Origin of the sequence: Acinetobacter sp. 16, assembly GCF_033439925.1 — a bacterium.
In the GTDB taxonomy this organism is placed as follows: Bacteria; Pseudomonadota; Gammaproteobacteria; order Pseudomonadales; family Moraxellaceae; genus Acinetobacter; species Acinetobacter junii.
In genome coordinates this window covers 2,709,348-2,824,690 of record NZ_CP137746.1, presented here as the reverse complement: position 1 = coordinate 2,824,690, position 115,343 = coordinate 2,709,348, and the positions used below count along the sequence as shown (strand labels likewise).

The 115,343-nt window shown below is 39.0% G+C and carries 104 protein-coding genes, 6 tRNA genes, 2 pseudogenes and 1 riboswitch (2 of these 113 cut by a window edge); of the genes and pseudogenes, 57 read left to right on the top strand and 55 right to left on the bottom strand.

Annotated elements, in window-relative coordinates; translation table 11 throughout:
• From R2H34_RS13640 to R2H34_RS13630, 3 genes are all read left to right on the top strand, one after another.
• Positions 1–86: the final stretch of a Stealth CR1 domain-containing protein gene (locus R2H34_RS13640; protein ID WP_318342309.1), read on the top strand. It extends 910 nt beyond the left edge of the window; the window shows 86 of its 996 coding nt (coding positions 911–996); its start codon lies beyond the left edge, outside the window; its stop codon occupies positions 84–86.
• A gap of 14 nt (positions 87–100) precedes the next feature.
• Positions 101–859, top strand: a complete 759-nt coding sequence (locus tag R2H34_RS13635; RefSeq protein ID WP_280094927.1) for a glycosyltransferase family 25 protein — start codon at positions 101–103, stop codon at positions 857–859.
• 75 nt (positions 860–934) lie between these two features.
• Positions 935–1,846 carry a glycosyltransferase family 32 protein gene (locus tag R2H34_RS13630; RefSeq protein ID WP_039047050.1) on the top strand — a complete coding sequence of 304 codons (912 nt, stop codon included), beginning with the start codon at positions 935–937 and terminating at the stop codon, positions 1,844–1,846.
• 18 nt (positions 1,847–1,864) lie between these two features.
• Here the strand turns inward: R2H34_RS13630 and R2H34_RS13625 are convergent, their stop codons facing one another.
• Positions 1,865–2,761, bottom strand: a complete 897-nt coding sequence (locus R2H34_RS13625; protein ID WP_016540680.1) for an LPS biosynthesis protein — start codon at positions 2,759–2,761, stop codon at positions 1,865–1,867.
• Between the two features lie 78 nt (positions 2,762–2,839).
• Positions 2,840–3,742, bottom strand: a complete 903-nt coding sequence (locus tag R2H34_RS13620; protein WP_016540679.1) for a hypothetical protein — start codon at positions 3,740–3,742, stop codon at positions 2,840–2,842.
• Positions 3,743–4,423: 681 nt separating this feature from the next.
• Between R2H34_RS13620 and R2H34_RS13615 the strand changes: the two genes are divergently transcribed.
• The 4 genes from R2H34_RS13615 to R2H34_RS13600 are packed head-to-tail and all read left to right on the top strand — an operon-like array spanning position 4,424 to position 7,983.
• Positions 4,424–5,233, top strand: a complete 810-nt coding sequence (locus R2H34_RS13615; protein WP_016540678.1) for a glycosyltransferase family 25 protein — start codon at positions 4,424–4,426, stop codon at positions 5,231–5,233.
• Complete coding sequence (locus R2H34_RS13610) at positions 5,230–5,994, top strand: glycosyltransferase family 25 protein (protein WP_016540677.1); 765 nt, start codon at positions 5,230–5,232, stop codon at positions 5,992–5,994. The genes R2H34_RS13615 and R2H34_RS13610 overlap by 4 nt, the downstream gene beginning before the upstream one ends.
• A gap of 37 nt (positions 5,995–6,031) precedes the next feature.
• Entirely contained in the window at positions 6,032–6,811 is a 780-nt protein-coding gene (locus R2H34_RS13605; protein ID WP_039047049.1) for a glycosyltransferase, read from the top strand.
• Positions 6,812–6,831: 20 nt separating this feature from the next.
• The gene (locus tag R2H34_RS13600; protein ID WP_039047048.1) at positions 6,832–7,983 is read left to right on the top strand and encodes a glycosyltransferase family 4 protein; all 1,152 of its coding nucleotides are present in this window, start codon (positions 6,832–6,834) and stop codon (positions 7,981–7,983) included.
• 22 nt (positions 7,984–8,005) lie between these two features.
• On the opposite strand, the gene R2H34_RS13595 is transcribed toward R2H34_RS13600, so the two are convergent.
• From R2H34_RS13595 to R2H34_RS13580, 4 genes are all read right to left on the bottom strand, one after another.
• On the bottom strand, positions 8,006–8,869 hold the full coding sequence (locus tag R2H34_RS13595) for a lysophospholipid acyltransferase family protein (protein ID WP_016660158.1): 864 nt from the start codon (positions 8,867–8,869) through the stop codon (positions 8,006–8,008).
• A gap of 5 nt (positions 8,870–8,874) precedes the next feature.
• A complete protein-coding gene (locus R2H34_RS13590) occupies positions 8,875–9,096 on the bottom strand; it encodes a hypothetical protein (RefSeq protein ID WP_004908914.1) in 222 nt (73 codons plus the stop codon).
• A 160-nt stretch (positions 9,097–9,256) separates the two neighbouring features.
• On the bottom strand, positions 9,257–11,038 hold the full coding sequence (gene aspS / locus R2H34_RS13585; RefSeq protein WP_004950367.1) for an aspartate--tRNA ligase: 1,782 nt from the start codon (positions 11,036–11,038) through the stop codon (positions 9,257–9,259).
• A gap of 153 nt (positions 11,039–11,191) precedes the next feature.
• Positions 11,192–11,950: a DUF4184 family protein gene (locus tag R2H34_RS13580; RefSeq protein ID WP_212388111.1), complete on the bottom strand. Its 759-nt coding sequence runs from the start codon at positions 11,948–11,950 to the stop codon at positions 11,192–11,194.
• Between the two features lie 134 nt (positions 11,951–12,084).
• On the opposite strand from R2H34_RS13580, the gene znuD reads away from it, so the two are divergent.
• Both znuD and R2H34_RS13570 read left to right on the top strand, forming a co-directional pair.
• A complete protein-coding gene (gene znuD / locus R2H34_RS13575; RefSeq protein WP_318342308.1) occupies positions 12,085–14,160 on the top strand; it encodes a zinc piracy TonB-dependent receptor ZnuD in 2,076 nt (691 codons plus the stop codon).
• 78 nt (positions 14,161–14,238) lie between these two features.
• Positions 14,239–15,702, top strand: coding sequence for a phospholipase D family protein (locus R2H34_RS13570; protein ID WP_318342307.1), 1,464 nt, complete (start codon positions 14,239–14,241; stop codon positions 15,700–15,702).
• Between the two features lie 30 nt (positions 15,703–15,732).
• On the opposite strand, the gene R2H34_RS13565 is transcribed toward R2H34_RS13570, so the two are convergent.
• Positions 15,733–16,179 (bottom strand): hypothetical protein, encoded by a 447-nt coding sequence (locus tag R2H34_RS13565; RefSeq protein ID WP_004908900.1) that lies wholly within the window; start codon positions 16,177–16,179, stop codon positions 15,733–15,735.
• 168 nt (positions 16,180–16,347) lie between these two features.
• Between R2H34_RS13565 and R2H34_RS13560 the strand changes: the two genes are divergently transcribed.
• Both R2H34_RS13560 and R2H34_RS13555 read left to right on the top strand, forming a co-directional pair.
• Positions 16,348–16,833, top strand: a complete 486-nt coding sequence (locus R2H34_RS13560) for an RcnB family protein (RefSeq protein WP_004908899.1) — start codon at positions 16,348–16,350, stop codon at positions 16,831–16,833.
• A 138-nt stretch (positions 16,834–16,971) separates the two neighbouring features.
• On the top strand, positions 16,972–17,349 hold the full coding sequence (locus tag R2H34_RS13555) for an RcnB family protein (protein ID WP_004908897.1): 378 nt from the start codon (positions 16,972–16,974) through the stop codon (positions 17,347–17,349).
• Positions 17,350–17,385: 36 nt separating this feature from the next.
• On the opposite strand, the gene R2H34_RS13550 is transcribed toward R2H34_RS13555, so the two are convergent.
• The 4 genes from R2H34_RS13550 to R2H34_RS13535 form a co-directional block, all read right to left on the bottom strand.
• On the bottom strand, positions 17,386–17,883 hold the full coding sequence (locus R2H34_RS13550; RefSeq protein ID WP_004950384.1) for a phosphate-starvation-inducible protein PsiE: 498 nt from the start codon (positions 17,881–17,883) through the stop codon (positions 17,386–17,388).
• A gap of 129 nt (positions 17,884–18,012) precedes the next feature.
• A complete protein-coding gene (locus R2H34_RS13545) occupies positions 18,013–19,794 on the bottom strand; it encodes an acyl-CoA dehydrogenase C-terminal domain-containing protein (RefSeq protein ID WP_004908894.1) in 1,782 nt (593 codons plus the stop codon).
• A gap of 160 nt (positions 19,795–19,954) precedes the next feature.
• Positions 19,955–21,757 carry an acyl-CoA dehydrogenase C-terminal domain-containing protein gene (locus R2H34_RS13540; RefSeq protein WP_004964050.1) on the bottom strand — a complete coding sequence of 601 codons (1,803 nt, stop codon included), beginning with the start codon at positions 21,755–21,757 and terminating at the stop codon, positions 19,955–19,957.
• Between the two features lie 481 nt (positions 21,758–22,238).
• The gene (locus R2H34_RS13535) at positions 22,239–22,616 is read right to left on the bottom strand and encodes a hypothetical protein (RefSeq protein ID WP_004908890.1); all 378 of its coding nucleotides are present in this window, start codon (positions 22,614–22,616) and stop codon (positions 22,239–22,241) included.
• A 130-nt stretch (positions 22,617–22,746) separates the two neighbouring features.
• On the opposite strand from R2H34_RS13535, the gene baeS reads away from it, so the two are divergent.
• Positions 22,747–24,414, top strand: coding sequence for a sensor histidine kinase efflux regulator BaeS (gene baeS, locus R2H34_RS13530; protein ID WP_087539423.1), 1,668 nt, complete (start codon positions 22,747–22,749; stop codon positions 24,412–24,414).
• A gap of 47 nt (positions 24,415–24,461) precedes the next feature.
• Positions 24,462–25,145, top strand: a complete 684-nt coding sequence (locus R2H34_RS13525) for a response regulator (RefSeq protein WP_004908887.1) — start codon at positions 24,462–24,464, stop codon at positions 25,143–25,145.
• A gap of 44 nt (positions 25,146–25,189) precedes the next feature.
• Here R2H34_RS13525 and R2H34_RS13520 read toward each other — a convergent pair whose 3' ends face one another.
• The 7 genes from R2H34_RS13520 to R2H34_RS13490 all read right to left on the bottom strand — a co-directional run bounded on the left by R2H34_RS13520 (position 25,190) and on the right by R2H34_RS13490 (position 32,708).
• Positions 25,190–26,266 (bottom strand): hypothetical protein, encoded by a 1,077-nt coding sequence (locus R2H34_RS13520; protein WP_087539424.1) that lies wholly within the window; start codon positions 26,264–26,266, stop codon positions 25,190–25,192.
• A gap of 457 nt (positions 26,267–26,723) precedes the next feature.
• Positions 26,724–28,328 (bottom strand): IS66 family transposase, encoded by a 1,605-nt coding sequence (gene tnpC / locus R2H34_RS13515; RefSeq protein WP_004684361.1) that lies wholly within the window; start codon positions 28,326–28,328, stop codon positions 26,724–26,726.
• A 74-nt stretch (positions 28,329–28,402) separates the two neighbouring features.
• Positions 28,403–28,738: an IS66 family insertion sequence element accessory protein TnpB gene (gene tnpB, locus R2H34_RS13510; RefSeq protein ID WP_004642106.1), complete on the bottom strand. Its 336-nt coding sequence runs from the start codon at positions 28,736–28,738 to the stop codon at positions 28,403–28,405.
• The gene (gene tnpA / locus R2H34_RS13505) at positions 28,735–29,118 is read right to left on the bottom strand and encodes an IS66-like element accessory protein TnpA (RefSeq protein WP_004684363.1); all 384 of its coding nucleotides are present in this window, start codon (positions 29,116–29,118) and stop codon (positions 28,735–28,737) included. The genes tnpB and tnpA overlap by 4 nt, the downstream gene beginning before the upstream one ends.
• 265 nt (positions 29,119–29,383) lie before the next feature.
• Positions 29,384–29,965 (bottom strand): L,D-transpeptidase family protein, encoded by a 582-nt coding sequence (locus tag R2H34_RS13500; RefSeq protein WP_087539426.1) that lies wholly within the window; start codon positions 29,963–29,965, stop codon positions 29,384–29,386.
• Between the two features lie 10 nt (positions 29,966–29,975).
• Positions 29,976–31,418: a protein adenylyltransferase SelO gene (locus tag R2H34_RS13495; RefSeq protein ID WP_087539428.1), complete on the bottom strand. Its 1,443-nt coding sequence runs from the start codon at positions 31,416–31,418 to the stop codon at positions 29,976–29,978.
• Between the two features lie 120 nt (positions 31,419–31,538).
• Complete coding sequence (locus tag R2H34_RS13490; protein WP_004908876.1) at positions 31,539–32,708, bottom strand: acyl-CoA desaturase; 1,170 nt, start codon at positions 32,706–32,708, stop codon at positions 31,539–31,541.
• 211 nt (positions 32,709–32,919) lie between these two features.
• Between R2H34_RS13490 and R2H34_RS13485 the strand changes: the two genes are divergently transcribed.
• Positions 32,920–33,447, top strand: a complete 528-nt coding sequence (locus tag R2H34_RS13485) for an META domain-containing protein (RefSeq protein ID WP_039047040.1) — start codon at positions 32,920–32,922, stop codon at positions 33,445–33,447.
• A 22-nt stretch (positions 33,448–33,469) separates the two neighbouring features.
• Here R2H34_RS13485 and R2H34_RS13480 read toward each other — a convergent pair whose 3' ends face one another.
• From R2H34_RS13480 to R2H34_RS13470, 3 genes are all read right to left on the bottom strand, one after another.
• Complete coding sequence (locus R2H34_RS13480; RefSeq protein WP_039047039.1) at positions 33,470–34,189, bottom strand: glycerophosphodiester phosphodiesterase; 720 nt, start codon at positions 34,187–34,189, stop codon at positions 33,470–33,472.
• A 21-nt stretch (positions 34,190–34,210) separates the two neighbouring features.
• Positions 34,211–34,798, bottom strand: coding sequence for a cob(I)yrinic acid a,c-diamide adenosyltransferase (locus R2H34_RS13475; RefSeq protein WP_039047038.1), 588 nt, complete (start codon positions 34,796–34,798; stop codon positions 34,211–34,213).
• A gap of 95 nt (positions 34,799–34,893) precedes the next feature.
• Positions 34,894–36,774, bottom strand: coding sequence for a TonB-dependent receptor plug domain-containing protein (locus tag R2H34_RS13470; RefSeq protein ID WP_039047037.1), 1,881 nt, complete (start codon positions 36,772–36,774; stop codon positions 34,894–34,896).
• Between the two features lie 36 nt (positions 36,775–36,810).
• A riboswitch (cobalamin riboswitch) is annotated at positions 36,811–37,024 on the bottom strand.
• 118 nt (positions 37,025–37,142) lie between these two features.
• Between R2H34_RS13470 and R2H34_RS13465 the strand changes: the two genes are divergently transcribed.
• From R2H34_RS13465 to R2H34_RS13455, 3 genes are read left to right on the top strand one after another with little or no spacing between them, the layout of a single operon-like run.
• Positions 37,143–37,799, top strand: a complete 657-nt coding sequence (locus R2H34_RS13465) for a phosphoribosylanthranilate isomerase (RefSeq protein WP_039047065.1) — start codon at positions 37,143–37,145, stop codon at positions 37,797–37,799.
• A complete protein-coding gene (trpB, locus tag R2H34_RS13460) occupies positions 37,783–39,012 on the top strand; it encodes a tryptophan synthase subunit beta (RefSeq protein ID WP_004908869.1) in 1,230 nt (409 codons plus the stop codon). The genes R2H34_RS13465 and trpB overlap by 17 nt, the downstream gene beginning before the upstream one ends.
• Before the next feature lie 9 nt (positions 39,013–39,021).
• Positions 39,022–39,534, top strand: coding sequence for a DUF1543 domain-containing protein (locus R2H34_RS13455; RefSeq protein WP_004683100.1), 513 nt, complete (start codon positions 39,022–39,024; stop codon positions 39,532–39,534).
• A gap of 48 nt (positions 39,535–39,582) precedes the next feature.
• Here the strand turns inward: R2H34_RS13455 and R2H34_RS13450 are convergent, their stop codons facing one another.
• Positions 39,583–41,364, bottom strand: coding sequence for a bifunctional metallophosphatase/5'-nucleotidase (locus tag R2H34_RS13450; protein WP_075696783.1), 1,782 nt, complete (start codon positions 41,362–41,364; stop codon positions 39,583–39,585).
• 214 nt (positions 41,365–41,578) lie between these two features.
• Between R2H34_RS13450 and R2H34_RS13445 the strand changes: the two genes are divergently transcribed.
• Complete coding sequence (locus R2H34_RS13445) at positions 41,579–42,574, top strand: DUF2804 domain-containing protein (RefSeq protein ID WP_087539429.1); 996 nt, start codon at positions 41,579–41,581, stop codon at positions 42,572–42,574.
• Positions 42,575–42,614: 40 nt separating this feature from the next.
• On the opposite strand, the gene R2H34_RS13440 is transcribed toward R2H34_RS13445, so the two are convergent.
• Positions 42,615–43,490, bottom strand: a complete 876-nt coding sequence (locus R2H34_RS13440) for a metal-dependent hydrolase (RefSeq protein ID WP_087539431.1) — start codon at positions 43,488–43,490, stop codon at positions 42,615–42,617.
• 116 nt (positions 43,491–43,606) lie between these two features.
• On the opposite strand from R2H34_RS13440, the gene R2H34_RS13435 reads away from it, so the two are divergent.
• Positions 43,607–44,629 carry an AraC family transcriptional regulator gene (locus R2H34_RS13435; RefSeq protein ID WP_004908866.1) on the top strand — a complete coding sequence of 341 codons (1,023 nt, stop codon included), beginning with the start codon at positions 43,607–43,609 and terminating at the stop codon, positions 44,627–44,629.
• Between the two features lie 275 nt (positions 44,630–44,904).
• Positions 44,905–45,873, top strand: a complete 969-nt coding sequence (locus R2H34_RS13430; RefSeq protein WP_014538385.1) for an IS30 family transposase — start codon at positions 44,905–44,907, stop codon at positions 45,871–45,873.
• 6 nt (positions 45,874–45,879) lie between these two features.
• Here R2H34_RS13430 and R2H34_RS13425 read toward each other — a convergent pair.
• Positions 45,880–47,097, bottom strand: a pseudogene (locus R2H34_RS13425) (Na+/H+ antiporter NhaC family protein); the annotation flags it as partial.
• Between the two features lie 275 nt (positions 47,098–47,372).
• Between R2H34_RS13425 and trpA the strand changes: the two are divergent.
• From trpA to R2H34_RS13400, 5 genes are all read left to right on the top strand, one after another.
• Complete coding sequence (gene trpA, locus R2H34_RS13420) at positions 47,373–48,176, top strand: tryptophan synthase subunit alpha (protein ID WP_004908864.1); 804 nt, start codon at positions 47,373–47,375, stop codon at positions 48,174–48,176.
• On the top strand, positions 48,173–49,069 hold the full coding sequence (gene accD / locus R2H34_RS13415) for an acetyl-CoA carboxylase, carboxyltransferase subunit beta (protein ID WP_004908863.1): 897 nt from the start codon (positions 48,173–48,175) through the stop codon (positions 49,067–49,069). Before trpA ends, accD begins: the two co-directional genes overlap by 4 nt.
• A complete protein-coding gene (gene folC / locus R2H34_RS13410) occupies positions 49,066–50,352 on the top strand; it encodes a bifunctional tetrahydrofolate synthase/dihydrofolate synthase (RefSeq protein WP_004964012.1) in 1,287 nt (428 codons plus the stop codon). Before accD ends, folC begins: the two co-directional genes overlap by 4 nt.
• Positions 50,343–51,299 (top strand): SPOR domain-containing protein, encoded by a 957-nt coding sequence (locus R2H34_RS13405; RefSeq protein ID WP_004964009.1) that lies wholly within the window; start codon positions 50,343–50,345, stop codon positions 51,297–51,299. The genes folC and R2H34_RS13405 overlap by 10 nt, the downstream gene beginning before the upstream one ends.
• A gap of 75 nt (positions 51,300–51,374) precedes the next feature.
• A complete protein-coding gene (locus R2H34_RS13400; RefSeq protein WP_004964006.1) occupies positions 51,375–52,313 on the top strand; it encodes a DUF6929 family protein in 939 nt (312 codons plus the stop codon).
• Between the two features lie 120 nt (positions 52,314–52,433).
• Here the strand turns inward: R2H34_RS13400 and R2H34_RS13395 are convergent, their stop codons facing one another.
• The 3 genes from R2H34_RS13395 to R2H34_RS13385 form a co-directional block, all read right to left on the bottom strand.
• On the bottom strand, positions 52,434–53,018 hold the full coding sequence (locus R2H34_RS13395) for a dual specificity protein phosphatase family protein (protein WP_171057530.1): 585 nt from the start codon (positions 53,016–53,018) through the stop codon (positions 52,434–52,436).
• 1 nt (position 53,019) lies between these two features.
• Positions 53,020–53,829 carry an MBL fold metallo-hydrolase gene (locus R2H34_RS13390; RefSeq protein ID WP_279675893.1) on the bottom strand — a complete coding sequence of 270 codons (810 nt, stop codon included), beginning with the start codon at positions 53,827–53,829 and terminating at the stop codon, positions 53,020–53,022.
• Between the two features lie 229 nt (positions 53,830–54,058).
• Positions 54,059–54,694 (bottom strand): peroxiredoxin, encoded by a 636-nt coding sequence (locus R2H34_RS13385; RefSeq protein WP_004963994.1) that lies wholly within the window; start codon positions 54,692–54,694, stop codon positions 54,059–54,061.
• A 335-nt stretch (positions 54,695–55,029) separates the two neighbouring features.
• On the opposite strand from R2H34_RS13385, the gene secA reads away from it, so the two are divergent.
• Complete coding sequence (secA, locus tag R2H34_RS13380) at positions 55,030–57,765, top strand: preprotein translocase subunit SecA (protein WP_004908854.1); 2,736 nt, start codon at positions 55,030–55,032, stop codon at positions 57,763–57,765.
• A 137-nt stretch (positions 57,766–57,902) separates the two neighbouring features.
• Positions 57,903–58,322 (top strand): hypothetical protein, encoded by a 420-nt coding sequence (locus R2H34_RS13375; RefSeq protein ID WP_004963991.1) that lies wholly within the window; start codon positions 57,903–57,905, stop codon positions 58,320–58,322.
• Positions 58,323–58,373: 51 nt separating this feature from the next.
• Here R2H34_RS13375 and lpxO read toward each other — a convergent pair whose 3' ends face one another.
• The 3 genes from lpxO to trhA all read right to left on the bottom strand — a co-directional run bounded on the left by lpxO (position 58,374) and on the right by trhA (position 61,497).
• Entirely contained in the window at positions 58,374–59,279 is a 906-nt protein-coding gene (lpxO, locus tag R2H34_RS13370; protein ID WP_017397444.1) for a lipid A hydroxylase LpxO, read from the bottom strand.
• A gap of 154 nt (positions 59,280–59,433) precedes the next feature.
• Positions 59,434–60,744, bottom strand: a complete 1,311-nt coding sequence (locus tag R2H34_RS13365; protein ID WP_151790567.1) for an MFS transporter — start codon at positions 60,742–60,744, stop codon at positions 59,434–59,436.
• Positions 60,745–60,855: 111 nt separating this feature from the next.
• Positions 60,856–61,497, bottom strand: a complete 642-nt coding sequence (gene trhA / locus R2H34_RS13360; RefSeq protein WP_125318839.1) for a PAQR family membrane homeostasis protein TrhA — start codon at positions 61,495–61,497, stop codon at positions 60,856–60,858.
• A gap of 100 nt (positions 61,498–61,597) precedes the next feature.
• Between trhA and R2H34_RS13355 the strand changes: the two genes are divergently transcribed.
• Positions 61,598–62,812, top strand: coding sequence for a class I SAM-dependent methyltransferase (locus tag R2H34_RS13355; protein WP_125318838.1), 1,215 nt, complete (start codon positions 61,598–61,600; stop codon positions 62,810–62,812).
• A gap of 16 nt (positions 62,813–62,828) precedes the next feature.
• Positions 62,829–63,260, top strand: coding sequence for a GNAT family N-acetyltransferase (locus R2H34_RS13350; protein WP_279676059.1), 432 nt, complete (start codon positions 62,829–62,831; stop codon positions 63,258–63,260).
• Positions 63,261–63,320: 60 nt separating this feature from the next.
• On the opposite strand, the gene R2H34_RS13345 is transcribed toward R2H34_RS13350, so the two are convergent.
• From R2H34_RS13345 to R2H34_RS13325, 5 genes are all read right to left on the bottom strand, one after another.
• Entirely contained in the window at positions 63,321–63,557 is a 237-nt protein-coding gene (locus R2H34_RS13345) for a hypothetical protein (RefSeq protein WP_004963976.1), read from the bottom strand.
• Positions 63,558–63,837: 280 nt separating this feature from the next.
• Positions 63,838–64,692: a patatin family protein gene (locus R2H34_RS13340; protein ID WP_151825793.1), complete on the bottom strand. Its 855-nt coding sequence runs from the start codon at positions 64,690–64,692 to the stop codon at positions 63,838–63,840.
• 66 nt (positions 64,693–64,758) lie between these two features.
• Positions 64,759–64,983, bottom strand: a complete 225-nt coding sequence (locus tag R2H34_RS13335; protein ID WP_039047019.1) for a hypothetical protein — start codon at positions 64,981–64,983, stop codon at positions 64,759–64,761.
• A 160-nt stretch (positions 64,984–65,143) separates the two neighbouring features.
• Positions 65,144–67,279, bottom strand: coding sequence for a 3-hydroxyacyl-CoA dehydrogenase NAD-binding domain-containing protein (locus R2H34_RS13330; protein WP_151834265.1), 2,136 nt, complete (start codon positions 67,277–67,279; stop codon positions 65,144–65,146).
• 10 nt (positions 67,280–67,289) lie between these two features.
• Positions 67,290–68,495 carry an acetyl-CoA C-acetyltransferase gene (locus R2H34_RS13325; RefSeq protein WP_004799949.1) on the bottom strand — a complete coding sequence of 402 codons (1,206 nt, stop codon included), beginning with the start codon at positions 68,493–68,495 and terminating at the stop codon, positions 67,290–67,292.
• A 178-nt stretch (positions 68,496–68,673) separates the two neighbouring features.
• On the opposite strand from R2H34_RS13325, the gene R2H34_RS13320 reads away from it, so the two are divergent.
• Positions 68,674–69,213, top strand: a complete 540-nt coding sequence (locus R2H34_RS13320; protein ID WP_318342306.1) for an AAA family ATPase — start codon at positions 68,674–68,676, stop codon at positions 69,211–69,213.
• 146 nt (positions 69,214–69,359) lie between these two features.
• Here the strand turns inward: R2H34_RS13320 and R2H34_RS13315 are convergent, their stop codons facing one another.
• Positions 69,360–69,824 carry a GNAT family N-acetyltransferase gene (locus R2H34_RS13315; protein ID WP_318342305.1) on the bottom strand — a complete coding sequence of 155 codons (465 nt, stop codon included), beginning with the start codon at positions 69,822–69,824 and terminating at the stop codon, positions 69,360–69,362.
• 95 nt (positions 69,825–69,919) lie between these two features.
• On the bottom strand, positions 69,920–70,933 hold the full coding sequence (locus R2H34_RS13310) for an AraC family transcriptional regulator (RefSeq protein ID WP_318342564.1): 1,014 nt from the start codon (positions 70,931–70,933) through the stop codon (positions 69,920–69,922).
• Between the two features lie 214 nt (positions 70,934–71,147).
• Here R2H34_RS13310 and R2H34_RS13305 point away from each other — a divergent pair, with 214 nt between their 5' ends.
• From R2H34_RS13305 to R2H34_RS13280, 6 genes and pseudogenes are all read left to right on the top strand, one after another.
• Entirely contained in the window at positions 71,148–72,266 is a 1,119-nt protein-coding gene (locus R2H34_RS13305) for a CaiB/BaiF CoA-transferase family protein (protein WP_318342304.1), read from the top strand.
• Between the two features lie 132 nt (positions 72,267–72,398).
• Positions 72,399–73,643 (top strand): annotated as a pseudogene (locus R2H34_RS13300) (carbohydrate porin).
• 138 nt (positions 73,644–73,781) lie between these two features.
• Positions 73,782–76,187: a glucose/quinate/shikimate family membrane-bound PQQ-dependent dehydrogenase gene (locus R2H34_RS13295; protein WP_318342303.1), complete on the top strand. Its 2,406-nt coding sequence runs from the start codon at positions 73,782–73,784 to the stop codon at positions 76,185–76,187.
• A gap of 173 nt (positions 76,188–76,360) precedes the next feature.
• Positions 76,361–78,004, top strand: coding sequence for a nitrite/sulfite reductase (locus tag R2H34_RS13290; RefSeq protein WP_125297909.1), 1,644 nt, complete (start codon positions 76,361–76,363; stop codon positions 78,002–78,004).
• A complete protein-coding gene (locus tag R2H34_RS13285) occupies positions 77,997–78,482 on the top strand; it encodes a DUF934 domain-containing protein (protein WP_004950495.1) in 486 nt (161 codons plus the stop codon). The genes R2H34_RS13290 and R2H34_RS13285 overlap by 8 nt, the downstream gene beginning before the upstream one ends.
• Before the next feature lie 82 nt (positions 78,483–78,564).
• A complete protein-coding gene (locus R2H34_RS13280) occupies positions 78,565–78,918 on the top strand; it encodes a DMT family transporter (protein ID WP_125297910.1) in 354 nt (117 codons plus the stop codon).
• Positions 78,919–78,963: 45 nt separating this feature from the next.
• On the opposite strand, the gene R2H34_RS13275 is transcribed toward R2H34_RS13280, so the two are convergent.
• From R2H34_RS13275 to R2H34_RS13265, 3 genes are all read right to left on the bottom strand, one after another.
• A complete protein-coding gene (locus R2H34_RS13275) occupies positions 78,964–79,407 on the bottom strand; it encodes a VOC family protein (protein WP_004963946.1) in 444 nt (147 codons plus the stop codon).
• A gap of 159 nt (positions 79,408–79,566) precedes the next feature.
• Positions 79,567–80,742, bottom strand: coding sequence for a thiolase family protein (locus R2H34_RS13270; protein WP_004908800.1), 1,176 nt, complete (start codon positions 80,740–80,742; stop codon positions 79,567–79,569).
• A gap of 112 nt (positions 80,743–80,854) precedes the next feature.
• Positions 80,855–81,367, bottom strand: a complete 513-nt coding sequence (locus tag R2H34_RS13265; RefSeq protein WP_005402112.1) for a GspH/FimT family protein — start codon at positions 81,365–81,367, stop codon at positions 80,855–80,857.
• 386 nt (positions 81,368–81,753) lie between these two features.
• On the opposite strand from R2H34_RS13265, the gene omp38 reads away from it, so the two are divergent.
• Complete coding sequence (gene omp38, locus R2H34_RS13260) at positions 81,754–82,812, top strand: outer membrane protein Omp38 (protein ID WP_318342302.1); 1,059 nt, start codon at positions 81,754–81,756, stop codon at positions 82,810–82,812.
• Between the two features lie 124 nt (positions 82,813–82,936).
• On the opposite strand, the gene R2H34_RS13255 is transcribed toward omp38, so the two are convergent.
• The 5 genes from R2H34_RS13255 to R2H34_RS13235 form a co-directional block, all read right to left on the bottom strand.
• A complete protein-coding gene (locus R2H34_RS13255) occupies positions 82,937–83,095 on the bottom strand; it encodes a hypothetical protein (RefSeq protein ID WP_004908791.1) in 159 nt (52 codons plus the stop codon).
• A gap of 4 nt (positions 83,096–83,099) precedes the next feature.
• The gene (locus R2H34_RS13250) at positions 83,100–84,305 is read right to left on the bottom strand and encodes an RtcB family protein (protein WP_318342301.1); all 1,206 of its coding nucleotides are present in this window, start codon (positions 84,303–84,305) and stop codon (positions 83,100–83,102) included.
• 251 nt (positions 84,306–84,556) lie between these two features.
• Positions 84,557–86,014, bottom strand: a complete 1,458-nt coding sequence (locus tag R2H34_RS13245; protein WP_004908787.1) for an amino acid permease — start codon at positions 86,012–86,014, stop codon at positions 84,557–84,559.
• Positions 86,015–86,076: 62 nt separating this feature from the next.
• On the bottom strand, positions 86,077–87,102 hold the full coding sequence (locus tag R2H34_RS13240; RefSeq protein ID WP_318342300.1) for a class I SAM-dependent methyltransferase: 1,026 nt from the start codon (positions 87,100–87,102) through the stop codon (positions 86,077–86,079).
• Positions 87,103–87,164: 62 nt separating this feature from the next.
• Positions 87,165–88,523 carry a uracil-xanthine permease family protein gene (locus R2H34_RS13235; RefSeq protein WP_151730814.1) on the bottom strand — a complete coding sequence of 453 codons (1,359 nt, stop codon included), beginning with the start codon at positions 88,521–88,523 and terminating at the stop codon, positions 87,165–87,167.
• A gap of 177 nt (positions 88,524–88,700) precedes the next feature.
• Between R2H34_RS13235 and typA the strand changes: the two genes are divergently transcribed.
• From typA to R2H34_RS13220, 3 genes are all read left to right on the top strand, one after another.
• Complete coding sequence (typA, locus tag R2H34_RS13230) at positions 88,701–90,536, top strand: translational GTPase TypA (RefSeq protein WP_004908783.1); 1,836 nt, start codon at positions 88,701–88,703, stop codon at positions 90,534–90,536.
• Positions 90,537–90,779: 243 nt separating this feature from the next.
• On the top strand, positions 90,780–91,214 hold the full coding sequence (gene mscL, locus R2H34_RS13225) for a large conductance mechanosensitive channel protein MscL (RefSeq protein ID WP_004908781.1): 435 nt from the start codon (positions 90,780–90,782) through the stop codon (positions 91,212–91,214).
• Positions 91,215–91,371: 157 nt separating this feature from the next.
• A complete protein-coding gene (locus R2H34_RS13220; RefSeq protein ID WP_004908779.1) occupies positions 91,372–91,704 on the top strand; it encodes a gamma-glutamylcyclotransferase family protein in 333 nt (110 codons plus the stop codon).
• Positions 91,705–91,745: 41 nt separating this feature from the next.
• Here the strand turns inward: R2H34_RS13220 and R2H34_RS13215 are convergent, their stop codons facing one another.
• Positions 91,746–92,036: a peptidylprolyl isomerase gene (locus tag R2H34_RS13215; RefSeq protein WP_004908776.1), complete on the bottom strand. Its 291-nt coding sequence runs from the start codon at positions 92,034–92,036 to the stop codon at positions 91,746–91,748.
• A 30-nt stretch (positions 92,037–92,066) separates the two neighbouring features.
• A complete protein-coding gene (gene mutM, locus R2H34_RS13210; protein WP_075696775.1) occupies positions 92,067–92,888 on the bottom strand; it encodes a bifunctional DNA-formamidopyrimidine glycosylase/DNA-(apurinic or apyrimidinic site) lyase in 822 nt (273 codons plus the stop codon).
• 199 nt (positions 92,889–93,087) lie between these two features.
• Here mutM and R2H34_RS13205 point away from each other — a divergent pair, with 199 nt between their 5' ends.
• Positions 93,088–95,217 (top strand): TonB-dependent receptor, encoded by a 2,130-nt coding sequence (locus tag R2H34_RS13205; RefSeq protein ID WP_318342299.1) that lies wholly within the window; start codon positions 93,088–93,090, stop codon positions 95,215–95,217.
• Between the two features lie 47 nt (positions 95,218–95,264).
• Here R2H34_RS13205 and R2H34_RS13200 read toward each other — a convergent pair whose 3' ends face one another.
• Both R2H34_RS13200 and R2H34_RS13195 read right to left on the bottom strand, forming a co-directional pair.
• The gene (locus R2H34_RS13200; RefSeq protein ID WP_042891817.1) at positions 95,265–96,077 is read right to left on the bottom strand and encodes a tetratricopeptide repeat protein; all 813 of its coding nucleotides are present in this window, start codon (positions 96,075–96,077) and stop codon (positions 95,265–95,267) included.
• Between the two features lie 491 nt (positions 96,078–96,568).
• Complete coding sequence (locus tag R2H34_RS13195) at positions 96,569–97,291, bottom strand: YgfZ/GcvT domain-containing protein (protein ID WP_004908762.1); 723 nt, start codon at positions 97,289–97,291, stop codon at positions 96,569–96,571.
• 185 nt (positions 97,292–97,476) lie between these two features.
• Between R2H34_RS13195 and R2H34_RS13190 the strand changes: the two genes are divergently transcribed.
• Positions 97,477–97,812, top strand: a complete 336-nt coding sequence (locus R2H34_RS13190) for a YegP family protein (RefSeq protein ID WP_004908746.1) — start codon at positions 97,477–97,479, stop codon at positions 97,810–97,812.
• A gap of 58 nt (positions 97,813–97,870) precedes the next feature.
• Here the strand turns inward: R2H34_RS13190 and R2H34_RS13185 are convergent, their stop codons facing one another.
• Positions 97,871–99,586, bottom strand: a complete 1,716-nt coding sequence (locus tag R2H34_RS13185) for a proline--tRNA ligase (protein WP_004908743.1) — start codon at positions 99,584–99,586, stop codon at positions 97,871–97,873.
• 158 nt (positions 99,587–99,744) lie between these two features.
• Positions 99,745–100,413 carry a hypothetical protein gene (locus R2H34_RS13180; RefSeq protein WP_279676049.1) on the bottom strand — a complete coding sequence of 223 codons (669 nt, stop codon included), beginning with the start codon at positions 100,411–100,413 and terminating at the stop codon, positions 99,745–99,747.
• A gap of 279 nt (positions 100,414–100,692) precedes the next feature.
• Here R2H34_RS13180 and pilG point away from each other — a divergent pair, with 279 nt between their 5' ends.
• From pilG to R2H34_RS13150, 6 genes are all read left to right on the top strand, one after another.
• Positions 100,693–101,076: a twitching motility response regulator PilG gene (gene pilG / locus R2H34_RS13175; protein WP_004640629.1), complete on the top strand. Its 384-nt coding sequence runs from the start codon at positions 100,693–100,695 to the stop codon at positions 101,074–101,076.
• Positions 101,077–101,096: 20 nt separating this feature from the next.
• Complete coding sequence (locus R2H34_RS13170) at positions 101,097–101,459, top strand: response regulator (RefSeq protein ID WP_004664659.1); 363 nt, start codon at positions 101,097–101,099, stop codon at positions 101,457–101,459.
• Between the two features lie 38 nt (positions 101,460–101,497).
• Positions 101,498–102,034, top strand: coding sequence for a chemotaxis protein CheW (locus R2H34_RS13165; RefSeq protein ID WP_004908738.1), 537 nt, complete (start codon positions 101,498–101,500; stop codon positions 102,032–102,034).
• A 46-nt stretch (positions 102,035–102,080) separates the two neighbouring features.
• Positions 102,081–104,168, top strand: a complete 2,088-nt coding sequence (locus R2H34_RS13160; protein ID WP_279679553.1) for a methyl-accepting chemotaxis protein — start codon at positions 102,081–102,083, stop codon at positions 104,166–104,168.
• Positions 104,169–104,322: 154 nt separating this feature from the next.
• Positions 104,323–109,392 carry an Hpt domain-containing protein gene (locus tag R2H34_RS13155; RefSeq protein WP_318342298.1) on the top strand — a complete coding sequence of 1,690 codons (5,070 nt, stop codon included), beginning with the start codon at positions 104,323–104,325 and terminating at the stop codon, positions 109,390–109,392.
• A gap of 13 nt (positions 109,393–109,405) precedes the next feature.
• Positions 109,406–109,864 (top strand): hypothetical protein, encoded by a 459-nt coding sequence (locus tag R2H34_RS13150; RefSeq protein ID WP_004908731.1) that lies wholly within the window; start codon positions 109,406–109,408, stop codon positions 109,862–109,864.
• A gap of 46 nt (positions 109,865–109,910) precedes the next feature.
• Here the strand turns inward: R2H34_RS13150 and dapE are convergent, their stop codons facing one another.
• The 3 genes from dapE to R2H34_RS13135 all read right to left on the bottom strand — a co-directional run bounded on the left by dapE (position 109,911) and on the right by R2H34_RS13135 (position 112,289).
• Positions 109,911–111,044 (bottom strand): succinyl-diaminopimelate desuccinylase, encoded by a 1,134-nt coding sequence (gene dapE, locus R2H34_RS13145; protein WP_318342297.1) that lies wholly within the window; start codon positions 111,042–111,044, stop codon positions 109,911–109,913.
• A 125-nt stretch (positions 111,045–111,169) separates the two neighbouring features.
• Positions 111,170–111,313: an entericidin A/B family lipoprotein gene (locus tag R2H34_RS13140; RefSeq protein ID WP_171063070.1), complete on the bottom strand. Its 144-nt coding sequence runs from the start codon at positions 111,311–111,313 to the stop codon at positions 111,170–111,172.
• Positions 111,314–111,431: 118 nt separating this feature from the next.
• Complete coding sequence (locus R2H34_RS13135; RefSeq protein ID WP_005402123.1) at positions 111,432–112,289, bottom strand: DUF1853 family protein; 858 nt, start codon at positions 112,287–112,289, stop codon at positions 111,432–111,434.
• A gap of 101 nt (positions 112,290–112,390) precedes the next feature.
• Here R2H34_RS13135 and R2H34_RS13130 point away from each other — a divergent pair, with 101 nt between their 5' ends.
• From R2H34_RS13130 to R2H34_RS13090, 9 genes are all read left to right on the top strand, one after another.
• Positions 112,391–112,762, top strand: a complete 372-nt coding sequence (locus tag R2H34_RS13130) for a YbaN family protein (RefSeq protein WP_004963875.1) — start codon at positions 112,391–112,393, stop codon at positions 112,760–112,762.
• Between the two features lie 196 nt (positions 112,763–112,958).
• A complete protein-coding gene (elsL, locus tag R2H34_RS13125; RefSeq protein ID WP_004963873.1) occupies positions 112,959–113,462 on the top strand; it encodes a cell wall-recycling L,D-carboxypeptidase ElsL in 504 nt (167 codons plus the stop codon).
• A gap of 169 nt (positions 113,463–113,631) precedes the next feature.
• Positions 113,632–113,707: transfer RNA gene (locus tag R2H34_RS13120), tRNA-Val, on the top strand.
• A gap of 23 nt (positions 113,708–113,730) precedes the next feature.
• Positions 113,731–113,807, top strand: a tRNA-Asp gene (locus tag R2H34_RS13115).
• A gap of 42 nt (positions 113,808–113,849) precedes the next feature.
• Positions 113,850–113,926, top strand: a tRNA-Asp gene (locus R2H34_RS13110).
• A 79-nt stretch (positions 113,927–114,005) separates the two neighbouring features.
• A tRNA-Val gene (locus tag R2H34_RS13105) sits at positions 114,006–114,081 on the top strand.
• Between the two features lie 40 nt (positions 114,082–114,121).
• Positions 114,122–114,198: transfer RNA gene (locus tag R2H34_RS13100), tRNA-Asp, on the top strand.
• 138 nt (positions 114,199–114,336) lie between these two features.
• A tRNA-Val gene (locus R2H34_RS13095) sits at positions 114,337–114,412 on the top strand.
• A 94-nt stretch (positions 114,413–114,506) separates the two neighbouring features.
• Positions 114,507–114,974 carry a DUF2750 domain-containing protein gene (locus R2H34_RS13090; protein ID WP_004908714.1) on the top strand — a complete coding sequence of 156 codons (468 nt, stop codon included), beginning with the start codon at positions 114,507–114,509 and terminating at the stop codon, positions 114,972–114,974.
• A gap of 32 nt (positions 114,975–115,006) precedes the next feature.
• Here R2H34_RS13090 and R2H34_RS13085 read toward each other — a convergent pair whose 3' ends face one another.
• Positions 115,007–115,343, bottom strand: the end of a protein-coding gene (locus R2H34_RS13085; protein WP_318342296.1) for a YdcF family protein. 449 nt of this gene lie beyond the right edge of the window; 337 of the gene's 786 nt are visible here — the last part of the coding sequence; its start codon lies beyond the right edge, outside the window — the gene reads right to left on this strand; its stop codon occupies positions 115,007–115,009.

The following is a 115,343-nucleotide window of genomic DNA, read 5'->3' as shown; positions in this document are numbered from 1 at the left end:
TAGCAGAAGGACGCATCCGAGCCGCACTGATTCAAAAATTTACAGGGTTTTTACCCAGCCAAATTCAACCGACTACTGCGGTTTAAATGAAGGAAAGCAAATGAAAGTTGTGACTTATCTTATTAATTTAGACGGCAGTGATCAACGTTTAGCAAGTGCGACAGCTCAGCTCAATCAAGCGGGATGGGATTTTAGCCGATTCTCTGCTTATGATGGGCGAGGTAAAGCCTTATCTGAATTTGAAAACTACGATGATCTTGCTGCTCAGAAAATATTAGGGCGTAGTTTAATGAATTCTGAGTTGGGTTGTTATCTAAGTCACTACGGTTGTGCTGAAAAATTTCTAGAAACGGATGCCGATTATTTAGTTGTCTTAGAAGATGACATTGAAGTGTTGCCTAACTTTAAACAAAATCTTAATTCATTAATCAGCTATCTTGATCAGCATAAAGAACTCGAATGGTATGTGGTGAATCTTGCTGCAAAAAAGAAGAAATTGGCAAAAGACATTGTTCAGATTGATGGTTATACAATCTGGCATGCTTATTACTTTCCCATCCGTGGTGTAGGTTTAGTATGGTCAAGAGCAGGTGCTGAGGCATTTGTTGAGCTTGGTAAAACCATGCAAGTTCCTGTCGATATCTTTTTTCAAAGCTGGTTAAGTAAAAATGGCAAAGGATTGGGGGTGTGGCAGCCTTTTGTCCAACCTGCAGGGATTGATAGTGATATTCTAGGCACTGTGGCAACACAGGGTATTCAACGTAAAGCACTGGAAAATAGAAGTGCTTCACATGGGTTCAAAAAACAGAAAAGAATGTGGCGTGATCGTTTTTATGCGATTAGGCATCTTTATTTTTAATTAAAATTGTTTGGGTAAATCACTTTGGAACAAAGATGGGCTGAAGTAATATAAAGATATGGCTGAGTGACCTGTATGAAAATATTTAAAAAAATATTCTATCTCTTAAAGTTCTATACGATGTATTCGAACAAAAAGAGAGGGGTTAATGCAGCCATAGACAATGAAGCAGATTTGATTGTGCTTAATCCGACTATTACTGATGCGGCCATTCCAAAGAAAATCTGGATGTATTGGGAAGGTCCGCTGGCTGGATTTGTGAAAGAATGTGTGGAACAAGTTAAAAAGACCAATCCAGATTATGATGTTCATTTTCTCACACCAGATACAGTGAAAAGCTTTTGTGATATTGATTTTGGTCGCTTCCCCAAGGCAACACCACAACAAAAGGCCGATCTGCTCCGTTTTGAATTGATCTATCAATATGGTGGTATTTGGTTAGATGCCAGTACGATTGTATATGAGTCTTTAGACTGGATTCAGGATCTGGTTAAAAAGACCAAGACCAATAGTTTTGCTTATTATCGTGCCAAGAACACGACCATCAAAACTTCTCCTGTTTTAGAAAACTGGTTGTTGGCAAGTGCTGCAAAAAATCCATTTTTTAAGTACTGGTTTGATGAACTGGTTACGGCGATTGAATTAACGCCCAAAGCTTATCTGCAAAAACTCAAAGAAACCGAACCTGATTATCAGGACTTGATTCAGCACATTGGCCGGCTGGAATATCTGGTGGCGTATGTGGCTTGTCAGAAAGTGATGCGTAATCATTTACCAAGTATGTGCTTAATTAACTGCGATAAGAATGCGCTGTATTTTCAGGTCAAGCACCAATGGGTCAAAGAAAAAGTACTTATTGATATGGCAATTCACTATCCACCTGCTGAAATGCCAAAACTGATCAAGCTTGCAGGTAAGGAAAGAAAAACCCTGAGTCATTATTATGAAAAAGGGATGTATCTAGAAGGTTCATTACTCGATATCTAAAACAAGAGCTTTCAGGGTTTAAAGCAAGGTGCTCGGGTCAATCTTCTCAAATGCTTGTACAGCACTGCTTGGAGACAGGTTAAAAACTTTAATCTCTTTTTCTTTAAATAGCGTTGCCGCGACATCAAAGGCTTGAAATACGTCATCGACATGATGATTTAAGGTGGTCGGTTGCTGTCCGCCAATACTTTCATAAAAACGTGGTTGAGAAAAATTATTCATGTCTAAACCCGCGATATAAATTTCTTTATACCCCAGTGTATAGAGAATCTGAAGGGCTACATAAGCCACGGTAAAGTAGTCAAAAGTCCCTTTATAGATATCAAGTGAAAAACCCATGCCTTTGTGAATAAAGAAGTCAGTTTCATTTTGATCAAAGTGTCTAGCATGGTCTAAAAAGGTTTCGACTTGACCGTCAGTAATCGTTTCAATAGTTTTGATTTGGCAATGAAGATCTTCAATCCGAACATGTCTTAAAATCAGGTCTAGGCAACGAGGTGTGGTGTAAAACGTGCAATCGCTATTCAAGACTTTTTGAACTAGGTCGAAACGATTATTCACAAAGTTATGGTCAATAATGACATAACTGGAAAATGGAATTGAATCAAATGCGATAGCACCATTTACACCGATATAATCTTGATCGCTTTGATGCAGAATTTCAGGATTTAGTTGTTGAATCGAAGGGCCTGTTGCGACCAGCGTGCATTTTTTATGCGAAACTTGTGGGGGAATGAGATTATTAGAAACCAGTTTTTTCTTAAAATAAATTTTCTCAATACGATTCTGTGAGTCGCGTTCAACACTATAAAGTGGCCAATAGCGACGGTTGTGTTTTGCTACTTTAGGGAAGAAAAGTTTATAAATCAATTTATAAATACTTCTAGAAATACGACCTGAAAAGAAGTGAACCATTTAAAAACTCATTTATAAAATCATCAAGAGTAATGAAACTAGATAGCGGATTAGAGCTGATCTAGTTTCAATTATATTTTAGTCATCTAAAGAAAAACTTTTCTTTTTCAACTTGGTTTTTAGGTTGTGAAGGGAGCGTGCAAACCAATTTTTATCTTCTGGGCGTGTCACTTTATTGCCACGATAATGTATTTGGGATGCTTTAGAGAAATCACCAAATGGCTCAATACGATAGTTCTCTGGATGATAACCGGCGGCAATCGCCTCTTGATAATATTGATCAAATAGTTCCGTCAAATCCTCACGTGGATGCGGCATAATTTTACCATCAAACCAATGTTTCTGACCTGCAGCCTCTAGGCGTGGTAATGAATACTTGTGGCTAAACTGGGTACCCATATCTGAATAATGCAGGATTTTGATTTGATCAACAGCTAAATCTTCACCATCAATATTATTGTAGGAGTCTTGATAAGATTGAACTAATTTGGGTTTGTCTTTTAAAAGCCGCATCAGCTTTTTATGGCTTTCAGGATCAGCTTGAATCTCTTTTAATGGGGGAAGATATGCTTTGGCTTTCTCACAATCCCAAACACAAGTACAGAGTCTGGCTGAGTTCTTTCCGCCTTTGGCAATCACCATTGCATCATCTTTTTTAGGGTGCGCCCACAATTCTGCAATATCGCAGAGTACGACGACATCAGCATCCATATAAATGGCACGACCTTCAAAATTACATGATTCTGGAATTGCCCATCTAAAACCTGAAAAAGGGGTTGCCCAGTGTGCTGTATGCCAACCTTCACCAGTTTGCTGATTGGTATACCATGGACTATTCGGATCGTGACTAAGCTGCATCCATATAATTTCAACTGGATGATTGGTATGCTTGCGGACACTATAGTCCAGAACCATCATTTGTTCTAAGTCACAGTTGTTCGGATCGCAACCAACAAAAATTTTAATTGTGGAGTTAGACATTCCTAGCTTCCATTTTTTAAGGCTTTGCCTTCGATTATAACTAAAAAGCGCGGTTATTTTTGAAATATTTCTCTAATTTTTGATTGTGTTATAAAGTTTTTGTGTGAGCTAATGTAATGATAATAAATATATTTTATATGGGAGTTAAAGTGCTATTTAGATGTTGTCCCTATAGTTTATAGATTTTGATTTATAACGGCCATTTTGTTGTCATTCTATTTTTAAAGAGGAAAAAACTTTAAAATATTAAAAATAATTAATGATTTGAGCTGGATAGATATTTTATTTGAATAAAGGCGATGTTTATCAATGGTTTTTAATCTAACTTGATGGGGTTTTGATAAAAGTTTGAGCCTGTGTTTTTAGTTGCAAGATTATGTTTTGCTGTGTATGAATTGTAAAAGGGATATATTTAAAAAATGCAAATTAATCAATTGCTGTAAAAGCAGAAGTATTTGATTTAAATTAATATTGGTCTTTAGAAAAACACATCTAACTTACCATAACAAACTGATGCAAAGGCACGCTTGTTGCAAGTCATATTGAATGAATATGTCCTCAATTAATGTTCTATTTGAAGCGTAGATCACTCATTTCATTGGCTTATAAAGATCGTAAGCTTAGGTAATCGAAATAATGTACATCATTATGAAAAAAACAGTATCCTTATGGCCTGTAGGCATGTCGCCTAATTTTTATGAATTTTCCATCAGTATGAAAAAGTTTGTTATAAGCCTTTCAAGCGCTACAGAGCGCCGTAGTCATATTTCATCTCAATTTGAGGGGCAGGGAATAGCGTTTAATTTTTTTGATGCAGTGACCCCTGATATTGCAGCTCGTGATGCTCAGGTGATGAAATTAAGTATACATGAGAGTTATATTGCAAAAGGCGAGCTCGCATGTTTTATGAGTCATGTTCATCTATGGCAAAAAATCGTAGATGAAAATATTCCTCATATGGCAATTTTTGAAGATGACATTCATCTAGGGGAAAAAGCAGATCTTTTTTTGAATCATTCTGATTGGATTGAAAACGATTGGCATTTGGTCAAATTAGAGGCTTTTACACCCAAAGTGATCTTAGGCTCTAAATGTAAAGACTTTCCTGATGTTGGCAGAGCAATTTATAAATTACCTGGCAAAAACTTGGGTACAGCGGGTTATATTTTGTCTTTACAAGGGGCAAAATTTTTACTAAATGAAATTAAAAAAATTGATTACATTATTCCCTTAGATAATTTCATGTTTGAATATGTTGTTAAAAATCATGGGTTTGAAATGTATCAAATGCAACCTGCATTGTGTATTCAAGATACGATTCTTCATTACCGTTCAAGTAGCGTACAGCTTAGAAGTCAGTTAACGTCTGAACGAAAGAAAAGAATGAGAGCCAATAAAGTTGGTGGTTTGCAAAAAGCATTGGTTGAAATAGCTCGAATTGCAGCACAGTTAAAAATTATCTTTTTTGCGTGTCGAGTAACTTATAAGTGAGAAGTTTTGTTATTAGTCTAAAATCTGCAGTTGATCGTAGATTACATATACAGGAACAATTTGCTTGTAAGGATATCCCTTTTCAATTTTTTGATGCGATTGAACCGCAAGAGATTGATGAGCTTGCTCAAAAGTATTCAATTTCTATTCTTGACAGTGGTCTAAGTAAAGGCGAGTTAGGATGTCTATTTAGTCATGTATTGCTTTGGAAGAAAGCAATTGATGAACAGATGGACTATATTGCAGTGTTTGAAGATGATATCTATTTGGGTGAGCGTGCCAATGACTTTCTAGTGAATAGTCAATGGATTAAGGGTAGATGGGAAATTTTAAAACTCGAAAAAAATTCTAAATTTAATTATCTATCAATTAATAATAAAGTGACAGTAGAGCATGGTCGGGTAATCTCAAAATTATTAAATGCTAATTTTGGTACGGCCGGATATATTCTTTCCAATAAAGCAGCTAAAAGTTTATTTAACTATGTAAAAGCATTAGCGTCAGTTGATCATATTGACCAAATAATGTTTAAAAAATATTTACAGGATGGAGAATATTCTGTTTATCAAATGAACCCCGCTCTCTGTATTCAGGAATACTTGTTATATCCAGAAACTAAAAAGTTCAAATCGAGTTTATCGTGGCGAAATACAGAGAAAGTCAAAGAAAAAAATCTGCTGCAGAAGGTGAAGAGAGAGCTTATACGAGCATTCTTGCAACTTTATCGACTTCCATTCAAAGTTAAAATAAAATTTAAATAGTCTTAAATGTTTTATGCATTTGACTGATGAGGTACCAATGGAACTTCCAACGATTCATGCGCTGTGGATTGGCAAAACCTTAGGCCAGATTTCGAGTTGTTGCCTGAGATCATTTGTGATGCGTGGGCATAAGGTTTTGTTACATGCTTATGACACAATTACTGATGTACCAGAAGGTGTAGAGTGTGTTGATGCAAATCTAATTATTCCAGCAGACAAAATTTTTAAACATAATCAAACAGGAAGTTATGCACTTTTTTCTGATGTGTTTAGATATGAGTTATTAAAAAAAGTTTCTGGAATATATGTTGATTGTGATGTTTATTGTTTAAAGCCTATTGAGATTCCTGAGTCTCAATATTTATTGGGCTTTGAAAGTGATCATAAGATCAATGGTGCAGTATTAGCAATGCCTCAGGATAGTAACTTGTTAGCCGCTTTATTGGATGCTGCTTATAACCCATTTTTTGTACCTCCATGGTATAAAAAATCTCGTCAAAAACGCTTAAAACTCAAAAAAATGTTAGGTATAGGTCAGCATATCGCAGATATGCCATGGGGCGTTATAGGCCCTGATGCGATTACTCATTTTGTAAAGACACAAAACTTAGTTGAATTTATCCAGCCTATAGATGTGTTCTATCCCGTACATTATCAATGTATTGGTCAATTGACTGATTCAGGCTTAAGTATTGAAGATATTACGAGTACGAGAACGCTTGGTATACATTTGTATAATGAGATGCTGAGAAATTTAGATTTGGATAATATTGAACACAATAGTATTTTGGCCAAAATGTTTAGAAATGAAATTTAAATGCAGAGTAAAAATTTAACATGAGTGTCGAAAAGAAAAAAATCAAAATTGGCCTAATTATTGATGAGTTTTTTGGTGCAGTTGGTACTGCTTATGGCGGATATGGTTTTTTAGCTAGACGGCATATTGCAAAATATCTTCCGAATGAGGATTTTCAAGTCGATGTTTTATTAGGGAGAGGAAAGCATCGTTTTTTTGCTGAATCTTATGAGGTAGATGATGTCGACGTATATCGTCTACCGAGAGGAAAATGGTTTGCAAAACAATGGTTAAAAAAACAGAATTACGATATCTATTTGAGTATTGAATTAACTTATGGTTATGTTTTAGAACATGAACCCGATAAAAATAAAAAACTGATTTTATGGATTCAGGATCCTAGACCAAGTTACGAATGGGATGAAATTAATACAGTTCAGTTATTTCCTGAGACGTCATATTATAATCAGAAAATATATGATTTAGTTAATAACTGGTATAAACAAGACCGAATTAAGTTCATATCACAAGGATATTTTTTAAATCAAAAAGCCAAAGATTTGTATCATTTAGAAGATACTGTGGATATCCAATATCTTCCAAATCCAATTGATATCGATGAAAATTTTCATTTTGATACGCACCAGAAAAAAAATATGATTATTTTTTTAGGTCGAATTGAGTCGGTAAAACGAGGTTGGTTGTTTTGTGAAATTGCTAAAAAAATGCCCGAGTATGAGTTTTTTGTATTAGGTCAAACTTTTAGAGAAGATGAAAAAAACTCTGAAATCATGAAGGATTATTATGCAATTGAGAATTTGCATTTTGCTGGTCATGTTGATGGGGCAGAAAAAGAGCAATATTTGAAAGATGCTAAAATATTGGTGAATACTTCCATTCATGAGGCACTTCCGATCTCATTTCTAGAGGCCTTGTCTTTCGGTACATTGCTTGTAAGTAATCGTAATCCAGAAGCGTTGACTGAGAAGTTTGGTATTCATGTTGGGGATGTTCTTGGAGATGGTTTTGATAAAGTTGACCTTTTTGTCAATGCAATTAGAAGCCTAATGCTTGATGATGAAAAGTGTCAGAAATTAGGCCAACAAGCGATTCAATATATTAAAGATAGACATAGTGTTGAAGACTTTCAGGAAAATATGCGGACCACAGTGCTACGTACCTTAAACAAGTGATTAGAGCGCGTCTGTGCGTGGTTTAGGCGTAGTGGTTGGTTTTGCTACCCCTAAACCGTTTATAGCCCCACATATACTCAGCAGGAAAACGGTTAATCATCTGTTCAACCGCTTGGTTGAGTGCAGTTGTAGCAACCTCAATATCTCGATCATATAACTGCGGATCATTCAAATCATCACAGTACACATCAAAGCCTTCTCCATCTTCACGACGGAAGCAACTTAATCCGACTAGACGACATTGGGTTTTCTGTGCCATTTTACTGGCGAGTGTGCTGGTGAGGCAGGGAATTCCGAAAAAAGGAACCACGACACCGCCAGAGGGATCAGGAACATGATCGGGTAGAATCACGCTGAAACCGCCTTGTTTTAGATTCTTAAACAGGGCCTTTACACCAGATGCATCGGTAGGAACCAAAGTTGCATTGAGGCGTTGGCGGGCATGCAAGGCAAAAGCATTAAATCCTGAATCTTTCATGGGTTTATACATGATAGTTGGAATACCGTATTGGTGTACCCATGCATTCATCATTTCCCATGTACCCAGATGCGGTGTAATAATCAGTGCACCTCTTGGGTCACTGAGCGCATCGGTTAATACATCCAAATGATGCACCGTATGAATCTGTTGAATGCTCCATTCAGGTGGCATTGCCCAGCATTTTCCAGATTCAATATAACTGAGACATTGCTTGGTAACGCTTTCTCTCGCAAGCTGCTCTTTTTGTTCTAGACTCAGTTGTGGGTAAGCTAGCCCTAAATTGACTCTGGTTTTCCACAGCATACTTTTATTGGGGTTTTGATTGATAAAGTATGCCGCCACTTTTGCAATACTGCGCAAAAATGCTAAAGGTAGAATACGGAGTAAAGTGGTATAAAACGACATTGCGATTAATCTTGTTTATTCGCGTTGCCTTTGAGGACCATATAAATGAGGGCGACAAAGATTAGAAGTGCACCTGCTAAGCTACTAACGCAAAAATATAAAATGCGTTCATTGGTCGTCATATTGAAAAGTTCATTTGCTAAGATATAGCGCATAAAAAACCATTGTGCCAAAGAAAACACAATAATCACAATTGCATGTCGACGTACATCAGGACGCATTGCCATAACAATGACCTCTCAATAAAAAGCAGTTCATTATGCCACTAGCATAGATATTCTCAAAGTATAAATTATCGTACGAATGCTCTCTAAAAGGAGGGGATCTAAAAGCCATAAAAAAACCCTGTACAAGACAGGGTTTTTATTTAATTCATAAAGCTACAGATTATTTTTCTTCAGCTTTCGGCTTTTCACGTAAACGAATGCCTAAGTCACGCAATTGATTTGCTTCAACAGGAGCTGGAGCTTGAGTCAATGGACATTCAGCAGTCTTTGTTTTCGGGAATGCGATCACATCACGAATTGAAGATGCACCAGTCATCAACATGATCAAACGGTCAAGACCAAAAGCCAAACCACCGTGTGGAGGTGCACCATAACGTAATGCGTTGAGTAAGAAGCTGAATTTTTCTTCCGCTTCTTCTTCGCCGATACCTAAAGCTTCAAAAATTGCTTTTTGCATTTCTAGTGTATAGATACGAAGTGAACCACCACCAATTTCAGTACCATTCAATACCATATCGTATGCAACTGATAGTGCCGCGCCTGGATTGCTCTTTACTTCTTCAACACTTGATTTTGGTAGTGTGAATGGGTGGTGAACAGAAGTCCATTTGCCATCATCAGTTTCTTCGAACATTGGGAAGTCAACAACCCAAAGTGGAGCCCACTCGCACGTTGCAAGATTCAAGTCATGACCGATTTTCACACGAAGTGCACCCATCGCATCATTTACGATCTTCGCTTTGTCAGCACCAAAGAATACGATGTCACCGTTTTCAGCACCAACGCGTTTGAGTAGGTCAAGTACGATTGGTTCGATGAATTTAACGATTGGTGATTGAAGACCTTCGATGCCTTTCTCAAGTTCATTGACTTTGATATAAGCCAAGCCTTTAGCACCGTAGATGCCTACGAATTTAGTGTATTCGTCAATCGCACTACGTGGTAATGAACCTGCACCAGGAACACGTAACGCAACAATACGACCTTTAGGATCTTTTGCAGGACCAGCGAATACTTTGAACTCAACGTCTTGCATTAAGTCTGCAACGTCAACAAGTTTCAATGGAATACGCATATCTGGTTTATCAGAAGCATAATCACGCATTGCGTCGGCATAAGTCATACGTTCGAATTTATCGAATTTTACATTCAATAATTCGTTGAACATTTTAACTGTTAAGCCTTCCATTAAATCCATGATGTCATCGTCACTCATGAACGATGTTTCAACGTCGATTTGGGTAAATTCAGGCTGACGATCTGCACGTAAATCTTCGTCACGGAAACATTTCGCGATTTGGTAATAACGATCAATACCACCTACCATCAACAATTGTTTAAACAATTGTGGTGATTGTGGAAGCGCGTAAAAACTACCATTTGAAACACGGCTTGGTACTAAATAGTCACGTGCGCCCTCAGGAGTTGCACGAGTCAAGATAGGTGTTTCAACGTCTAGAAAACCGTGATCTTCGAAATAGTTACGAATTAAGTTAGTAACTTTAGAACGGAAGCGTAAACGATCTAACATTTCTGGACGACGGATGTCCAAGAAACGATATTTCAAACGAATTTCTTCAGAAATATTGGTATTTTCGTCATTTAATGGGAATGGCGGAGTTTCAGAAGCAGCAAGAACTTCGATTTCTTTTGCCAAAACTTCAATTTGACCACTCACCATGTTGGCATTTTCAGTACCTTCATAGCGACGACGTACACGACCTGTAATTTTTAAAACAAATTCAGAACGTGCTTTATCCGCAGTAGCGAATGCTTCTGGTGTATCAGGGTCAATAACGACTTGAACTAAACCATCACGGTCACGCATATCAAGGAAAATCACACCGCCATGGTCACGGCGACGATGAACCCAACCGCATAGAGTAACTGTTTGATCGATTTGGGCTTCAGTTAAAGAGCCACAGTAATGAGTGCGCATCATATTGAATTATTTATCCAAACTATATTGGCTAGAAGGTGAATGCGTAAACAGCGCAGCACCAATGAAGGGGAGATTATGCCTTGTTGAACGTATAGTCTCAAGTCTTAATGCTTTAACAGAATCTTAAACATCCGCTTTTAATTAAAATGAGCTTTAGTTCTTATTTCGATCTAAAAATAACAGGACTAAACACGATGTAGTAAATAGTATTAATCCTGTCTGAGTGAACTCATTAATTGATTTACCGATAAAAAAATATCGTTCGGTGTTCCAAAGATCAGAATGGATGTGGTGATTATAGTCCCAGACAGATAACATCCCAGAAATTGTTGAAATTATTAAGCTTATGATCATGAATAGTTTAATTTTTACAGGAACAGCTTTCAGTTGTTTATGGGTATGGTAATAGCTTTTACACATGCAAAAGATAAAAGGTAAAGCCACAACAGATGAAGTAATTTGCAATATGAAATGTAAGGGATAATTTAAACCAAATATTGAAATATTCTGAGCCAGTAAATCTTTAAAAGCGAAAGTTCGAAAATCGAGATGCGTTAAACCATCCCATACTAAGTGGGTTGCGGTACCGATGATAATTGCAAAACAAGTCATTAATACGAACGCGACGATTTGATCAAACGATTTAATATTTAGAGGATGAATGATTCCAAGTACTCGATACATCACAGGGCGGTAGATCAGATACCAAAGTAAGCAGAAAAACAAACCTATCGGAAGGTTGGGAAAAATAACTCCTGACCATTGGTGTGCGATAGGTAGATTGGCTTGAGTAAATAAACGATATAAATCAGGTGTCATGCATCCAATCGCCAAAGCAGCAATAGGAAGATGTCCTTTAGTCAGTTTTGATAATGGTGGTGCAAGTACAGCGTGGGAAAGTGTAAAAGGCATATCGTTAGAAAACGAGTTTTTATGAAATCATGGAGCAGCAGTGTAGCAAATGTTTCGTGTTGTGATGTTTCTTATTGCAAATTGGATGAAATGTTATAATATAACAAAAAATAAATTGGTTCGAGATAATGTTCATGTTGTTTTATAAAAATATATTAACGCTGTCTATATTAGCAGCTGTTTCTGTAACAGCTTTTGCTGCTGAAAACGAAAAAGTTGAAAGCTTAGAAACGATTAGAATCAAAGCGCATCCATTGGAACAAACCTCACAGGATTTTGCGGTAGCCGATAGTGTGATTGATCAAACTAAATTATCACAAGGTGCCGTAACCATTGGGGATGTACTTGGGCAACAAACGGGGATTTATTCAAATCAGTTCGGCGCTGGTTCAAGTCGTCCTGTCATCCGCGGTCAAGATGGTGCTCGAGTCAAAATCTTACAAAACTCATCTGAAAACATTGATGTATCGACCTTATCACCTGATCATGCGGTAACTGTAGATCCTGCATTAGCAAAACAGGTCGAAGTGATTCGTGGTCCATCTACATTATTATTTGGTGCAGGTACAGTAGGTGGTTTAGTCAATGTGATTGACAGTAAGTTACCTACGCAAATGCCTGAAAAAGGTTATGAAGGAAATGTTGGATTACGCTACAACACTGGAAGTGATGAAAAGCTGGCAAGTGCTGGTGTTACAGTTGGTTTAGGCGATCAAGTAGCATTACGTGTTGAAGGTTTAAAACGTGATGCGAATAATTACATTGCACCCGATTATTTTCATGAAGGTGAAAAAGAGCGTCGAGTTGATAATACTTTTGCTGAAGGTCAAACTGTAAATGTTGGTTTGTCATGGATCTACGATCGTGGTTTTACAGGGATTTCTTACAGTAATCGTCAAGATAAATATGGTCTACCTGGCCACAGCCATGAATATGAAAGTTGTGAGGCTCATTTAGTTGGGGCTCCACATTTACATTGTGGTGATCATGGACACGAAGATGAGCATGGTGGTGATCATCATGATGAACATGAAGGTGAACACGTACATGAAGCCGGACCGTGGATTGATTTAAAATCTGAACGTTATGACATTCGTTCTGAATTAGACAATCCGTTCAAAGGTTTTAAGAAGTTTAGAGCGCAAGCAAGCTATACAGACTATCAGCACGATGAAATTGAAGAAGATACGATTGCTACTCGCTTCAAGAATAAAGCATATGATGGACGTGTTGAGTTGGTACATAACCCTATAGGTGCATGGGAGGGTGTGATAGGTACTCAGTATGGACAACAGAAATTAAATTTAACGGGTGAAGAAGCATTCTTAGCGCCAAATACGACAAAAAAATGGAGTCTTTTTGCCCTAGAACATGCTCAATTCAATGACGTACATGTCGAGTTGGCAGCTCGTGTGGATCAACAAAAAATAGATATCGAAGATTCAAGTAAGAAAGATTTTGATGGTTCAGCATTTTCTGCATCGGGTGCCGCTAACTGGGAGTTTGCACCAGACTATAAACTTTCTTTAGTTGCATCGCATCAACAACGTTTACCACTAGCTCAGGAGTTATATGCTGATGGTAAACATTTTGCGACCAACACCTATGAGTTAGGAAATGATCAGCTCAAAAAAGAGCAGTCGAACAATGTGGAATTAGGCTTCCATTATGATAACAACCGTTTTGATTATCATATCCATGTTTATCATAACTGGTTTGACGACTACATTTACGCACAAACTTTAGATCGTTACGAAGACTTCCGCCTAGTAAAATATACTCAAGACAAAGCACGTTTTTATGGAGCTGAGGCAGAAGCTGCTTACCAAATTTCTCCGACATACAAAATCGGTGTGTTTGGTGATTACGTGCGTGGAAAAATCGACAATGAAAATGCTCCACGTGTTCCAGCGGGGCGTTTAGGGACTAAAGTAAATGCTGATTTTGGTGATGGTTTCACTGGATCTGCTGAGTATTATCATGTCTTTAATCAAGACAAAATCACGGCATATGAAACCGAAACGCAAGGTTATAATATGTTGAATCTTGGTGTCGCTTACTCGGGTCAATATAGTAATTTAGGTGATTATCGCGTTTTTCTAAATGCAAATAACCTTTTAGATGACCAAATTTATCAACACGCATCGTTCCTTTCAACGATCCCGCAAGTTGGTCGTAATTTTACAGTGGGTGTAAATTTTAACTTTTAATTTTCACTGAAATCTTATTGAAATATCAATCTATAAGCTCTAGCCTTGGTTCATTAGGCTAGGGCTTTTTCTGTTTATATGCGCATCTTCCAAAAAATTCATCAAAAGTTAAACTGGTCAGGTCGACGTTACATGGCAGTGATATTATGTATTTTAGCGATAGGATATATTGCTTCTGCAATTTATCATACGGTGAAACCTCTTCCTAAAGGTTTGAATTTCACTGGTCAATTACGTCATGCCAATGTGAAATTTCTAGCAGACCAAACTTATGTCGATGCGCAAGGAACGCAACATCTCGATCAGAAAATTTTTACTGAAATTTTTAAATTAATTGATGATGCACAAACCACAATTGTGCTGGATATGTTTTTGTTTAATCAAGAAGTAGGTCAATCCAAGATTCAGCAAATCCCTTTGATGCAAAAATTAACAAATGCATTGATTCTAAAGCGACAACAGAACCCGGCCATTCAAATTGTATTGATCACTGATCCAATCAACTCTGTATATGGTGGGATTGCACCTGAACATTATCGTTTATTGCGCCAAGCAGGTATTGATGTAATCGAAACAGATTTGAAACCTTTACGTGCATCTAATCCACTTTGGTCTGGTTTTTGGTATATCTGTTGTCAGAATCTAGGCAATAGTTCAGAGGGTGGATGGCTAAAAAATCCATTTGGTGACGATAAAATCACTTTACGTAGTTATTTAGAACTCTTTAACTTCAAAGCAAATCATCGAAAAACTTTGGTTGTGGATACGGAACAAGGTTGGAAAAGCTTAGTGACTTCTGCAAATCCACATGATGGCAGTTCACATCATAGTAATGTTGCTTTAGTTGTAGATGGTCCAACTGCGGTTGATATGCTACAGACAGAGCAAGCAGTTGCATCTATGTCTAAGGGCTCAAGTCCTGTTGTGATCATGGGTGCATTTGCTGAGGATAAGAGCTTGCCACAAGTGCAGGTGCTGACTGAAAAAGCAATTTATGATGCTGTAATCAAGATGATAAATGGGGCTAAAGCTCAAGATCATTTAGATATTGCTATGTTTTATTTATCAGAACGACAAATTATTGAGGCACTTAAACAAGCTAAAAAGCGTGGTGTTGATGTGCGGATGATCTTAGATCCGAATAAAGATGCATTTGGTCGACAAAAAAATGGTATACCCAATCGACAAGTTGCTTCTGAATTGAATGCTGTTGGTATTCCGATTCGATGGTGTGATACTCATGGAGAGCAATGTCATAGTAAAATGCTGCTTAAATATAATCATCAGCATGCAGAGTTGATTCTTGGTTCTGCAAATCTAACTGCACGCAATTTAAAAAATTATAATCTTGAAACCAACATGAAAGTTGTTGGGAATACACAAGCACAGGTTTTTCGTGATGCAGAGACATATTTTAATTCATCGTGGAATAACCTAAATGGCCGTCAAATGACGGTTGATTATGCAAAGTATGCAGATGAATCAAAATTAAAATATTGGATATATCGTTTTATGGAATGGTCTGGATTGTCGACGTTCTAAAAAGAAAGAGGCTTATAGCCTCTTTTTTTATTATGGATTTGGTGGAATCAACTGATCCAAATCCTTATCAGCAAGTTGATCTAATTCACTTAGATCAGTTTGAATTTTCCACTGGCTTTCATCTTCAACAGGGTTGGGCAAACGTGCTTCAAGCCAATCACAAACGGTATTGGGATCAAATTCAGGATGGTTACATTGAATGACCCATGCCAAAAAGTCCTTTGCTTCACCATTCATATAGGGTGGTGGTGACACAGGGAAAAATTGTGTTGGTAAGCGCTCGTTGGTTGATAAGTAATTCAGAACATGTCCAAGTTCTTGAACAGTTTGCCATGCCAGTGCGTGTTCTACATTAATACTAAATTTAAACCACCACGCATGTTGCTCGTCTGTGCCATGTGCAATGATTCTTTCCTTTTGCACGCTTGGAATTTTAGAAAAGAAATCGTAAAGACGATCAAAATTCATTTCAGACACTGAACCACTCCAATACTAAAAAAAAGATATTAACATACTTAAGTTATGCTTCATTCAACATCAGCCCATCTTGTAAATTTTACTGGTTGTCGAAAAAAATATTATTACTACAGTGCTGGTGTTTTTCTGTACTAAACTAATTGTAGAAATCATTTTGAGGCACTAGAAATGAGGAAAAATAAACTTCAAATTTTGAGTTTAACTTTGGTGATCAGTGCTTTGCCAGCCTTAAGCTACGCAAATAACTGGAGCGGCTATCGAGGAGTTGAACGTCGTCCATATCATGAATCTCAACAAACTTATCAACCTCCAGCTCAAGATCCTTTTGCGTTCTCAAATCAGCGTTATACACCTACAGCACCACCGAAGGGGTATTATTATCAACCCTACCAAAATAATCACTACTCTTACCAATATCGCCCAAGTGTCAGTATTGAATACTATCCTGAGACTCACTCTGAACATACATATCACCGAGAGGCATTTGTAGTCGGAAATGAGTTACCAAGTGAGTTTCGGAGTGAGCGTTATGTGATCCGAGATTGGGATTATTATTCTTTACGCAAACCACCACGTGGACGCCATTGGGTGATGATCGATGGAAGATATTTTTTAGTGACTGATGATAATTTTAGAATCGAAATTATTCGATGAGCTTTAATACCTTAGGTTGAGATATCTCCATAGTTTCTCAGTATTGATTACAAAGTTTTGCAATCTCATTCGTTTTATTCATGGTTTCTCCTAGAGTTTTGCTTAATCTGAGTTCAGATCAAAACAGAGGATCAAACAATGAAAAAGACAGTTATGTTGTTGGTATCAAGTTTAATGTTTGGTGCATCTGCTTCAGCAATGGCAGATTCAAATCGTTGGAACAATCATCACGACTATAAAGATCGTTATGAGCAGCGTTACGATCGAAATGACCACCGACATGATCATAGAGATCCACCGCGATGGTCAAATGCAGATCGTGGAAACCATTATGGACAGCGAGTAAACTTTATACGTGGCGAGCGTTTACCATCGGAATTCCGTAGTAAACGTTATGTGGTTTCAAACTATCGCTATCATCGTTTATATCAGCCACCACGTGGTTATAACTGGATGCAAGTACAAGGAAAATACGTGTTGGTTGATTCAAAATATCGTGTTTATCGAATCGCATAACTTAATGAATTTAAAAGCAGCCGTAAGGCTGCTTTTTTATGCAAGCTCATCGTCTTGAGGTCGAGGTGTCTTATTTGCTGGAATTTGCTGTTCCTGCTCTTTGCCTCGGATCACAGAGGGGTAGTTCCATGAAGCAAAACGGACAATCAGAATAGCCAAAGCTAAGATCAAAATGGATCCTGTGATGATGACCTGATCCATAGACGCTTTGTGATTATGTTGAATATCTGCGATAAGCAAGCGTGTAAGTGCTGTGATTGCAACATAAATCAGAAATCGTACAGGCATATGGTTGGTTTTGAAGTAAATTCCAACCATAGCGCCAAGCTCTAAGTAGATAAATAATAATAAAATATCATCAATCGTCGCATATTTTTTGACGGTTAAAATATCAATTACGGTATGAACTGCTGACCACGCGATCATACAGCCAATAATAAACAAAGCTAAATAATGGAATGCTTCAACGGCATAGTGACCAAATCTGTCAAATAAGCGTTGAATGCTTTCGAGTCTCTCTTTTGAAGTCGGCATAAAGATTAAATATTCTATAAAAATGTATAAAGATATTATGCAATTGTTGTGCAAAAATTTAATTATTGACATAAAAAGCTGCCTAAACCAGATGATTTAGGCAGCTTCTAACATTACTTTACTTTGGAGTTAAGATTGATTTGTAAAATAGTCTTCACTGAAGTTCATGATGAGATCAGAACCAGCTTCAACTTTCTTAATGCGAGCTTCTAACTCAGGCAAGATACGAGTCACAAAGTATTGAGCTAATGCAAGTTTGTTTTGATAGAAGTCACCTGACTTATCTTTAGCAGCAGCAGCAATTTTTGCAAACATGTAGCTGAAGCTGAGTAAGCCAACTGCATGTAAGTAATCTACAGCAGCAGAGTTAGGGAACTCTACATTTTCAGCTGCTTGTTCAATGATGAATTGAGTAACTGCTTCTACTTCAGTTGCTGCATCTAAAGTTGCATCTTTAATGAAGTTCAAATCTGCATCTAATGTATTTGCAAAGTCACGAATTTCAGCAATGTATTCAGCGATGAAAGCACCACCATTCTTAATCACTTTACGACCGATTAAATCTTGTGATTGAACACCGTTCGTTCCTTCATAGATTTGAGCAATACGAAGATCGCGGATACATTGTTCCATACCCCATTCACGGATAAAACCATGACCGCCAAATACCATTTGTGCATCTAGCGTTGCTTGGAATGCTGTATCTGTTAGATAAGCTTTAGCGATAGGTGTTAAAAGCGCAACACGGTCATTGGCTTTTTTAACAGCTTCAGCATCGGTTGAGAACTTCGTAATATCGAGCTGTTGACCGACATAAACAGCAAATGCACGTGATGCTTCATTGTTAGCACGTACGTTTAGTAACATACGACGAACGTCACCGTGAACTAAAATGCTGTCTGCAGGTTTGCTTGGTGACTGAACACCTGAAGCGCTACGACCTTGTAAACGATCAGTGGCGTATTGTGCAGCATTTTGATAAGCAAATTCAGAAGCACCTAGACCTTGGATACCCATCGATAAACGTTCATAGTTCATCATGACGAACATCGCTGCAAGACCTTCATTTTCTTTACCAACGAGGAAACCTTTAGCACCGTCAAAGTTCATGACACAAGTCGCAGACGCTTTGATCCCCATTTTGTGTTCGATTGAACCGGCACCAACTAAGTTACGTTCGCCTAAAGAACCATCTTCATTTACAAGATACTTAGGTACGATAAATAAAGAGATACCACGTGAACCAGCAGGAGCATCAGGTGTTTTTGCAAGAACTAAGTGAATGATGTTTTCAGCGAGGTCGTGATCACCACCTGTAATAAAGATTTTTGTACCTGTGATGTTGTAAGTACCATCTTCATTACGTTCAGCTTTGGTTTTAATAATTCCTAAATCTGTACCTGCATGCGGTTCAGTTAAGCACATCGTACCAGACCATTCGCCAGAGTAGATTTTAGGTAAATAAGTTTCTTTTTGCTCTTGAGATGCATAGCTGTTTAATGCCATACCTGCACCCACAGAAAGAAGCGGGTAGAGCAAGAATGATGGATTGGTTGCGAATAACATCTCATCAGCAAGAACAGTCAGCATTTTTGGCATTGCCTGACCGCCCCATTCCTCATCAGCACCTAAGCCAATCCAACCACCTTCGGCATATTGACGGAAAGCATCTTTGAAACCAGCTGGAGTGAATACTTCACCATTTTCCCAACGAGCGCCTTCTTCATCACCTGTACGGTTAAGAGGATGAGTTACATTCTGCGCAAATTTAGCCATTTCTTCTAAAATAGCTTCAGCCGTTGCCGCATCTACATGAGCAAGTTTTTCATTAGCTTGCCAAAATTGTTCTGCGTTAAATACATCATTTAAGATGAATTTCATGTCTGCTAAAGGAGCATTGTAAATTGGCATAATCGTTCCCTTCTAGGCACAGGCTCTGTGCAAAGTGATCAAATAAAACGAACAAATAAATGAATAATCTAAATTTAGCATTGATTAAACAAAAAAAGGACGGTCAAAACTGACCAGTCCTTTTTTTGTGATGAACGTTGCATCTCACTCTAATCTATGATTAGAACGCGAAGTGTTCCGCATCAAGTTCAAACAATGGCGCAACACCAGTTGAAAGTACATCTACATGTGAGCGAACACGTGGCAAAATCTTCTTGAAGTAGAAGCGAGCAGTCGCTACTTTCGCATTGTAGAAGTCAACATCAGTTGAGCCTTCAGCCAGTTTCTCCTGAGCAACCAATGCCATACGAGCCCATAGGTAAGCAAGCGTTACATAGCCAGAGAAATACATGTAATCAACTGCAGCTGCACCAACTTCATCAGGGTTTTGCATTGCGCGCATACCGATTTGCATCGTGATGTCGCCCCACTCTTTGTTTGCAGCAGCTAAAGGTGCAACAAATTCTTGCATTGCTGCGTTGTCTTTGTTCGCTTCAACAAATTTATGGATGATCTTAGTGAAGTCTTTTAACATTGCACCTTGAGTTTGCAATACTTTACGACCTAACAAGTCAAGTGCTTGGATTTCAGTAGTACCTTCGTATAAGCAAGCAATACGTGTATCACGTACGATTTGCTCCATACCGTGCTCAGAAATAAAGCCATGGCCACCAAAGATTTGAACCCCATGATTTGCAGATTCGTAACCAGTTTCAGTTAAGAATGCTTTTGCAATTGGCGTCAATAAAGACAAGATGTTGTCAGAGAATTTACGATCTTCTTCAGTTGCACCTTGTTCAACGATATCTGCGTGTAGAGACAACAGATATACTAGTGCGCGACCACCTTCTGCAAATGCTTTCTGGGTCAACAGCATGTTACGTACCGCAGGATGCACAATGATTGGATCTGCTTCTTTTTCAGGCGCTTTAGGACCTGAAAGTGCACGCATTGCTAAACGATCTTTCGCATATGCTAAAGCACCTTGGAAAGAACCTTCAGATGCAGCAAGACCTTGAACTGCTGTACCAATACGTGCAGTGTTCATGAATGTGAACATGCAGTTTAGGCCGCGGTTTTCTGGTCCGATCAAGTAACCTTTTGCTTTATCAAAGTTGATCACACAAGTTGCGTTACCATGGATACCCATTTTGTGTTCGATCGAACCACAACGTACAGCATTGCGCTCGCCAACTGAACCGTCAGCATTGACATGGAACTTAGGTACGATAAACAGCGAGATACCTTTAGTGCCTTTAGGTGCTCCTGGTAAACGTGCAAGAACAATATGGACAATGTTCTCTGCCATGTCATGTTCACCAGCAGAGATAAAGATTTTCTCGCCAGAGATTGCATAGCTGCCGTCTGCTTGTGGTTCAGCTTTGGTGCGGATAATACCCAAGTCAGAACCTGCATGTGATTCAGTAAGACACATGGTACCTGTCCAAACACCAGATACTAGGTTGGGTAAATAAGTTGCTTTTTGTTCATCTGAACCGTGATGCTCTAAAGTACGTACCGCACCATGAGAAAGACCAGGGTACATACCCCAAGACCAGTTGGCAGTACCAACCATTTCAGAAATCACGTTTCCTAGAGAAACAGGTAGACCTTGACCGCCATATTGCTCTTCAGCAGAAAGAGATGGGAAACCAAGTTCGATATATTTTTGATACGCTTCTTTGAAACCAGTAGGCGTAGTGACAACACCGTCATTCCAAGTACAACCTTCACGGTCGCCTGATTGGTTGATAGGAGAAAGTTCATTCTCACAGAAATCTGCCGCTGCTTCTAAATATTGATCAACCAATTCACGGCTTACGGTGCCCTGAAATGCAGGCAGTTTTGCGTAATGTGCTTCAGCATTTAATAATTCGTGCAATACGAACTGCATATCACGTAAGGGTGCTTTGTATTGTGGCATAGCGGGTTCCTCAATACTGGTCAAACCAGAGTTATAATCTTAGTCAATGATAAATGTGCCCAATTAATGGCACCATTTTGTACCCCTAATCGTGCAACAAGTTATAGTTTGGTACAAGCTATTACAGGTCATTTCTTAGTGACTGCGAAGTCAAAGATTGTCATTTTGCCTGTATAAGCACTGAGATTGTATGTGTTTTTTCTAATTTTTACTTGTACTGCTTGTTTAAAATCGTAAGCAGCTGTGTAGTGGTTATTTTGATCTGAATTAATGATGATAATGTAAGTGAGATCATCGGAATCAATATTTTCACGATTTATTATGGCGCAACTTTGCAGACTTTCATCAGGTTTTTATTTTTAGATTAATTTTTAGAAAATGAAAGTAACCAGTACTCTTGAGTAATTATTAGTTATGATTTTATAAGTGTCTCGTATGCATTGATAAAAAAAGGCGCTGTGAAGCGCCGTAAGGAAGAGGGTTAAGTAGTTGGATGCATTTGACGCTTAAATTGTGATTGATCAGGGCTGAAACGGACTTCACAAGTACCTTCGATGACACGATTATTCCATTGAATATTCACGCGTTCACCAATGCGCTTTCCTTGACATGCTTGTTCGATCTTCGCTTTTTGAGCTTGATGATGTTGACGCATTTGTTCACGTTGTTCTAAACGCTGCTCACGCTTAGCTTGCCACTCGGCACGCTGTTCAGGGCTAAGATTTTGGCGCTGCATTGTATGATGTCGATGATGATCTCTATTCATATTTTGTTCAGCAGGCGTAGTGGATTGGCAAGCTGCTAAAGCTAGTGTTGAACCGAGAACTGTGCTTAAAATTGCAATCTGAGTCTTCTTCATTTTTTATCCAGTAAACTACTTGCTCATTGATGAGTTAAAGATTAGACAATAATGATGAAGAAACAATGGAGAGTTTTTTTCTGACATGTTGGTTACAATCAAAAGGTAGATCCATGTTGAGACTATATATTTGAGTATCCGTCGTATTCCTATAGCTTTACGCTTATTCCTAACCGTCTTGTTAACAACGTTGTTGATCGCCACGATTAGTTTGGGGATTTTACATTGGACGATGCAAAAGAACTTTGCTCGATATGTTGCCGATGTGGAAATGCAAAAGTTAGATCGTTTGATTGCCAATTTGGGGAATGTATATAACGTTTATCAAGATTGGGGGAATGCGATTCAGGCGCAAATTTTACAAATCGAAGGAACTGCCGCACCAGATGACTATGATCGTTTATCACAGTGGTGGTTGCGTCGTCAGTATGACATTGCTTTGCAGCAAAGATACTTTAATGATCATACTTTATTAAGCATGTCTCCAAGCTTATCGCAAAATAATGCGGAAATAAGAAATCGCCAAATTTTTAATACCGAAGAGCTAAATATTCTCAAGCAAAATCTGCCGTCGGAATATCAACCATTTGAGGGTTTAAAATTTCCATTAAGTCCAAGTCAATTTAAGTTAAAAAAAGATAGTTCTGAGCAAAAGTCTAATAAGCAAAATGATGATACTCAAAATGGAAAAAAACGTTTTGTTTCGATTCCAGATCAGTTGGGACTGAGTTCTCGCTTGTCTCTTTATGATGCAAAACATCAATTTGTTGTTGGTGAACCCGCAACAGATCAAATCTCTTACCGTCCGATTTTGGTAGGTCAACAAGTAGTGGGTTACTTAGGTTTAAAGCCTGTGCTTGATCAAGATGATGCCTCAAGTATTAATTTCTTTAGTAATCAGAAACGTTATTTATTCTTGGTTTATGTGCTGACTGTATTGTCGAGTTTGGTTGCAGCATTGTTGATGGCAACTTATTTTAAAAAGCCAATCCAGCGCTTATTAAAAGCGACCTCAGAATTGACCAAGGGTAACTATCAACATCAGGTAGCGATTAAGCGTAATGATGAATTAGGCGATTTATCTAATCAGTTGAATCATTTGGCTGATATTTTGCATCAACATGAAGAGTCACGTCGTCAATGGGTTGCTGATACTTCGCATGAGTTAAAAACGCCTTTAGCTGTATTACAGGCACAAATTGAAGCGATGCAGGATGGGATTCGTAAGGCAACACCAGAGCACTTAAATGCCATGATGTTGCAAGTCTCTAGTTTAAAAAAATTAACTCAAGATTTAGCTGATTTGGCTCAAGCTGATGCTCAACAACTTAAATGTTATTTTGCTGATGTAAATCCTTGGGAGATTATTCAGCAAGAAGTTGAAAACTTTAAATCAACTTTTGAACAGCATCAGTTAGAAGTTTCACTTTCTGGCGAAGGAGCGATTCTTTCATTAGACCGAGATCGATTTAAGCAAATCATTGTTAACTTGTTAGGAAATAGTGTTCGCTATACCGAACAAGGTGGGAAAATACAGATTCATACTCAACAAAATGCTAAACAGTGGATATTGTATGTGGATGACAGCCCATTTGGTGTGAATGATGAGCAGTTAGCGCGTTTAGGCGAGCGTTTCTATCGTGTTGATGATTCTCGTACTCGGAGTACGGGAGGGACGGGTTTAGGCTTGGCTTTGTCTTGTAAATTGGCACAAGCATTGGGTGGTTCACTGACATTTGAGCATTCACCATTAGGTGGTTTGCGTTGTGTTCTGACTTTTCCAAAACAAATCAAATAACTTTTTATTCCTCTATTTCTGAGGATGTGATGTATAGGATGTAGACCATGAAACATATTATGTTGGTTGAAGATGAAGTAGAGCTAGCACAGTTGGTTCGAGATTATTTAGAGGCTGCTGGTTTTGAAGTCAGCATGTTTCATGATGGTCAAGATGCTTATACTCAATTTCAGCAACGCAAACCAAGCCTGATGATTTTAGATTTGATGGTGCCACGTATGGATGGATTAACGATTTGTCGTAAAGTCCGTGAGCAATCAGATTTACCAATTATTATGGTTACTGCACGTACTGAAGAAATCGATCGTGTGTTGGGGCTGAATATGGGGGCTGATGACTATATTTGTAAGCCATTTAGTCCGAAAGAGTTAGTTGCGCGAGTGCAAGCCGTGTTACGTCGCTTAGAGCGAAAAGCTGAGCCTGAACAGAATGATTTATTCCGTATTGATAAAGCTCAGCAACGGATTTGGTATCAACAAAAAGCACTGACGCTAACGCCAACAGAGTTCCGTTTATTAGAATTGTTTTTAGAGCATTTAGGACAAGTCTATTCACGTGCACAGCTTTTAGATCACATCAATCCTGACAGCTTTGATGTCGCGGATAGAGTGATTGATAGTCATATCAAAAACCTTCGTCGCAAAATCACAGAAGCTGCAGACACAGGGAATCGTCATGAGTGGATACAAGCCGTTTATGGGGTTGGTTATCGTTTTGAATACCCTGAATAATTTTATGCTAGCCTTATGTAGATCATAAGGCTAGCTTTTCTTTTTTAGAAACACACCAAAAAACACATGATTTGTGACTTATCTAAACTTACATTAATCGTATCGCCATCTTTGGGGATGGTCACAGGTTTCTCAAAAGAAGTCCCTTCTTTCACAATATAATTCCAACGAGCAATTTGGTCGTTTGAGCCGATATATTGATTCCCCACATAAATATCAGTTCGCCCAACAACTTCAGTATGGCTAACATTTTTTTCATAAGAAAAATTTGCAATGAGAATGTATTCACCAGCAGGTAAGTTGGTAAATTTAAAACGTCCTTGATCATCTAAGATACGCGTAGACATGAAATGTTTGAGAATAGATTCTGGGATATGAGTTGGTAGCTTTTGATCACGTTTAACTTTTTCATACCATGCTTTAAATTCATCTGTCATCCAGATTAAACCAACGGCTTGTGTTCCTTTGGGTGGATATTGTTTTTTTGCAAGAATTGCACCTTTGTAAAATGCTTGTCCTGCGATCGTTGAATTACCAACAGGGCGAATTTCAGCTGTTGCTTGTTTCAGTGATTTTATTTTGACCGCTTTACCCGAGAGACAATCCTGCATCGCTGTTCGTGCTTGAGCTAAACCATCATAGTCAAGTGTGTAAATCGTGGCATTGTTCAATTTTAATTGTAGGTTTTTTTCTTGATCACGCATAGATTTAAGCGTTTGCTGAATATCTCCTGTGTTAACTGCAAGCATACCTGTACTTGAACTTGGCAAAAGTTGAGCTTTTAGGGGTGTCGCAGCTAAATCTTGCTGTCGGAGTTCGACTCGCATCTCTTCTGCTGTATGCGTGGTAGGAATGCTTTTACCTTGAAATAGGATCGTTGCATGTGAAGTTTTTTTTGCAGCACCAAAAATAGAAAAACTGTTTTCAGTATCTTTAGTAGAAATAAATCGAATAGCACAGTTGAGTTTAGGCTGGTTTAAGTCTTGTTTTAGCATCCAAACGCCAAGAGGTGATCTTGAAATGATTTGTGTATCTTCGTCAAATGAAGGGGCGGCATGCAGCAGACACGAACTGGAAAGTGCAAAAGCAAATAGTATTTTGGTAAGTGTGTTGAAAGGCATCTGAAAACTAATCCTAATCATGTGTAGTTTATTGTTTTAAACCCAATTCGCTATGTTTCATTTCAATCTAAATGTATATGCTAAATTCACCATGAATTCTAGTCACAAAAGCTGAGTGCTGATCCAAAATTTAAAATCACCAAATCTTGGGAGGAGATTATATTGTGTTGTTTGAATTTTATACAAATTTTACTATCTTAGGTCTAAGACTTAAAAGACTAACAACGAATTTCATTGTGAGCTTATTGTTTACATAACTTTGTTAGGGCGTTTGGATGTGTAGAATTCTTTCACAAAGAGATAAATCTAATAAGAAAAATGAGCCTTTAATTTTATCCTGTGGATAACCACAGTATTATCCACAGAAAATGTGGATAGTTTGATAATGATTTTGCAGAAATAATCTACTGATAAAGTACTTAGATAGTAAGCGTCCGCTGAACCCCATGCCTATTTTTTAATTTGAGTTGGATTTCCAGCGATGTGGTAGTAATTCTTCTATTTGGGTCGCTTTATGCGTCGGCAGCCTTTTCAGCACATCACTGAGATAGGCATACGGATCCAACCCATTCAGCTTTGCTGACTGGATTAAAGTCATGATATTTGCCGCTCGCTGTCCACTGCGCAGCGAACCTGCAAACAACCAGTTCTTACGGCCCAATGCCCAGGGACGCATTGAGTTCTCTGCCCAGTTATTGTCAATGGGTAGATTGCCATCATCCAGATAGCGGCTTAAGGCTGGCCAACGCTTCAGACTGTAATTGATGGCCTTGGCGGTTGGAGAACTCGATGGCACCGTCAGATAATGTTGGTTGAGCCATTCACACAGTTGTTGCATCACCGGTTGGCTGTGCTGTTGTCGGTATTCGCGGCGGTGTTCTGCTGTACCATCGGTCTTTTTCCTGAGTTCTGCTTCTATCGCATACAGTTTCTGAATCATCAGTAATGCCTGTTCAGCGATCTGACTTTTCCCGGTCACATGTAGCTCATGGAATTTACGACGTGCATGCGCCATGCAGCCCACCTCTATGACATCGCCTGATTTAAAGCGTGCTTTATAACCACTGTAATCATCACAGACCAGATGGCCCTGCCAGCCATTCAGGAACTCTTCTGCATGCTGACCTGAACGGCTATCCTGAAAGTCATAGATCACCGCTTGAACTGGATTGTACTGTGTAGTGGCATAGGCCCAGACATAACCTTTCTTCGGTTTTTTCTCATCATCACCCATCCGCATGATGGTGACCGGCGTTTCATCGGCATGGATCACCCGCTGTTGCAGCACCACCTGTTTTAAGGCATTGGCCAGAGGTTCCAGTTCCACACCGCAGCGACCTATCCAGTCAGATAACGTTGATCTAGAAAGCTCGATTCCCGCCCGCTGATAGATCAGACGTTGACGGTACAGCGGTAAATGATCGGCATACTTCGATACCAGCACATGGCTGAGCAGTTCAGGTGAAGCAATGCCTTTATCAATCACATAGGCAGGCATCGCTTGCTGAGTCAGGGTGTCACACTGATCACAGACCCATTTGCCACGCACATGCTGTTCCTTATAGAACTGTGCCGGTCTGAAATGTAGTTTTTCACTGATATCTTCGCCGATACGACGCAAGGTGCAGCCACAAGCACATTGGGTTGATGTTGGTTCATGCTCGATACGGATGGTGTGTAGATGATCGGGCAGCAGTCGACGTTTAGGTTTGTTGACTGTGGCTTTGTGTGTCGCTGCATCAGTTTTATCTGCATTCAGCCGTTCCAGTTCCAGATCAACAGCGGCAATATCTTCTTCGACCGCTTCATCCCACAGATGGATTTGTTTTGCGGTGAGATGTTCGTTTTTACTGCCAAATTTGTGCTGTTTAAATAGTGCGAGCTCATGCTCGTATTTTTGCGTGAGAATGGAAAGATGTTGAACTTTGGCATCCAATTGCTGGTTTGATTTTTCTAATTCTTGATTTGATTGTGCCAAAGACTGATGCTGCATTGCCAACTGCCGGGTAAATTCCAGCAGTTGTTCATGGGTCAGTTGGCTTAAATCAGGCAGCGTATTCATGACCGCAGTATGCCTGAGGTCATGACGCAGAGGAAATAGAACGTTTGGAGAATAGCAGAATGGACCAAGCTAGTTTAGAGCATCGTCACCACCTGCTGTCGTCCAATGCGCTGCCAAGGCAAACCCTGGATCAGTGCCTGTAACTGTTCTGGGCTGAGGGCTACGCTTTCACCCTGGTGAACTTTAGCCCAGTGAAATTTTCCCTGTTCCAACCGCCGGGCACACAGCCAGATGCCCAGTCCATCATGTACCAGCACTTTCATGCGATGGCCACGTTTATTACAGAACAGGTAAGCACAATGCGGTTTGATGTAGCCAAAGGCTCTCACCACCTGAGCCATGGCCGTATCCATACCTGCACGCATGTCCATGGGCTGAGTAGACAACCAGATTTCATCGATACGGATCATGTTGTAAGTGCCTTGAGTAATTCTGCTAAAGCAGATATTTCTGATACTTGCCATTTCAAGCCAATTTCTGCTTTTGAGTGGGGTAAAGTAATTTGAACCGTTAACATGCCAGTAGGGATAGGATCTAATGGTGCGGAGCAAGATAAGGTAATAAATGCAGGTTTATTCGGTAGTAGTGAGCGATCATTCCCTGGCTTAGCATCAATTAAGCGAATCCATTTGGATACAAGATTTGTATTCAATCCATGTTGCAAAGCGACCGAAGCAATTGAAACCTCCGATGCTTTACACGCCTGAACGATCTGCTGTTTAAATTCAGCACTATATGTTCTTCGTTTTATCGTAAGAGATGCGATGGATGTCTGGTTATTTGTAGTCATAAATTTAAGTTCCCACTTGTTTTTAAGTCAGGACTAAATTAAGGCTTATAGGACGAATTCATAAGGTGTGTTCAGCGGACGCTTACCTTAGATAATCAATGAACGGTCTAGTATTAAGCGTATTTTATTAATTTACAAAAGCTTATGCTGATTTTTTAAGTGCTAGGGGATATAAATCTAGATGATGAACTTATGCTGTGACTAAGCCTTGTCCAGTTTAATCACAATATTTATCTCTAACACAACTTCAATGGGCTTGATTCAATTATGGATGAATAATTATTTGCGTGCCATTTTTAACAAGTTGCCAAATTTCATCCATATCAGCATTTGTCACGGCAATACATCCTAAAGTCCAGTCTTTACGAGGCATATAAGTGGAACTCGCAGGGAATGCTGTTGCAGGAGTAGGGACTGTGCCATGAATCATCACATCACCGCCCGCTGACTTTTGCCGTTGCTTTGCATAAGCGAGATCATTCGGATTTGGATAGGAGATATGCAAAGATTTATAATAAGCACTTTGAGGATTGCGCCAGTCAATTGTATAAGTGCCTTCTGGTGTTTTACCATCACCTTCAAATTGTTTATGCCCAATCGGATTGAAGCCTAAGCGAATCGGATAACTTCGAATGATTTGATCATGGTGTTTGAGTTTCAGTTGCCGTTGTTGTTTAAAAACTTCTATTGTCGTTACAGGCTTAGTTTTATTAATCTCTTCTATTTCTTTAGCTGAAAGGGGTGGGTGAATAGGAGCTAAGTTAGGAATAAACTTTTCATATTTATAAAAAGCTAATCCTAACAAAATAACCAGTAATGCAAATCCAATAGCCAGCCCTAACTTCATACAATATCTTCTATGATGAACAACTTACTGATATTTCAGGTACATCACTCGGAAGTGGGGCAGTATCTTGTTCGGTTTCTAAGTCTGATTTTCGTGTGTAGGGTTGATTTAGCAACTTGAATAAACGATCAACTTCACTAAAGTCTCCACGTTCCGCTTGTTCAATGGCTTTTTGAGCCATGTGATTACGCAAAATGTATTGAGGATTCACTTGTTTCATTACAGCATCTAATTCATCCGTATCCTGATGTTCTCGAATTGTTTGATACTGTTGGAGAAAGCTATCAAACTGACGGATATCTAAACAATCATCACGAAGAGCTTTATATTGCTTATCCTGAAGGCGAATAAAACTTTGCGTATAGTCCAGTTGTTCTGTTTGTAATATTCGTAAGAATGCAAAACTGCAATCCAAGCTGTCTTTATGGAAATGTGGCAGTCCCATTTTTTGGCACAAGCCTTGACCATAATGCGCTAAAAAAGCTGGCTCAAACTGTTCTAAACATTTTGCCAAATCCAGTTTGAACTGTTCTTTTTGTTCAGGTTTGGCTAGCGGAATCAGATTATTTAACCACGTCCACAGATTCCAGTGTCCAATGCTTGGTTGATTCTGATAGGTATAACGCCCCTGATAATCTGAGTGGTTATTGATCCAATTCGGACGGAAACGTTCCATAAACCCATATGGACCGAAATCTAAAGTTGAACCTGTGATATTGAGATTATCAGTATTCATCACACCATGAGCAAAGCCCACCAATTGCCATTTCGCGATCATGATTGCAGTACGCTCAATCACGCTTTGAGCAAATGCGAGTATTGGATTCTCTGATTGTAGGCATTCTGGATAATGCCATTCGATACATTTTTCAGTGAACTCGGTTAATAATTCAGGTGCGTATTGATTGATCCATTCAAAATGACCGAGACGAATATGACAATCCGAAGTGCGTAATAACATCGCACCAAGCTCTAAAGTTTCACGTTGTACGCCTTGCGTAGAGGTAGTGAAACCTACCGCATGACTTGAAGCTACACCAAGTGCATTGAGTGCATGACCCGCAAGATACTCTCGAATTACCGAGCGAAGAACAGCACGACCATCACCCATACGCGAGTAGGGAGTAGACCCAGCACCTTTTAAGTGTAAATCGATAGTTTCGCCATGCTTATTGAGTATTTGTCCAATCAATAATCCTCGACCATCACCCAATTGTCCTGCCCATTGACCAAACTGATGACCCGCATAAACCATGGCTAAAGGTGGGAAGTCGCTGAAGGTTTTTTGACCGCTGCAAATTTCAACCCAGTTAGATTTATCATCTGCATTCCAAAGTAATTCATCTGCCAGAGCCTCATTAAAGTGACCTGCTTTTGCACCACGTAAAGGGCTTGGTTGTTGTTGGTGATAGAACTTAGGATTCAGTGAATTGTAACGGGGATTAAATTGCATAAAATAAAGTCAAGAGATGGGTTGAGTAATCACTATATCAAATATAGGTTTGAATAGGCGAATTGGTTATAGGCATAAAAAATGGCCTCATCGAGAGACCATTTTGATTGAGTAAATTGATTACTCTGAAACAGGTGCTTTTTTGATATTTCGAACTAAAGTTTCTAAGCATTCACGGTGATGAGCAAGACGATGCTCAAGCAGTTGGAAATCAACTTTAAGCTTATGATCCATTTGATGAATCTTTTCAGCCATAGCCGCTTTTTTAGTTTGAAGTTCTTGCTCTTTCAATTTAGCCCAATCATTTAAGGTATTGGTAAATGCTTCATATTCTTGAGCAATACGTTGTTTCATCTGAGCAATATCTGTATTGACATCGTGACCATAAATCGCAAGGTCTTGTTCAGCATATTTAAACTTCATCGCAAGTTCAGCTTTTTGGATGTTGAAGCTAGGAATGCGGCGTAAGTTTTTGGCTAAACCAAGTTTAGAGCTTGTCCAAATTAACCATTTAGTTGGATCATATTGCCACCATTTCACGCCGTTACGGTAATCGTATTGGAAAATATGGTGATAATTATGGTAACCCTCACCCCAAGTGAGAATCGCTAAAATGAAATTGTCACGTGCTGTGTTTTCGTCAGTATATGGACGTTTGCCCCACATATGACAAAGAGAGTTGATGAAGAAGGTAACGTGATGGCTAATGAATAAACGAATTAAACCACCAAGTAATAATACGCCCCAAACATCGCCAACAAGCCAACCGATTGGTAATAGAAGGCCTGCATGTACTGCGATCACTAATGGAACATAATATTTATGTTGGAACATGACAAGCTTGTCATTTAATAAGTCAGGTGCATTTTTATAGTTTGGTTCAGCCGCAGGGTAGTTACGTAACATCCAGCCCATGTGTGCATACCAAAAACCATTATTGATCGAATAAGGATCTTGATCGACATCATCAACGTGTCGGTGATGAGTACGATGACCTGAAGCCCAAAACAAAATACTGTTTTGAACCGCAAAAGTACCAGCAATCATAAGTAAGATTTTAAGAGGTAAAGCTGCTTCATAAGCACGGTGTGCCCATAAACGGTGGTAGCCAGCGGTAATACCTAAACTGCTTACAGCCAGTAAAAAGAACATGCTAATCCATGCGCCCATACTGAAGTCATGATGGTAGCTATAGATTGGAACCGTAATTAGCGCAACGATTGGTAAAAATACCAATGCAAAAATTGCAATCCAATTAATGGGTGCTTTCTTGAGTGGGGCGGAATTCATATCCGTCAGCGCTCCTAATAATCTTGTTTGCACAAGATAATAAAACTAAACGAGATAGCAAAACCAATCATGACGATATATTGCTATTTTATCACTGATATTAGCATGCCCAGATTCATAAGCACTAGTATTATTGTACAGTTGTATCGAAAGAACAGTAACAGAATTCATTTGTTAATATGGTCAATGAATTAAAAGGTGAACTAAATCAATGTCTGAGCAAATTACCGTGAAAAATATCATTTCTTATTTGAAGGCATTTTTTAACAAAAGTTTAATCATATCGACAGCTCTTGTGATTTCGGCTTGTCAAAGCCAACCACAAACGACCCAGTCTAAAACCTTGCAGCCAAAACGTGTGAATCAACTTCCAACGCTACAAGTTCGCAAGAGTACCGATGGCGTGCAAGATGTGACGTGGCAAATTACTCACATTCATAACAAAAGGGCATTATTCTTTAATCAATATCCAAATTTCGCTCTTAATTCTGCAACAAATCTGGTCTCTGGTCATACAGGGTGTAATAACCTATATGGTCGTTATACGTATAACTTTGCGCAACGCACATTAGATTTTGATGTGATGGCTGGACACAATAGTTGTGACAAGGCTTTGGCCCAAGAAGCTGATTTAATGGACTCCATGCAGCGTGTGAAAAAGTTTCAGTTTGATGGGACGAATTTATATTTGTTAGATGAAAAAGGTCAGCGCCTAATTCAAGCCCAACGCCAAAGATAAAGACGACTTAAGTCGTCTTTTTTTACAGTTTGAGGTGTTGCAGCATGAGTTGAGGAACATCTGTAATCAACCCCTCTATACCGAGTTGTTGAAGATGTTTTGCTCGATCAATGTCATTCACAGTCCAAACACTGGTTTTTAAATTCGCATGCTGGGTGAGTTTGATGATCTCATCAGTGGCAAGCTGGTCTTTCCAACCTATTTGCTGACATTCATATTGTTGAGCAAGTTCAATGGCATATTCACCAATCGGGATTTCAACCAACAAACCGCGTTTATAGTGACTACGAATGTGTTGTAAGGCAGCTAAAATTTTGACATCAAAGCTAGTGATCGTTGCTGAAGTCTCAAAACCTTTTAAATCTTGATGTAATTGCTCGATCAGGCGTTCGGCAGCAGCTTCATCTGCGACTGCTTTGATTTCCACTTCGATGTGGTCAAAATCTGTTAGGCATTCTAATACATGCGGCAAACTTGGGGTGTATTCTTCAAATGTCCAATGCTGCCATTGATGGCGATGATCAAATTGTTGAGCTTCAGATAAATCGCAGCTTTCAACATGTTGTGCTCGACCTGTGGTACGCACAAAATCATCATCATGAATAACTACCAGTTGCCCATCTTTGAGTTGACGTACGTCAAACTCGACTGCACGTATCCCCAGTCCATGTAGATAGCGAAATCCACCTAGTGTATTTTCAGGGGCTTCGCCTCGTGCACCACGATGACCAATGATTTGCATTTCGACTCACCTTAGAAATAATTATGCTTGTTCAATGCTGTCATTAATGTTCTTTTGCCAGAGTACTTCGCTACCGCCTTCTGCACGTTGCAAAGCACGGGAAGCAACAAATAACCAGTCTGATAGACGATTCAATAGCTGTAAAGCCGTTGCTTGAATATTTTGATCACGACTGTGTACTGACATTAATGCACGTTCAGCACGACGACATACAGCACGTGCCTGATGTGCATAGCTACATGCCAGACTACCTGAAGGTAAAATAAACTCTTTGAGCATCGGCAGCGATTCGTTCATTTGATCAATTTCTTTTTCAAGGAATTCAATACAAATCGGTTGGAGTAAATGATAGTTTGGAATACAAACCTCACCACCTAAATCGAATAGCCAATGTTGAATAAGACTTAAGCTTTTGTCCCATTGGGCTTTGCTTTCTATTTGGCTAGCTGTGATCTGAGCACGAAGTACACCAATCGTTGCATTGAGTTCATCTACATCACCTAGCGCATTAATTCGTAAGTCATCTTTAGCGACACGCGAACCATCCCCAAGCCCTGTTGTGCCTGAATCACCTGTGCGTGTATAGATTTTACTTAAACGATGTCCCATGAAACTGTCCTACAAATAAAAAGGGGATAATGTCGGTCAGAACATTACCCCGAAATTGGAGTTAAGAAAATCTTTTTATTGTCTAGATTACACGATTAATAACGTAAGGTGACACCCACAGAAGCTTGGCGACCACCGTTGATGTACCAATCTGTTGCAGATCGAGATACTTGGTGGTACTGATTATCCCAAAGGTTTTGAATGTTGGTAAAGACTTTTACATTTGGATTAATATTCCAAAAGGCGTTGAAATCCATCGTCGCATAGCCTGGTACTTGAATAGGATTTGCAGCATTTGATGCATTTGATTTTGAACGAGCAATCGCTGAAATATTGATACCGTAGATAGAGTTCTCTAAACCAGTTGTTAGGGTAACAGTATTTTTTGGTCTGTAAGCTATTTCTAACCCAGTTTCTTTATTTTCAGTTTTTACATAGGCATATTGGGTTGAAATGAAGTAATCATCTTGTTGCCATTTTAAACCTAGTTCACCACCTGAAAATTTGGCTTTGTTAATGTTAGTGTTCTGAGAAACATCATCTTTCCAGTCAGGTGTAGTACAACCTAAAAGGCATGTGTAAGATATTAAGTTTTTAACTTCATTTTGATAAAGTGAAACATTTGCAAGTAAATTTTGATTCAATTGATAGTCAGCACCAATTTCATAAGAAGTACTTTCCTCTGGTTTTAAATCAATATTTCCTCCCCATTGTGAGTACATTTCATTGAGTGTTGGTGCACGGAATGCACTTCCAATATTCGCATACATACTTGCATTCGGTAAGAAATGATAACGAATTGCTGCTTGTCCAACAGTATGATCACCAAAACGCTCATTGTCTTCTAAACGGACACCGAATTGCGTATCAAATTGTTCATTTTTAAATTGGTGTTGGAGGTAATAGCCTGTGCTATCAACACTCTGATCACCTTTTAAAATTGTGTTGGTTTGATAATTTGCATCCGTATATGTTGCACCAACTAAGATATTTTGATTTGGGGTGAATTTCCATTTTAGGCTTAAATCACCTTCATTATTTTCAGTGTCGTAGCGCGAGCCATAAGAAGGTACATTTTGCTTATCTTGCACATTTGAATAACGTGCATTTACGATTAAATCAGGCAAAATATTGTAGGCAAGCTTTGCATTAATGACACGATTCTCAAATTGGCGTTGTGCTGTATTGGTAATATAGTTATTAGTGAAAATATTGGTTCCTTTATTTTCACTAATTGAAGCAGAAGCATCTATTGTATTTTCTTGATAAAAACCGACTTTGGCGTGATAGCCCTTTTGGTCATAACTGGCTTTTTCATTTTTAGCTTGGCTTTCTAGAATGCGTGTGCCATCACTTTCTAAGCGTTGACCACCGATTTGTGCATAAAAACCTTGATCGGTGACTAAATTGGCATTTGCAATTGTTTTATAAGTATTATTTTCCCCATAAATGCCAGTTAAATCGGCACCTGTTTTTTCAGGTCTTTTTGAAATTAATTGGACAACACCACCAATCGCATCACTACCATATTGTACAGATGCAGGTCCTTTTAAGATTTCAACTTGTTGAACATCAGTTGTATCTAAAAATGCAGGATAGAGTGGGGCAAGTTCATTTTGACTATTTAAACGAGCACCATCTTTAAGAACTAAAGTGTGAACTGATTTGGCACCGCGAAGTGAAATCTCAGAAATTTGTCCTAAGCCACCGCTTTGTTTTATATAAACCGATGGATCACGTTGAATGACATCAGAGATATTTAATAAAGGATTTTGCTCAATCGTCTTTTGATCAATTACTGTAAGGCGTGCAGGAACATTCTTTAACTTTTCTTCAGAACGAGATGCCGTTACAACAATCGTATCAAGTGTTGCTGTTTTATTCGTTGATTGATCTTGAGCAAAAGTAGTTGAAGAAAACCCCATCGCAATAGCGATAGCACCAACTAAGCGTGTCGGTTGAAAAATAGTAGACATGATGTCGCTCCATACATTCACCCGTCGTGAATGTTAACGTGGAAGTAAACAACAAGCAGGTCTCCGGACTTCACTATATCATCACAATCGTGATGCTATTAATCATCTTCCCACATCATTCTGATGCAGTGATTTGGCTTAGAGCTGAGATTAATAATTCGGTGTTACCGTTGCGAGGGCAGTGTTGGATTTGCACCAACTTCCCTATAAGCAAAAGATTTTGCTTTAGACTTGTTGCGAGATTGAGCGCAGTATAAAGTGTTCACGTTTTTTAAACAATCGCATTTCAGACTGAACTTTGCCCCAAGCTGGTTAAATTGGATTACAATGCGGTGCAATCAAATTTTAATGCTAAAATTGGACTTATTATGCGCCAAATTCAAAGCCGAACTCGCGCCAAGATTTGTGGCATCACACGTGCACAAGATATTCAAGCCGCAGTAAGTGCTGGCGCAGATGCAATTGGTTTGGTTTTTTTCCCTCCGAGTCCAAGGCATGTCACTATTAAAAATGCACAGGAACTTGCGAATCTCGTTCCTCCCTATGTGCAATTGGTGGGTTTATTTGTCAATGCAAGTGCACAAGAAATCCAAACGGTGCTTGATTCAGTTCCTTTAGATGTATTACAACTACATGGCGATGAAACCCCTGAGCAATGCCAACAAATTGCTGCGCAATGTAAGCGCCGTTGGTACAAAGCGATTCAAGTTAAGCCTGATTTAGATGTTGTGACTGAAATTCAACGTTATGAAGCTGCGGGAGCCAGTGCAGTACTTTTAGATGCATGGCATCCTCAGTTAAAAGGTGGGACGGGGCATTGTTTCGATTGGAATCAATTTCCTCAACTTGATATCCCACTGATTTTGGCAGGCGGTCTAACCCCTGAAAATGTGAGTGAAGCTATACACACTACGGCTGCTTTTGCTGTAGATGTGAGCGGAGGCGTAGAGTCCGCAAAAGGTATAAAAGACCAACAACTCATTGAAAAATTTATGCAAGGAGTCCAACGTGGATCAGCAAAATAATGTGATTGACTACACCCAGTTTCCAGATGCTCAAGGGCATTTCGGTATTCATGGTGGACGTTTTGTGTCAGAAACGCTGATGGCTGCGCTTGAAGATTTAGAAAATCTTTATAATCGTATGAAAAATGATGAAACGTTTTTGGCTGAGTTTGATCGTGATCTTGCGTACTATGTTGGTCGTCCTAGTCCTCTTTATCATGCTGAGCGATGGTCTCAGCACCTCGGTGGTGCGCAAATTTACTTAAAACGTGAAGACCTTAATCATACTGGCTCTCACAAAGTAAATAACACGATTGGTCAGGCATTATTGGCAAAACTTTCGGGCAAAAAACGAATCATTGCTGAAACAGGTGCTGGTCAACATGGTGTAGCAACCGCAACAATCGCTGCTCGCTTGGGTATGGAGTGCGTGGTGTACATGGGTGCTGAAGACGTAAAGCGTCAAGCGATGAATGTATATCGCATGCGTTTGCTTGGCGCAAAAGTTGTACCAGTGCAAAGCGGATCAAAAACCTTAAAAGATGCATTAAATGAAGCGATGCGTGATTGGGTAACTAATGTCGATACGACATATTACGTAATTGGTACAGTTGCAGGGCCACACCCATATCCACAACTTGTACGTGATTTCCAGTCGATTATTGGACGCGAAGCGCGTCGCCAAATCCTTGAGCAAGCGGGTCGTCTTCCTGACGCATTAGTTGCTTGTGTCGGTGGTGGTTCAAATGCGATGGGCTTGTTCTATCCATTTCTGAATGATCAAGATGTCAAAATGTATGGCGTTGAAGCTGCTGGTTACGGTATTGAAACAGGTAAACATTCTGCTCCATTGAATGCAGGTCATGTTGGTGTATTGCATGGTAACCGTACTTACCTCATGTCTGATGCACAAGGTCAGATCATTGAAACACACAGTATTTCCGCAGGTTTGGATTATCCTGGTGTTGGACCAGAACACAGTTTCTTGAAAGATATGAAACGCGTTGAATATGTTCCGATTAAGGATGATGAAGCTCTGCAAGGTTTCCGTGATCTCACCAAAATTGAAGGAATTATTCCTGCTTTGGAAAGTTCACATGCGATGGCGTATGTCACTAAACTGGCACCAACAATGTCAAAAGATCAAATCATCATTGCGACTGTTTCAGGTCGTGGTGATAAAGATTTAATGACGGTAGCCCGTATTGATGGCGTCGAAATGGTTGAAATGTAAGTCAACCTCATGCCAAGTTTGTTTATGGTCATGTTGGGTGGTCGACATGCTAAAGCCATTACCGAAGTCCATGATGTGGTTATGGCAATCGGTGATGATGTGCAGGAGATCATTCCTCAACTGAAACAAGCTTGGTTTGGTGAGTTGAAGGGTTTACATATTGACGCTTGGGCTCAGTTTTCTGGAGTTCAGACGCAAGGTGTAGATTATCAAATTCACTTCGCGCTTGCTGCCCCAGCAGTAGACGAGCAAAAGTTATATTTGATCAATCTCGGCGGATATTCAGCAAATCAATTTGGCGAGTTACATCGTTATCACTTGGTGGTTGCTACAAATACTACTCATGCTAAACAGATTGCGAAGCAGTTGATTCCACCAGAGTGGGGTAAACCACATACTGACCGTGTTATTGAGGTGGATGATTGTATCCCAATCGATCATGTTGCAGGGCGTTATGTGCATTTAGTGAAAGGTCTGTTTAAGCCGATAACTTGGCAAAATACTTATCTTCCAATTGATTAAATATCATAAAAAATGGGGAGGCGAAAGCTTCCCCATTTTTTATGTGAACTACTGAATAACTTTAATACGGTTGGTTTCAGGTGCTTGAACAGGTGAATTTTGGTTGATGTATTTTTCTAATGCATCAACGTCTTGTCCACCACCTACACGATTGGTTCCTTTTGTGAGTACAGTAAAGTTATCGCCACCATCTGCAATAAAACTATTTACGGTGACTCGATAAGATTTGCTATCCATTAAAGCCTGCCCAGAAATCATAATTTGAGTCGCACGTGGGACAGCAGTTGCATCTTTTTTATAAGCATAACTCAGCTCTTTAGACGGCTGTAATATGCGCGGTCGATCAGCATTTGCCCCAGACCATTGTTGTTCTAAAAGTTCACGGATTTGTTGGCCTGTCAGACTTAAAGTGACAATCGAATTACCAAAAGGTTGTACTGCAAATACATCTCCAAAAGTGATTTGATTATTACTGTTGGTTTGAAGGTCAGCACGGACCCCACCTGGATTCATTAATGTGAAATCAGAGCCTTGATTGCTTGCAGTTAAAGCTGCTGCCTGTTGGGCATCTGCAATTAAATTACCTAAAGCGGTTTCACCACTTTCAGCTGCATTTCGATTAATGACTGTGGTCGCAGTGCCTACGATACGTGCAGAAATTGTAGTTACAGCTTGACGATATTTATCCAGAATCGCTTCGATACTTGGTGTCTTGTTAAATTTTTCATATAAGTTAGTCAAGTTAACCGTAGTCGTTCCAGACGTATATGCTTCGCTTTGAATTGGTACTTGTTGAGCATCTTTCTTGATGACATCCCCAGTTTTACCATCGAGCTCAAGTTTAATGTTGGTAATTGCTGTTCCGTATTGTCCTGCTGAGGTCAATAGAAATGGTTTTTGTGGGTTTAAGGTTGAATAGTCACAGATATAAGACTGGTGGGTGTGTCCTGAAACCACGACATCAACCGCAGTATCTAAACGATCTAATATTCCAGTCAAAGGTCCACTTAATCCGGCGCAGGTTTTCGCATTAAATTTAGTACTTGGCGCTACACCTTCATGTACCACTACAACAATTGCTTCAACCCCTTGCTTTTTTAACTCAGGTATAAGTGAATTGACAGTCTCTGCTTCATCATGAAAATCAACATCTTTGATACCTGCCGCTGAGACAATTGTTGGTGTTGCTTCTAAGGTCAAACCAATAAACGCAACAGGGATATTGCCATAGCGCTTAATTTTATATGCAGGAAATAGTGTTCTTTTGGGATCAGCTTTCAAAGAGACATTTGCTGCTAAAAAGTTAAATTTTGCACCAGCGAAATCTTTGTTAATTTGACAAGGTTTAGTGGTGGTATATTGCTGACAACCACCATTTTGCAAACGACGTAATTCATCAGTTCCACGATCAAATTCATGATTACCAACCGCGTTAAAATCAATTTTGATTTCATTCATGGTTTCAATGGTCGGTTCATCCAAGAATAGGGATGAGGTAAGTGGTGAGGCACTAATTAAATCACCCGCAGATACTACGGCATTGTTAGGATATTGAGCACGGAGTTTATTGATTGCATCTGCAAAATAACTGACACCACCTACAGGAATTCGTACCGATTTATTCGTGTCAGTGGGGTCTTCAGCCTCAATAAAACGTTTTGGTGGTTCCAAATTACCGTGAAAATCATTGAAAGCTAAAATATTAATACTTTGATTTTGTCGTTCTGGTTGGGTTGCAGAACTATTTTGATCATCGTTGTCGTTACATGCTGTCAGTGCTAATACTATGAATCCCAACGCGTTGACTTTTAATAATGGATGTAGAGTCATGTTTTTTGATCGAGTGGTATAAGATTGTTTTTTAAAATAAAACTTGAGTATGAATATTTGATGAAATATTAAGCTAAAATACATCTTGCTGCTCACTCGCATTAGTCTGAACTTATTTGAGTAATTTTGATGGTTCGAGATAATGCTTAAGAAATCATAGAGCTTGAACTTTATGACGGCAATAGATGCAATGACGCAATCATGGAAATCGACAATGGATTTGATACAAACAAATGGTCAACCTCGTTATGGACGATTCGAACACGTTCCATCACGTATTAATTTAGATGACTATATTTATAAAACCCCTTATGGTCAGGTATTAAAAGGTTGGCGAAAACAGCTTAAATATAAGAAGTTTAAATTCTGTGGATTACATCATGAGCATTATAGCATCGGGATTGCGATTGTTGATTTGTCATGGGCAGGGCATGCTTTTTATTATGTGTATGATCATCTTGCGCAAAAAGTCATTGAGTGGAATGCGATACAGCCTTTGGCTTTAAAAACACAACTAGACGAACAGCCTTTGTTTAGTCAAAGTTTTTTTAAAAAGTCTGCCTACCAATTTGATATGCAACATGCGAATGGTGTGCGTTATATTCAAGTGACAAAATATGGCGAAACACAGTTGAAAGCACGGATTTTTTGTGCAGGAACTGATGCTTTGAGTATGTGTTCACCGACAGGTATTAATGGATGGACGTATACACAGAAGCAAACCACCTTAGCTGTTGAAGGTTTTTTTATTAGTCCTGATCAGCAACGCATCGACTTTAATGAACAAAGCCTAGCAGCTTTAGATGATACTTGTGGTTTTCTTCGCCCAGAAACTGCTTGGTTTTGGTTGTCGTGTCAATTTAGAGATCAACAAGAGCGACGGATCGGTTTAAATCTAGCGTCAGGTGTGAACGAAAGTTTTGGCAATGAAAATGCTTTGTGGGTCAATGGTCGTCTCTATCCGCTCAATGATGTTTTATTTGAACAGCAAAACGAAACAACATGGTCAATTCGTTCTTTAGATCAACGTCTTAACCTACTTGTTGAAACAGGGTGGTGTCGTTTTGAAAATATTAATTTGCGTTTGATTGGCAGTCAGTTCAATCAATGGCAAGCGAAAGTAACAGGGACGATTGATTTGGAAGCGGTTGAACCTGTTGTTCTAAATGAACAATATGGTTTATTAGAGCAGCATTACGCGAAGTGGTAAGTTCTAAAAAACCTCCCGTAAAGGGAGGTTTTTTTATGGTTTATAATCCAGCCTGCCAAAAGGCTTCGCCCGCAGCAATCGGATCGTTAGTTTTTGCTAAGGTATCGATCCAAACATCATATTGACGAATAATCGGATGCTGATTGGGATGAAAGTCTTTTTTGAACCAATCGCTGTATTGTTCACGTTTAGAAGTCAAAATACCTTTTCGACCAAAGAACCAAGGTAAACCTTTACGTGCTAAATCTAGGCGTTGTTTTAAATTAAAACCATCTTTTTTCAGCATGACATCGGTACGATACATCGTAAAACCAAACATCAGAACTGTAGTGAGTACTAATGCTGAGCGTCGGGTAAATTCAGATACATTGCCCACTTCTTTCATGACATCAAAGGCAACATCACGGTGCTCCATTTCCTCGATCGCATGCCAAGCAAATAGCGCTCGAACAAAGGGATCAGCATCCGCAAGAGTTTCCTTTTTACTGTAGAAAGTATCTGCCATGAGCGCCGTCAAATGTTCCGCTGCAGCAGTCATCGCAATGTTGTACTGTGGCGAACGATATTTGAGTTCAAATTTAAAAATTTTCTTCAAACGATCAGTGAACTGATCAACAGGCATACCTTGCTCTTTCATGACCTCATTCATTTTGTCATGGGCAATACCGTGTTGTGCTTCTTGACGAATAAAGTCAGCCACACGTGCTTGCAAGTCAGGATCTGTGATTTTGTCACGAAACAATCGAACAGACTCGATGAAATAGCGCTCCCCATCTGGGAATGTCAGACTCAATGCATCGAACATACGAGTACGGAATGGATCACCACCAAACCAGAAGCGTGGTGCTTCATTAAGGTGAAAATCTAGTTTTGTTCTTACAATTGGATCAACTTGATAGGAAACATGTGCATTCATCTTTGCTCTTCCTTTTTCTTTTTCATGCACTCAGTATGGAAAAAGTCCGATGAAATGTTTTGACAGTTACAGCCAAGTTTTATACAAATAACGACATATCAGGATGAGATTGGCATATGTCAGTTAAAATTATAATTGGATATTTGCGATTGTTTAATCGTGTTCTTCAACAAGAGCAAGTCGATTTGTCTAAAGTTGTGGAACAAGAATTATGGATAACATTTCAAAATTGTTTAGAACATCCTGATGAGCAAGATTTTGATGTAGAACGATATGTTGTACTTCTACAAGCAGCACAAAGTTATTTTTCGCGGCCCATTACACTTGTTTTGGCTGAACATGCTAACTTGCAAGATTTAGGGCTAATGGGATATTTGGCTTCAACCAGTTTAGACTTACAACAAGCATTGCAACTCTTACAACGATATTATTCTTTGGTCTTTAAGCAAACAAATCTGGAACAATTGAGCGTGCAACAGTTTGCCGAGTACATCCAAATAGTTTGGGGAGCATCGTATAGTGACTATCGTGAGATGTATGAACTAAATTTGGCATTGATCTTTAAAATTGCACAATCCATCGTACAAGATGCACTTGTTCCACCTCAAAAAATACAGTTTGGTTATCTTCCTCATACGGCGTTGTATCATTATGAAAAGTTTTATGGATGTCTTATTCATGTGCAAGCAGGGCAATATGCCATTCGATTTTCAAATCAAATTTTAAAAGCGAAAAGTATTGCAGGAGATCAACAGCTTAATCATGTGCTATCCACACAGGCACAACAATCTTTAAATAGTGTGACTTCTTCTGAGTTACAGCAACAACAATTTAGACAAAAAATACAAACTTATATCGAGCAGGGATTGGCTCAACAAGAAGAGGTCTTGCAAAGCTATGTAGCTAAACGTTTGCATTGTTCTGAGCGAACTTTGCAACGTCAACTAAAAGCTTATCAACTTAACTTTCAGGATATTTTAGATCAATATCGTTTAGAACAAAGTAAGTTGTATTTGCAGCAAGGAAAATCCCTTTCTGAAATTGCTGAACGGCTAAATTATGCAGATCAAAGTGCATTTGGACGTGCTTTTAAACGGTGGACTGGCGTGACACCGAAACAGTTTTTAAAGTCTCTTTAATTTTAAAATCAAAACTAAAGAGACTTTGCAAATGTTTAAGATGTTTTTAATCGTGGATAATTAAACAAGATCGCTAAAATCGCAAATACGGCAAGAATCCAACAATAGTAAATATGTCCAATTAACTCGACTGGCGAGAGCTTTGCAATTGAGCAAGCCAAAAGGGCAGAGTAAAACTTGAAGTGCGACATAAACCACCTAATTAATTTAAAGGGTTTATGGAGTATATAAAATTGTCATACCATCATCTTAACTTTGAAGATCGTACTGCATTAATGCTTGAGTCAAGAAAAGAAGGCTTTTCAGCCAGAAAATTTGCTGAACTTATTAAAAGACATCCTAGTACGATCTATCGTGAGCTTAAAAGAAATAGCATCAATGACGTTTATCAAGCTCGATATGCTTCTGATAACACTTTTGCTAGACGTAGACGTGGTCACAGAAAACTCAAAATCGATTCAATCCTCTGGAAATTTATTGTTGAAGCGATCCGTTGTTTATGGTCTCCTCAGCAAATAGCAAAGCGTTTAAAGACATTTCCTGATTTGGATCAAACAATGAATGTAAGCCATACAACGATTTATTCAACGATACGAGCATTACCCAAGGGTGAGTTGAAAAAAGACTTATTATCCTGTCTACGTCATGAAAATAAAAAGCGAAAAGCTAACGGTGAACCTAAAAAAGATTCTATATTACAGGATATTAAAACTATTCATGAGCGCCCAGCCGAAGTTCAAGAAAGAAAAATACCGGGTCATTGGGAAGCTGATTTAATTAAAGGTAAAGACAATAAAAGTTCGATAGCAACACTTATTGAACGAAATACACGGCTCTGTATCTTGGCAACATTACCTGATGCAAAGGCAGAATCAGTGCGCAAGGCTTTAACTGAAGCTCTGAAATATTTACCTGCAGAACTGCGTAAAACGTTGACCTATGACCGTGGACGCGAGATGGCAGAACATAAAATACTTGAAGAAGATTTAGGCATAGATGTATATTTCTGTGACCCACATTCACCCTGGCAAAAAGGCACATGCGAAAATATGAATGGTTTAATTAGGCAATATTTACCTAAAGGGATTGATTTAAATCAGGCAGATCAGCATTATTTAAATCAAGTTGCCATGTCACTGAATACTCGTCCTAGAAAAGCGTTAGATTGGCTTACACCATTAGAGAAATTTGCTCAGCTTGTTGATTATCATAAGACTTTTCAAACTGTCGCACCTCATGTTTGAATTCGCCGAGCAAGCCAAAAGCAATTGAGCACCGTAGGGAATAATGCCTTGAATCACGCAAGAAAAAATATCTAACAGTGCTGCACTACGTTTCGGATCAACACCATATTCTTTAGCCACTTCACGAGCCATATCGCCTGATAAAATGATCGCAACTGTATTATTCGCAACAAACAAATTGGAGAAGACCACAAGAAAACTAATGCCTAATTCCCCAGCACGCTGACGACCAAATTTAAATAGACCGGTGATACGATAAATTTTTTCGATTAACCACTGTAAACCACCTTCTTTTTGCATCAAAGCAGACAGACCGCCAAGTAACATTGATAGTAGTGCAACTTCAAACATTCCCACGAAGCCATCATAAATAGAAGAATTTAATTTCAATAAATCAAATTCAGGCTTTTCAATCAGACCGATGATTCCAGATAGCACCACTCCAATCATTAAAACTGCAAGTACATGTAATCGGCTGAATGTTAGAAAAAAGACTGCTAGATAAGGCAAAATTAACCATAAATCATAAGTTTTTGATTGAATTGATTCAGCTTGTTGGCTGAGTAGCACATAAGCAATCAAGGTCATGATGGCAGCAGGTAAAGCAATCCAAACGTTGACTCTAAATTTATCTCGAAGTTCGACATTTTGACTTCTTGTGGCAGCAATTGTTGTATCAGAGATCATGGACAGATTGTCACCAAACATTGCACCACCAACGACAGCTCCAATCGCATAAATTGGTAAAATGTCAGTCGCTTGAGTAAAACCAAAAGCAATCGGTGCACAAGCAGCAATGGTACCCATAGAAGTACCCATAGCAGTAGCAATAAAAGCTGAAATGATAAACAGCATGGGTAACACAAATTCAGCTGAAATCAATGACAAACCTAATTGAACTGTGGCATCAACGCTTCCAATGGCACTTGATACACTTGCAAAAGCTCCAGCCAACATGAATACCATGAACATTAAAATAAGGTTCGGATGACTTGCGCCTTGAAGAAACTCTTCGATGGCTGTGTTGAGTTTCTGTTTATATAGCAGTAAAGCTAAAATGATGGCAGGGATTGCTGCGACTGGCGCTTTTACTTGATAAAAGGCAAATTCTGTCCCAATCATTGAATGATAGAGACCACTCCCGAGAAAGATGATCAAAAATACCAATAAAGGTAACAAAGCAAGCGCATTGCTTTGCACTTTTTCCTGAGAGTAGGCAGACATAAAAAATAAAAGAATATTTAAAAATTGCGCCTAGTATAAAGGAGCTTTGGTGATTTCTAAAATGCAGGTGGTTTTCTTGAAAATTAGGAATCTTTGATCATTGAGAATTCAGCCAAAATATAGATAAATGTGTCAGGGCTGTTGTAAGTAGCAATATTCACGTTGCAATCACGTCAAAACCTGTTCAATGAGCAAAAAATAGCGTTACAATGCAGTGTTTTTGTATGTCTACAAACAACTCCTCAATTTATATAAATCAAGGAAAGCATAATCCTATGTCACGTCTTGCCACTCGTTTTGAACAGCTTAAATCTCAGCAACGTAAAGCGCTTGTTTCTTATGTTATGGCAGGTGACCCGCATCCACAGGTAACTGTTCCATTACTTCACCAAATGGTTGAAGCTGGCGTCGACGTTATTGAGTTAGGTTTACCATTCTCAGATCCGATGGCCGATGGTCCAGTCATTGCACTAGCTGCTGAGCGTGCATTGGCAGGTGGAACCAATACACTAGATGCGTTGGATATGGTCAAAGCCTTTCGTGAAAAAGATCAAACCACACCTGTTGTTTTAATGGGATATTTGAATCCTGTTGAAGTGATTGGTTATGAAAAATTTGTTGCATATGCAAAAGATTGTGGTGTTGATGGTGTACTTCTTGTGGATCTTCCACCTGAGGAGTCTAAGCAATTTGGTGAAGTCTTAAAACAAAATGAGATGGATCAAATTTTCTTATTAGCACCAACATCAACTGATAAGCGTATTCAGCATGTGGTGAATCATGCGAGCGGTTTTGTTTACTATGTGTCATTAAAAGGTGTGACAGGTGCAGCAACATTAGATACCTCAGAAGCTGCAGCTCGTATTGCGAAAATCAAAACCATGACCAACGTACCTGTTGGTGTTGGATTTGGTATTAGCGATGCTGCATCTGCAAAAGCAATGGGTCAAGTTGCTGATGCCGTGATCGTCGGTAGTGCTTTCGTTAAATCTTTTGCGACATTGCCAGCAGATGATGCTGTGCAAGAGACGGTAAATAAAGTGAAGGAGCTTCGAGCTGCGCTCGATGAGTTAGTATGAGTCAAGAGTTAACAACAGGGAAGGTTCTTAGCCCTTCAACGCCTTGGATTGAGCGTCAAGTCCCTGGTATTCAAGTTGCTACTGAGCAGCAGACATTCAAAGCAACTTTTACTGAGCCTACGATTGAATGCCCAGAGTGTCATGCATTGGTGACACGTACAGCAATGTCTTTCAATGCTTATGTTTGTCCTCAGTGTGACGAACACTTACGTATGCGTGCTCGTGATCGCTTAAACTGGTTTTTTGATCAAGTTAATGCAGAATTGGGACAAGAGTTTGCTGCTAAAGACCCATTAAAATTTGTGGACAGTAAACCTTATCCTGAGCGTATGCGCGAAGCTCAAGATAAAACAGGTGAAACAGAAGCTCTGGTTGTGATGCAAGGTTCACTCAAAGGTTTAGACCTAATCGCTTGTGCTTTTGAGTTTGACTTCATGGGTGGCTCAATGGGGACAGTCGTAGGTGATCGTTTTGTCCAAGCGGCTGAACGAGCAATTGAATTACGTCAACCTTTAATCTGTTTTGCTGCATCGGGTGGTGCTCGTATGCAAGAGGGTATGTTGTCTTTGATGCAAATGGCACGTACTTCAGCCGCGATTCAGCGAATGAAAGATGCACGTCTTCCGTATCTGGTTGTGTTGACACATCCTGTCTATGGTGGTGTAACCGCTTCACTCGCGATGTTAGGCGATGTACATATTGCTGAACCTAAAGCGATGATTGGATTTGCAGGAAAGCGCGTAATTGAGCAAACAGTTCGTGAAAAGTTAGAAGAACCATTCCAACGTGCTGAATATTTGCTTGATCATGGTGTGGTCGATCAAATTGTTCATCGTCATGCATTACGTGATACTGTATATAGACTTGTTGCTAAATTGATGAACTTACCTTGACACAGCAAACACCACATTCTGATGATACATTAACAACATGGCTCGATTATTGGAGCCATGTTCACGTTACGGGCATTGATTTAGGATTGGAACGCGTTATTCCAGTTGCTGAAAAGCTTGGAGTAATGAAACCCAATGCAAAAGTTTTTACGGTTGCAGGGACCAATGGCAAAGGCTCAACTACAACAACGCTTGCTGCGATTTTAAATGCGCAAGGCTATAACGTGGGGCTTTATCAATCGCCGCATATTTACCGTTTTAATGAGCGGGTAAAGTTAGCGGGGCAAGAGGTTGATGATCAAAGTCTTATCGATGCTTTCGTACTCGTAGATCAAGCACGTCGTGAGTGTGGATTAAGTTTATCTTTCTTTGAAGCAACCACTCTGGCTGCTTTTTTGATTTTTAAACAAAAGCAATGTGATGTATGGGTACTCGAAGTAGGACTCGGTGGTCGCCTAGATGTGGTCAATGTGATCGATCCTGATATTGCCGTGATTACCAATATTGGTTTGGATCATGTGGATTGGTTGGGCGATACAATTGAAAAAATCGCTTTTGAAAAAGCTGGAATTATTCGTCCGAATATTCCTGTGATTTTTGGTGGTAATCAACCTTTACCGAAAGCGATACAAGATAAAGCGCTTGAATCTAACGCTAATCTATACGCATTAAACCGAGATTATTTTTATCAATTAAATGATGACGGTCTGTCATGGTGTTTTGCTTCTTCAGGTACAACATTAAAGTTGCCGACAGGACATTTGGCAATTGAAAATATTTCAACTGCCGTTGCTGCAATCTTAGTAAGTGGTTTGCCTATTTCTCAATCCACAATTGCTCAAGGTATTCAGCATGCTTCATTGCAAGGACGTTTTGAAATTCGTCAAATTCAAAACAAAACCGTCATTTTTGATGCTGGGCATAACCCTCATGGTGTCGAATTTTTGTTGAACCAGTTGCGAAAATTCTTAAAATACAATAAACAGTACACAGAAGTTGTGGCTGTATTCTCAATGTTGGCAGATAAAGATATTGCATCTGTAACTGATTTACTAAAAACAACAGTAAAAAATTGGTTTATTGCTACTTTAGATGTGCCTCGAGCTGCACCAATGCAACAATTAAATGAAGCATTGGCAGGTCAACAGGTGCACGAATTTAGCAGTATCCAGCAAGCGTTTGAAATCGTGTTGAAACAATGTAATAACAATCAACTGATTTTAGTCTGTGGTTCGTTTCATACTTTAGAAGCGGTCTGGGAGTATTTAGAAGAATGTCAATGAATAACAAACAACGTTGGATGGGCGGCGTTGTTCTACTTGGAGGAGGTGTTTTATTGGCAGCCTTACTTCTCAAGGGCAATGAAGAAATAGAGCAAGACAAAGCACAAGCAACAATCTCTCATCCGATTCCCAAAACTCAATCAAACTCAAATACAGCACAACCTTTACAAGATGGTGAAATGGTTTCACTCCAACCACTTGCTGTGGATGTTGAAACTGAAAAGCGATTACTTGAAGAGCAGCGCCTCGCTCGTGAAAAAGCTGTTGCAGAGCAAGAAGCCAGAGCCGCTGAGTTTTTGAAAATGCAACAAGAAGCTGAAGCTGCCGCTGCGCGTAAAGCTGCTGAAGAATATGCAGCTTTAAATGCACGCCGTAGTTCAGAGCAAGAAAGTTCAGATAATATTCCCCCTGAACTTGCAGAAGATGACAAAGCAAAAGCTCAGCGTCTAGCTGAGGAAAAGCGAAAGTTAGACGAAAAAAAGAAAGCTGAACAACAAAAGCAAGATCAACTTAAGTCAGATGCTGAAAAGAAGTTAGCAGAAGATAAACGTAAGGCTGAAGCAGATAAAAAGGCAGCAGAAGACAAGCGAAAAGCTGAAGCTGACAAAAAAGCGGCTGATGATAAAAAACGTAAAGCTGAAGAAGACGCCAAAAAGAAAGCTGAGGCTGAAAAAGCACGCGATCTTATGGAAAATGGCGATAAGAAGTGGATGGTTCAAGTGGCATTGGCTGCAAACCAAGCAAATGCAGATGCTGTCGTATCCAAGCTACGTGCTAAAGGCTATAAAGTCACAACCAGTTCTACCTCGAAAGGTATTCGTATTATGGTTGGACCTGCCAAAGATCGCGATGTTGCTGATGCAACTCGGAAAAAGATTTCTTCTGATGAAAGTCTGAATATGAAATCAGCTTGGGTAATTGACTGGGTTCCACTAGATCAAAGATAAAAAGTTGTTTAAGTAAGCTAAGTATCTTTGAAGTTGAGCTGATTGTGCGTTTTTCATCGAATAGGAGATGAAGTAATGGAACAAACGGATTTAAAGATACTTGAAAAATTTAGTTTTTCGCCAGACTCAGCAATTGGAGCATTGTCTGGCGTTGCTTACTTAGGCGACTACTTATATTTCGTTGGGGATGATGTTCGTTACTTATTAAAAACTAGCCTAAAAAATAAAATTACTGCAACAACAACTTTTGAAAAAGTCCCTTTATTGGAGTCATCTGAGCAAGAAGCTCTCACCGTATTAAGCAAAGCAGAAAAGCCTGATTATGAAGCATTAAGTTGTATCATTTTTAATGAACAACTTCATTTATTGGTTATGGGCTCAGGTTCGACTGAAAAGAGAAAGCAAGCTCTGTTGTATAATCCATCTAATCATCAAGTTCAGACTTTGCTCGATAAGTTGGATTATGATTATTTGCAGCACTGCGTTGCACTCACAGGCGGAGCAGATTTAAATATAGAAGCAGTATGCTCAGATAATCATCATCTTTATATCTTCCAACGTGGCAACATTAATCACTTTCATGGTGTTTTAGTATTTGATCTAGAAAAAATTCAAGCACATAAATCTTTAGAAAATGCTCTTATACGTTCATTTAATCTCACATTACCTGAGATTAATGGTTCAGTAAGTGGTATTTCAGATGCTTATTTTTTAGCAGATAAGAACGTGATCGTTGCAACCGCAGCCGTTGAGCAAACCTTAAATACCTACGATGATGGTGCAGTGTTAGGAAGTTATATTTTAGTGCTCTCACCGAAAGGGGAAGTCCTAAATTCCTTTTTGATCCAAGATGCTGAGGGAAACACTTTAGCCATTAAGGTTGAAGGAATAACTTGGCTTGAGTCAAATGCTGATGGAGAGGTCTTCTTATTAGTCACCGATAGTGATGGTGGTCTTTCTGAAGTGATCACGGTTTTGCTCAAGAATTCGGTTTTTACCAAACTAGATACTTAGATTAAGTTTTGTTGGTCAATTTACAATCTTAAAAATTTATTTCTAGAGTCTTAATTATTCCAATAACAGTGAGAGGTTTTTTTGCCAAGAAAATCCACCTCTCAAGTGAGTGTTTAAGTTTTAACTTGAAGGGTTGGATAATTGCTGCTGAATCCATTGTACATTTTCTGAGGTAAATAGATTTTCAATGTTTTTCCAAATGATATGGTAGCCATATCCTCCTTGTTTCATTTCTTTGACTGCATTTTCAATTGACCAATTTTCAAAAATAATACGATACATCGCAATGGTTGCACCTGTTCGATCTGATCCGTGATAACAATGAACAAGGACTTTTTGATTATTATTTTTTGCAATCTGAATAGCCTGCATTGCTTGAAGTAAGTCTTGGCGATTAATTGCCCATGTTTGAATTGGTATGTGTACTAAATTTAGCGATTGATTTTGGAGTACTTTTGCATCTTCATTTCGAGCTCTTAAATTGATCACCGTTTCAATCTGATATTTTTTTAGTAAAGGTATTAATTCGGAATTGGGTTGTTCACTGCGATAAACATCCTGACTGATCTGATAAAAATTATGCGTATCCGAGATTAAAGCCCCCCAATTTTGAGGGCGTTGAGATTGCTCTATACTCGGATGTGTCATACATCCATTTAGACTTAATGTTGAAACAACAAAAACAGTAATAAATATTCTTTTCATTTTATTGATAGCGATTAAATTCATAAGGGTCGTGGGCACAAATTAACTCAATCCTGGGTTCATGTTGAGCGAGATATTGTAACTGTTTAAGGTTTTGCAAACGTAGTTGGTTATCTTCAGCCAATAACCGTTCAGTGAAATCTAAAGCTCTGAGTTTGTTTTTTGGGTTTAGCTCAAGATGGGTGTAATAGGCATCGCCACAGAACAACATCCAGCCATCGGCCTTTTTAATCGCAATTCCACAGTGCCCAGCGGTATGCCCAATCAAGGGAATCATTAAAATTTCATCGTGAAATAACGGAAGCCCTTTAACTTTTTGCAAGTTAAACCATGGCTCGCCATCATTATGTTCAGCAAAGTTCCAATAGCGATGCTGTTTAAACTGTTCAGTCTTATAACGAAGTTTGCCTTTGGTTGTAAGTGATTGAGTGGCATTAAACTCCGCCGCTAAGAGATGCACTGTTGCATTTGGAAAATCAGAAATTCCACCAGCATGATCAAAATCTAGATGGGTCACTAAAATATGTTTTACATCACTCGGGTTAAAACCAAGTCGCTGTATCTGCTGAATGGCAGTTAGTTTTAGGTTGGGTACAATTGAGCCAAATTGTTTAAGTAAACTCCCTAATCGCTGTTCAGTATGCAGATAGTCTTGAAGTCCTAAGCCTGTATCAATTAAGACTAGACCGCGATCAGTTTCAATGAGGAGACAATGACAGACTAGATGTGCTTTCCAACCTTTTTGACCAAACAGCGGGGCGCAAACTGGACAGAAACTTCCACAGTGCAAATGATGAATGTTATAAATCATAGCATTCTTATTTTATTAAAGTTTAAGATTTCTCTTATAACGTATCAAATAAGAAAACTAAAATGAAATTTTATAAGCTTAAAAAAATGCCTATCGATATGATAGGCGCTGGAGTTAGAAAAATAGAATTTTGTTTTAATAAGTGGTTTGGTAAGGTACGTTGAGTATTTCTATACGACGTATCTCATCAGTCTTGCACTTCGCTCAAAACCTTGAATTAGCTTCAATCTTACTCAGGCTGAGGAGTGAGACGTAAATAAGGTTTTACAGCAGTGTAACCCTTTGGAAAACGTTGTTTAATTTCCTCCTCATCTTTGAGTGATGGGACAATAACAACATCCTCTCCGTGCTGCCAGTTTGCTGGGGTCGCCACTTTGTGATGATCTGTCAACTGTAATGAGTCAATTACACGTAATACCTCATTAAAGTTTCGACCTGTTGATGCAGGATAGGTAATAATCAAACGAACCTTTTTATTGGGATCAATAATGATCAATGAGCGCACGGTTAGGGTTTCACTGGCATTAGGATGGATAAAATCATATAGCTCTGAAACTTTACGATCTTTGTCTGCAATAATTGGGAAATTCACCGTTGTGTTTTGAGTTTCATTGATATCCTGAATCCAGCTTTTATGTGATTCCACATCATCCACAGATAAAGCGATTGCTTTTATGCCTCGTTTTGTGAATTGATCTTTGAGCTTTGCGGTGAACCCCAGTTCTGTCGTACAAACAGGTGTAAAATCAGCAGGATGTGAAAATAGAATCCCCCAGTGGTTACCTAGAAACTCATAAAAATCAATTCTTCCTTCGCTCGATTCTTGTTGGAAATTTGGAGCAATATCACCTAAACGTAATGTCATACTTCGTCCTTAGAACATTTTTAATCTTATGTGTGTTGGATTAATATGCGCCAGAAGGCTTAGAAGTAAAAATATTGTTTTTTGATGTTTTTATGAGTTTAAAAGATATAGAGTTTAGTTTGGTTGGAAAATTGATCGGAAATTCACATTTTAGTCGATGTAACTTATAGTCAAATTTGCTACATTAACTGACTTTGGTTGCTTGTGGTCAGAATTGCCTCGCAGATTTTTTTACCTGTTTGGATGTAAAGCCCTTGTAGTTCTTATTTCTGACTCCATAATAACAGCTAAGAAAAAATTACCTATTTAAACAAACAGGATTAGAGAGTTTATTCATGTTGGCAAGTCTGATCGGAGGTATCTTCGGTACTAAAAATGAGCGTGAGCTCAAACGCATGCGTAAAATTGTTGAACAAATCAATGCGCTTGAACCGACGATATCTGCTCTTAACGATGCAGACCTTTCTGCAAAAACTCAAGAATTCAAAGAAAGATTTAAAAACGGTGAAAGCCTAAATAAATTATTACCTGAAGCATTTGCAGTTTGTCGTGAAGCCGCAAAACGCGTGATGGGAATGCGTCACTATGATGTTCAGTTGATTGGTGGTATCACACTGCACGAAGGCAAAATTGCTGAGATGCGTACAGGTGAAGGTAAAACCCTGATGGGTACTTTAGCGTGTTACCTCAATGCATTGAGTGGTCAGGGTGTGCATGTCATCACCGTCAATGACTATCTTGCACAACGTGATGCTGAACTCAACCGCCCATTATTTGAGTTTTTGGGTTTAAGCATCGGTGTGATTTATTCGATGCAAATGCCTGCTGAGAAAGCACAAGCTTATTTGGCAGACATTACTTACGGTACGAACAACGAATTTGGCTTTGATTATCTTCGTGACAACATGGTGTTTTCTCTACAAGAGAAAAAACAACGTGGTTTAAGTTATGCGATCATCGATGAAGTAGACTCGATCTTAATTGATGAAGCACGTACACCATTGATTATTTCAGGTCAAAGTGAAGATTCATCGCATTTATATCAGTTAATCAATAGCATTCCTCCAACATTAAAACCTCAGAAAGAAGAAAAAGTGGCTGATGGCGGACACTTCTGGGTTGATGAGAAACAACGCTCAGTTGAAATGACTGAGGTTGGTTACGAGACTGTTGAGCAAGAGTTAATCCGTATGGGATTACTTGCTGAGGGTGAAAGTCTTTATTCTGCTGCGAACCTAAATCTGGTTCACCATGTCACTGCTGCGATTCGTGCGCATTATCTATACCAAAAGAACGTTCACTACATTATTGGCATTAATCCTCAGACTCAAAAAGAAGAAGTGATTATTGTTGATGAAAGTACGGGTCGTACGATGCCTGGTCGTCGTTGGTCTGAAGGTTTACACCAAGCGGTTGAAGCCAAAGAAAATATGGAAATTCAGCCTGAAAACCAAACTTTGGCAACCACAACTTTCCAGAACTATTTCCGTTTATATAAAAAGCTTTCAGGTATGACAGGTACAGCTGATACTGAAGCTGCTGAAATGAAAGAAATCTATGGTTTAGATGTTGTTATTATCCCAACTCACCGTCCGATGGTGCGTAAGGATCACAACGACTTAATTTATTTAAATCGTAACGGTAAATACAACGCAATTATCGAAGAAATTACCAATATTCGTAAGCAGGGTGTTGCGCCGATTTTGATCGGTACTGCAACGATTGAGGCGAGTGAAATTTTATCTGCAAAGTTATTACAAGCAGGTATTCAACACGAAGTCCTCAATGCAAAACAACATGAGCGTGAGGCGGACATTATTGCTCAAGCAGGTAGTCCAAACGCCGTAACGATTGCAACAAACATGGCAGGTCGTGGTACGGATATTTTGCTTGGTGGTAACTGGAAAGCCAAACTCGCAAAAATTGAAAATCCTACGCCAGAAGATGAAGCTCGTTTACAAGCGCAGTGGGAAAAAGATCACGAAGATGTATTGAACTCAGGTGGTTTGCATATTATTGGTTCAGAGCGCCATGAATCACGTCGTATTGATAACCAGCTACGTGGTCGTGCGGGTCGTCAGGGTGACCCTGGTGTTTCTCGCTTCTACTTATCGCTTGAAGATGATTTGATGCGTATCTTTGCGGGTGATCGTGTTGTTGCCATGATGCGTGCAATGGGCTTACAGGAAAATGAAGCCATTGAACATAAAATGGTGAGTCGTTCTATTGAAAATGCACAGCGTAAAGTTGAAGCACGTAACTTTGATATTCGTAAAAACTTATTGAAGTATGATGATGTAAATAATGAACAACGTAAAATTATTTACTCACAACGTGATGAGATTTTGGCAGAAAGTACATTACAAGATTATATCGAAGAGATGCATAAAGAGGTGATGAAAGGTGTTATCGCGAACTTCATTCCACCTGAATCTATCCATGATCAATGGGATATTCCTGGTCTAGAAACCGCTTTACGTACGGATTTAGGTATCGAGCTTCCTGTACAGCAATGGTTAGATCAAGATCGCCGCTTGGATGAGGAAGGTCTGATTGCACGTATTTCTGATGAAGTGATTTCACGTTATCGTCAACGCCGTACGCAAATGGGTGATGAATCTGCTGCGATGTTAGAGCGTCACTTTATGCTGAACTCTTTAGATCGCCATTGGAAAGATCATTTAGCTGCGATGGATTATTTACGTCAGGGTATCCACTTGCGTGGCTATGCTCAGAAAAATCCAGAGCAGGAATATAAGAAAGAAGCATTTAATTTGTTTGTGAACATGTTGGGTATCATCAAATCAGACGTTGTGACTGATTTATCTCGTGTTCATGTACCAACAGCAGAAGAATTGGCTGAGCTTGAAGCACAACAACAACGTCAAGCTGAATCAATGCGTTTATCATTTGAACATGATGATGTAGATGGTTTAACGGGTGAAGTGACTGCATCTGAAGAGCCTGAATATACAGTGAATAATGCTCCATTCCCAGTTCCAGAAAGCCGCAATGCACCGTGTCCTTGTGGTTCGGGATTAAAATACAAACAGTGTCACGGTAAAATCTAAACTCCGATACCGTTTGATATAAAAGCAGGGTTAATCCCTGCTTTTTTACGAGAAGTAACTTGAGTCGTTAAGTGCTTTATAGTTTCATTATTCAATAGAATGACTTTGACTGAATTCGCATGAAACGCGGGAAGACGATGAAAAAACCATTACAACTTTTAATTTTAGCGAGTGTTGCGGTATCAAGTGTAGGCTTTGCTAATGAAGCACCACAAGCAACGACCACAACCACAGTAGACAAAGTACTTGCAGCAAAAGGCGCGACGACAGCTGAAGCTCAAGTTAAACGTGAAGTAACTACAGTAATCAGCCCTCGTACAGGGATTCGATATATACTTGGAGATACAGGGAATCGCCCAATTGTTTTGCAAACAGCGGCTATCGCACCTGCTAACTCTGCCAATATCAATCGTATCGTAGCTGCTAACCCGGCATTATCTGCAAAGAGTCAGGAAAAGGCGAAGATCGCACTCATCGGTGAAGCTGCAGTACAAGCTGCTGATGCAGCCGCTGCTCAAACAGCAAGTGCTCAAGCACCACAAGCTACCAATCAATAAAAGTTTCAACAAAAAAGGAGATGCAGATGCATCTCCTTTTTTTACAGCTAATTAAAGAAAGCTAGGTAATAAAATCAGACCAATAATGATTGCAAACATCAGCCATTTTGCAAGATAGTAAACTCTACGATTACGTTGTTTTAAACCACGACCATAATGATGTACGGCATAGCCATACTTGAAAATTCGATTGATAAAACCTGTTTTATCTTGATCATCATTCGGTGAACTTGCCGCTGACATAACATTGCGACCAAACCAATGATTGATCTTCTGAGCCCAGCCCCATTTCATTGGACGCTCGATGTCACAGAATAAAATAATACGGGTCTGATCCGTTTTATTTTCAGCCCAATGCACAAAAGTCTCATCAAAAACAGTTGCTTCACCATCGCGCCAGCTATAGCGTTCTTGATCAACTTCAATAAAACAGTCATCGCTGTTTGGTGTTACTAAACCTAAATGATAACGAACTGAACCCGCATAAGGATCACGATGTTTACCTAAATAACTTCCAGATGGAAGTTCAGTAAACATTGCTGCTTTTACTGAAGGAATACTTTCTAACAAGGCAACTGTCTTAGGGCAAAGTTGTTGAGCTGATGGATGGCTAGCTTGATACCATTTTAAATAAAAACGTTTCCAACCACGTTTGAAGAAGGTATTAAAACCTGCATCGTTATTCTTTTCAGCTGCTTTAATTTGATTTTGTAGCTGGATTGCTTCTTCACGGATTACTTGCCAATTGTCCTGTAATGGTTTGAGCTCAGGAAACTGCGCCACATCAAAGAATGGTTGGTTCGGTAATTTGGAGAAACCAGTCATAAACATATTAACTGGTGCTAGAAATGTCGAATGGTCGAATAATTGTCGAGATGCTTTTAATCGTTCTTTGCCACGATAATAAGTATATAAAAAACTGACCAAAAATACGGCAACGATAATCACTGCGTACATGAGCACAATCATCTAAAAAAAGGGAGTCGCGTATTTTAGCACAAAAAATATTAGCGGGAGAGATGTTGTAGCGTTTGAAAAAGGGTGAGTGGAATTGCCCGACAAATGGTTTGAGTGAACCTCTTATGACGTTCACTCAATAAGAACATATAGATTAGACTTGGTTATTTACATCATCGTGTTTGGTTTCACGGATGAACAAAAACGCGATTAATGAAAGAATTGACGCTAAACTTAAATACATTCCTACAGCATCTAAACCATAGCTTTCAGCGAGTTTGGTCGCAATGTAAGGGGCAAAGGATGCACCAAAAATACCTGCCAAGTTGAAGGTTAATGCTGAACCTGTATAACGGACTGATGTTGGAAAAATCTCAGAAAGTACAGTTCCAATCGGTCCGTAAGTGAGTCCCATGATTGAGAGACCAATACATAAAAATAGGAACACAAGTAATGGGCTACCAGACCCTAAAAGCGGCGCAAAACAAAGTCCAAATAAGGCTGATAAGATACAGATAGCAACCGATGTATTTTTACGTCCAAACTTTTCAGCAAGAATCGCTGAAACAGGAATGAAAGCTGCAAAGCAAAGTGTTGCGATCAATTGTAATTCAAGGAAATCACCGCGAGCATATCCCAGTTTTGTTGTACCCCAGTTGAGTGCAAAAACGGTTGTGAGATAGAACACGACAAAAGTACAAATCGCAGCAACAGTACCCAAGACCAACATTGGGAAATGTTTCGTCATGACCTCTTTGAATGGGACATTAACTTCTTTTTGTTTGTCTAAAACCTTTTGGAATGCAGGAGTCTCATGCAATTTCAGACGGATATAGAGACCAACCAGAACTAACACCGCACTTGAGACGAATGGAATACGCCAGCCCCAAGTCATGAAATCTTGTTCTGACATAAAAGCATTCAATAAAAGGAAAGAACCTGTTGCGAGGATAAAACCAATCGGAGCGCCCAGTTGAGGGAACATGCCATACCATGCACGTTTTCCTTCAGGTGCATTTTCAGTCGCCAGTAGAACAGCACCACTCCATTCACCACCAAGACCGAGACCTTGACCTAAACGGCATAAAGCTAGTAGTAAAGGAGCTACAAGGCCAATTTGTGCATAGGTTGGCAGCAAACCGATACAAACAGTTGATATTCCCATTGTCAGTAAAGCTGCGACTAAAGTTGCTTTACGTCCAATTCGATCTCCCAAATGTCCAAAAATTGCGGCTCCGATCGGGCGAGCAATAAATGCAATTGCAAAAGTTGCGAGGGATTTTAGTACAGCGGCACCATCACTACTTTCTGGGAAAAATAAATGAGGAAAAATTAAAACTGCTGCAGTTGCGTAGATATAGAAGTCAAAAAACTCAATCGTGGTACCCACGAGACTGGCAAATAATACCCTTGTTTTTGAATTGCTTGCCACTTCGGGGGTGACAGTCGTAGTACTAGACGACATACGAGACCTTATTTTATTTGATCAAGACACAGAAATATGGACTTGAGAATTCTTTGAATGCAAAGTCTACTCATGAAACTAGTGTCATTTCTTTTGGCCTGTCGACAGGAGTTAAAGCACATAACAGTAGATTGCAAGAAAGTGTAAACCTGCCCCTATTAGCACAAATACATGCCAAATTGCGTGGGTATATCTTACCTTTTTTAAAGCATAAAACAATGTGCCGACAGTATAAGCAAGCCCACCCGCAATCAATAACTGGATTGCTTCTTTTGATAGGTATAGTTGCATATCATCCATAACTAACACGGCTAACCACCCCATGATGATATAGGCTGCCAAAGATACTTTTTGAAAACGATGAATTAGGATCAGTTTAAATACGGTACCAATCAAGGCAATGATCCATAGCGCAATTAATAAATAATGTGCTTTCGCTGTTGGGATTGCGATACTTAGAAAGGGGGTATACGTTCCTGCAATCAGATAATAAATCGCAGTATGGTCAAGTTTTTTATACCAGTAGCGTTTCATTCCATCTTGAGAGAAATGGTAAAGCATAGAACTGCTGAGGAGTAATACAAGACTGAACCCATATACCCATAAACTCATCCATTGTCCGAAAGGTAGTCCATATCCTTTGATAATTAGAAACACCGATGCAATTAGCGCCAGAACTGCACCAATCCCGTGACTATAGGCATTAATTAATTCTTCTTTGGGATCATAATTGGTTAGAAAATTAGCGTTCATTGAGCTTCTAATAGTATAAAAATACAACTGTATCGTAATGCAATTTCCCTTTTAAAGTAAGACGCTATAAAATTTAGTTTCTATTTGTCAGGTTTTCACTATGTTTGCGCCCAAATTTTCCTTTGAACAAGAACAGCAATTTTTCTTGGAGATTCAGCAATCTATTGAAAACAATAGTTTTGATCGATTGATCTTGAGCCAATACAAGGGCGAAATGATAGATTTAGAGAAAATGACTTTTCGCATTATTGAACTGCAAAATCAAAGTATGCTGTCCTGTTTATATCATTATAAAACGCAAGATATTACTAAGAATTATCCGATTGAAGAGGGATTAGAGAAAATAGCCGAGCTGTTGGTTCAGTCGAAACAAGCCAATCTATTTACAATGCATCAAGATATTCAACTGAAAAAAAACAAAAAGAAAGCCATGTTGAATGCACAGAAAAAGCAAATCAGTGTAAACCAAGTTCAACAGCATCACGATCGTGAAAAACATCGATTTGTTCAGCAACAAAGTCCATTTCTTAAACATCTTGGAATTACCGATGAAAAGGCACAACTCATTCCAAGTATGGCGCGCAAGTGGAAACAGATTAATAAGTTTATTGAAATTTTTTCAAATGCTTATGAGCAAATTGATGCTTCTCAACAAGAACTTAATATTGTTGATTTTGGTTCAGGAAAAGGTTATTTAACTTTTGCTTTGTATGATTATTTATTAGAGCAAAATAAAACTCCGTTAATCACAGGTGTTGAACTGCGTTCGAATCTTGTACAGTTTTGCCAAAAAGTTGCAGATGATGTTGGCTTTAATCATCTTGATTTCTTTGAAGGTGACGTGCGGAGCTATGCCCCAGAAAAGCTAGATGTCATGATTGCACTACATGCTTGTGATGTAGCAACCGACTTTGCAATTCATACAGGAATTCGTCTGAATGCCTCAATGATCATGTGTGCGCCATGCTGCCATAAAGAGTTGCGACCTCAATTAAAAAGCCCAGAGGTTTTACAACCGATGCTTCAGTTTGGCATTCATGCAGGGCAGCAGGCAGAAATGCTGACAGATACATTGCGTGCTTTGTTGCTTAAGGCTTACGGTTATGAAACTAAAGTTTTTGAATTCGTTTCACTGGAACATACCAGTAAAAATAAGATGATTTTAGCGACCAAGCGTAAAGATGTTCAGCAGCCTGATCCGAAAATTATGCAGCAAATTCAAGCCTTAAAACAGATGTATGGTATCCAAAAACAAAGCTTAGAATTGCTGTTACAAGATCAAATGCCAATCGAAAATTTAGGTTGTAAGTGCTAATTAAGCTGAGATCGAGATGTTTAGAGTCCAAAGTGGTCACTGGGATAAGTTAGAGCAAGACGCAAAGTTCATTCGAAAACAAGTTTTTATAATTGAGCAGAACATTCCTGAAGAAGAGGAGTGGGATGATCAAGATATGATTTCAGATCATTTTGTTGTCTATGATCAAGATCAACCAATTGCGACTGCGCGATTATTACAAAACAATAGTGTAGGGCGTGTGGCTGTACTCAAAGCTTATCGCGGACAAGGAATTGGACGTATGATTATGTTAGAGGTTATTCGGCAAGCACATCAACAAGATCGAAAATTTCTTCAGTTATCCTCACAAGTTCACGCCATTTCATTCTATGAAAAATTAGGATTTTCGATACAAGGGGATGCATACGATGAGTGTGGAATTCCTCATATAAAAATGCAGTTGGTGATTGAAACTAAAAATCACTGAAACGAAGATTTAGATCATAACTTGCTCGATCGATGATCAGATCGAGCAAGTTATATTTCTTTATTGGTGTTGCTGATGTTGGGTTTCAACCTCTGAGCTTGCTTGAGCATTTTCTTGAGCGATTGCTTTTTGTTGTTCTGCTGCTCGCTGTGCTCCAGGCATATAATCTGGTTCATTGCTCATAGCTAAGTAGAAGAAACTGAGAAAAATTGTACTAAGTACCCCAACGATAATGACAAATTTCCAACCTAATACGGTTTCACTTGAATCGTTGTGAGAGTTTGAGCGATTACTCATAGAAAATTCCAAAAATAAAATAAATAAAAAACTTGCTAGAACAACATCATTTAATCAATTTGATAAAAAGCCTAAACATTATATGGTTTTATAGTTTGTTTTGGGTTGTCTGATGATTTGTATTATTGATTGAAACTTGAAAGTTGATTTGCAAAAAAGAATAGTCTGAAATTAATATTTAGGGCTAAATTTAAGCGATTATTTAGAATAAGATACGATTTTAATAAGTTTCCAAGTCTTCAATATTATAGTATTCAAAGACTTGGAATAAGCGAGATGATTATAGGGCGTTCCAATCTTCAATAGCTTTGAAGCCTGTTTCTAGACCAATATCATAACTATAACGAATCTTGGCTTTATTCTTGGTGAGTCGACCCGCCATATGTTTTAAGTCGGGTGGGCAAACCTCCAATATTTTTTGTTCAGATGCTGTTCTAACAAATTCAATAGATTCATTATAGCGTTGCGTTCTTGCTAATAAACTTTTGGCAAAACCATGTCGTTGCTTGAATGCATACCTTGCAAGTAGTTGATCACCTTTACTACTGGCTTTGTAGTAATTTTTGGGGCGAGTTCTCAGTACCATGAGTTTAGATACATTAGTTTGTTTCGCCGTCCAAAGTACGGGGAGAGCATCTGCGACTCCGCCATCAAAGTAGGGTTCACCAAAAACTTCTACTGCTTGACGGGTAAGCACTGGAATAGAACTTGATGCACGTAATCCATCGAGAATGTTGTCTTTAGAGGCTTTGATATATGTTGCATCTCCTGAAATAGCATGGGTCAATACCATGTAAAACTCAGGATGATTGGCAAATAATTGAGCTTGATTGAGTGGATTTTCTTTTTCAACCACTTCCCACATCCATTTCAAATCAAGTAAGTCACCACCTTTGAAGAAGCGTCCATAATGAATGAATTCAGATCGAAGAGAATGATCTAGATAGATTTGTAGGGTGCGACCTTGTTGAGCTGCGAGGTAATTAGCGACATTGGTAGAACCAGATGAAACACCAACACAAAGATCAAATGGATTAAATTGTTGCAGTAAAAATGCATCTAAGACACCGCTGGTAAATGCGCCGCGCATTCCACCACCTTCAACGACCAGTGCTTGACGATTTTGGTGAAGCATTCAATATCTCGAATAGGATGATAAATCCCTGTTTAACACGGATTTATCATCTTCGACAAGAATACTTTAGTGATTGTGTTGCTGATGCTCGCTATGTTGAGCTTCGCCATTTGCTGAAGATTGTGACATTTCAGCTGCTGCCGCTGCTTTTTTTTGATTCATTGGCATATAGTCAGGCTCATTATTTATGGCTAAATAAAAAATCACCATAAAGATAAAGCTTAAAATGCAAGTGATGATCAGTGCTTTCCAACCCCACGGCGAGGTTTCAGGACATAATTTCTCAGACATAAGACAAATTTCCAAAGGACAAAAAGTAAAGCAGAATTGGTATATTTATAGCACAATTTGTGATGGATTAGACGCAATTCGGTTTTCTATCAATAAATACAAAAAAGCTCATATCAGTTAAAGAAACTGATATGAGCGTAAAGTGAAGAGAGTGAAAAAATTATTGAATAATTTCTTTCTTCTGCGCTTTGTCTTTTAAAGATTGTGGTGGATTGAAACGTTCACCATATTTAGCAGCCAATTCCTCTGAACGTTGTAGTGATTTTTCAATCCCATTTTGATTTAGGAATTGAATTGCACCACCAGTCCATGGAGCAAAACCGATTCCAAAAATTGAACCGACATTGGCATCAATTACTGATTCTAGAACACCTTCTTCATAGCAGCGTAAGGTATCGAGTGCTTGAACAAACAAGAAACGATCAATCATATCTTGTTCAGAAATATCATTCTCTTTCGTCCAACGGCTGAGCCCATCCCACAAATGTTTTTTGCCATTTTCTGGATATTCATAGAAGCCTGCACCTGCTGCTTTACCTTTACGATTTAGCTCGTGAATCATGGTGTGAACCACTTCATCTACAGGAGTTTTCGGTAAGTCTTTCCCTTCAGCTTGCAGTGCTTTGCGCGTTTCGCTTGCTACATGCTCAGTCAGAGTTAAAGATACTTCATCCTGAATCGCAAGAGGACCAACAGGCATACCAGCTTTGAGTGCTGCCATTTCGATTTTTGCTGGATGTACACCCTCAGCAAGAAGACGCATACCTTCTTGAATGAACGTACCAAACACACGACTGGTAAAGAAACCACGACTGTCATTTACCACGATTGGTATTTTAGCAATTTGTTGTACAAAGTCATAGGCTTTAGCTAATGTTTCAGCTGAAGTTTCTTTGCCTTTGATGATCTCGACCAATTGCATTTTGTCGACTGGGCTAAAGAAATGTAAGCCAATAAAGTTTTTAGCATCTTTACTTGCTGTTGCTAGACCTGTGATTGGTAAGGTAGACGTGTTCGATGCAAAAATTCCATCTTCCGCTAAATACTGCTCAGCTTCTTGAGTCACTTTGGCTTTGAGTTCTTGATTTTCAAATACTGCTTCAATGATTAAATCACAGCCTTGTAGATCAGCTGCATCAGCAGTAGCTGTAATAAGCGCTAACACTTGATCACGTTTTTCTGCGGTCATACGACCTTGTGAAACACGTTTATCAAGTAGCTTTTGTGAATAAGCTTTGCCTTTCTCTGCATTTTCTACAGACACATCTTTGAGTACGACAGGAATTCCTTTGATTGCGGTTGAATAGGCAATCCCTGCACCCATCATACCTGCACCTAAAACACCGACTTTCTTCGCTTGCCATTTAGCAACTTCAGCAGGACGACTCGCACCTGATTTAATTGCATTTAGACCATGCCAAAACGTACCGATCATGTTCTTCGACACTTGACCTACAGTCAGTTGTGTAAAGTAACGTGATTCAATACGAAGTGCAGTATCTACATCGACTTGAGCACCTTCAACTGCAGCCGCCATGATCGCTTCAGGAGCAGGGTAGCAACCTTTGGTTTTGTCACGTAGCATGGCAGGGGCAATTGCAAGCACTTGCGCAACCGCAGGCGTTTTAGGATCACCACCAGGGATTTTGTAGCCTTTCACATCAAATGGTTGCTGTGATTTTGGATTAGCTTTCACCCAAGCAAACGCTTTTTCTAACAGCTCTTGTTCATTCTCAGCTGTGTCATGTACCAAACCAAGAGATTTTGCTTTATCGACACCAAATTGCTTACCTTCCATAAGGAACGGGAATGCATTTTGTAAGCCCAGCAAACGTACCATACGGACGATACCACCACCGCCAGGAAGTAGTCCTAAAGTCACTTCAGGTAAACCAAATTTAGTTTTTGGATCATTAATGGCAATACGATAATGGCAACCTAAAGCGATTTCCCAGCCACCACCAAGCGCAGTGCCGTTTAAAGCTGCAACAACAGGCACACCTAAAGTTTCGATTGTGCGTAAGTCACCTTTGAGTTTTTCAATCATCTTGAAAAATTCAGTAGCGTGTTCAGGTTGTACCTGAATCAGCTCATCTAGGTCACCACCAGCAAAGAAGGTTTTCTTAGCTGAACGGAAAATAATACCTTTCAGATCAGTTTCAGCTTTAAGCTTTTGACTGACTTCATCTAAAGCATCTCGGAACTCTGCATTCATGGTGTTTGCAGATTGACCAGATGAATCTAGTGTGAGAATTACAATATTGTCAGCGTTTTTTTCGTATTTAATAGCGCTCATGTTGTTCTCCTTACACCAACTCGATAATGGTAGCGATACCCATACCACCACCGACACATAATGTTGCTAGACCACGTTTTTTACCTTGACGCTCTAATTCATCTAACAAAGTTCCTAGAATCATGGCACCAGTTGCCCCTAATGGATGTCCCATCGCAATCGCACCACCATTGACGTTGACTTTCTCAGCAGGAACTTTCAGTTCTGTAATAAAACGCATTACCACAGCTGCAAAAGCTTCATTCACTTCAAATAAATCAATATCGTTGATGCTCAAGCCTGCTTTTTCTAATGCTTTACGTGCAGCAGGGGCAGGACCAGTCAACATAATGGTTGGATCTGTACCGACTAATGCAGTTGCAAGCACCTTGGCACGAGGTTTTAAACCCTGCTCTTTGACTGCTTTTTCAGAAGCCAATAACACCACCGCAGCACCATCGACGATACCTGATGAGTTACCTGCATGATGAACGTGATTAATTTTTTGCGCTTCAGGATACTTCTGTAAAGCAACAGCATCGAAGCCCATTTGACCCATCATTTCAAAGCTAGCATTCAGTTTTGCTAGACCTTCAACTGTGGTATTTCCTTTGATAAATTCATCTTTTTCTAAGATTGTTACACCTGCATGATCTTTCACAGGTACAACTGATTTATCGAAATAACCATTTGCCTGAGCAGCAGCAGCCTTTTGTTGCGAACCGACCGCAAATGCATCTACATCTGCGCGGCTATAACCATCTAAAGTTGCGATTAAGTCTGCACCCACACCCTGTGGTACAAAAGAGGATTTTAAATTGGTTTCAGGATCTAGTGCCCATGGGCCACCATCTGAACCCATCGGGATACGTGACATTGATTCTACGCCACCCGCAACCACAACATCTTCCCAACCTGAACGAACTTTTTGTGCTGCCAAGTTTACTGCTTCTAAACCAGAAGCACAGAAGCGGTTGATTTGGACACCTGCAACATCATCATTCCAACCTGCAGCAATCGCAGCAGTTTTGGCAATATCCCCACCTTGATCACCAATTGGTGTCACACAACCGAGAACGATATCATCGACTTTAGATGTGTCGAGTTGATGGCGTTGTTGTAATTCATTCAATAATGTTGTGAGTAAAGTAATTGGTTTTACTTCATGTAATGAGCCGTCTTTTTTTCCTTTTCCGCGTGGTGTGCGAATGGCATCAATAATATAGGCCTCGCTCATAGCTGTTCCTTGTATTGCCTTAAATTAAAATCATTGTGCTTCGAGTGTACTCAATTTAAGTGTCAGTGCAATGATGATAAACATTGGTAAGTTTGATGTTTTTCGCCAATTCAGTTCACTATTGAATAGTTGAAATATTTAGTAAAATGCATGTCCATAATTCAACATAATTTGCTTGATGAAATTTATTAATATTATTGGTACTACGGGTTCTGGCAAATCTACGCTGGCTCGAAAGTTGGCGGAAAAATTAAAAATACAATATATCGAACTGGATGATTTACTATGGCTAGATGATTGGAAAGAATCTTCAAATGATGCATTTTTTTGCAAACTTAAACTGAGTATGAATGCAGCATCAACGGGATGGGTGATCGATAATCTTTATTCACGCAGTATTGATATGATTTGGTCTGAGGTGGATACGGTCATTTGGCTAGATTATTCTTTTTCTGTTAACTTTTATCGTCTTACTAAACGGACTTTGTGGCGTATTTTAAGTCGTGAGCGATTATGGAAAAACTCGAATAATAGAGAGAACTTGAAAATGGTATTCTCCCAAAAATCGATTTTTTTATGGATGTTTCAGAAATATCCACAAAATAAGAAAAGGTATTTAGCGATGATGAATAACCCTAAATACCAGCACATACGATTTATTCACCTAACTTCGCCTCGGAAGACAGCTGCTTTCTTAAAACAAATAAGTGGTGATTGATAATTAGCATTAAAATCAGGGTATTGGCTATATTTTTTCAAGATAATGTTTTGGCTTTACGGCTGTATTACTTGTAATTAGATTACTTATCAATGAGTTTTTACAAAAAACCTTTTTAAAAAAACAGATGAAAATCTGAGATTAAACTATTGATTAGATAAGTTTAAATGAAAGAATTGGCTATATTCAGATTCATTATATTGAGCAAAGGCTTCACCCTCTACGAAACCAAATTTCTTGTATAGATGAATTGCTGCATCAAAGTGGGAGTCTTTTCCTGTTTCTAAACTCACTTTTTCATAGTTGCTATGTTTAGCAATTTTCAGAAGATAATCAAGTAAGTGTGTCGCTACACCTTGACGTAGATGTTGGGGATGAGTCCGCATCGATTTAAGTTCAGCATGATAGGGATTAAGCTCTTGAATCGCACCACAACCAAGAAGCTGATCATCACGCCAAAGTATATAAAATCGAATGGAGTCTTTTTGTAGGCTGCTGAAATCGAGTGCAAAACTATGCTCAATAGGTGTGTTCTGATGCATGCCGTGCAAATGAATGCGTATGAGGTCTTGAACTTGAGGGTCTGAAAAATCGCCTTTTTTGATTATCATTATTTATCGTGATTGTTGAGGAATATAGTGGATTAATATCATATTTTTCAACAAGTGTTCAACTTTTTAGGGTTGAACACTTTGTCTGATTTAAGTTAATTGTGATGCCCATGCAACTGACGATATAAACCAGGCGTAACACCTGTCCATTTCTTGAAGGCACGGTGAAAGGTACTAGTTTCACTAAAGCCAACTTGTTGAGCAACATCTTCTAAAGTGAGGTTTGGAGTGAGCAATAAATGAATCGCAGCGTCACGACGTAAGGCATCTTTGACACCTTGATAGCTTTTACCTTCCGCAGCCAAACGACGACGTAATGTTTGAGGAGATAAATACAACATAGATGCCACATCATTTAAAGTTGGCATTTCTTCGCCGATTTGGCTCTTCAATACATCACGGATACGCGAAGTGAGTGAGTTGGTGTTTTTGAATTTCACTAGAAGTTGTGCTGGTGCGGCTTTTAAAAACTCTTCTAAAGTTTTTTCATCCTGACGAATAGGTAGATCTAAATAATCTGCAGCAAAGGTAATTTCTGTACGCGGTGCGTCAAACTGCATCACTGGTGCAAAAAATAGCGCATCATATTCATCAGCATGGTTAGGGCGTTCATAACCAAAATGGACACGCTCCAAAGGTAAGCGACGTTCGATTAACCACGAAGCAAGACCATGCCAAATCATCAGCATACTTTCCGTAATAAAATGATCAGGGTCAAGCGCTTTAGGAATGTGAGGTACTAAACGAGCTTCGTGTTTATCACGCTCTAAACTGACAGACCATTCATCACCGAATAATTTGTAAAATTGTGAGGAAAGTTCGAGCGCTTGTCCAAGTGTTTTCGAATGTATGATCAATTGGCACATGATCGCAAATGTACCTAAACGACGTGGTTGAACATCGAAACCAACGTGTTCGTCTTGGGTGATCATCCATAACATTTTGACAAAGCGAGTGTATTGCTCTGGGGAGATTCGAGCTTTAGGTTGACGAAGCAATTCTGCTTCAATACCGACATGTGAAAGTAATGTTTCAACGTCCATGCCTAGGCGTTTTACACCTGTTAAAGCCGCATTCACGAAGTGGATGCTGATCGTATCACGGCTCATATTGAATCCTTCAGTTTCTTTACTATTCACGATAATTGACCTAAATAACCGTCTAAAATATCTAATTGAGCAATTGACAAGAAAAAATTATTGCTCACTAAGTACATGTTAAATTGCCGAAACTATCAAGGTAAATGGCTGAACATGACATTGTTTTTGTGTTTATCCGAACCTAGTATAAAAGAAAATTTGAACAATATGAGTAAAAATTATTATGCCAACTGCTTTAAAGGGATTGAAAGTTCTAGATTTTTCTACTTTGTTGCCTGGTCCATTCGCGAGTATGTATCTTGCAGACATGGGTGCAGAAGTTATCCATGTAGAATCTCCGAGTCGTCCAGATTTGGTTCGAATCATGCCACCTTATGCCAATGGTCAAGCCACAGCGCATAGTTATCTTAATCGAAATAAACAGTCTATTACGCTTGATCTAAAAGATGCTGCAAATATTGAGTTAATTAAAAATAAAATTTCAGAGTTTGACATCCTTCTTGAACAATTTCGACCAGATGTGATGCGTCGATTAGGGTTGGATTATGAAACGCTTGCTGAGATCAATCCTCGATTAATCTATTGTTCTATTACAGGTTACGGTCAAACAGGTGCATATAAAGACCGTGCAGGGCATGATATTAACTATCTAGCTTTAGCTGGTATTTCGGGTCATAGTGGTCGACAAGATAGTGGACCACCTCCATTGGGTGTACAGATTGCGGATGTTGCAGGTGGTTCTTTGCATGCGGTTATTGGGATTTTAGCTGCTGTAGTTGAGCGTCAGCGTAGTGGTATGGGGCAATACATAGATATTTCTATGACGGACTGTGTGGCTAGTTTAAATAGTATGGCCGCCTCAGCAAGTTTGGCTGGTCAGACACCGCAAGGTCCTGAGAAAGGGATGCTGAATGGTGCTATTTTCTATGACTATTATGAAACCAAAGATGGTCGTTATTTCTCTGTAGGAAGTTTAGAACCACAGTTTATGACTGGGTTAGCTGCTGCATTAGATTTACCTATATTGATGGCAAAAGGTAGTTCTTTTGACCCCGAAGACCGTCAAGCGATTAAACAAGCCTTAAAGGAAAAGTTTAGATCCAAAGATTTTGCTGAGTGGCAATCAATTTTTTCGCAATTAGATATTTGTGTGGAGCCAGTGTTGAGCTTAGATGAGGCTTTGACTTCACCGATTGCAAAACAACGCGGTTGGGTGGTCGATGTACCTTTATCTGAAAATACAGATCAAACTGAGCCTCAATTAGCATGCCCAATTAAATTTTCACGTTCTCAAATGCGCTATCAATTTATCGGACAAGGTTTGGGTCAAGGAAAATGGTAGAAAATATGTGCATACAATCACAACTTGGTAAAATATTGCACATTTAATCAAGTGATTAACATTTTGAATAAATTAATCAATTAAAAATGGGCGTAACCTTTTATATACAAAAACATAAAAGGTTACGTAAACATGACAATCTCTAAATCATGGGTTGTATCTTGTTTATCCGTTCTTTCATTGAGTCTTTTCACACATCACACTCAAGCAGCTTCTTCCGCATTTGATCCTCATGGTCAATGGCTGTTGGGTGATTGGAACGGTCAACGCACTGCGTTACAAGATCAAGGTTATAACTTTTCTGCTGATTACACAGGTGAATTTGCAGGGGTTTTAGATTCTAAACAATATTCAAGTCATGGCAGTGAATTCACTGGGCAACTGGCTTTAGGCACACACTTTGACTTAAATAAAATTTTAGGTTGGCAAGACACTGAAGCTTAAATCACGGTGACCTATCGAGATGGCCAATCATTGTCTCAAACTGCAGATGGTTTACAAGGACATCTAAGTTCTACCCAAGAAGTTTGGGGGCGTGGTCAAACTTGGCGTTTAACTGATCTATGGATCAAAAAAAAATTTTTAGATCAAACTTTAGATATTAAGGTGGGACGTTTTGGTGAAGGTGAGGATTTCAACAGTTTTAACTGTGATTTCCAAAACTTGGCATTATGTGGCTCTCAAGTCGGCAATTGGGTGGGTGATCAATGGTACAACTGGCCTGTCAGTCAATGGGCATTGCGAGTCAAATATAACCTGCAGCCAGATTTATATGTGCAAATTGGTGCGTATGAATATAACCCAGAGAACTTACAGCGTGGTAAAGGCTTTAACTTAAGTACAGATGGATCACATGGTGCGATTATTCCAGCTGAGCTGGTTTGGTCACCAAAACTAGGTCAGCAATCTCTTTTAGGTGAATACCGTTTTGGTTACTACTACAGCACTGCTGATGCTGCTGAAATTGAAAACCCAAGCAAAACTGGACATAAACAAGGCGGTTGGTTTACTGCCAAACAGCAATTAACACGTCATGATGATCAATCTGATCGTGGTTTAACTGGTTTTGTGAATGTCACAGTGCATGATTCAAAAACCAACTCCATCAAAGATATGCAAAATGTTGGATTGGTTTATAAAGGTCTGCTCAATCAGCGTCCACAAGATGAACTAGCACTCGGCGTAGCACGTATTCATGCCAATGACAAAAACAATCCTTTATTGGATGAAGAATACAATACTGAGTTGTATTACGGCATCCATGCAACTAATTGGTTGACCATCCGTCCAAATATTCAATATGTACACCATGTCGGTTCCTTGAAAGATGGCGATAAAACATGGGTGGGTGGCATCAAGTTTCAAACCATTTTTTAAGTGTTTTATTCGGAGTTCTATAGCTCATGTTTGCAACTCAATCGGGCTATAGAATGCTTTAGATTTTTTAATTGAATGTTAAGTGAATTGATCATTTGCTTAGTCATTCTAATAAATACAAAGATGCAAGGTGATCTTATGAATCAATCTGCTTCAAAATCAGGATTGCGAACGTTGACGGTAATGATCCTTGCCCTCATTGCTTTGTTCCTGCTTATTGGTGGTGTATGGCTCGCAGCTATTGGTGGGTCTTTTTATTATGTGATTGCAGGAGTGTTGTTACTCATCGTAGCAGTACAACTTTATAAGCGTGCTTCTGGTCCGCTATGGGTCTATGCCGCTTTAATGTTAGGAAGTGTGATTTGGGGTGTTTGGGAAGTTGGAACGGACTTCTGGGCACTGGCTCCACGTCTTGATGTTTTGGGTGTGTTGGGTTTGTGGTTGTTAGTACCTGCTGTAACAAGAGGTATTGATAAACTTGGCTCAAGTAAGGTTGCGCTATCATCGACTTTAGTTATTGCTATTGTGGTGATGGTGTACTCGATCTTTAATGATCCTCAAGAAATTAATGGTGTGATTCAAACACCTCAACCTGCACAAGCGAAAGCAGTTGATGGTGTAGCACCTGAGGACTGGCCTGCCTATGGTCGTAGTCAAGGAGGGGAGCGTTATTCTCCTCTGACTCAAATTAATGACAAAAATGTCAAAGATTTGAAAGTTGCTTGGACGTTCCGTACAGGTGATTTTAGAACTGACAATGACTCAGGTGAAACGACTAATCAGGTAACACCAATTAAAATCGGCAACAATATGTATATGTGTACGCCACATCAACATTTGATTGCACTTGATCCTGCAACAGGAAAAGAAAAATGGCGTTTTGATCCAAAACTTAAAACGGACAAGACTTTCCAGCATTTAACTTGTCGTGGGGTGATGTACTACGATGCTGCAAACACCACTGAGTTTGCAACCAGTTTACAGGCGAAAAAATCAACTTCGACTGAATGTCCTCGTAAAGTTTTTGTTCCGGTTAATGATGGTCGTTTAGTCGCAGTGAACGCAGATACAGGTAAAGCATGTTCTGACTTCGGTCAAAATGGCGAAGTGAATTTACAAGAATTCATGCCATATGCCTATCCAGGTGGCTATAACCCAACTTCACCAGGTGTTGTATCTGGTACTACAGTGGTAATTGCAGGTTCAGTGACCGATAACCATTCGAATAAAGAGCCATCAGGTGTGATTCGTGGTTATGACGTGAATACTGGTAAGTTGCTGTGGGTATTCGATACGGGTGCTGCTGATCCGAATGCAATGCCAGGTCAAGACACAACATTTGTGCATAACTCGCCAAATGCATGGGCGCCACTTGCTTATGATGCAAAATTGGACATCGTCTATGTACCGACAGGTGTAGGTACACCTGATATTTGGGGAGGCGACCGTACTGAGTTGAAAGAGCGCTATGCGAACTCAATGCTGGCGATTAATGCAAGCACAGGTAAGCTAGTTTGGAGTTTCCAAACCACACATCATGATTTGTGGGATATGGATGTACCATCACAACCTTCATTGGCGGATATTCAGGATAAATCTGGTCAAACTGTCCCTGCGATTTATGTCTTAACTAAAACAGGAAATGCCTTTGTTTTAGATCGTCGTAATGGTCAGCCAATAGTACCGATTACTGAAAAACCAGTTCCGCAAACAGTGAAGTGGGGACCACAAACTAAAGGTGAGTTCTATGCTAAAACTCAACCATTCTCTGACTTTAACTTAGCACCTAAAGATAAATTAACAGATAAAGACATGTGGGGTGCCACCATGTTTGACCAGTTAATGTGTCGGGTGAAGTTTAAACGTTTGAATTACGATGGTATTTATACACCACCTTCTGAAAATGGCACTTTAGTATTCCCTGGTAATCTCGGTGTATTCGAATGGGGTGGTATGTCAGTGAATGCTGATCGTCAAGTTGCAGTCATGAACCCGATTGGCTTACCATTCGTAAGTCGTTTAATTCCAGCAGATCCAAACCGTCAAGCAGTCGCACGTGGTGCGGGTACAGAGCAGGGCATGCAACCGATGTATGGTACGCCATATGGTGTAGATATTAGTCCGTTCCTGTCTCCATTCGGTTTGCCTTGTAAGCAACCTGGTTGGGGCTTTGTTGCTGGTGTGGATTTAAAAACACACGAAGTGGTTTGGAAAAAACGTATTGGTACGATTCGTGATAGTTTGCCAAATCTATTTCAATTACCACCAGTGAAAATTGGAGTACCAGGTTTAGGTGGTTCGATTTCAACAGCAGGTAATGTGATGTTTGTTGGGGCGACTCAAGATAACTACATCCGTGCCTTTAATGTTTCAAATGGCGATAAGTTATGGGAGGCTCGTTTACCTGCAGGTGGTCAGGCAACACCAATGACTTATGAAGCTAACGGTAAACAATATGTGGTGATTATGGCGGGTGGACACGGTTCATTTGGTACTAAAATGGGTGATTATCTCGTTGCTTATGCTTTACCAGATAAGAACTAATTTCATTTGGAAATTGAATGTAAAAGCTCAGATTCGTCTGGGCTTTTCCTTTTTGTAGTCATGAGATAGGCTTATCAATAAAACCGTTATTAAATATGCAAAAAAAGCATTTTATTGATGAAACAAAGCTCGTTATGCTAAACGCCTTTATAATGAATGACTAGCCATACGCCATGTATTTATATACGGATTTCGATCAACAACTGATTAACCAACGCGTTGCTCAGTTTCGCGATCAAACAGAACGCTATTTAGCAGGAAAATTGACCGAAGACGAATATCGTCCATTACGTTTGCAAAATGGTTTATACGTGCAACGTTATGCGCCGATGCTCCGTATCGCCGTGCCGTATGGCTTGATGAATACTAAACAACTTAGAAAAATTGCTGAAATCGCGACTCAATACGATCGTGGTTATGCTCACGTTTCAACACGTCAAAACATTCAGTTAAACTGGCCGGCATTAGAAAATGTTCCAGATATTTTAGCTGAACTTGCGACAGTGCAAATGCATGCTGTACAAACCTCAGGTAACTGTATCCGTAACACCACCACTGATCAGTTTGCGGGTGTGGTTGCGGGTGAAATTGCTGATCCGCGTCCTACATGCGAATTGATTCGTCAGTGGAGTACATTCCACCCCGAATTTGCATTCTTGCCACGTAAGTTCAAAATCGCCGTTTCTGCTCTTGAAGAAAAAGATCGTGCTGCAACAGCATTTCATGATATCGGTGTTTATATCGTACGCAATGATGCTGGTGAGATTGGTTATAAAATCATGGCGGGCGGTGGCTTAGGTCGTACACCAATTATTGGTAGCGTCATTCGTGAGTTCTTACCACGTGAAGATTTGATTGCTTATCTTGAAGCGACTTTACGTGTATATAACTTACATGGTCGTCGTGATAACAAATATAAAGCACGTATCAAAATTTTAGTTAAAGCACTTACGCCAGAAGTCTTTGCTCAAAAAGTTGAGGCTGAATTTGAGCACACACGTGATGCTCTAAGAATTCAACCAGAAATCTTAAAAAAATTGGATGAAGAATTTACACCATTCGATTATCAAGACTTAGAAGATGAGGATTTCACAGCATTATTCGCTGAAAATCCAAAGTTCAAACAATGGTACAATGTCAATACTAATGCTCATAAAGTTAAAGGTTATCGTATCGTTACGATTTCTTTGAAGCGTGCTGGTATTGCTCCTGGTGACGTAACATCAGAAGAAATGAACTTAATCGCTGATTTAGCAGATAAGTATACGTTTGGCGAGTTCCGTACTACACATGAACAAAATATTTCATTGGTAGACGTACCACAGAAAAATTTATTTGAATTGTGGCAAACGCTTGAACAGCACAACATGGCTCGTGCACATATTGGTTTTATTACCGATATTATTTGCTGTCCAGGTGGTGATTTCTGTTCATTAGCTAACGCAAAATCAATTCCTATTTCAGAAGCGATCACACGTCGTTTTGAAGATCTTGATACCATTTATAATTTAGGTGAACTAGACCTAAATATCTCAGGATGTATGAATGCTTGTGGTCATCACCATGTAGGCAATATTGGTATTCTTGGTGTAGATAAAAAAGGTGCTGAGTTCTATCAAATCACTTTAGGTGGTAATGCGAATCATGATGCATCTATTGGTGATATTTTAGGACCATCTTTTGCTGCAGATGCTGTACCCGACGTGATCGAGGAAATTTTGAATACTTACCTAGATTTGCGTACTGAAGGTGAGCGGTTTATCGATACATACCGTCGTGTAGGGATTCAGCCATTTAAGGAGCGTGCTTATGCTTAATACATCGCTACAAGTGCTTTCTAAAGATGGCACGATTGCAGACAATACTTATCAAGTGATTGCAGAAGATGGAGCAATTCCCCAAGGTGATGTTGTTTTAACAACAGCTCAATTGAATGAATTGCCAAATATACAAGGTAAAAAAGCGTTGTATATCACTGTAAATGATTCACCTGAAACACATCAGTTCCCTTTAAGCGAATTAGATGCAATATTCATTGAATTTGCTGGTTTTAATGATGGTCGTGGATATTCATTCGCAGCATTATTGCGTCGTCAAGGATATCAAGGTGAGTTGCGTGCAGTTGGTGATATCTTTAAAGATGTTTTAAATTATTTAAAACGCTCTGGGTTTGATACCTTTGTAGTAAAAGAAGGTAAAGATATTCAGGAAGCAGCAGCTGGTCTGCAGGACTTTACAAATCCTTATCAAGCTTCAACAGCTGTACCTCAAGCAAGCTATCAAACTGGTGCATAAGCCACCCGTAATCAATAAGCTGAACTAAGGTTCAGCTTTTTTGTTTTGTAAAATTGGATTAATCAAGAGCTGAAAAATAACAATGCTAACTCTCTTATCAATAATCAATCCAGGTGTAATTTGGCTATTAATCGCTATAGCAACTGATGTACTTTCAACTTTTTATTCAGCCAAAGCAAATGGATTGGTCAATAAACTGGATCAAGGTATTGCTTTGGTACTGTATCTTATTTCGTTTACTTGTGCTGCGATTGCTTTGAAATATATGCAAGCAGGAATTTTATATGTGCTTTGGTCTGGTATTGGTGTAATTGCGACAGCAGCACTAGCAAAAGTTTTTTTGGGGCAGAATATTGATTTAGCGGGTTGGATTGGAATCGGTTTTATTACCATCGGTTTGATGATAATTGCACAATACTCAAATATTGATGTTTAAAAGTACTATCAAAAAAGTTTCTTTTGATAGTACTTAAGATTTTTCTTATATATCTTCTAACTGACAATTCACCATCCATTTAATACCGAACTGATCAGTAAAAGCACCGTAAAGTGCACCCCAGAAAGTTTTCTCAAGTTGCATTTCAATATGACCATGAACGGAAAGTTGATTGAATAAACGGCGTGCCTCAGTTTCATCATGTTCAATATTAATAGAAATATAATGATTGTTTCCTTGAATGAAACCCGCGTTTGGGGCACAGAATTGATCGTTTACATCTGATCCCATTAAAACTGTATATTCATTGATTGGTAAAGATACATGTAGAATTAAGCTTTTATCGGCCTCAGATAAAGTTACACCTTCTGTCGGTGGCATATCTCCATAACGGCTAATGATTGCAAATTCACCGCCAAAAACTGATTGATAAAAAATAAAAGCCTGTTCTGTTTGTCCTTTAAAGTTCAAATAGTGATTTAGTTGCATTTTTTGCTCCTTGTTGTTTTTTTATACACTGCATAACGTACCGATATTTGAACCCTGGGTGAATTATTTTTTGTAATTAAAGAAAACAGAAATCCTGCATATAGCAGGATTTCTGTTGCAACCTTACTATTATTTAATAGTAAGGTTCACACGTTATTTTTAGATCAGTTCAATCGCAACAGCAGTTGCTTCACCACCACCGATACATAATGCTGCAACGCCTTTCTTACCGCCAGTACGCTTGAGTGCGTGGATTAATGTAAGAATGATACGTGATCCAGTAGAACCAACAGGGTGGCCTAAAGCACAAGCACCACCATTGATATTCACTTTTTCAGCATCTAGTTTAAAGTCATCGATTGGGCACATTGTCACCATAGCAAAAGCTTCATTGATTTCCCAAAGATCAACTTCTTGTGCATCCCAACCTGCTTTCTTCAATACTTTCTCAATCGCACCAACAGGAGCAATTGTGAATTCAGAAGGGTGTTGAGAGTTAGAAGCCGTAGCGATGATTTTTGCTAAAGGTTGTAAACCACGTGCAGAAGCAACATCTGCTGAAGTAAGTACAAGTGCAGAAGCACCATCAGAGATAGAGCTTGCATTTGCAGCGGTAATTGTACCGTCTTTTGCAAATGCAGGTTTCAAACTTGGAATTTTATCAATTTTTGCATTTAATGGTTGCTCGTCTTGATCAACAACAACATCACCTTTACGGCTAGAAACAGTTACTGGAACGATTTCATCTTTGAAATAACCTTCAGTAATTGCTTTTTGTGCACGTTGTAAAGAGCGAATTGCAAAGTCATCCATTTGCTGACGGGTATAGCCACGAGTATTTGCCATATCTTGTGCAAATGAACCCATTAAACGACCTGTTTCAGCATCTTCTAGACCATCAAAGAACATATGATCTTTAATTTCACCATGACCCATGCGGTAACCTGCACGGGCTTTTGGTAAGACGTAAGGAGCATTAGTCATTGACTCCATACCGCCAGCAACAACGATCTCAGCGCTACCAGCTTTGATCATATCTGCTGCTTGCATCACTGCTTTCATACCAGAGCCACACAATTTGTTAATTGTTACAGCACCTGTAGAGTCAGGTAAGCCTGCTTTACGCATTGCTTGGCGTGCAGGTCCTTGTTTTAGTCCCGCTGGAAGAACACAACCCATGATAACTTCTTCAACATCAGTTGGTTGTAAGCCTGAACGTGCGATCGCTTCTTTGATCGTGATTGCGCCTAATTCAGGTGCTGTAGCACTTGATAAAGCACCTTGGAAGCCGCCCATAGCTGTACGAGCGCCATTTACAATTACGATGTCAGTCATTGTATGTCTCCAGACTTATAATTTGCTGAGAATGTTCAAAACCTATGCAGTATATTAAAAAAACTCTGTCAATAAAGTGTTTTACATCGTATTCGCTAGACTGAAGAGTTTTTTAGCAGCTGGAAATTTCTTGCGTACGAACATGCCCCATATTACTTAAGATGATTTGGAGATGGTGGTTTGATCGACTAGAACAATAATAGAAACTGCCATTTGAACCACGTGGTAACCCCGTATCTCCCTGAAAGGTGAGTGAGTTAATATTCAGAGTGCCACGCCATGCCAATGAGCCATATTTAGGTTGGACTGGATTTGAATACAGAATAGTTTCTGTGATATCGCGTCTTTTATTACGATTAGCGTCAAGAAAACCAATAAATCCATGATTCCAATCGCTACTACAAGAACTAAAGTCTTGAGTTGCGCACAAAGTCACATTTTTCTGATAGGTTTGTGCATCGGATTTGGCTTTTTGTATGTAAATTGTGAGAGTCTTTTTAATTTGTTTTACTTCAATTGAAATTAATATTTCGATGAAATATGGATGTGCTAGGCTGACTAAAATTGCTGAAATTGCAATCGTTATGATGATTTCAGGCAGCGTAAAGCCGGAAAATTTAAACATAATATTACCTGTTGGTGTTTCTGTAATTTTTTTATTAACAAAGTGTTAAGTAATTACTGTATTTATTAATTTAAGTTTACTATTGCGAAACTAAAGATTACTTTATGCAGCAAATGCTGTTAAACTTGAAGCGAGCGAACAATAAGCTATTCAGACTTTAAAATTGAATTAAAATTTACTGAACTACAACGGAAATTGTAAGAAATTTTGTCAATAATTTGCGAGGTTAAAGTTATCAAGCACTTGGAAAATTCATCAAGTGTTTGTATGATTCAAAGTGAAGTGAATAGCTTAAAAATAATACTGTGAACACTTCTGTGTTTATGGGGCCAAAACTCATAGGCTAAGCTTGAACAACAAACAATTGTTATCTCTGGAGGATATCCATGAAATTGAGTCGTATTGCACTTGCTATGCTTGTTGCTGCTCCTTTAGCTGCTGCTAATGCGGGTGTAACAGTAACTCCATTAATGCTTGGTTACACATTCCAAGATTCTAAGCACAACAACAGCACTGAAAACTTAACAAATGCTGGTGAGTTACAGGACGATTTATTCGTTGGTGCAGCTCTTGGTGTTGAATTAACACCTTGGTTGGGTTTTGAAACTGAATACAACCAAGTTAAAGGTGACGTTACTAGTGCAGCACCGAATGGTGAATACAAGCAACAACAAATCAACGGTAACTTCTATGTTACTTCTGATCTAATCACTAAAAACTACGATAGCAAAATCAAGCCATACGTATTATTAGGTGCTGGTCATTATAAATATTCTTTCACTGATGCTAACGAAGCTCAATTGGGTCGTGTTGGTCGTGGTTTGAAAGAAGAAGGTACTTTAGGTAATGCTGGTTTTGGTGCTTTCTGGCGCTTAAATGATGCTTTATCTCTTCGTACAGAAGCTCGTGGTACTTATAATATCGATGAAGACTTCTGGAACTACACAGCTCTTGCTGGTTTAAACGTAGTTCTTGGTGGTCACTTGAAGCCTGCTGCTCCTGTAGTAGAAGTTGCTCCAGTTGAGCCAACTCCAGTTGCTCCTCAACCACAAGAGTTGACTGAAGATCTTAACATGGAACTTCGCGTATTCTTTGATACGAACAAGTCAGACATCAAACCACAATACAAATCTGAAATTGCTAAAGTTGCAGAGAAGTTAGCTGAATACCCGAATGCGACTGCTCGTATTGAAGGTCACACAGATAACACTGGTCCACGTAAGTTAAACGAACGTTTATCTTTAGCTCGTGCTAACTCTGTTAAATCAGCTCTTGTAAACGAATACAACGTTGATGCATCTCGTTTGTCTACTCAAGGTTTCGCTTGGGATCAACCGATTGCTGACAACAAAACTAAAGAAGGTCGTGCTATGAACCGTCGCGTATTCGCTGCGATCACTGGTAGCCGTACTGTTTTAGTTCAACCAGGTCAACAAGCTAAATAATTGAGTTTTTGAACTAAAAAAAGCGACTCTTATGAGTCGCTTTTTTATTGCCAAATTTAAAATAAATAAACATTTTAATTCTCCACACTTTTGAATCTTATATATCCAAGATTTAAGATAAAAATTACCACACACCTTTACTTAGTTGTTGTTTGGTTTGTTGACGATCCCGACGATGTTGTGCACGAGGCTTCTCAGTTTCATGTATTCCACCTTTCTGTAGTAAAGGGGATAATGCGACGGGATTGCGAACTTTGATTTTAGGCATTGCTTTAAGTTTCATTTATTTAACCTTTTATACATAGAACTTGTTTTAGCGTGTGAATGATCTCGATGAGATCCGATTGATTTTGCATGACCTGATCGATGTCTTTATAAGCGCTAGGAATTTCATCAATTACACTTGCATCTTTGCGACATTCGGTTCCTCGAGTTTGTTGAATTAAATCATCTTGGCTAAATAACAATTTTGCCTTATGACGACTCATTCTCCGACCTGCACCATGTGAACATGAGCAGAATGCTTCAGGATTTGCTTTACCTTTAACAATATAAGAACGTGTACCCATAGAACCCGGAATAATTCCTAATTCATCAAGTCCAGCACGAATTGCACCTTTACGTGTTATAAAAAGATCTTCACCGAAATGATTCTCTCGACTAACATAATTGTGGTGGCAATTTATAGCTTCTTTAGTGAGTTGAAAGGGAGGAAGTAGGGGGCGAATGGCTTCTAAAATTAATCGCATCATTTCACGACGATTTTCAAAAGCATATTCTTGAGCCCATTCAACGGCTTCAACATAATCATTAAAACTACATGATCCTTCTGCGAAATAACTTAAATCTTTATCAGGAACATGACCAAAGCGATGTTGAGCTTCTTTCTTCGCCAGTTCAATAAAATACGTGCCGATCACATTACCTAATCCACGACTGCCAGAATGTAACATGACCCAAACATCTTGATTTTCGTCTAAGCAGAGTTCAATAAAATGGTTGCCACCACCTAAAGTACCAAGTTGTTTTTGCCAAGTTAAATCAAAATTTCTGAGCATTCTGATTAAACCAGGATGTTTTTTTACGATTGGTTGTAAGCGTTTTTCTAACGGAATAATGCTAGATGCTTTCGCTTTCACTTGTTTATGTAACTCAAATCCTACGGGAACTTTTCGTTCGATTGCATTACGCAATGACGAAAGATTATCAGGAAGTTGTGAAGCTTTTAAATTGAGTCGAATCGCATTCATACCACAGCCAATATCTACGCCCACAGCTGCGGGTATAATTGCATGTTTAGTTGGTATAACGCTTCCGACTGTCGCACCTTTACCAACATGTACATCGGGCATGACTGCAATATGAGAATAAACAAATTGCAGCTGTGCCATCTTCTTCAGTTGTTCAATGCTCTCATTATCAATATCGTTAGTGAATATCTTCACTGGTAAACCGTATTGAGCTTCAGCATTGAGTATTTTTTGTATGCCCATTTTTATTTCTCGATTAGCAAAATTTCTGTCCGAATAGGCATAAAAAAACCTAGCGAATGCTAGGTTTAGAAGAGCATTCGGACAAGTGATCATTTGATTTGTCACTTGTCCGTGAGACGACACAGTACCAAATCTTAAAGTGTTTTCCTTTGTAGTAATGGCATGTGTGTCCTCCTATATAAATTGCCGATGAAAATATGAGCGTGAATTTTACTCGTATTTCTCAAAGGGTCAAGTGAAATTAAGATTTATTATTCACCTTCTTTCACATTCATCTCTTTGTAAGCAATGAGTTTGGTCTTGTGTTTCCACTTATACCCTAACCAAATTGCAAGAAATAGCGGAATACTGATATAGGTTGAAAGTAGTCCTAACCAGTCAATTTTTCCACCAATCAGGGCTTGATAGTTCTGACCTAAAATAATGATGGAACAGAGAATAAATGCAAACCACGGTGCAAATGGAAAGAATTTTGCACGATAAGCGAGGTCTTCTAACTTATGTCCTTGAGCTAAATAGCCTTTGCGGAAACGATAATGTGATATTGCTATGCCTAGCCAGACAATAAATCCACACATCCCTGACATATTCAGTAACCAGTTAAAAACTTGTTGCTCACCGATAAATGTCGTTAGGAAACATAATGCTGCAACTGCTGTAGTTGCATACAGTGCATTCATTGGAACGCCACGTGTATCTAATTTGGAGAACCACTTTGGCGCACGACCTTCTTTAGCCATATCAAATAGCATACGGGTAGAAGAGTACATTCCAGAGTTACCCGCAGATAAAATTGCACTCAGAATAACTGCATTCATTAAGCTTGCAGCAAATGCGAATCCTGCTTTTTCATAGAGAAGAGTAAATGGAGAAAGCGCAATATTTTCACTTTCTGCGGCATGCAGTAACAAAGGATTATCGTAGCTAACCAGTGTACCAATGATGAAAATACACAAAATATAGAAAAGTAGAATTCGCCAAAAAATCTGTTTGATTGCCAAAGGAATTGTTTTCTTAGGGTCTTTTGATTCACCAGCAGCTACACCGACCATTTCAGTACCTTGAAATGAGAACCCTGCGATCATTGCAACACCAACCAGTGCTTGTAATCCACCAACGAATGGCGCATCACCTTTGGTCCAGTTGCTAAATGCAGAAACATTTGGAGTCAGCATGATTTTTGCAATCATTGCGATACCAATGACGATAAATACAATAATGGCAATAACTTTGATCATTGAAAACCAGAATTCACTTTCACCAAAGCCTTTGACTGTCATTGCATTGATTGCAAAGATCACAGTCAAAAATACAGCACTCCAATAGAAGCCAGAAATTTCTGGAAACCAAAATTTCATGATGAATTGGACGGCTACTAATTCAAATGCGACTGTAATCGCCCAGTTGTACCAATAGTTCCATCCTAAAGCAAAACCAAAACCTTCTTCTACATAGCGACTACCATAGGTGAAGAAAGCACCAGAACTTGGGTTATGAGTTGCAAGCTCACCTAAACTAGTCATCAAGAAATAAATCATGATTCCAATAAGTGCATAAGCGAGTAGCGCACCGCCAGGACCTGCGGTAGCAATCGTAGAGCCTGAAGCAAGGAATAAGCCTGTACCAATCGATCCACCGATGGCAATCATATTGAGATGGCGTGCCCCAAGCTTACGCTGTAGGTGTTGAGGAGCAGAAATATCGCTCATAAGATTTCCTTAAACCGAATAAGGGTCAGTTGACACTTAAAATTACGTGTTAGGTTGAGATGTCAACCAACCTTGCCTGCACAGGCATATAATACTTTGAATCCCTGCTGATCAGCTTTCACTTCACATTGACCAAATTGTTGTTCAATGAGGGGAGGATAATTGAGAAAGCGATTGGCTACGATCCACAGTTCACCCGAACTTTTTAAATGCGATTTTGCTAAGCGACACACAGTTTCACTTGCATCGTAATTAGTATGTATGCCTTGATGAAATGGTGGATTACTTACAATTGCATCCAAATCTTGAGGGGCGTCACTAAAGCCAGTAACTGGTTCAAGATTTAAATTTTCCAAGTTTAAGCCATTCTGTTCAAATGTGAACTTGGTTGACTGTAATGCAAAGGCATCAACATCAAGTGCAAAAATATGCTGTTCTGGGTTTAATTTGGCTAGATAGGCACTAATCACGCCAGCGCCGCAACCAAAGTCGGCAATCTTACCTGATTTTACTTCTTGAAGGTAAGGGAGCAAAACTGCTGTACCTACATCCAAATGATCTTGACTAAATACACCAGGAAGTGCGCAAATCGTGAGTGATTGCTGGTCGATTTGAATCGTATAGGTTTTTAACCAGTCTCGTAGTGATTTAGGTTGTGCTAATTTTTCGAGTGGCATCTGCCAAAGTTGGCAATGGCGTGCACTATCTAATTTGATAGCTTTTCCATATTGCTGTAATTGTTTAGCAGCACGTTCAATCCCACCTTTTTTCTCACCAACTAAAAAGACTGATTGACCTAGCTCTAAATGGCTGGCAACAGTATGCAAAATATAGTTTAAAAGCTCTTTTGATTTTGGAACAAAAATAACCACCTGATCATAGCGATTTGCTGGAAAATCAACGCAAAAATTTGATTTTATTTCTGCGTTTAGAAAGCCTTGATGATCTGCAAAGTTCCATGTCCAAACGGAAGCTTCGACTTCGACGGGTAAGCTTTTTACGAGCTGATCATTTGGGGCATTGATGAATAAAACTTGCCCTTTTAAATAATCTTGTTGACGTATGACAACTTCACTACGTGGATCCATATTGATCTCTCATCAAAAACAAAGCCCAGTCGTGAAACTGGGCACTTGCAATTGTTAACGAATTATTTTTGAGTTTCAGGTAAAACAATATTCAAAATCAAGGCTGCAATACCACCTGTTGCAACACCTGAGCTGAAAATATTTTTAAATAATTCAGGAAGGTGTTCTAGGATTTGTGGTACTTGTGCTACCCCTAAGCCTAGTGCTAATGAGATTGCAATAATTAACAATGCACGACGATCTAAATGGATCGTTGATAAAATATTAATACCAGATGCAGCCACGGCACCGAACATCACCATCACAGCACCGCCAAGTACCGCTTGTGGAACCGCTTGAATCACAGCAGCCACAGCAGGGAATAAACCTAATAAGATCAATAATGTTGCAATCCAAAGACCTACATAACGGCTCGCAACACCAGTCAACTGGATCACACCATTATTTTGTGCAAATACAGAACTTGGAAAAGTATTGAAAATACCTGCTAAGAAAGAGTTGGCACCATTAACTAGAACGCCACCTTTGATGCGTTGCATCCAAACGGGGCCATCTACAGGTTGGTTAGAAATTTTGCTGGTTGCTGTGACATCACCAATTGCTTCTAAAGAAGTTACTAGATAAATAAAAGCCATTGGAATAAACAAGCTCCAAGAAAAGCTCAATCCAAAATGCATTGGTGTTGGGATTTGAATAATAGGAGCTTCTTGTAATACGGAAAAGTTTAAATGTCCCATAAATCCAGCAAGTACATAACCGATGACTAAAGCGATCAAAATTGCTGAACTTTTCACCCAAATAATGCGAATTCTATTCAGTAAAATGATAATCCCCAAAACTGTACACGACATAATGAGATTATCTGCATTTGCAAAGGTATTATCCTGCATTGCGGTATAACCACCACCCATGCTAATCAGTCCTTCTTTGATCAATGTTAGACCAATCAACAGAACGACGATTCCTGTAACGAGAGGAGTAATCAGCTTTTTTACCCAAGGTAAAATTTGAGATACGCCCATTTCGATAAATGAACCTGCGATTACGACACCAAAAATCGCAGCCATAACTTGTTCGACAGGTGTGCCAGCAGCCACCATTGAGCTACCTATACCAATGATAGGACCAATGAAATTAAAGCTAGTTCCTTGAACAATAAGTAATCCAGCGCCAAATGGACCAACTTTTTTACATTGCAAGAAAGTCGCGATCCCTGAAATAATTAATGACATAGAAAGAATCATATTGGTGTCTTCGCGAGACACGCCTAATGCCAAACAAATCAATAATCCAGGGGTGACAATTGGCACTAAAATCGCTAAAAGATGTTGAAGCGCCGCTAAAAAAGCAATAAAAGGTTTCGGTCGATCATTTAGCCCATAGACTAGATCGAGCGGTTGTTCAGAGTGGGGATTTGACATGGGAGCATAAAAAAGCGGTAAGCATTAGTTGATTATTCTAATAGACTTAGACTACTTTACCAACGATTCTGTAACTATTCGTCAGAAAAAAATTGCTCTGTCAATAAACTGTCACTACTAAACTTTAGTATTTTTCTGTATAATTTGCCCTCAAATTTAAAGCGTATCGAATTTTACATGTCAGATATTAAAACTCTCCGTAACATTGCCATTATTGCGCACGTCGATCATGGTAAAACGACTCTTGTAGACAAACTTTTACAACAATCAGGTGCTCTTGGTGATCGCGCAGGCGAGATTGAACGTGTTATGGATTCTAACGCGCTTGAGTCTGAACGTGGTATTACCATTCTTGCGAAAAATACTGCAATCAAATGGTTAGATAAGCGTACTGATACTGAATACCGTATCAATATCGTGGATACCCCCGGACACGCAGACTTCGGTGGCGAAGTTGAACGTGTAATGTCGATGGTTGACTGTGTATTGCTTCTTGTTGACTCTCAAGAAGGTCCAATGCCACAAACTCGTTTCGTAACGCAAAAAGCGTTCGCACGTGGTTTGAAGCCAATCGTAATCATTAACAAAGTTGACAAGCCAAGCGCTCGTTGTGACTGGGTTATTGATCAAGTATTCGACTTATTTGATAACTTAGGCGCATCTGATGAGCAATTGGACTTCCCAGTTGTTTATGCTTCAGGTCTTCGTGGTGTGGCTGGTCCATCACCAGAAGAATTAGCGGATGATATGACTCCGTTGTTTGAAACGATTGTTGATATCGTAGAACCACCAGCAGTTGATGTTGATGGTCCGTTCCAAATGCAGATTTCTTCACTTGATTATAACAGCTTCGTTGGTGTTATTGGTGTTGGTCGTATTCAACGTGGTTCTGTAAAATTGAACACTCAAGTAACCGTAATTGATAAAGAAGGTAAGACACGTAATGGTCGTATCTTAAAAATCATGGGTTATCACGGTTTAGAGCGTGTTGATGTTGAATCTGCTTCTGCTGGTGATATCGTTTGTATCACAGGTATTGATGCATTAAATATTTCTGACACGATTTGTGATCCGAAAAATGTTGAAGCATTACCTGCATTGTCTGTAGATGAACCTACAGTTTCGATGACGTTCCAAGTGAACAACTCACCGTTTGCTGGTAAAGAAGGTAAATTCGTTACTTCACGTAATATCCGTGAGCGTCTTGATCGTGAATTGATTCACAACGTTGCATTACGTGTTGAAGATACTGATAGTCCAGACCGTTTTAAAGTATCTGGTCGTGGTGAACTTCACCTTTCAGTATTGATTGAAAACATGCGTCGTGAAGGCTTCGAGATGGGTGTTTCTCGTCCACAAGTCATCATGAAAGAAATCGATGGTGAAAAACAAGAGCCATACGAAAACGTAACTTTTGACGTTGAAGAACAGCATCAGGGTTCTGTAATGGAACAAATGGGCTTCCGTAAAGGCGAAATGACCAATATGGAAGTTGACGGTAAAGGCCGTATCCGTATTGAAGCAACTGTACCTTCACGTGGCTTGATTGGTTTCCGTTCTGAATTCTTAACCATGACTTCTGGTACAGGGATCATGACATCAAGCTTCTCGCATTACGGTCCAGCAAAAGCAGGTACTGTTGCGAAACGTCAAAATGGTGTGTTGATTTCTATGGTTCAAGGGACTTGCTTGGGCTATGCACTCTTCACACTTCAAGACCGTGGTCGTTTATTTGCTAAGCCACAGCTTGAAGTATATGAAGGCATGATCATTGGTATTAACTCACGTTCAGATGATATGGTTGTTAACCCAACCAAAGCGAAGCAATTAACCAACGTTCGTGCATCAGGTACTGATGAAGCACTGACTTTAACACCTGCATTGGAATATACGCTTGAACAAGCGCTTGAATTCATTGAAGATGATGAGCTGGTTGAAGTAACACCAAAATCAATCCGTATTCGTAAGCGTTACTTGACTGAAAACGAACGTAAGCGTAACCGTGATAAATAATTTTTCTTAACTGAAAAAGAAAAAACCGCTAATTCTATTTAGCGGTTTTTTATTATATAAAATAAATGAATACATCATGCTTAAGTTCATATTTTTATTACAATAAAATATGTTGTTAAAGTGTGAAATAACTTTATTTTTTTCAGAATAATATTAAATTATCAATATTATGATGAATAACTTTGCCTATGTAATAAACAATGCAAAAGTAGGTGCGATCACGTCAATTCTGGAGAGTTATAAATGAGTATTATTCAAGAATTTAAAGAATTTGCCATCAAAGGCAATATGATGGATCTTGCCATTGGTGTCATCATTGGTGGTGCATTTGGTAAAATTATTGATTCATTGGTGAAAGATATCATCATGCCACTTATTTCAGTTATTACTGGTGGGGGTGTTGATTTTACGCAGAAGTTTATTGTGCTAGGAGACAATCCAAATAATTTACAGTCTTTAGATCAATTAACGAAAGCAGGTGTCAATGTTTTAACCTATGGTAATTTCTTAACCATCTTTATTAATTTCATTATTTTGGCATGGGTTGTGTTTCTTATGGTGAAAGTAATGAATCGTATGCGTAAACAAAAAGAAGCAGCGCCAGCAGCACCAGCGCCTACACCAGAAGATATTCAGTTGTTACGTGAAATCCGTGATGAATTGAAAAAACAGGGTTAATAGACCTTGATACAGAAAACGGCATTTGATATGCCGTTTTTTTATTGTAGATTGGAATAAAATTAGCTAAAGAACGATAGATGATAATCGTTTTTACATAGAAAACTTTCTACTTTCATTTTAAGATGCGGAGCGTATTGCTAGGGGATTAACCAACATGAACAGATTATTTGTTTACGGCACACTTGGTCCAAATCGAGAAAATTCGCATATTTTAGGAAATATAGGTGGTGATTGGCAAAAGGCACAAGTACATGGAACTGTGCATGTACTTGATTGGGGGCCTGACAAAGGTCTGCCAGCCATTGTGCTCAATGAAAATGATCCTTTAGTTGATGGCTATCTTTTTAGTACAGAAAAGTTAGAGCAAAACTGGCAAATGTTGGATGATTTCGAAGGCTTCCAATATCAACGCGTTGTTGCACCAGTGATATTAGATTCAGGTGAAAAAGTTGAAGCTTGGACTTATGTCATGCAGCCAAAGATTTGAATACGTTACTGGAGGGGCGCAGAAATACTTTACTTCGAAGGCTATCTCAGCCCATCCATACGAAATTTAATCTCAACTAAGTGAAAGCCAAATTGGCTTTTGATTGGACCATGTAAAATACGCTCGGCTGCAGTAAAAACTAACTTATCAATCACAGGCACAAGCTGTCCTTTTTTTACTTCACCCAGTTCACCACCGCGTTTAGCTGAATTACAGGTTGAATATTGTTTGGCAATTTTGCTGAAATCAGCACCTGACTGAATTCGTTTTTTTAACTGTTCAGCAAGATCTTTATCTTTTACTAAAATATGTCGAACGATTGCGGTTTGCATGAAATTAGTCTCCCTCAAATAGATTTGCAACTAAGCTTTGGTGGATTTTAGAGGCTGACACTGCGGGCAAAATACACTGGCACGTTGACCAAGTTTTAAATTCTCCAGTGTGGTTTCACAGTTCACACACATTTCACCAGCTCGACCATAAGCAAGGAGTGTTTGTTGGAAGTATCCATTTTCACCCATTGCATTGGTATAATCGCGTAATGTAGAACCACCTAGCTCAATTGCATGCTTTAGAATGCGTTTTACTTCAATCACTAAGCTTTCAATTTGCACTAAACTCAATGTTGAAGCGGGTTGTGCAGGATGTATACCGACATTGAATAAGCTTTCAGTCGCATAAATATTACCAACGCCTACAACATTATGATTATCCATTAAAGCAATTTTGATGCCGACATTTTTATTTGAGAGTTTCTCAAATAAATAAACTGCGTTAAATGCATCACTTAGCGGTTCTGGCCCTAAGGTATCGATCAATTTTTCTTGATTGTTTTGATCTAACCATAGAATACAACCAAAGCGACGTGGATCATGATAGCGAAGCTGTTGATCTTCGAAGTCGATTACAAGATGATCATGTTTACGCAATTCTTCGTTTGCTTCACATAAACGAAAGCTGCCTGACATACCTAAGTGCCATAGCATCTGATCTCGTTCAAATTCAGCCAAAATATATTTAGAACGACGTTTAAGCGCCATTAAACGTTGCCCAATCAGTTTGTTCAAATCATCGGGTATAGGCCAACGTAAACTTGAGTTATAGACCTGTATTGATTGGACTCGTTGTTCTAAGAGTGGGAGTAAACTGGTCTTAGTAGTTTCAACTTCTGGAAGTTCAGGCATATTCAGCTCAAGTTGTTTTCAACAACAATACAATGAGGGTAAATGTTTCATTTACAATTATGCTGATATTTATTTTTAATTGCGAATCATGATGAAAAAATACTTTGATCTTTTTCGCTAAGGTTAAATCTCTAACACAACAATAAAATAATCAAAATTTAGCTTTAAGAAACTATTTCATCATCGCCACACAATACCCATGCCTTCACTAAAAATTAACTTGTTATACGGTTCAGTTGCAATAACTATGGGCATGGCAAGTACCTTTGTATGGTCAGAGGAATCTAGTAATGATCAAATTGAACCTTTACCTGTAATTAAAGTCGAAGCTACTCGTACTGACACGCCTTATATGCAAACACCAGCATCTGTTTATCGAGTTGATGCACCTAAAAACGATCAATCTCTGCAGGTCAATTTAACAGAACTTGTTAAGGGGATTCCGAGCGTTCAATTACGTAATCGGGAAAATTATGCTCAAGACTTGCAGCTCTCAATGCGTGGTTTTGGTGCTAGATCGACCTTTGGGGTGCGGGGAATACGTTTATATGTTGATGGAATACCTGCAACGATGCCTGATGGGCAGGGGCAAACTTCGAACATCGATATAAATAGTTTGAGTCATTTAGAGGTTTTGACTGGACCATTTTCTTCACTGTATGGTAATTCATCTGGTGGAGCTGTTCTTGCAACTACTCGAGAGGGGCAGGGTAAAGACTCCATTGAGATGAATTATGCGGGTGGTAGCCATAATAAAAATCGTGCAGGTATCGTGTTACAGGGGGGCGCTAAAAACCAGAACGAACCGAGTTATATCGTCAGCTCCTCTTATTTCGATACCGATGGCTATCGCGACCATAGTGGCGCAAATAAAGTTTTAAGCAATGCCAAGCTGACATGGAATCTCGATGATGGTAGTAAGATCAACTGGGTCACGAACTATGTCAAGATTGATGCAGATGATCCGGGCGGTTTAACCCGTGCTGATTGGGAAAAGAATCCCAAACAGGTTGCTAAAAATGTTCTGGATTACAATGCCCGCAAAACAATTGATCAAACTCAGACAGGTTTGACTTGGTCAAAACCACTCAATGATCAAAATGAACTGTATGCGATGACTTATATTGGGCAACGTCAGGTAACACAATACCAGTCTATTCCAGATACGGTACAGAAGAACCCTAACACACCCTATCAAGCTGGTGGCGTGATTGATTTTAAGCGTGATTATTATGGTGCTGATTTCCGCTGGACAGGAAAAGATTTATTAACTTATACCCAATTCAGTGCGGGTGTTGCGATCGATGCAATGAACGAAGATCGACAAGGCTATCAAAACTTTAATGATGCGGGTGATAAAGGTATAAAAGGTGCTGTGCGCCGTGATGAACGCAATACTTTGTGGAATGTAGATCCTTATCTACAAGCATCTTGGTCTTTTTTACAAACCATGCGTTTAGATACAGGGGTGCGTTATAGCAATGTACATTACAAGTCGAAAGATCATTATATCGTTGGTTTGAACGGCGATAATAGTGGTAAGACAACATACGAAGAGGTATTACCTTCAGTTGCATTAAGCTGGCAAATCATCCCAGAAGTGCTGGCTTACGCGAGCTATGCCAAAGGGTTTGAAACACCGACTTTTACTGAAATGGCTTATCCTGCACAAGGTGGCGCAAGTATGTTTGATTTAAAACCATCGAAAAGTGATAACTATGAACTCGGTTTAAAATCTTCAAATACGCTGGGTGATTTTAACTTGGCGACCTTCTATATCGAAACCAAAGATGACATTGTGGCAGCCGAAAGCATGGGTGGCCGTGCGACGTTCCGTAATGCGGATAAAACCCTACGTAAAGGTATTGAATTTGCATGGAATAAGAAGCTTTGGAAAGACATAGCAGTGAATGCGAGCTATGCATATTTAGATGCAACTTTTGATTCGAAAGTGCCTGCGGCTGGGAAAGTTGCAGAGATTCCAGAAGGCAATGCAATTCCTGGAATTGCTAAGAATCAAGCCTTTATTGGCTTGGTATGGCAGCCAGAGCAAGGTTTCTATGCAGGACTTGATACCCAGTTTATGGATAAGGTCTATGTCAATGATATCAATAGTGATGCTGCTGCAAGCTATACTGTGGCATCGATTTATACAGGTTATGCATGGAAACGTGCTGATTGGGGCATTAATGGCTTTGCGCGTGTAGATAATCTGTTCGATAAAAACTATGCTGGTTCTGTGATTGTCAACGAAGGAAGCAGCCGTTTCTTTGAACCTGCGGATGGTCGGAACTGGAGTGCTGGTCTAAAAGTCTCTAAACAATTTTAAAATTATAAACATTGGCAGCACTTTTTTTATGTGCTGCCAATATATGATTACTTTTTAGGTGGTCGAGTTGCTACTGGTGCAGCTTTTTGAGCGGCAATAGCTTGTTCAACTTTTTCCAAAGATTCTTTGGCATTTGGAATATTTTGGGCTGCTAAGGTCTTGAATATTTTTTGAGCTTCAGGAAGATTTTGGTCAACTACATCTCCGTTCGCCATCAAATTCCCAAGAACCATTAACGATGGTGCATATCCTTTAGAGGCTAAAGAGCGAAAGCTGTTCACAGCAACCTGCTGTAGGACAGGATTTTTATTTTTATTTCCCATACCTAGATCGTAGATCGCCTTTAGGTGTATCGCTGGATAATAATTCTTTTGTATCAATGGACGTAGCTGTCGAATCGCCAATTGGTCGTACTCTGGTTTTCCTTGAGCAAATAATATCGTTGCCACCTCTACACCAGCTTCTTCTGAGCCTTGTTTCGCAGCTTTATCTAAATATATTTTATATTTCTGTGTGTCTTTCGTGATTCCAATATTGCTTTTACCATATCGATATATTTGTGCGAGTTCATAACTCGCCTTGCCAAATCCTTTATTTGAGGCATCTTGAAAGTATTCAAATGCCTTTTTTTCATCTTTTGATGTGCCTAAGCCTTGCTGAGTCATAGAGCCAAGATTATAAATTGCTTGAGCATTACCCGATGCCGCAATTTGCTGAATTTCTTGGAAAGCAGCTGTGTAGTTTTTTGCTTCATAAAGTTGGTTTGCTTTAGAAAATATTACATCAGCATTACCTTTTTCTGCAGCAAATACTGAGTTACAGGTTATGGCAATTAAGCTAGCAATAAGCAATTTTTTCATCTTCTTTCCTTTCAGTTTGGTCTGCTATCACTCCTTTGCGTAGCAGAAAGCAATCTTTAACCCTAATCATAAATTTATAATCTGAAATGTAAATCTTGATTTTGTATAAGTGTTGAATGCAATTTATTGGCTTAATTAGAGTATTAATTTCTCTAAATCTAAGAAAAATATAATAACGAGTCTTAATAGAAATAATCTTATTCAAACTCTATGGAGATATTGTGAATTACTCATAAATATTCTTTACATTACGCAAGTTTAGCTTTCTAAGTAGTTACTTATTTTGTTGCAAATCAACAGGAATTGCTGCAATTCGAATTACATTTTTTTAGAAAAACTGATATCTACTCAAAAAGTTAAATTACTGCATGAAGATTTTCGAACTGCTTGAACAGCGTGCTTATCGTCATTCAATAGATTTCATTAAGGAGTTGTAGTAAAGGATAACCATGTTATTACAGCTCCTAAAATGAAAAAGGTTTTTACAACTGTTAACTTGGTCTTGCTACATCACCATTCAAAGCCTCTGGTAAATCTAGGATGTCTAGTCCTAATTCTTCTAAAGCCGTTGGCTTGGCAATCACGAGCGCTAAATAACCATCATTAATATTTACACTATTTACAACTTCAACATCCTTATTTAGTTGTGTTGCTGGAGCAGGTAGATCACCTTTGGCATGAATTAGATGTAACCAGTGTTTAGGTTTAGCTTTAAACCAAAGACGAGCTACAATTTCTTGACCTAAATAACAGCCCTTATCAAAATGTACTCCGTCTCGCTGATGTAATCGTAATTCTTGTGGCTGGAATAAGTGTTCTGTTGTTTTACTAATCCAAGCTTGCCCTGACTTGATCGCTTCAATCTGCCAAGTATAGATATCCGTTTCATTTGAAGAAAATTCTGTTTGGATCCCATGAATAGTTGGAAAAACAGAACCTATTTCTTCTAATTTCATTTTAGAAAAAGCACCAAATTTTTTAATGTGTTTGGCAAACTCTTCAGCTTGATCGTGAGTCGTAACTAGTTCAAAACTTTCTGTATTTAGCTTTTTAATCCACAAACCAAAATGAATTCGTCCTTTTAAATCGCAAATAGCAGTGTAGCGACTTTCATTTAAAGCTAAACGTTCAACATGAATTGTCACCTGACCTTGTAAAAATTTTTGTGCATCAACACCATTTAAACTAAAAGCCGTAAAAGCAAGCTCACTCATTGATCGATCCTAAACTATTTGTTCATCTAAAAACATAAAGACATTTTGCGCCATTTTTTATAAAAATGCAGCCCGAAATTCTCGATAATCGTAGCCAAATAGAAGATTAGAAGTGTCGCTATCGGTTTGAAAACCGCTATGATATTTTTAGTCAATAAATAACAACTCCGATAAGAGAGGTTCTCATGGCAGGTTGGTTTGAAGTCAGCCAAGCGAATGATGGGCAGTATCGCTTTGTTTTAAAAGCAGGGAATGGTGAGCCCATTCTAAATAGTGAACTTTATAAAACAAAAGCAGCGGTGCTCAATGGTATAGCATCTGTTCAAAAAAATAGTCCAGATGATGGGCGATATGAGCGAGTGGTCGCAAAAAATGATAAACCTTATTTTAATTTAAAAGCAGCGAATCATCAGGTGATTGGAACTAGCCAATTGTATTCAAGTGAACAATCACGAGATAAAGGGATTGAGTCTGTTAAAAACAATGGTTCATCAGAGACCATAAAAGATTTAACTGTCTAAATTTAGAAAATAAAAAAGCCGTTTCAAAAACGGCTTTTTGCTATCTGATAATTAGCAATTAACCAGCAAGTTTTTTGATTAACTCTTCTTTACTTAGATTGGTTGATTCTTCATCACGACGACCTTTGTATTCAAAAGTACCAGCGTCTAAGCCTTTTTCACCGATTACAATACGATGAGGAATACCCATCAATTCAAGATCAGAGAACTTAACACCAGGGCGTTCATTACGGTCATCTAATAACACGTCATAACCTTGGGCTTGTAATTCAGCATAAAGTGCTTCTGCTGCCTCAAGAGTACGCGGCGATTTATGAGCATTCATTGGAACGATTGCAACTTCGAATGGTGCGATTGCTTGAGGCCAAATAATGCCTTTATCGTCAAAGTTTTGCTCAATTGCTGCAGCAACTACACGGGTGACACCGATACCATAACAACCCATTGTGACAGTAAATGGTTTTCCATCTTCGCCAAGTACTTTACAACCTAATGCTTCAGAATATTTCGTACCGAGTTGGAAGATATGACCAACTTCGATCCCTCGTTTAATCTGCAATGTACCTTTACCATCTGGTGAGGGATCGCCTTCAACCACATTACGAAGATCATAAACTTCACTATACTTCGCATCTCGTTCCCAGTTTAAGCCAGTAGCATGCTTATCAACTTGGTTAGCACCTGCGATAAAATCAGATAATACAGATGCTGCACGATCAACAATTACGGTTAAGCCTTTTTCTACAAGTCCCTGAGGACCACAGAAGCCAGCTGTTAAACCATTTTGCTTTAATTGTTCTTCTGTAGCAAAGCTCAGAGGCGCTGCAATAAGAGGATGTTTTTCAGCTTTAATCTCATTCAGTTCGTGATCACCACGTAAGAAAAGTGCAATTACTGGAATATTGCCGTTTTCATCCGCGATACCTTGTACAAGTAGAGCTTTGATCGATTGTTTCGCTTCAGCATTTAAAAAAACGCAGACATCTTCAATCGTTTTTTGATTCGGTGTTTCAACGATTTTAAATTCTTGTGTAGCTGCTAAACGCTCACCAACTAACACAGCCTCAGCCATTTCAACGTTAGCTGCGTAATCTGATTCTGTAGAGAAGGCGATGTCGTCTTCACCACTAGATGCCAATACATGAAACTCATGCGATGCAGAACCACCAATCGAGCCTGTATCAGCCTGAACTGGGCGGAAGTCCAATCCTAATCGTGTGAAGATACGGCTGTATGTGTCATACATAACATCGTAAGTTTCTTGAAGAGATTCTTGGTTTGCATGGAAAGAATAAGCATCTTTCATGATGAATTCACGTGAACGCATCACGCCAAAACGAGGGCGAATTTCATCACGGAATTTGGTTTGAATCTGATAGAAATTTAGCGGTAATTGTTTATAACTTTTGAGTTCATTACGCGCTAAATCGGTGATGACTTCTTCATGCGTTGGTCCCAGTACAAAGTCATTTGTATGGCGATCCTTGAAACGTAATAATTCAGGTCCGTATTGTTCAAAACGACCAGATTCTTCCCATAGTGCAGCAGGTTGTGTGACTGGCATAAAGACTTCTAATGCACCAGAACGATTCATTTCTTCACGAACAATCGCATCAACTTTCTTTAGAACACGTGTTCCCATGGGCAACCAAGAGTATAAGCCAGAAGCTAATTTACGAATCATCCCCGCACGTAACATAAGCTGATGAGAAATAACTTCAGCATCATTTGGGGTTTCTCTTAACGTTGCAAATAAAAAGCGGCTTGCGCGCATGGAAACTATCCTAGAGTTAAATGTTGTCTAAAAATTAGTTTACAAAAAGGACTTTTAAGATGTCTATTTTGAATTGAGCGCATTATGACATGAATCATTCAATTTCGGAAAAGTTAGCACATCCAATTCAAGCGAAAGTTGTATAGAGGGGGAGGTAATTATTGATTACGAGATGCTTCATCTTGTTCTAATTTATTTAAGCGACGAATGATCTCAGCATAATCTGACTCAGTTTTATGATAGCTATTACGTAAACTTTCAACAGTGTTTTTTACATTATCAATATTTTGAGCATTATTGGCTAAATTGTTTTTGAGTGATGCTGGAATCGATTCTCCTTTGCGATGATATTCCATTTCTTGACGCTTGAAGCCGATCTTATCGCGTTGTAACTGTTGTAATTGGTTCTGCTGATAATTCAACTGCTTTTTAATGTTTGCTAACATTTGATCGCGTTTTATTGCTGCAATTTTTGCACTTCCATAGGCACGTTTGAGCTTTAAATCTTTTTCTCGTTGTCTAGCTAAAGCTTCACGATGAGATGCTTGTTGAACATCTTTATTCGCATTATATGGTTGATTTCGTTTGATCACTTGCATGTTACGATCGAGTGCTTCATACCCATAACGAATATGCTCTGGTGTCACAGAAGTGCTTACATTAGCAACACCATTTCTGTCGTAGTAACGATACCATGCTGCTTTGGGTTGATCAGTTGCTGCGAAAGTTGATGTATAAAAAAAACATAAAAAAATTGCGCAAATGTAATTACGAGCAATCGTTGTAAAGTGACGAATGCGGAAACCGCACTTTAACGAACCAGTCATTACATTCCCCGATAAAAAGTTAATTAAATCACTTATTTTTAAATAATAATCAGTAGTATATTAGTAGCTATTTATACAATTAAAAATACTTCTTATGCAAAAAAAATAGGAATTTGATGAAAAGTGTGAACTGCTTGGTATTGTTTTGAAAAACTGATAGTTTGGTTCGAAAAACTTCATTGATAATGCAAGTAAAGATATGTTAAAAATATCAATTAGTCTGTATAAAACAAATTAAACAACCATAATTTGTATTGAGTGAATGGGGCAGGACAATAAATGGAAGATAAATTTCAAAATTTAAAAGTAATGGTGATTGACGATTCTAAAACGATTCGACGTACAGCTGAGACACTGTTACAACGCGAAGGTTGTGAGGTGATTACAGCTGTCGATGGTTTTGAAGCATTATCGAAAATTGCGGAAGCAAATCCTGATATCGTATTTGTCGATATTATGATGCCTCGTCTAGATGGTTACCAAACCTGTGCATTAATTAAAAACTCTCTAAATTATCAAAATATTCCAGTAATCATGTTATCAAGCAAAGATGGTTTGTTTGATCAAGCCAAAGGGCGTGTTGTGGGGTCAGATGAATATTTAACTAAGCCATTTAGTAAAGATGAGCTGTTAAGTGCGATTCGTAACCACGTAAGCGCATAAAATTTAAAATAGAGGAAAAAATGGCTCGTATACTTATTGTAGATGATTCTCCTACTGAAACGTTTCGTTTTAGAGAAATTTTGACAAAGCACGGTTATGAAGTTTTAGAAGCAACTAATGGTGCTGACGGTGTAACAATGGCACAGGCTGAGTTACCAGACCTTGTGTTAATGGATGTGGTAATGCCAGGGATGAATGGCTTTCAAGCAACACGTCAAATCAGTAAAGGTAAGGATACACAACATATTCCAGTCGTGATTGTAAGTACCAAAGATCAAGCGACAGACAGAGTATGGGGTAAACGTCAAGGTGCTTGTGATTACTTAACTAAGCCTATTGATGAACAGCAACTGATAGATGTGATCAAGCAACTATTAAGTTAATTGTACGAGCCTTTTCAATACTCAATATGGGATAGGTTATGGCTGCAAATGGATTTATCGAATTGCTTCGCTTATCCAAGCGAGGCAATAAACAATACGCTTCAACACAAAATGAAGTCAGTCGTTGGTCTGGTATTGCATTTGAGATGTTAGGGCAATATTTTGTTGCGCCACTTGGGGAAATTTCGGAGGTGATTTATCCACCGAAATATACTCCTGTACCAAATACTCAATCATGGGTGCGTGGTTTGGCAAATATTCGTGGGCGGTTGCTCTCAGTTTCTGATTTAACACATTTTATTTCAGGACAAAGGAGCCAATTTTCACCAACGCAAAAAGTAATTTGTATAAGCCATCAAGATCATTATGTTGGTTTGGTTGTAGACCAAGTTTTGGGGATTCAGCACTTTAATAAAAAGAGTTTTTTTTCTCAAAGTTCTGAACTAGACAATAAGCTCAAAGAGTATTGTCAGGGATACTTCCACCAACATAACCAACAATGGCATGTATTTTTACTGAGTCGGTTGTTGCAAAACCCTCAATACATGAATGCATCAATAAAATTTATAAACTAATTTTTACGCTACGGAACATAAATGCGTATTCAGGGGAGAAGCTGGTATGGGCTTTAAACTTAAAAAGAAAAATGGCAGTGGTAATGATAGTTCTGGTACTAAGAAGAGCAGCGCATTTTTAGAAAAAATACGCACTCAATTAGATCAGTTTTCACGATTATTCGGTGAAACTGAGAAATCTAGACCGATTCTTTATCGAGCTTTAATCGCTTTAGCTCTAGCAGTTATCCTCTTAATTTACCTTTTTGTCAGTGTTCCACGTTCAAACCAATTAACTCGTAGTTTGGGTGAGTTGCGTTTGTTATCGCAGATGATTTCGCGCCAAGCAACAGAGGCAACGGCTTCAGGTACACCTGAAGCGATGAAGAGTTTGGTTGAGTCAGAAAAACGATTTGCTGAGAACTTGGAACTTGTTGAGAATGTTTATGGCAAAGGCTCAGCAGAGTACAAAAAAGTAAATGAACTTTGGACTAATGTTTCTAAAAACATTGATTTAATTGCTTCGCAACAAAAAGTCATTAATCAGCTTTATGATACGAACATTTCCATCAGTGAAACGATTCCTGAAATTCAGGCTGAGTATAACTTGATGGTTGATCAAATGGTTCGTGAGAACATGCCAAGTAGTCAGGTAATTATCACTAAAAACCAAGTGTTTATTGCAGAACGTATTTTACGTTCAATTAACTCAGTACTAGTAGGTACGGATAACTCTAGTATCTCTGCAAATGACTTCGGTGCTGATATTGATACTTTTGGTGTTTACTTAAATGCTCAATTAAATGGTAGTGCTGAACTTGGTGTAGATCGTATCGAATCACCTGATTTACGTGAATCTTTAGATAGCATTAAATCTGATTATGATGCTGTTCTAAAATCAGCTGCAGAAACAGTATTACAGAATGCCAATCAAATCGTTCGTGTTCGTCAAGCTTCATCTCAAATTTTCTCTCAATCAGATGCCTTACTTGGGTCATTAAATGCATTATCTGATAAAGCAGAGGGTGGTTGGGGTAATGTTGTTGCAGGTATCGTATTAATTGGTGCTTTGGGACTATTGGTTTTCTCAGCGTTACAATTACTCGCATTACGTAGTAATACTGATAAAGAGCGTGTAACTCGTTTACAAGATGAATATGACCGTAACCAAAATGCGATTCTACGTTTACTTGATGAGATTGCCGACTTAGCTGACGGTGACTTACGTTCTTATGCAACAGTATCAGAAGACTTTACGGGTGCGATTGCCGACTCGATTAACTTCGCAATTGATCAGTTACGAGATCTAGTTTCTCGAATCACTGAGACATCTCAAGAAGTTGCACGATACACGCAAGATACACAGAATATTACTAACCAGTTAGCTGAAGCTTCTGAGCACCAAGCACAAGAAATTGCAGGTGCATCTGCTGCAATGAATGAAATGGCATTGTCAATTGACCAAGTATCTGCCAACGCTTCTGAATCTGCTGATGTAGCATTGCGTTCTGTACAAATTGCATCAAACGGGGCAGATGTTGTAAACCGTTCAATCGAAGGTATGGATCATATTCGTGAGCAGATTCAGGAAACCTCTAAACGTATTAAACGTTTGGGTGAATCTTCTCAAGAAATTGGTAACATCGTATCGTTGATTAATGATATTGCCGATCAAACGAACATCTTGGCATTAAACGCAGCAATTCAAGCATCGATGGCTGGTGAAGCTGGTCGTGGTTTCGCGGTAGTTGCGGATGAGGTACAACGTCTAGCTGAACGTTCAGCATCAGCAACTAAACAGATTGAAGGATTGGTAAAAACAATTCAAACAGATACCAATGAAGCCGTAATTTCAATGGAACAAACAACAGCAGAGGTTGTTCGCGGTGCAAACTTGGCAAAAGATGCAGGTATCGCACTTGACGAAATTCAAACGGTATCTGGCGACTTAGCGAAATTGATTGCAAGCATTTCTGATGCCGCAAAACTACAATCTGCTTCAGCAAGTCATATTGCAACTACGATGAACGTCGTTCAAGAAATTACATCTCAAACGACTACTGCAACCTTCGATACAGCTCGTTCTGTTTCTGAATTGGCAAGCATGGCTGAATCATTACGTGAGTCTGTAACTGACTTTAAGTTACCTGAATAAACATTGAGTCAGAGGGTTGCTGAGAATCAACCCTCTGACTGAAATGAAATTTAGAATATCTCGGCAAGATGATGAGTATATGGAACGACATCTTGTACGGTTGGTACACGTATTTTTAAGCCACAATTAGTGGATAAAAACGAAAGAAGCCGCTATGAAAGAAATATTAAAAACATTAGTTGAAACGATGACGCTTCCTGAAGACAGTTATCTTGAGCAGGACTCAGAGATTCTTGATATTTTTATTGAAGAGTTAGATGAGATTTTTGTTGAATTAGAACCATTATTAGTTCAATGGATCGAACACCCTGATCAAAAAGATGTAATTACAGATATTCGCCGCCACTTTCATACATTGAAAGGTTCTGGTCGAATGGTCGGTGCGAAATCATCAGGCGAATTGGCATGGACTGTTGAAGATACTCTGAATCGCATAATTGCAGGTACCATTTCACTGGATCAGAATATTCAGCAATATGTACAAACGGTATTCAATATCTATAGATTTAAACTCGTCCAAGATTTTAAATCAGTCCAAGCTCATCATATTAATTTAAAGCCATTAGTGTTATTGGGGCAGCAACTACAAAAAGAACAAAGCCTTGAGCCTGCTTTAGCAGAATTACTACAACTGTCAGTTACTTTAGATAAAGAAGATGTCATTACAGGCTTGGAAGTAAGTGCTGACGATAGTTTGGAAGAAGCAAAAGCTGTTTCTAATGAAGAAAATCTTGTTGAAGACCAAACTGAAGAAGATGGTTTAATAAAAGAAACTTTAGCAATCTTCTTAGAAGAGTCGGAAGATCATTTAGCAACGATTGATCAATTTTTGTTAAAAGATCGTCCAACAAATGATAATTATAATACCTTGATTCGAGCTTTACATACCTTGCGTGGTAGTTCAGCAATGGCACATGTAGATCAGGTATTTGATGCAAGTTCAAAAGTTGAGAACTTATTCAAAACGCTCTTACAAGAAGAATTAGATTCAAGTTCGGATGAAACTGCATTACTCATCCATTATGCTCAGTTTGTGCGTGACTATTTACACACCCTTAAACAAGAAGGTCCAAAGCAAAAGTTTGATGAAATTTTTGATACCTTCAATGTTGCTTGGGATAGCTATGATTTTCAATTGGAAGAAAAACAAGGGGATACCGTACGTCCTCAAGGTCTTGTTTCTCAATTATTAGAGCTTGATATCAATGATTTGCTTGATGTGGAGTTTGATTTTGAAAAGCGTGCCCGCAGTGAATTTCCTCAGTATATTCAAACATTAAGTAAGCAAACAGAGCTTTTATTACAGCATACTCATCATCATGCAACAATTGGGATGTATCAGTACACAAGTCTGTTACGTTCAAGTTATCAAGATCTTCTATTCAAACCGAGTTTATTAAATCTTGATTATGCTTTTGAGTTATATCAGCAAGTTCATCAACACTTTATTCAATTATTTGATACGTTGGCAGCAGGACAACGGGTAACTTTGACTAAAGTTCATGAGCGTATTCTCAATGAACTGAGTTCATTTACTCAGCAGAATGTGGAAAGTGTTGCATCAAGTGATGAATTACTTGCCGAGATTGTTGAAGTCGCTCAAGATCAGCCTGACACTTCAGATATTAGTGAACATACAACTGTAAATGATCTCTCAACGCAGTTTGCGCTTGATAAGCAAATGCTTGACTCTAATGAGTCCAATCGAGATTTTGACCCTGATCTTTTAGATATCTTCCTTGAAGAGGCTGATGAGTTACTCGCAAGTATCGATGCAGATTTAACGACATGGTCATCTGATCAACAAAATCTAAATGCTCTAAAGAATTTGATGCGTTATTTACACACCTTAAAAGGTGGGTCAAATATGATTCAAGCAAGGCATATTGGATTAATCGCACATGAGCTAGAAACTATTTACGAGAAGTTAATCAATCAACAGATACAGGCTTCCTCTGCTTTAGTTAATTTAATTCGTGCTGTACAGGATGATATTGCTGATCGTATTCAAACCATTAAAGATCATCAAGTTGATTATCCTTCAACCCATGTTCTGGGTTTGCTCAAAGGTGTAAGTGCATCTGGTTCGTCTCAAGTATCTGAAGTTTCACACGAGCAAAAAGCTGAGCAAGAATTCATACTTGATGTGCAGGATCAAGATCAAGAGCTAAGCTTAAATAACAGTGAAATCATTATTGAAAGTGACGAGGTTGAAGCCCTTTCATCTGATGACAATAGTCAAACGACCATCAGTAATACAGTAGATGTAACAGATTTCGCTCAACAACTGGCTTTAGACAAACAACTACTACAATCTAGTGATTCAAATCGTAATTTTGATCCAGACTTACTTGATATCTTCTTAGATGAGGCGGACGAGTTACTCGCTGGTATTGATTCAGATTTAAGTCTTTGGACTGCTGATCATACGAATTTAGCTGCATTAAAAAATCTTATGCGTTATTTGCACACCTTAAAAGGTGGATCAAATATGATTCAAGCAACGCATATGGGACTAATCGCACATGAGCTAGAAACAATTTACGAAAAGCTCATTAATCAGCAACTTCATGCATCTTCTGAGCTGATCGCATTAATAAGATTGGTACAAGATGACATTGCTGATCGTGTTCAAACAATTCGTGATCAACAAATCGATTATCCATCAGTACATGTCGTAAATCTTCTGCAGCAGCAACATCAAGGTTCTGTTTCAGAATCAGTTTCTTCCACACTTGTGCAGTCTGCTGAAGTTGTTGATAGCCAACCGCAAGATCACTATGAAGCGACTACTTCTTTGGTGACTGAGACATCTAGTCCAACCATTGAAATTGACGGTGAGGTTGCAGCTACGATTGAGCAGAATGCCCTCGAAACATCTCAAAATGCTGATGAGGAAGTACGTTCACTTGTCGAAGAAACTTTCCTTGAAGAAGCAGAAGAATTACTAGAACAAGCTCAAAGTTTATTAAAACAATGGTTTGAACAACGTGGTAATCGTAGCTTGTTATTGCAGTTGCAGCGTAATGCCCATAGTTTAAAGGGCGGAGCACGCATGGCTCAACTCGAAGCAGTTGGTGTTATTGCTTATCATTTGGAAAATACCTTTGAGCAGTTTGGTTTACATCATTTCAACTCTAATGTTTATGACAATTTACTCAATACAGCATTAACTTGGTTACATGACGCTATTTTCAAACGTCAATACGCCAATTTTGATGGTTTAAAACATAGTTTAGAAAATATCGAATTCGTTGATGTTTCTGCACAGCTTCCACAAAAAATCTCTGCTAAAGATGTATTTACTCCTGAATATACGATGGAGTTTGTGCAAGGTGATGGTACTGAGCCACCATCAATGTTTGGTGAGTGGGAAAGTTCTGAGCGTATCGAACAGAACAATGAAATGATCCGTGTTTCTGCTGAAGTCATTGAAAAAATGATTGATTTATCAGGCGAGAATGCGATCAACCGTTCGCGTATTGAGATGGACTTGGGACAGTTAGGTGGAACTCTAACTGAGATGGAGCTAGCGATTAAGCGTTTGGCTGATCAGTTGCGTCGAATGGAAGGTGAGTTAGAAAGTCAAATTATTGCTCGTCATGGCGGTGAAAATTCACGTTATGAGGATTTCGATCCATTAGAGATGGACCAATATTCTTCACTCAATCAATTGTCGAAATCTTTAGCTGAATCTGCATCTGACTTAGTCGATTTCAAAACAACTTTATCTGAAAAGATCCGTGATACTGAAGGTCTGTTATTACAGCAGTCTCGTATTCAAGCGGAAATTCAGGAAAGCTTGATGAGAACTCGTCTAGTACCTTTCTCAAGATTGCTACCAAGATTACAGCGTATTGTTCGTCAAACAGCATCTACATTGAATCGTCCAACAGAATTGGTGGTGAATAATACTGAGGGTGAACTTGATCGTAGTATTCTCGAAAGATTGATTGCGCCTTTCGAACATATGTTACGTAATGCGATTGACCATGGTATCGAAGATCGTGAGCAACGTTTGCAAGCCAATAAACCAGAAACAGGTCATATTGTATTAAATATCGGTCGTCAAGGGACTGATGTTGTTGTGACATTCAGTGATGATGGTAAAGGTATTGATGTTAGCCGTATCAAGCAGAAAGCTATTCAAACGGGTTTGATGACCAAAGATCAAAAACTTGAACAAGAAGAAATCTTACAATTTATTTTCCACCCAGGATTTAGTACGGCTGCACAGGTTACGCAGATTTCAGGTCGTGGTGTAGGTCTTGACGTTGTACAAAGTGATATCAAAGCATTAGGTGGTCACGTCAGTGTAAACTCAACACTTGGTAAGGGAACAACTTTCACAATTCGTGTCCCAACAACTGTGGCGGTTAGTGATGCGTTAATGGTGAAAGCGGGTGATCAGCAATTTGCATTCCCACTTGCACAAATTGATCGTATCGTGCGAATTTCTCCTGCAGCTTTAGAACAATATTTCGAAAGTCAGGATGATTACTTCACAATTGATCAAGAGAAATATCGCTTACGTTATTTATCTGAGTTTGTAGCAGGTCAACCAATTCCACGCTTAAGCGGAATGGTGCATTCTCTGCCTGTACTTTTGGTTAAAGGTGCGCAAGGTCAAACCACGGCTTTACTGGTTGATCAATTGATCGGTTCTCGTGGCCAAATTGTTGTGAAACCTATTGGACAACAGTTCTCGAGTATTGGTGTGATTGCAGGAGCGACGATTCTAGGTGATGGACAAGTCTGTTTGATTCTAGATGGTCAAACTATTGCTCGTCAGGCGCAGTCAACTCATCGCAGTAAACAAGCTGATGATACCTATACCAAACAGCGTTATGATGAACGTCGCTTGATTATGATTGTCGATGACTCTGTCACAGTACGAAAAGTCACATCACGTCTATTAGAACGTCATGGTTATGATGTTGTGACAGCGAAAGACGGTGTTGATGCAATTGAACAACTTGAAACAATCAAACCTGATTTAATGTTGTTAGATATTGAAATGCCGCGAATGGATGGTTTCGAAGTGACGAATCTTGTTCGACATCATGAGTTGCACCGAGATTTACCGATTATTATGATTACCTCACGTACTGGTGAGAAACATCGTGAACGAGCATTGTCATTGGGTGTAAGTCAATACATGGGTAAACCATTCCAAGAGGAAACTCTTTTGGAAAATATCGAAAGTTTACTGACGGTTCGCTGAGAGGTAGAAACGAATGGCAAAAAAAAATGCGAACACTGCTGGATTGGGACAAATTAACCAACAAGAACTACAGCATTTAATTACAGTATCTACTGGTTTTATTGATGCCTATATTATTGATTGTTTTGATAATGTTCCAATGTTGTTACCACAAAATATTGTGCTTTCAGCAATGGATACTGAAACCAATGTGGATTTCATTGAGTGGCATGATCTTAAGCTACCAGTCTTTGCTGTCAATGATCCGAAGTTAAAAGAAGGTGTTGCTTTGGTCATTGAGGGTGATGATGTTTCAGAACGCTTTGCTTTGGTATGCAACGAAATGCCAGAATCTATTCGTTTACGTATCTCAGAAATGGTAGATGAAGAACGTGATATTAATGATAGTACGGTCTTCAAGTATGTAAAAATGGGAGAGAAGCAATTCTACGTACCTAATTTACAGCATATTCAAACCAAGCTAGGTTTATAAAATAAAAAAGGAACTCAAAATAGAGTTCCTTTTTTAATGCACAGGATTAAGTTAATAAATTTTCTAGAATCTGCTCATAAATATCAGTTAATGGATCAAGCTCATCTACGTTGACATGTTCGTTAATCTGGTGAATGGTTGCATTTAAAACCCCTAGCTCTAGCACTTGTGCGCCAGTTGGTGCGATAAAACGACCATCTGAAGTACCGCCACTCGTAGAAAGTTCGGTTTCAATGCCTGTTACATTTTTAATGGCTGTTTTTGCTGCATTCACCAACTCACCGACAGGTGTAAGGAATGGTAAACCAGACAAGGTCCATTGAATGTCATATGTTAATTGGTGTTTATCTAAAGTTTCGATAACACGTTGTTTTAATATTTCGGCTGTAACCTCAGTCGAATAACGGAAGTTAAAAGTCACTTTCAAAGTTCCTGGTACGACATTGGTTGCGCCAGTTCCTGCATGAATATTTGAGATTTGGAAAGAAGTCGCAGGGAAGTATTCATTACCATTGTCCCAAACTGTTTCACATAACTCATTAATTGCTTTAGAGGCGAGGTGAATTGGATTCTGTGCAAGATGAGGATAAGCCACATGTCCTTGCTTGCCATGAATCGTTAAAACTGCATTTAAAGATCCGCGACGACCATTTTTTACAATGTCACCCAATTGATGAGTACTCGAAGGTTCTCCAACAAGACACCACGTCATTTTCTCATTGCGCGCTTCTAAGGTTTCAACAACTTTGACAGTGCCATTGATTGATGGGCCTTCTTCATCAGAGGTAATTAAGAACGCAATAGAACCTTTATGATTTGGATGTTTTGCTACGAAACGCTCAGAAGCAACAACCATTGCTGCCAAAGCTGTTTTCATATCAGCTGAACCACGACCATATAACTTGCCATCACGGATGCTAGGCAAAAACGGGTCTGAATTCCATGCATCCAATTGTCCAGTCGGAACAACATCAGTATGCCCCGCAAAACAGAACACAGGACTTTCTGTACCACGACGGGCCCATAAATTATCAACATCTTCAAAACGCATGTTTTCGATCTTAAAACCCACCTTGGCCAATCGTTCAGCCATGATGTTCTGGCAGTCATGATCAATAGGCGTGACTGAGGGTTGGCGTAGGAGTTGTAAACTGAGTTCAAGTGTATCGGAATGGTTCATGCGAGATGGTGCTAAATCTGGTGAAATCTGAACCGATATAATAGGGGAATATTGCTGAGAAAGGTATGCAAAAATAAACCTTATCTAGGTTGTAGATAAGGTTTTGTGAACGTTGTTCTATGGGGCTACATTTTATTCTGTGTTCTTTCAGCAGTTTGAGTTACTTTGTCACCTGCTTTGGAAACATCTTTGCCAAAGCCCTTAAAGGTATTACAACCAGTTAATACAAAAGCGGCCATGATAGAAGCAACTAAGATTTTTTTCATCATCTTCTCCGTTTAAATGTAATTATGATGTTCTTAGAGGCTAATAAAAATACTATAAAATGAACATGATGGTTTGTTTGTAGAACTGTTATGAAATGTTACTTTATAAAAGTTAAACAACTTAAGTTTGTTTGAACAATGATGTCCTAAACATATAAAACTGAGGTTCACTATTGGGATCGTGATAGAGTCCATCTGTCCACCATTTGGCTGAGGTAGAACTTACTTCACGATTTGGGCACAACCATTCATGCCGTTGTAAGCGATGATATTGAGCGATTGGAATATGTGTTCCCCATTTTCCTATTCTGCGACGATTATTTATCCATGTGGGGAGGGGGCGTTGACCGTTGCAAACAGTCGGTAAATACAATTGACCTTTTAAAACACAAAATTTTCTTTGAATTTTATAATCATTTATTTCAGAAAACTGAAATTGTCGTTCAGTGAAATGTTGTAATTTCCTGTTCAATGTATCTTGTCGGTTGAGCCCGTACCAATGTTTTAATTCTAGATCCATTTCACCTAGATAATACTTTAATGCCACTTCCCAATGTTCAATTTCATTACTTCGCTGATTTAAAATTAAAAAATCGAGCTCTCCAATTGTTACTGCGCCGTTGATGATTTGTATGCTATGACCAAGTAATTTATAATGATGAAAATCCTGATCTAAAAGCCAAAACCACAGTAAATTTTCGAAACGCAACCCAAGTCGTGTGCTTTTTAAGCGAGCTGTAAATTCGATCAAAGGGCTTGGATCATCATCTAACTGAAATAAACGTGCTTCGTAGGATTGGTAAAGTTCTTGCCAATGATGGTCATCGTGTAGCTCAAAATTGTTTTTTATTACTAATTCATGTGGCTTTTGTGAAAGGATATTCGGGCTCGAGATGCAAAATGCGAGCTGCCTGACGATTGGAGTTTTAAATTGTATCCAAGGTTCAAAAAACAGCGGCGTAGAATCGGCTTCAGACATCATTTAATCCAATCATAGAAATAAGCCAGCCAAGTTTAAGAAAGCGGCTTAAAAACACTTTATACTAGCACGCTTGTGTTGACGTATTGGTTAATAGCGCAATGAAAACTTTATTTTGGCGAAGTCTGGTCGTAATTTTCATTACGCTCGGTATTATTGGTGCAATTTTGCCAGGTATGCCAACAACGGTTTTCTTGATCCTTGCTGCTTGGGCTGCATCAAAAGGATGGCCACAAATGGATGCTTGGTTACTCAATCATCCCAAATATGGAGCTACCTTACGCAACTGGCGTGAATACGGCACTGTGCCACGCAAAGCAAAATGGATTGCATCAATTATGATGCTAATCAGTGGAGTTTTGATGTTATTTACCAATGCACCAATCTTAGTCAAAGTATTCACTGATGTGACGATGTTGATCGTTGCAATTTGGCTGTGGTCACGCCCTGAGCCTGAGTCAAAAAATGATTAAGTAAATCTGAGAGATGGCTTTAATGCTGCGTTGATTTACGCTTAAATTTAACAAACCAAATGCTACAATGAGAATACTCATAATTTTTTGGTCATTTTAAACGCCGATAGATCCAAATTTTTAAAAAATCAAAACTACAGAAATCAGCTATTATTTGTGTTGAAATAATTTAGCGTTATTTAATCTTGAGATAAAAATGTCGTATACCATCGAACAAGCTGATATTTTGATCGATCTAGCACAACAAACCTTATATTTGCCCAAACATAATAAGTTCTATGTGATTTCATCTGGCAAGAATGGCATTGGTGAACAAGAAAATAGTGGTAAAACACCACGAGGCTGGCATCGTGTTGCTCAGAAAATCGGTCAGAAAGCAGCAAAGAATTCAGTCTTCATCGCTCGTCAACCTACTGGTGAAATTTATAATCAGCAATTAGCGGAACAGTTTCCAGAACGGGATTGGATTTTATCTCGTATTCTTTGGCTAGATGGCTTAGAAGTTGGTTTTAATAAAGGTGAGGGCTGCGACACGTTCAATCGATATATCTATATTCATGGAACACCTGAAAGCCAACCAATGGGTATTCCAATGTCGCATGGCTGTATTCGTATGCAGAATGATGAGATTCTTGAATTGTTTGAACTGGTTCCTGAACATGCACTGGTCTACATTTCTGAATCGCCTTTAGAAATTTAGCTGTTAGAAATCGAATAAGTGTTTAAATAAAATACTGAAATATTAGATTTTATCGTGAATTACCTATTTTTTAATCATTCACACTGTTTTTTTAGAAAAGATGAGGAAAAGCGTTTGACAGGCTGTAAAGATTCTCTATAATGCACCTCACAAACGATGAAGACGTTAAGGGCGCTTAGCTCAGTTGGTAGAGCGTCTGCCTTACAAGCAGAATGTCGGCGGTTCGATCCCGTCAGCGCCCACCAAGCCTTTACGTTAAAACTCAAGTGCAGCGGTAGTTCAGTTGGTTAGAATATCGGCCTGTCACGCCGAGGGTCGCGGGTTCGAGCCCCGTCCGCTGCGCCACTTAAGTTTTAATAATCGTTTTTGAAATTGCAAGATTATAGTGCAGCGGTAGTTCAGTTGGTTAGAATATCGGCCTGTCACGCCGAGGGTCGCGGGTTCGAGCCCCGTCCGCTGCGCCACTTAAGGATTGCAAATTCAGTTAGAGTTAAGTAAATTAGACGTTTACTTAAACAAAGCCAAGCTTTGTTACCTCGCTCAGGGCGCTTAGCTCAGTTGGTAGAGCGTCTGCCTTACAAGCAGAATGTCGGCGGTTCGATCCCGTCAGCGCCCACCATAATTTGTGACATTAACTATCAAATAGATAGTTACCCAGTGCAGCGGTAGTTCAGTTGGTTAGAATATCGGCCTGTCACGCCGAGGGTCGCGGGTTCGAGCCCCGTCCGCTGCGCCATTTTCTTGATACCTTATTCAAGAAAATAAATGTTTTAACAAGTATCTTTATACTTGATCTCTGATACGAGATGCCATTAGGGAAATCAAAGATTTTTCTCTTGTGCTCAGACAAAGCCAAGCTTTGTTACCTCGCTCAGGGCGCTTAGCTCAGTTGGTAGAGCGTCTGCCTTACAAGCAGAATGTCGGCGGTTCGATCCCGTCAGCGCCCACCATAACTTCCATACAATATCTTGCTATCTTGATTGTGATTTTAAGTCATTTCTTTTATCATTAGCCGCAATAATGATTCTAAAATTGAAGTGATTTATGAGAAATCCTTATCAACGCAAGGCTGCGTCGAAATCTCAAACTAATTCTAATCTTTCTCCAAAAGATACTTATCGTCAGTTCATTGAACAAATTGTTATGCAGCGTCAAGTGATTGCTTTGTATCATGATGGGTGGGCGTTGTGTGCAACACCTTCTGGGCAACATGCTTTATCAATCTGGCAAAGTAAAGGATTGGCAAAATTATTAATTAAAGATAATTGGGCAAACTATCATCTACAGGAAGTTCCATTATTGGTTTTTATTGAAAAGATGATTCCCTTTTTAAAGGAAAATAATACGATCCTTTCTTTAGATCTGACCCCTGAAGGTAATAATTTATTGGTGCCACCTGATACATTATTGTTAGATATTAAAAACTTTCTTTATCAAGTCTATTTACAGCGCCCTGATGTATTTGCTGAGTTAAAATTGCCCCTGCCACGTGATATCCGTTTGCATAATTAAATCAAAAAAAGATTGGGGCAGAGCCCCCCCAATCAATATTCATTTAATATCCATCCGCTTGCATAAGCGAAATACTCTCTTAACCATGCATTATATCGAGTGCTTAAAGGCGTAGTTGATCCAAGTAAAATGGTTTGGCTATAACCTTGTTTTTTTGCAATCGCTTGCGCACGTAAGGTATGAAAGTCACTGGTTACGATTGCAATGGGTTGTTGAAGAGTAATGTGATGCGCTGATAGCAGAGGCTGGCTATTCTTGAGGTTAAGTTCAGTGCTGGTGCTTTTGTCTTCGAGTAAAATCTGAGTGGCAGGGATTTGATGTTTTTGCTGCAAATAGCGTGACATAATGATTGCTTCGCTATCTTTCTCG

Excerpts from the sequence above, each read along its gene's own strand:
- R2H34_RS13635 (WP_280094927.1), top strand. The coding sequence starts at position 101 with ATGAAAGTTGTGACTTATCTTATTAATTTAGACGGCAGTGATCAACGT.
- R2H34_RS13630 (WP_039047050.1), top strand. The coding sequence starts at position 935 with ATGAAAATATTTAAAAAAATATTCTATCTCTTAAAGTTCTATACGATG.
- R2H34_RS13625 (WP_016540680.1), bottom strand. The coding sequence starts at position 2,761 with ATGGTTCACTTCTTTTCAGGTCGTATTTCTAGAAGTATTTATAAATTG.
- R2H34_RS13620 (WP_016540679.1), bottom strand. The coding sequence starts at position 3,742 with ATGTCTAACTCCACAATTAAAATTTTTGTTGGTTGCGATCCGAACAAC.
- R2H34_RS13615 (WP_016540678.1), top strand. The coding sequence starts at position 4,424 with ATGTCGCCTAATTTTTATGAATTTTCCATCAGTATGAAAAAGTTTGTT.
- R2H34_RS13605 (WP_039047049.1), top strand. The coding sequence starts at position 6,032 with ATGGAACTTCCAACGATTCATGCGCTGTGGATTGGCAAAACCTTAGGC.
- R2H34_RS13600 (WP_039047048.1), top strand. The coding sequence starts at position 6,832 with ATGAGTGTCGAAAAGAAAAAAATCAAAATTGGCCTAATTATTGATGAG.
- R2H34_RS13595 (WP_016660158.1), bottom strand. The coding sequence starts at position 8,869 with ATGTCGTTTTATACCACTTTACTCCGTATTCTACCTTTAGCATTTTTG.
- R2H34_RS13590 (WP_004908914.1), bottom strand. The coding sequence starts at position 9,096 with ATGGCAATGCGTCCTGATGTACGTCGACATGCAATTGTGATTATTGTG.
- aspS (WP_004950367.1), bottom strand. The coding sequence starts at position 11,038 with ATGATGCGCACTCATTACTGTGGCTCTTTAACTGAAGCCCAAATCGAT.
- R2H34_RS13580 (WP_212388111.1), bottom strand. The coding sequence starts at position 11,950 with ATGCCTTTTACACTTTCCCACGCTGTACTTGCACCACCATTATCAAAA.
- znuD (WP_318342308.1), top strand. The coding sequence starts at position 12,085 with ATGTTGTTTTATAAAAATATATTAACGCTGTCTATATTAGCAGCTGTT.
- R2H34_RS13570 (WP_318342307.1), top strand. The coding sequence starts at position 14,239 with ATGCGCATCTTCCAAAAAATTCATCAAAAGTTAAACTGGTCAGGTCGA.
- R2H34_RS13560 (WP_004908899.1), top strand. The coding sequence starts at position 16,348 with ATGAGGAAAAATAAACTTCAAATTTTGAGTTTAACTTTGGTGATCAGT.
- R2H34_RS13555 (WP_004908897.1), top strand. The coding sequence starts at position 16,972 with ATGAAAAAGACAGTTATGTTGTTGGTATCAAGTTTAATGTTTGGTGCA.
- R2H34_RS13550 (WP_004950384.1), bottom strand. The coding sequence starts at position 17,883 with ATGCCGACTTCAAAAGAGAGACTCGAAAGCATTCAACGCTTATTTGAC.
- R2H34_RS13545 (WP_004908894.1), bottom strand. The coding sequence starts at position 19,794 with ATGCCAATTTACAATGCTCCTTTAGCAGACATGAAATTCATCTTAAAT.
- R2H34_RS13540 (WP_004964050.1), bottom strand. The coding sequence starts at position 21,757 with ATGCCACAATACAAAGCACCCTTACGTGATATGCAGTTCGTATTGCAC.
- R2H34_RS13535 (WP_004908890.1), bottom strand. The coding sequence starts at position 22,616 with ATGAAGAAGACTCAGATTGCAATTTTAAGCACAGTTCTCGGTTCAACA.
- R2H34_RS13525 (WP_004908887.1), top strand. The coding sequence starts at position 24,462 with ATGAAACATATTATGTTGGTTGAAGATGAAGTAGAGCTAGCACAGTTG.
- R2H34_RS13520 (WP_087539424.1), bottom strand. The coding sequence starts at position 26,266 with ATGCCTTTCAACACACTTACCAAAATACTATTTGCTTTTGCACTTTCC.
- tnpC (WP_004684361.1), bottom strand. The coding sequence starts at position 28,328 with ATGAATACGCTGCCTGATTTAAGCCAACTGACCCATGAACAACTGCTG.
- tnpB (WP_004642106.1), bottom strand. The coding sequence starts at position 28,738 with ATGATCCGTATCGATGAAATCTGGTTGTCTACTCAGCCCATGGACATG.
- tnpA (WP_004684363.1), bottom strand. The coding sequence starts at position 29,118 with ATGACTACAAATAACCAGACATCCATCGCATCTCTTACGATAAAACGA.
- R2H34_RS13500 (WP_087539426.1), bottom strand. The coding sequence starts at position 29,965 with ATGAAGTTAGGGCTGGCTATTGGATTTGCATTACTGGTTATTTTGTTA.
- R2H34_RS13495 (WP_087539428.1), bottom strand. The coding sequence starts at position 31,418 with ATGCAATTTAATCCCCGTTACAATTCACTGAATCCTAAGTTCTATCAC.
- R2H34_RS13490 (WP_004908876.1), bottom strand. The coding sequence starts at position 32,708 with ATGAATTCCGCCCCACTCAAGAAAGCACCCATTAATTGGATTGCAATT.
- R2H34_RS13485 (WP_039047040.1), top strand. The coding sequence starts at position 32,920 with ATGTCTGAGCAAATTACCGTGAAAAATATCATTTCTTATTTGAAGGCA.
- R2H34_RS13480 (WP_039047039.1), bottom strand. The coding sequence starts at position 34,189 with ATGCAAATCATTGGTCATCGTGGTGCACGAGGCGAAGCCCCTGAAAAT.
- R2H34_RS13475 (WP_039047038.1), bottom strand. The coding sequence starts at position 34,798 with ATGGGACATCGTTTAAGTAAAATCTATACACGCACAGGTGATTCAGGC.
- R2H34_RS13470 (WP_039047037.1), bottom strand. The coding sequence starts at position 36,774 with ATGTCTACTATTTTTCAACCGACACGCTTAGTTGGTGCTATCGCTATT.
- R2H34_RS13465 (WP_039047065.1), top strand. The coding sequence starts at position 37,143 with ATGCGCCAAATTCAAAGCCGAACTCGCGCCAAGATTTGTGGCATCACA.
- R2H34_RS13455 (WP_004683100.1), top strand. The coding sequence starts at position 39,022 with ATGCCAAGTTTGTTTATGGTCATGTTGGGTGGTCGACATGCTAAAGCC.
- R2H34_RS13450 (WP_075696783.1), bottom strand. The coding sequence starts at position 41,364 with ATGACTCTACATCCATTATTAAAAGTCAACGCGTTGGGATTCATAGTA.
- R2H34_RS13445 (WP_087539429.1), top strand. The coding sequence starts at position 41,579 with ATGGATTTGATACAAACAAATGGTCAACCTCGTTATGGACGATTCGAA.
- R2H34_RS13440 (WP_087539431.1), bottom strand. The coding sequence starts at position 43,490 with ATGAATGCACATGTTTCCTATCAAGTTGATCCAATTGTAAGAACAAAA.
- R2H34_RS13435 (WP_004908866.1), top strand. The coding sequence starts at position 43,607 with ATGTCAGTTAAAATTATAATTGGATATTTGCGATTGTTTAATCGTGTT.
- R2H34_RS13430 (WP_014538385.1), top strand. The coding sequence starts at position 44,905 with ATGCTTGAGTCAAGAAAAGAAGGCTTTTCAGCCAGAAAATTTGCTGAA.
- trpA (WP_004908864.1), top strand. The coding sequence starts at position 47,373 with ATGTCACGTCTTGCCACTCGTTTTGAACAGCTTAAATCTCAGCAACGT.
- accD (WP_004908863.1), top strand. The coding sequence starts at position 48,173 with ATGAGTCAAGAGTTAACAACAGGGAAGGTTCTTAGCCCTTCAACGCCT.
- R2H34_RS13405 (WP_004964009.1), top strand. The coding sequence starts at position 50,343 with ATGTCAATGAATAACAAACAACGTTGGATGGGCGGCGTTGTTCTACTT.
- R2H34_RS13400 (WP_004964006.1), top strand. The coding sequence starts at position 51,375 with ATGGAACAAACGGATTTAAAGATACTTGAAAAATTTAGTTTTTCGCCA.
- R2H34_RS13395 (WP_171057530.1), bottom strand. The coding sequence starts at position 53,018 with ATGAAAAGAATATTTATTACTGTTTTTGTTGTTTCAACATTAAGTCTA.
- R2H34_RS13390 (WP_279675893.1), bottom strand. The coding sequence starts at position 53,829 with ATGATTTATAACATTCATCATTTGCACTGTGGAAGTTTCTGTCCAGTT.
- R2H34_RS13385 (WP_004963994.1), bottom strand. The coding sequence starts at position 54,694 with ATGACATTACGTTTAGGTGATATTGCTCCAAATTTCCAACAAGAATCG.
- secA (WP_004908854.1), top strand. The coding sequence starts at position 55,030 with ATGTTGGCAAGTCTGATCGGAGGTATCTTCGGTACTAAAAATGAGCGT.
- R2H34_RS13375 (WP_004963991.1), top strand. The coding sequence starts at position 57,903 with ATGAAAAAACCATTACAACTTTTAATTTTAGCGAGTGTTGCGGTATCA.
- lpxO (WP_017397444.1), bottom strand. The coding sequence starts at position 59,279 with ATGTACGCAGTGATTATCGTTGCCGTATTTTTGGTCAGTTTTTTATAT.
- R2H34_RS13365 (WP_151790567.1), bottom strand. The coding sequence starts at position 60,744 with ATGTCGTCTAGTACTACGACTGTCACCCCCGAAGTGGCAAGCAATTCA.
- trhA (WP_125318839.1), bottom strand. The coding sequence starts at position 61,497 with ATGAACGCTAATTTTCTAACCAATTATGATCCCAAAGAAGAATTAATT.
- R2H34_RS13355 (WP_125318838.1), top strand. The coding sequence starts at position 61,598 with ATGTTTGCGCCCAAATTTTCCTTTGAACAAGAACAGCAATTTTTCTTG.
- R2H34_RS13350 (WP_279676059.1), top strand. The coding sequence starts at position 62,829 with ATGTTTAGAGTCCAAAGTGGTCACTGGGATAAGTTAGAGCAAGACGCA.
- R2H34_RS13345 (WP_004963976.1), bottom strand. The coding sequence starts at position 63,557 with ATGAGTAATCGCTCAAACTCTCACAACGATTCAAGTGAAACCGTATTA.
- R2H34_RS13340 (WP_151825793.1), bottom strand. The coding sequence starts at position 64,692 with ATGCTTCACCAAAATCGTCAAGCACTGGTCGTTGAAGGTGGTGGAATG.
- R2H34_RS13335 (WP_039047019.1), bottom strand. The coding sequence starts at position 64,983 with ATGTCTGAGAAATTATGTCCTGAAACCTCGCCGTGGGGTTGGAAAGCA.
- R2H34_RS13330 (WP_151834265.1), bottom strand. The coding sequence starts at position 67,279 with ATGAGCGCTATTAAATACGAAAAAAACGCTGACAATATTGTAATTCTC.
- R2H34_RS13325 (WP_004799949.1), bottom strand. The coding sequence starts at position 68,495 with ATGAGCGAGGCCTATATTATTGATGCCATTCGCACACCACGCGGAAAA.
- R2H34_RS13320 (WP_318342306.1), top strand. The coding sequence starts at position 68,674 with ATGAAATTTATTAATATTATTGGTACTACGGGTTCTGGCAAATCTACG.
- R2H34_RS13315 (WP_318342305.1), bottom strand. The coding sequence starts at position 69,824 with ATGATAATCAAAAAAGGCGATTTTTCAGACCCTCAAGTTCAAGACCTC.
- R2H34_RS13310 (WP_318342564.1), bottom strand. The coding sequence starts at position 70,933 with ATGAGCCGTGATACGATCAGCATCCACTTCGTGAATGCGGCTTTAACA.
- R2H34_RS13305 (WP_318342304.1), top strand. The coding sequence starts at position 71,148 with ATGCCAACTGCTTTAAAGGGATTGAAAGTTCTAGATTTTTCTACTTTG.
- R2H34_RS13295 (WP_318342303.1), top strand. The coding sequence starts at position 73,782 with ATGAATCAATCTGCTTCAAAATCAGGATTGCGAACGTTGACGGTAATG.
- R2H34_RS13290 (WP_125297909.1), top strand. The coding sequence starts at position 76,361 with ATGTATTTATATACGGATTTCGATCAACAACTGATTAACCAACGCGTT.
- R2H34_RS13285 (WP_004950495.1), top strand. The coding sequence starts at position 77,997 with ATGCTTAATACATCGCTACAAGTGCTTTCTAAAGATGGCACGATTGCA.
- R2H34_RS13280 (WP_125297910.1), top strand. The coding sequence starts at position 78,565 with ATGCTAACTCTCTTATCAATAATCAATCCAGGTGTAATTTGGCTATTA.
- R2H34_RS13275 (WP_004963946.1), bottom strand. The coding sequence starts at position 79,407 with ATGCAACTAAATCACTATTTGAACTTTAAAGGACAAACAGAACAGGCT.
- R2H34_RS13270 (WP_004908800.1), bottom strand. The coding sequence starts at position 80,742 with ATGACTGACATCGTAATTGTAAATGGCGCTCGTACAGCTATGGGCGGC.
- R2H34_RS13265 (WP_005402112.1), bottom strand. The coding sequence starts at position 81,367 with ATGTTTAAATTTTCCGGCTTTACGCTGCCTGAAATCATCATAACGATT.
- omp38 (WP_318342302.1), top strand. The coding sequence starts at position 81,754 with ATGAAATTGAGTCGTATTGCACTTGCTATGCTTGTTGCTGCTCCTTTA.
- R2H34_RS13255 (WP_004908791.1), bottom strand. The coding sequence starts at position 83,095 with ATGAAACTTAAAGCAATGCCTAAAATCAAAGTTCGCAATCCCGTCGCA.
- R2H34_RS13250 (WP_318342301.1), bottom strand. The coding sequence starts at position 84,305 with ATGGGCATACAAAAAATACTCAATGCTGAAGCTCAATACGGTTTACCA.
- R2H34_RS13245 (WP_004908787.1), bottom strand. The coding sequence starts at position 86,014 with ATGAGCGATATTTCTGCTCCTCAACACCTACAGCGTAAGCTTGGGGCA.
- R2H34_RS13240 (WP_318342300.1), bottom strand. The coding sequence starts at position 87,102 with ATGGATCCACGTAGTGAAGTTGTCATACGTCAACAAGATTATTTAAAA.
- R2H34_RS13235 (WP_151730814.1), bottom strand. The coding sequence starts at position 88,523 with ATGTCAAATCCCCACTCTGAACAACCGCTCGATCTAGTCTATGGGCTA.
- typA (WP_004908783.1), top strand. The coding sequence starts at position 88,701 with ATGTCAGATATTAAAACTCTCCGTAACATTGCCATTATTGCGCACGTC.
- mscL (WP_004908781.1), top strand. The coding sequence starts at position 90,780 with ATGAGTATTATTCAAGAATTTAAAGAATTTGCCATCAAAGGCAATATG.
- R2H34_RS13220 (WP_004908779.1), top strand. The coding sequence starts at position 91,372 with ATGAACAGATTATTTGTTTACGGCACACTTGGTCCAAATCGAGAAAAT.
- R2H34_RS13215 (WP_004908776.1), bottom strand. The coding sequence starts at position 92,036 with ATGCAAACCGCAATCGTTCGACATATTTTAGTAAAAGATAAAGATCTT.
- mutM (WP_075696775.1), bottom strand. The coding sequence starts at position 92,888 with ATGCCTGAACTTCCAGAAGTTGAAACTACTAAGACCAGTTTACTCCCA.
- R2H34_RS13205 (WP_318342299.1), top strand. The coding sequence starts at position 93,088 with ATGCCTTCACTAAAAATTAACTTGTTATACGGTTCAGTTGCAATAACT.
- R2H34_RS13200 (WP_042891817.1), bottom strand. The coding sequence starts at position 96,077 with ATGAAAAAATTGCTTATTGCTAGCTTAATTGCCATAACCTGTAACTCA.
- R2H34_RS13195 (WP_004908762.1), bottom strand. The coding sequence starts at position 97,291 with ATGAGTGAGCTTGCTTTTACGGCTTTTAGTTTAAATGGTGTTGATGCA.
- R2H34_RS13190 (WP_004908746.1), top strand. The coding sequence starts at position 97,477 with ATGGCAGGTTGGTTTGAAGTCAGCCAAGCGAATGATGGGCAGTATCGC.
- R2H34_RS13185 (WP_004908743.1), bottom strand. The coding sequence starts at position 99,586 with ATGCGCGCAAGCCGCTTTTTATTTGCAACGTTAAGAGAAACCCCAAAT.
- R2H34_RS13180 (WP_279676049.1), bottom strand. The coding sequence starts at position 100,413 with ATGACTGGTTCGTTAAAGTGCGGTTTCCGCATTCGTCACTTTACAACG.
- pilG (WP_004640629.1), top strand. The coding sequence starts at position 100,693 with ATGGAAGATAAATTTCAAAATTTAAAAGTAATGGTGATTGACGATTCT.
- R2H34_RS13170 (WP_004664659.1), top strand. The coding sequence starts at position 101,097 with ATGGCTCGTATACTTATTGTAGATGATTCTCCTACTGAAACGTTTCGT.
- R2H34_RS13165 (WP_004908738.1), top strand. The coding sequence starts at position 101,498 with ATGGCTGCAAATGGATTTATCGAATTGCTTCGCTTATCCAAGCGAGGC.
- R2H34_RS13160 (WP_279679553.1), top strand. The coding sequence starts at position 102,081 with ATGGGCTTTAAACTTAAAAAGAAAAATGGCAGTGGTAATGATAGTTCT.
- R2H34_RS13155 (WP_318342298.1), top strand. The coding sequence starts at position 104,323 with ATGAAAGAAATATTAAAAACATTAGTTGAAACGATGACGCTTCCTGAA.
- R2H34_RS13150 (WP_004908731.1), top strand. The coding sequence starts at position 109,406 with ATGGCAAAAAAAAATGCGAACACTGCTGGATTGGGACAAATTAACCAA.
- dapE (WP_318342297.1), bottom strand. The coding sequence starts at position 111,044 with ATGAACCATTCCGATACACTTGAACTCAGTTTACAACTCCTACGCCAA.
- R2H34_RS13140 (WP_171063070.1), bottom strand. The coding sequence starts at position 111,313 with ATGATGAAAAAAATCTTAGTTGCTTCTATCATGGCCGCTTTTGTATTA.
- R2H34_RS13135 (WP_005402123.1), bottom strand. The coding sequence starts at position 112,289 with ATGTCTGAAGCCGATTCTACGCCGCTGTTTTTTGAACCTTGGATACAA.
- R2H34_RS13130 (WP_004963875.1), top strand. The coding sequence starts at position 112,391 with ATGAAAACTTTATTTTGGCGAAGTCTGGTCGTAATTTTCATTACGCTC.
- elsL (WP_004963873.1), top strand. The coding sequence starts at position 112,959 with ATGTCGTATACCATCGAACAAGCTGATATTTTGATCGATCTAGCACAA.
- R2H34_RS13090 (WP_004908714.1), top strand. The coding sequence starts at position 114,507 with ATGAGAAATCCTTATCAACGCAAGGCTGCGTCGAAATCTCAAACTAAT.